27 protein-coding genes and 3 pseudogenes (1 of these 30 running past the window's edge) are annotated in these 115,343 nt (G+C 72.7%); 6 read left to right on the forward strand and 24 right to left on the reverse strand.

The genetic code is table 11. The features are described 5' to 3' along the window. The 8 genes and pseudogenes from KGQ19_RS00005 to KGQ19_RS00040 all read right to left on the reverse strand — a co-directional run. Positions 1 to 789 (reverse strand): annotated as a pseudogene (locus KGQ19_RS00005) (hypothetical protein); the annotation flags it as partial. A gap of 23 nt (positions 790 to 812) precedes the next feature. Further along, a complete protein-coding gene (locus tag KGQ19_RS00010; protein WP_212006913.1) occupies positions 813 to 1,211 on the reverse strand; it encodes a hypothetical protein in 399 nt (132 codons plus the stop codon). Next, positions 1,212 to 1,520, reverse strand: coding sequence for a WXG100 family type VII secretion target (locus KGQ19_RS00015; protein WP_212006914.1), 309 nt, complete (start codon positions 1,518 to 1,520; stop codon positions 1,212 to 1,214). 93 nt (positions 1,521 to 1,613) lie between these two features. Then, positions 1,614 to 1,946: a WXG100 family type VII secretion target gene (locus KGQ19_RS00020; RefSeq protein ID WP_212006915.1), complete on the reverse strand. Its 333-nt coding sequence runs from the start codon at positions 1,944 to 1,946 to the stop codon at positions 1,614 to 1,616. Positions 1,947 to 2,069: 123 nt separating this feature from the next. After that, positions 2,070 to 2,618, reverse strand: a complete 549-nt coding sequence (locus tag KGQ19_RS00025) for a helix-turn-helix transcriptional regulator (RefSeq protein WP_212006916.1) — start codon at positions 2,616 to 2,618, stop codon at positions 2,070 to 2,072. A gap of 40 nt (positions 2,619 to 2,658) precedes the next feature. Then, the gene (locus KGQ19_RS51600) at positions 2,659 to 3,318 is read right to left on the reverse strand and encodes a helix-turn-helix transcriptional regulator (protein WP_212006917.1); all 660 of its coding nucleotides are present in this window, start codon (positions 3,316 to 3,318) and stop codon (positions 2,659 to 2,661) included. 116 nt (positions 3,319 to 3,434) lie between these two features. Next, entirely contained in the window at positions 3,435 to 3,638 is a 204-nt protein-coding gene (locus KGQ19_RS00035; RefSeq protein WP_212006918.1) for a hypothetical protein, read from the reverse strand. A gap of 90 nt (positions 3,639 to 3,728) precedes the next feature. After that, complete coding sequence (locus tag KGQ19_RS00040; protein WP_212006919.1) at positions 3,729 to 10,799, reverse strand: RHS repeat domain-containing protein; 7,071 nt, start codon at positions 10,797 to 10,799, stop codon at positions 3,729 to 3,731. A 365-nt stretch (positions 10,800 to 11,164) separates the two neighbouring features. On the opposite strand from KGQ19_RS00040, the gene KGQ19_RS50785 reads away from it, so the two are divergent. After that, positions 11,165 to 17,551, forward strand: a complete 6,387-nt coding sequence (locus KGQ19_RS50785) for a ricin-type beta-trefoil lectin domain protein (protein WP_212006920.1) — start codon at positions 11,165 to 11,167, stop codon at positions 17,549 to 17,551. 198 nt (positions 17,552 to 17,749) lie between these two features. Here KGQ19_RS50785 and KGQ19_RS00050 read toward each other — a convergent pair whose 3' ends face one another. After that, positions 17,750 to 18,280, reverse strand: coding sequence for a hypothetical protein (locus KGQ19_RS00050; protein ID WP_212006921.1), 531 nt, complete (start codon positions 18,278 to 18,280; stop codon positions 17,750 to 17,752). Between the two features lie 337 nt (positions 18,281 to 18,617). Here KGQ19_RS00050 and KGQ19_RS51605 point away from each other — a divergent pair, with 337 nt between their 5' ends. Both KGQ19_RS51605 and KGQ19_RS00060 read left to right on the forward strand, forming a co-directional pair. Then, a complete protein-coding gene (locus KGQ19_RS51605; protein WP_212006922.1) occupies positions 18,618 to 21,944 on the forward strand; it encodes a DEAD/DEAH box helicase in 3,327 nt (1,108 codons plus the stop codon). Beyond that, complete coding sequence (locus tag KGQ19_RS00060) at positions 21,922 to 22,944, forward strand: NAD(P)/FAD-dependent oxidoreductase (protein WP_212006923.1); 1,023 nt, start codon at positions 21,922 to 21,924, stop codon at positions 22,942 to 22,944. Before KGQ19_RS51605 ends, KGQ19_RS00060 begins: the two co-directional genes overlap by 23 nt. A gap of 34 nt (positions 22,945 to 22,978) precedes the next feature. Here KGQ19_RS00060 and KGQ19_RS00065 read toward each other — a convergent pair whose 3' ends face one another. The 7 genes from KGQ19_RS00065 to KGQ19_RS00095 form a co-directional block, all read right to left on the reverse strand. Then, positions 22,979 to 24,262 carry an MFS transporter gene (locus tag KGQ19_RS00065; RefSeq protein ID WP_212006924.1) on the reverse strand — a complete coding sequence of 428 codons (1,284 nt, stop codon included), beginning with the start codon at positions 24,260 to 24,262 and terminating at the stop codon, positions 22,979 to 22,981. Next, positions 24,259 to 24,771: a GNAT family N-acetyltransferase gene (locus KGQ19_RS00070; RefSeq protein WP_212006925.1), complete on the reverse strand. Its 513-nt coding sequence runs from the start codon at positions 24,769 to 24,771 to the stop codon at positions 24,259 to 24,261. Before KGQ19_RS00070 ends, KGQ19_RS00065 begins: the two co-directional genes overlap by 4 nt. A gap of 172 nt (positions 24,772 to 24,943) precedes the next feature. Then, a complete protein-coding gene (locus tag KGQ19_RS00075) occupies positions 24,944 to 25,147 on the reverse strand; it encodes an MbtH family protein (protein WP_212006926.1) in 204 nt (67 codons plus the stop codon). A 117-nt stretch (positions 25,148 to 25,264) separates the two neighbouring features. Further along, positions 25,265 to 45,427: a non-ribosomal peptide synthase/polyketide synthase gene (locus KGQ19_RS00080; RefSeq protein ID WP_212006927.1), complete on the reverse strand. Its 20,163-nt coding sequence runs from the start codon at positions 45,425 to 45,427 to the stop codon at positions 25,265 to 25,267. Between the two features lie 13 nt (positions 45,428 to 45,440). Next, on the reverse strand, positions 45,441 to 63,278 hold the full coding sequence (locus KGQ19_RS00085) for a non-ribosomal peptide synthase/polyketide synthase (RefSeq protein WP_212006928.1): 17,838 nt from the start codon (positions 63,276 to 63,278) through the stop codon (positions 45,441 to 45,443). Between the two features lie 137 nt (positions 63,279 to 63,415). Further along, positions 63,416 to 64,741 (reverse strand): serine hydrolase domain-containing protein, encoded by a 1,326-nt coding sequence (locus tag KGQ19_RS00090; RefSeq protein ID WP_212006929.1) that lies wholly within the window; start codon positions 64,739 to 64,741, stop codon positions 63,416 to 63,418. 91 nt (positions 64,742 to 64,832) lie between these two features. Beyond that, entirely contained in the window at positions 64,833 to 66,011 is a 1,179-nt protein-coding gene (locus KGQ19_RS00095; RefSeq protein WP_230417991.1) for a cytochrome P450, read from the reverse strand. Positions 66,012 to 67,205: 1,194 nt separating this feature from the next. Between KGQ19_RS00095 and KGQ19_RS00100 the strand changes: the two genes are divergently transcribed. The 3 genes from KGQ19_RS00100 to KGQ19_RS00110 all read left to right on the forward strand — a co-directional run bounded on the left by KGQ19_RS00100 (position 67,206) and on the right by KGQ19_RS00110 (position 69,775). Continuing rightward, positions 67,206 to 67,709: a SigE family RNA polymerase sigma factor gene (locus KGQ19_RS00100; RefSeq protein ID WP_212006931.1), complete on the forward strand. Its 504-nt coding sequence runs from the start codon at positions 67,206 to 67,208 to the stop codon at positions 67,707 to 67,709. A gap of 66 nt (positions 67,710 to 67,775) precedes the next feature. Beyond that, positions 67,776 to 68,864 carry a hypothetical protein gene (locus KGQ19_RS00105; RefSeq protein WP_212006932.1) on the forward strand — a complete coding sequence of 363 codons (1,089 nt, stop codon included), beginning with the start codon at positions 67,776 to 67,778 and terminating at the stop codon, positions 68,862 to 68,864. Positions 68,865 to 69,025: 161 nt separating this feature from the next. Further along, complete coding sequence (locus tag KGQ19_RS00110) at positions 69,026 to 69,775, forward strand: thioesterase II family protein (RefSeq protein WP_212006933.1); 750 nt, start codon at positions 69,026 to 69,028, stop codon at positions 69,773 to 69,775. Between the two features lie 176 nt (positions 69,776 to 69,951). Here KGQ19_RS00110 and KGQ19_RS00115 read toward each other — a convergent pair whose 3' ends face one another. From KGQ19_RS00115 to KGQ19_RS00150, 8 genes and pseudogenes are all read right to left on the reverse strand, one after another. After that, entirely contained in the window at positions 69,952 to 71,454 is a 1,503-nt protein-coding gene (locus tag KGQ19_RS00115) for a glycosyltransferase family 39 protein (protein WP_212006934.1), read from the reverse strand. A 142-nt stretch (positions 71,455 to 71,596) separates the two neighbouring features. Continuing rightward, positions 71,597 to 93,760 (reverse strand): annotated as a pseudogene (locus KGQ19_RS00120) (SDR family NAD(P)-dependent oxidoreductase); the annotation flags it as partial. A gap of 74 nt (positions 93,761 to 93,834) precedes the next feature. Continuing rightward, positions 93,835 to 94,944: an HAD-IIIC family phosphatase gene (locus KGQ19_RS00125; protein WP_212006936.1), complete on the reverse strand. Its 1,110-nt coding sequence runs from the start codon at positions 94,942 to 94,944 to the stop codon at positions 93,835 to 93,837. A 20-nt stretch (positions 94,945 to 94,964) separates the two neighbouring features. Further along, the gene (locus KGQ19_RS00130) at positions 94,965 to 96,086 is read right to left on the reverse strand and encodes an acyl-CoA dehydrogenase family protein (protein WP_212006937.1); all 1,122 of its coding nucleotides are present in this window, start codon (positions 96,084 to 96,086) and stop codon (positions 94,965 to 94,967) included. Further along, positions 96,079 to 96,360 (reverse strand): acyl carrier protein, encoded by a 282-nt coding sequence (locus KGQ19_RS00135; protein WP_194896950.1) that lies wholly within the window; start codon positions 96,358 to 96,360, stop codon positions 96,079 to 96,081. Before KGQ19_RS00135 ends, KGQ19_RS00130 begins: the two co-directional genes overlap by 8 nt. After that, positions 96,360 to 97,220 carry a 3-hydroxyacyl-CoA dehydrogenase family protein gene (locus tag KGQ19_RS00140; protein WP_212006938.1) on the reverse strand — a complete coding sequence of 287 codons (861 nt, stop codon included), beginning with the start codon at positions 97,218 to 97,220 and terminating at the stop codon, positions 96,360 to 96,362. The genes KGQ19_RS00135 and KGQ19_RS00140 overlap by 1 nt, the downstream gene beginning before the upstream one ends. A 9-nt stretch (positions 97,221 to 97,229) precedes the next feature. After that, the gene (locus KGQ19_RS00145; protein WP_212006939.1) at positions 97,230 to 110,411 is read right to left on the reverse strand and encodes a type I polyketide synthase; all 13,182 of its coding nucleotides are present in this window, start codon (positions 110,409 to 110,411) and stop codon (positions 97,230 to 97,232) included. A 43-nt stretch (positions 110,412 to 110,454) separates the two neighbouring features. Further along, positions 110,455 to 115,343 (reverse strand): annotated as a pseudogene (locus KGQ19_RS00150) (type I polyketide synthase) (its annotated part continues 7,819 nt past the right edge of the window); the annotation flags it as partial.

Genomic DNA, 115,343 nt, shown 5'->3' on the forward strand with positions numbered 1-115,343 from the left:
GTCGGGACCCTCGCCGACCACCTCGTCCACCCCGGGACCGCCCGGCACGTCCACCCCGCCCATCGGCCCGACCGGGCTGATCGGCAGGCTGCGCGGGTCGATCCCGGCACCGAGCGGATCGGCCCCGTCCGGCAGCTTGCCGAACGCGTCGGCCGGGGTGATCGGCAACTGTCCGGGGCTCGCGCCGAAATGACCCTCGCTGTCGGCCCTGACCGAGCCGGACGGCTTCGCGTCCTGTGGCCCGGCCGGACCCTGAGCGGGAGCCGGCGGGTTCGGCAGCCCGTCCTTGATATCCCGGTAGTCCCGCGCCAGCTTGTTGAAGATCGCGCGCACCGCGGCGTCGTCGCCGCCGAACTTGTACTCGTCCGGTCCGCCGCCGCCGTCCTGGTAGTTGCTCGCCTCGATCTTCGACAGGTGTGCCGGAAGCTTGCTCGGGACCTCCTTGAACTTCCCGTTGTAGGCGGTCAGCGCCGTCTGGACCACGTCCTTCACCGTGGCGAAGGACTGCCAGAAGCTGCGGTAGGTCGGGTCCTTCGCCTGCTTGGCGACGTTGTCCAGCTCGGTCGCGAGGTTCTCCAACTGCTGCCCGTACGTGTCGGCCCCGGGCCCAGTCCACACGGCCTTGAGCTGGTCGCGCTGCTTGCGCAGATCGGTGGCGAGGTTGGTGAACCCCTGGAACACCGCGTCCCACAGGTTCTGCGCGGTGGCCACGGAGCCGAGGTCGATGCTCTGCAGCCGGTCGCGCACGTCCTGGTAGCTGTACTTCGCGTACGCGGGATTGTCAGCCATGCCCCGGGAATCCTTCTCTCATCTCACCAAACCGGCGTCTTGCCGGCGTCCTTCGGAATCAGGGCGCTGTTGTCGGTGAGCCCCTTCGTGATGTCGTCGGCCTTGGCCGAGTCGGCCTCGGCGAGGGTCTTGTAGTTCTGGCCGATCTTCAGCGTCGCCTTGCGCAGCGCGTCGAACTGGCCGTGGACGGCCTGGATGTTCTTCACGAACGTGTCGCGTTCGCTCCCGTAGGCCTTGACCAGGTCCGTGGCCTCGCTGAAGTCGCCGACCTTCGGCTCGTACTTCGCGTCCTTCAAATCGGCGACCATCTTGTCCAGCACGCCGTTCAGGTCGTCGAGGTAGTCCGCGACATCCTTGAACGTCTGCTCCGGTGGCACCGTGAGCTCGTTGTAGCCCGGCACGGCGGGCGGCGTGTCAGCCATCTACGCGGTCAGGTTCTCCCAGTGCATGGTGTTGGCGTGCTCGGTGAGCTTGTGGTCGTTCGTGATGTTCTGCAGTGTGGTGATGGCGTTGCCGAGGATGTCGTGCATCCGGTTCACCGCGGTGTCCCACTTGGCCTGCGCCACCTGATAGGCGGTGCGCGCGTTGCCCTCCCAGTCCGCCAGCGAGCCGCCGACGTTGGTGTTCAGGGACTCGATGGAGGCGCGCAGCTTCGCCAGCGCCTGCTCCATGTCCGTCGCGGCCTGCTCCATGCCGTGGAAGTTGACGTAGACCGAGCCGTCGCCGCTCATGTCAGGGTTCTCCGTATCTTTCGGTGGGTGGGGGGGTCGGTGGTCGGTGCCGGTCAGTGCCGGTCAGTACCGGTCGGTGCCGCTCAGCGCGGCTCAGCCGTTGAGCTGCGCGGCGAACCCGCCGACGGTGTCGGTGGTGACGGAGACGTTGACGTTGTAGCGCTTCAACGTCGCCGCGAGCGTCTCCTCGATCTCGCGCAGAGCGGACAGGACGGTGGCGAACTCGGTGTCCCACTGACCCATCGCGGTCATGAACACGTTCGCGGCATCACTGCGCCATGACGGGGCGAGCTCGTTCATCTGGTTCTGGAGAGTGCCGCGGATGGACTCCGCGGACGCCGCGGCGTTCGCGACCTCCGTCACGGCGTGGGCCATCGCCGCGCTGTTGACGGCGGAGACGCCCGGGTTGACGGCCGGTGTCGACATCAATCGGTCCTTTCACTGCTTCGGTCGGACGACCATCCTGGAGGTGCGGCACCCGATGTGTCAGGAGCCTTATGGGCACGGTTGGAGCCGGGCGGTTGCCCGAACTTCCCGCCGCTGCGAGCCTCAGATGAGGCCTTCGCGGATCGCGAGGGCGACGGCGTGCGTCCGGTTGCGGACGTCGAGACGGACGGTGAGGTCGTAAACGATGTTCTTCACGGTGCGTTCGGAGTAGGCGAGCCGGACGGCGACCTCGGCCGTGCTCAGCCCCTCCGCGAGAAGCCGCAGAACCGCGGCCTCGCGCGGGGCCAAGCGTCCGCTCCCGGCGGCCGGCGGGACCGGTCCGCGTTCGATGATCTCGCGGAGCTCACGGGCGAGGTCGTCGAAGTCCGCGCCGGCCCCGCCGGCCACCGCCACCCCGCGCCGGGCGGCAGCGGTGCGCAGCCCCGGCCGGACGCGGCCGGTCGCGAGCACCACCGGAACCGCCCCGGGGACCAGGCCGTCGACGCCGACGAGCACACCCTCGTCGGCGTCACCGACCGCGATCAGCACCACCACACCGGGCGCGACCCGGTCGACCAGAGCGGCGCACGGGACGGCCCGCAGCAGTTCGATGACGCCGGCCCGGGTGATCGGGTCGGCGGTGTGGATCGCCACCGGTATCCCGTCGGGCACGCTGGCGGGATCTGTGGCAGCGCTCTGTGATCCCGGCATCTCAGATCAGCCCTTCGCGCAGCGCGTAGGCCACCGCGTGCGTCCGGTTGCGCAGCCGCATCCGGATCGTCAGCTCGTGCAGGATGTTCTTGATCGTCCGGTCCGAATAGGCCAGCGCGGTCGCGGCCTGCGCGGTGTCTAAGCCGTCAGCGAGCAGCCGCAGCACGTCCGCCTCCCGCGCCGAGAGAGCGGGCTGGCACACCGGCCGATCCACCGCCGCGCCGCGCCCCGGCGGCCCACCATTGCGCAGGGTATTGATGTAGTCGAGCAGATCGCGCACCACTTCCGGCGGCATCAGCGCACCGGCCCCGCGATCGACCGCCCGCACCGCCCTGGCGACCGACTCGCCGGTCGCCTGGCGCCGCCAGAGCAGTGCCCCGACCCCGAGATCCACCAGCGAAGGCAGCGCCCCGGGGGCCATCCGCCCCACGACCGCGACGATCCCGGCCCGCCCCTTCGGCACCCCCGACAACGCGCCCCGGGCCAAGGACACCACGGACTCGTCGAACACGTCGGCGACCAACAACAGAACCGCCACCGAAGCCGCGCCATCGCCGCCGGGCGGCACCACGCTGATGCCGGGCTGCGCCCACAGCAACGCTTCGGCGCCCGACCGAGTGATCCCGTCGGCCGCGACCACCCCTACCCGGACGCCCTCCACCAATGCCTCCCCATCGTCGTGACCAGCGATGACGAATCTAGGAAGCGCGTGTTGACGGGCGATCGACGCTCGATGACGCGACCGTCACGGGGACTGCCGGCTCTCCGGAGCCCCCTTCAGCGGCCGCGCACGCGGCCGACACCAGCCGATATCGCCTCCACCAACACAGTCGTGCCGAACGCGACGCCCACCGCGATCAGGACGTCGATTCCCAGTTCGCGCAACGCCCAGCGGTTCGCAGCGGGTTCGCGGAAAAGCAGGAGAACCACAAGCGTCGGGATGAGGTACTGGACGAAGCTGTTCAACCAACGTCTGGCCATGTGCCACCTTCCAGTCGCCGATGGGGAAGCGGTTCGCACCGCGACGCCGGCCGGGAATGGGAGTACCCGGCCGGCGATCGCGACGGCCTGCTAGTGGTGAATTATCGCGAGTGTCACACATTCCATGGCAGGGACGATAAAGGTGTCCTTGCTGAAGATCTCCACCCCCTCGGCTCCGGCCTCGAACGGTTTGAGCTCCTGGTATTTGGACGCGATCCATTTGTAGCCGCCGGCCGTGCCGAAGCCGACCGTCGCGCCTTCGATGCAGGCGACCACCGGCCCCGAGGGCTCGCTCGGCCGGAGTATCTTGAATACCTGCTGCGCGGACATGTGCGAGCTTTGTACGTTGAATTCCGGATTCGAGTCGCCGACCGGTACCATTCTCACGCTGGCGATGTTCACAGTGCATCCGTTGTCGTCACAGACGACGGTGCGCTCGGTGCAGATCCCCGACATGTCACACCACTTCGTGTCCGCCGAACCGAGTGGCGTCACTTCTCCGGTGCAACTGCTTGATATCAGCCCCTCGTCGCTGGGAACACAGCCATCTCTCATGGTCGATTCCACATCCTGTTCGGTACCGACGCTGGTGTCCCCGGTAGAATGGTCGCACTTTGTCACCGTGTTTCCGGCGATCGTGTAAGTGGTCTGGTCTCCCGTTCTCCCGCATTCGCCACCGCCACCGCCACCGCCCGAGGCTCCGGCACCCGCGTCCGTGTCACTGGAGGTTCCACCACCAGTGGGGACGCAGCTGTGGCCGTTCCATCGAAGGCCCGACGGGCATTGCGCGTGCGGGGTGGGATCTCCACCCGGGGTGGTCGTCGTGCCGCCGCTGGAATCCGGGACACACTCCATCGATCCGCTGCTGCTGTCGTGATGGTAGCCCGGTGCGCAGGTGTGGGGATCGAGTCCGGTGGGGTCACTGCCGTTGACGGGATCGTTGCCCGCGTAGGCGTACCCGCCTATGGTCTGCGGGCTGTTCGGCTGGAATACGGGATCGCCCGAAATGAACCGCCCGGTGCTCGGGTCGTATTTGCGGGCACCCACGTCGACCAGGCTGGTGCCGGTGTCGGTGCTCTTGCCGAGGAAGGTGTGGTCGTCGGGCCAGGCCGGCGAGGTACTCTGCGTCACCGGTGCCCCGCGGGTTTCGCCGAAGGGCTTGCTGTAGCGGCGGGCGATGATCTGGCCCTGATTCTGCGTGCCCGGCGTCTCCTGGACGGTGACCGTCCCGGTGCCTTGGGCGGTGGTGGCTTCGTCGGTGATGGATCCGTCGGAGCCGACGATGATGACGGGTGCGTTGGGGAACGCGAAGTAGCGCTCGGCGGTCGTGGTTCCCGCGGCGGTTCCCGACGTGGTCAGGTGGATCTCGGTGGCGCCGAGGTACAAGGTGGTGGTCGTGGGGTCGCGGCGGATGAGCTCGTTGCCGGCGGCGTCGTAGACATAGGCCGCGACTTGTTGCTTGGTGGTGTTGTCGGTGACGGTGGACAGGTGGCCTTCCGGATCCCAGCTCAGCGTTTCGTTGACGGGGGTGGATCCGGAGGCGACGGTGCGGCTGGTGGTGTTGCCGGCACCGTCGTAGCCGTAGGTGTCGGTGGCGCTCGCCCCGCCGGTGGTGCTGACCTGACCGATCAGCGCCGGGCCGGTGCCGCTGCCGGCGGCGGCGGTGCCGGTGTTGCCGGTGCCGGGCTGGGCGCTCGGTTCGTAGGTGTGGACCGTGTCGGCGCCGCCGGTCATGGAGTGGTCGGTGACGGTGACCCGGTTGCCCATCGGGTCGGTGGCGCTGCCGGGCGTGTTGCCGGTGAACGTCTGCCAGTACGGCGCCGGGCTCGGGCCGTTGGGCGTGTTGGCGCCGATCGGCGAGGTGATGTTCCCTATCGACGGCTTGGTATTGACGCACCGTCCGGCGCCGCCGGGAATCGGACCGGCACCGAGCTTGCCGCCGTCGATCAGCATGCTGGCATCGGGCGTCGAGCCGCCTTCGTCGGTCCAGGCCTCCTTCAGACGGCCGGCGAAGTCGTAGCTGTAGCACTGGGTGTCGACCACGGGGGGAGCGCCCAGGCCCTGCTGGCTGCTGTCCGAGGTGATCTGGCCGGCGGGGTCGTAGGTGACGGTGGACCAGTCGACGCCAAACTCGTTGACCAGGTTGGTCGTGGGGTTCACGCCGGCCGAGGAGTCGATGTCCACCCCGGTGGCACGGCGGGTGGTCGCGTCGTAGGTGGTCTGTTGCGACACCTGGTACGGGTAGTCGCCCAAAGTACGGGACTTGACTTCCCCGAACGCCGTGTACTGGGTCTCCACCAGATAGTTGGAGTTGCCGGCCGCCGTCAGGAGCAGGCCGTTGGGCCGGTAGGAGTAGTACACCATCTCATCGGCCATCCCGGCGGCGTTGGGCACGGCCGGCAGGTCTTCCTGAGCCAGGAACCCCGCCACCGAGGTGTAGTAGCTGTTGGTGGTGTAAGTCCCGGCCAGGCCCGCGTCGGGTCCGGAGTTCGGAATCGTCACCTGGCTGCTGAGCGGCTGATACCGGAAGTTGTAGTACGGCGTGCTCTCGGTGTAGGCGGTGCCGCTCCGGCCGCCGATGTAGCGGGTCGAGGTCGTGGCCTGGCCCAGGACGACGGCGCCGACAGCGCCCGCCGCGTTCTGGAAGTGCGACTGGTCGTACACGGTCTCGGAGAGCAGGTCGGCGTTGTTGGTCGGGTCGGTACCGGAGTAGGTGTCGGTCTTGCGGTCCAGCGAGTCGTACGTGAACGACAGGTCCTGACCACGACCGTCATGGGTGCCGGTCAGCCGCCCCGCCGAGTCGTAGTGGCTGAGGGTGACGCCGTTGTTCGGATCGGACTGCGACACGGTCTGGCCGAGCAGGTCGGTCGTGGTGGTCCACTGGTTGCCCGAAGCGTCGGTGACCGTGGCGGTCGCGCCGCCGGCGATCGGCGTGTAGGTATGGGTGCTGATATCGGCGTCGGAGGCGGTTCCCGGCGCGGCCGGCGGGTTCTCGTGGTACTGCCACACGGCGGTCGTGCGGCCCCGGACGTCGGTGAACGTGCTGGTGGCCGTACCGCCCGCGGGCGGTAGGACGTCGATGCGGTCGGCGCCGTAGTAGGTCGTGTCGGTGGCCCACAGGTTGAGGCCGCCCTTGGACAGTTCGGTGTTCACCGTCCGGCCCAACGCGTCGAAGACGTTGGTGGTGACGGAGTCCAGCGACGTGTAGGCATAGGACAGCCAGGAGCCCGACGGATTGTTGGTCGCGTCGTAGTGCGCGGCCGTCGACTCCCGCATCCGCCCGGCGAAGTCGTACACGGAGTCGGTGGCGACCAGGCCGTTGGACATGTCCGTCGGCGTGGCCTGCGTCTGCTCCACTCGGCCCAGGCCGTCGATGATCTGATACGAGACCCCGTAGGTGTTATCGTCCAACAGCGTTTCGGTCTCTATTGAGCTCGCCGCGGCGATGCCCCCGACCACGGGCGCGATCGTGTAGGTGAACCGCTGCGAGGGGCCGGCCGTGGTGGCACGGCCCGGGTTCCACACCGCCGTCGTGCGGCCCAGACCGTCATAAGCGGCCGTGGTGACCTGCCCGTTGACATCGGTGGAGGTCAGTGTCAGGCCACGCGTCTGATCCAGGGCGGTGCGGGAGACCCAGCCCGCCGGGTTGGTGACCGCGGCGCCGGTCGGCAGGACGCCGCCGGACGGCGTGAACACCGTGCTGGTCTTGTGCCCCAGCGCGTCGGCGGTCGAAAGCGCACGGCCGTAGCGGTCGAAGTCCGAAGCGGGGGTCTGCGACTTGATGACGGTCGCGCCGGAGGCGTCGGAGGCGTCCTGGACCATCGTGACGTTGCCGACGCTGGTGGGGCTGCCGAGCTGACCGGCCGGGTCGCCGTCGTAGGTGGTCTGCTCGAACCCCTGGTCGATCTGGTCCGGCAACGGCGCCGCGGGCGGATCGCTCCCGGTGCAGTTCGCCGTCGGCTGGACCGACGTCAGGACCTTCCACGGGTAGGCAGTCCATTCCGCCGTCGCGGCCATACCGGGGTAGCCGGCGTACAGCGTCGTCGTGCAGATCTTCGGGACGGTGCCGTCGCCGAGGTCGTAGGTGGCGACCAGACGGCCGTTGCCCTGGGCGACCCCGTTGCCGGTGAAGTCCGGAAGCCGGTCGTCGTAGGTGTAGTCGATCTCCGAGCGCCGCGTCCCGGCCGCGACCTTCTGCAAGGTCACCTGCGAGGCGGTGTGCACGAACCGGGCGCGTTGCCGGGGCAGACCGCCCGAGCGCAGGTGTTGTGCGGTCGCGCCGCCGTTGGGGCCGTCTGCGATCTGCGCGGTGATGGTGTCGGTGTAGACCTGAGCCAGCGGAGCGGCACTTTCATAGACCAGGTTCTCAACCTGGCTTCCGGCCAAAGCGTTGTCGTCGACGATCCCGTCGATACTCACCGAGGGCTCGTCCGCCGGGCTGCACGTGGCGGTCGGATGGGAGCCGTGCAGCTTCTGGCAGGCCAGGTCCGGGTCCTGATCCATGCCCCGGAAATAGGTCGCGACAGACTTGGAGTTCAGGACACTGTCGACCGTCTTGCTGGTCGGATCGATCTGGCCGCCGCCGATGGTGGCGATGTGCACGAAACCTCGGAACTGGTCGAACGTCCGATAGTCCGGATCGGCGAGCTCGCTGTCGTCGGAGTGCCAGGCCGGAGCATCCGGGTATTGATAATCCGTCTCCTGGGCGGATGCGGATCCGTTCTGCCCGGCCAGACCGGTGCCGTCGGACTTCATGACGCGCAGCACCACGTACTTGCTGAACCAGTCCAGCACCGGCTGCTGGCTGGTGCCGCCGGTGGGCGGTACCCAATAGACCGGGAAACACAGCGTCGAGTTCTTGTCCACTGCCGGAGCGGTCGTGGAGCAGGGATCCTGCCGAAAACCCTGGTTCTGCGGGTCGTAGTCGTAGGTGACGTTCGTCGTGCCGTGCAACTCGTCGGTGATGACGGTCAACCGGCGCCGCAGATACTGCACCGCGCCGGCCCCGGCCGCCGGAGCCCGGTTGGCCATCGGCGTGCCCTGATACTGCACATCCGGCACGGAGGTGGCGACTCCGCCGGTGAAACCGGTGTGGCTGACCGAATCCAGCCAGAGCGTCCGCGCGGAGGTATCCGTCGGATACGACTGATGCAGCGTGTACTCGTCCACCGGCAAGAAGCCCGCGTGGACGCCGGTCCCGGCCGGTATCGGCGGATTGCTGCCGGGGGTGTAGGCGACGCCAGTAGAAATCGTGTCCAGCCGGGTCGAGGACCAGAACGTGGGGCTGTAGATCAGACAGGCGTTCGGGCTGTCGGTACCGGTGCACGACTGGTCGGACGGGGTGTCCTCGAACGCCGGGGAATTGGAGGAGTCGAATCCGGACAGCGAGAAGCCGGGGTGGTCCGGATCCGGCGTCACCGACAGCGCCTGGCACATCGCCCGGTAGGAGACGTTGACGTTCAGGTCGCCCGGCAGGCAGCGCGGCTTGACCCCGAAAACCACCTGCGCCGCCGGAATCGCATCAGCCGACATGTCCGAGACCTGGAACCCGTAGTCGATATCGGTCAGGAACCCGCCGCGGGTATAGAAATCGTGCGCGCCCGTGACAGCGTTCTTGTACCAGTTGCCTTCCCGCTGGTAGTCGTAGCGGGTCACGTTGTTGTGCGGGTCGATCACGAAGTCCAGATTCCACCGCCACACCGCCATGCAGTTGATCGCGGCGGCCGACGTCGGGTCGTTGCACGTCGCCTCACCGGTCCCGAAGACCGGCTCGGTCCACGCCGAGTACGTCGCAGCGTCCGCCCCGGTGCCGCCCTCACCGACGGCGGGGATCCGGTTCGCGCCGAAGTAGTACCGGGTTCCGTCGGTGGTCGTGACCCGCCAGTACTCCCCCGACGCCTTCGGATTGCTGGCTCCGTTGGCCGCGCCGTTCAACAGCTCGACGTGCGAGCCGTCGTCCCCGGAGATCCGCCACGCACCGGTGGCGTCATCGCGTACCAGTTCGCCGGTATGGCCGGGCAGCGAGATCGTGGCGTTCGGCACGGACGGCATGCAGGCGTCGCCGACGCCGCCCCAATGGGTCGGATCAGCCTTCGAACACGGCTGGTAGGACCGCTCGATGAAGCCGGGGTCGTAATCCCAGCCATCGCCGATCCCCGAAGCCTGACCGTTCTCAGCGGTGGTCCGGCCGTCCACCGACGACGAGTCGTACCCCAGGCTGACGCTCGGGGCCGTGCCGCCCAGTGTCGGCGGCATCGTGATCTGCTCGCTGGTGTCGAAGGAGCCGGCGTTGCTGACCGACCAGGTGTCCGAGGACTTCAGGGTCGAGACCGAGAAGGTACCGGTGGGGCCGTTCGACGCCGCGGTCACCGCCAGGACCACCTGCGAGGCGGCGGCGGTCCTGCCAGCCGGGGTGTCCGTGCCCGCGGCCGCTGTCGATCCGCCGGCCCCGGGCACGGTGACGTTCGCGGTGATCCGGTTGGCGGCGCGGTCGTTGGCGGCCGCCAGCGCCGTCCCCTTCTGACACGCCGCCACCTGCGGCGTCGTCAGAGCACACGCCGGAAGCTGGACCAGGGTCAGGCGGCCGGCGTAGTCGCCGCCATAAGCGTTGGCGAAGCCTGAGTAATCGACCGCGACACCCACCGAGGCCGCCGTGGTCGCGGTGTCGGCCCGACTCACCCCCACCAGCACCCCGCTCACCCCGGCCTTGACGCTCATCGCGTGATCGGCGACCGTCACGCGCACTTTCGACAGCGGCGGCGCCCAAGGCGTCGAGCCCCCGCGCGGCGCGCCGCCTGACAGAGCACTGACAAAGCCGTCGGCGGCCGGCACCGTGATGCTCACCGGCGTACCCGGCACCGGCACCGCCGGCCGGCGGCCGGCCGGGGTGGCCACCGTGGCCGCAGCGGTCGGGTTCGCCGCCGCCGCGCCCAGATCGACGTCGGCCGACGCGGCCTTCGGCCAGACTGTTTGCGCCATCAGGTGGAACGGCACCGGAGCGGGAGTGGGAGCGGCGGTGCCCTTGGCCTTCTTGCCGGGAACCGAATGCTCCGGCGGCACCGGCCGCGGATGCCACACCTTCGTCGCGGGCGTACGAGCCGCCGCCTGCTGCGCCGGCCCACTCCACGCGGCCGCCATGAGCAGCGTGGCGATCAACGCCACGGGCCGATGCCATCGTCCGCGCCGCCGGAACCGCCGCCCCTGAGCCGACGACGTCGAGTACCTCACCATCGAGAACACCGCCCCCACCCCACCGACCGTCCGCGGACGATCCGGCCTCGTCACCGTGGCATTTCAGAACCCTTAGACCGTGGTATTCGCGGGGACCGTACTTCGGCCGGGCAATCGCGGACAAGGCCCTGGCCTGTCCGGAAGTGTACGGAAAGCGGTCCGGCCTCTCGCTTGGAGTGAGGACTCTTACATAACATCTGAGCGCTCTGCCCCAGCCCACGACCGAGAGGAACCCCATGAGGGGTTTGAAGCGAACAAGGGCCGGAACGCGCGCGTCCTGGCTCAGACCGGGAGCGGTGGCGCTGCTGGCGCTGTCGACTCTGGCAGCACCGACCGCCACCGCCGACGCAGCCGCCGGCACCGGCACCGGTGGGCACACGGCGCTGGCAACGGCGACGGCGACCCCGAAGCCGCCGTCCCCGCCGAAACCCACACCGTCGCCCACGCCGACCACGTCCCAGACGAAGCCGGCGACCGGCGGCAAGGCGGCGAATCCCGGCCGACCGACGACGCCGGCGCTGCCCGCGGCACCGGCGTGGACGCCGCCGAAGCCCAGCCCGGAGCAGCAGGCCGAGCAAGACAAGTTCCAGTCCGAGGCCGCGGCGCGGGCCAAGGCGAAGAGCACCGGCAAGGCGGTGCCGGTGGACGCGGACACCACCGAGACCACACTGGTCAGCGCCAACCCGGACGGCTCCTTCAGCGCCGCCACCTCGCTGAACCCGGAGCGGGTCAGACTCAACGGGGCCTGGACGCCGATCGACGCGACCCTGACGCTCGCCGCCGACGGCTCGGTCCAGACCCGGGCGACGACCCTCGGCATCACGTTCTCCGGCGGCGGCACCGCGCCGATGATCCGGCTCGACGACCGATCGGGCCACGTCCTGACGGTCACCTGGCCGACCGATCTGCCCAAGCCCACGCTCAGTGGGACGGCGGCAACCTATCCGAACGTGTTCCCCGGCGTGGACCTCGTCCTGACCGCCGGTGCGTCCACGTACTCCGAAGTGCTCGTCGTCCACGACGCCGAGGCGGCGGCGAACCCGGCGCTGAAGACCATCCGGCTTGGTATGTCAGGGCCCGGGCTCACGGTGAGCGCCGACACCGCGGACGGTGTGAAGGTCACCGACGCCGCCGGGAACCGAGTGTTCAGCGGTCCGCCGGCGGCGGCCTGGGACTCGGCTCCGGCCACGGCCGCCGGCACGGCCGCGGCGGCGGCACCGGCCGCGCCGCTTCCGGCTCACTACACCGCACTGCCCACCAAGGCCGTGCCCGGCGGTGTCGAGCTCACCCCGGACCAGCAGTTGCTGACCGGCGCTGCCACCAAGTACCCGGTCTTCATCGACCCGGCCGAAGGCTACGAACCGGGGTACTGGGCCGAGCTCTGGTCCTGTCCGGCCTGGCGGCAAACGGCGTTCATCGGCATCAACTCCTCCCAGAGCATCACCTACCCCGGCGGCGGCACCAATCAGAACGTCATCCGGGCGGGCTACTACCCGGGAGGCGCCTGCGCCGGCCCGGTGCGCTCGATGTTGGAATTCGAGATCGCCCACTACGGGAGCGATGGCGACAACATCAACAGCGCCAGCGTCGACATCTACGAGCAGGACCCGGGTCCGAACTGCGTCGGCACCGACCTCTGGACGGCCGATCCGGTGGACGGCCAAACCGGATATCCGTACCCGACGTGGTACAACACCGCCACCGTCGACGGCTTCTGGCAGGGCACACGGATCGGAACGGGTGCCTGCCTCGGCGGTAACAACCAGCACGTCGAGTTCAACGTCACCTCCCAGGTGCGGATCGGGGTGGGGGCGCGCAATCCGGACATCACGTTCGGCCTTCGCACGACGAACGAGGCCTCAGGCAATTTCGAGGCCTTCTACGTCCAGAACAACGGCGCCTACGACCCGACGATCAACGTCAACTACAACATGCCGCCGACCATCGGCGCGACCCAGATGGACAGCACGAACGGCTACCTCCCCAAGCTCCCGGGGGCCAGCCCGAGCTACCTGGTCCACACCACGGTCGCCGACGCCGACACCGGCCGCACGCTCCAGGTGACCTTCAGTTCCCCGGGCTGGCCGGGCACCGTCACCCAGAACGTCGGGTCCAACGCGCAGCCGGGTATCGCGGTGAACGTCACCGCGGCGATACCAGCTTCCTGGTTCACCGACGGCACCAGTTACGCCATCGCCGCGCAGGCCGAGGACACGTGGTCCGGGCTGGTGGCGACCGCGAGCTTCAATCCCTCCTACACCGCGGCCTTCTCGCCGCCATCCCAACCGACCATCACCTCCGGCACCGATTCCTCCGGCGCGGCGTACTTCCCGCCGAGCGCCATCGGCCAGCAGGCCACGGCCCCCGCCGGGACCGCGGTGACCAACGCCTTCCACATCGCGTCGACCCTCACCCACGCCAACGCGCCGAAGATCTGGTACTTCGACTACGTGGTCAACGGCGACTCCTCGTTGGCCGGTCCCAACAACTGCACGGCGCCGATCGAGTGCGGCGAGCAGGGCACCTCCACCAACGACATGTACCTGAGCATCAACAGCGCCGTCACGCACGCCGGCATGAACTCCTTGTTCGTCAAGGCGTTCGACATGGCCGGCAACATGTCGTGGAACAGCGAGTACGACTTCTTCGTGCCCGCCACGTTCGTGCCGACCGTGTGGGGCAGTGTCGTCGGCGACTCGATCCCCGACATCATGGCGATCGCGCCAATGGACCCCTCGACCGCGGGCAGCCCGTCGCACCTGGTCACGTTCCCCACCGACATGGACCCCTCCAAGTCGGTGACGCAGGGCTGGGCCGGCAACTGGCTGGAGTCGTCCAAGACCACGGACGCCCCGGACGGGGTGTCGTGGGCCGGCTCGCTCATCACGCACCGCGGCGCGGACCGGGTACAGCCCTACGACGATCTGTTCGCCTGGAAAAACGGGCAGCTGTACTACTACATGAACACCCTGATGTCGACCTCGAACCCGACGCACAGCCCGGTCGACGCGTTCACGAAGACCCAGTACTCGGTGGTCAACCGACCCGTCTGCACCGCCTGCGGGCCGAGCTACGCCGGGGACTGGTCGAAGGTCCAGCAGATCGTCGCGCTCGGACCCGAGGCCGGCGGCGTGCCGGGCTCGACGACCGCGAAGACCAGCCTGATCACCGTCGAGGACGACGGGGACGGCGGGGCGAACCTGTGGTTGTTCGACGCGGCGGGCATCGGGCAGGTGCGCGCCCCGCGGCTGATCGCCTCGTGCAGCATCGTGATCCCGGGCCAGGCGCGCTGCCCGGCCGGCTGGAACTGGGCCAAGACCACGCTCGTGGCCCCGGGCAACGCCGCCGGGCACCCGGCCGGCGCCGACGGCAAGGCCGCCAGCGGGCTGCCCGACCTGTGGGTCCGCGACAACACCTCCGGCACGCTCTACATGTTCCCCAACCGGCTGGTCGGCGGGGTCGAGGATCCCACCGCCCTCGGTGACTTCGCCACCCGCGTGCAGCTCGGCGGAGCCGGACAGTTCAACGCCGACACCTACCCGTCGCTGTTCTCCAACGGCAACGTCGAGCAGGGCGGCAACGGACTGCCCGACCTGTGGGCGCTGACCCCCAACGGGCAGTTGAACCTGATCCAGTCGCCGTCGAACACCGGCGGCGCCCCGATTCCGAGCACCAGCATGCAGACCGTGTCCTCGGCGGGCTGGGCCGGCAGCTACGGCCTGTCCACTATCGACACCGCGCCGCTGAACCCGGGGACGGGTCCGCTGACCCTGACCCCGCGGACCGGCGCGCTGATCTGCCTGGACGACACCGGCGGCTCCGCTGCCGACGGCAACCCGATCGCGACGTCCGACTGCGACGGCACGGTCAACCAGGCGTGGACCTTCGCCAGCGACGGCACAGTGCGCTGGACGGGCTCGACGGACGCCAACGGCGACTACAACAAGTGCCTGGACATCAAGGCCGACTCGACCACCGACAACGGCACCTTCCAGGGCACGCCGGTCCAGCTCTGGGACTGCGACACCAGCGCCGGCAACGGCGGCAACCAGAAGTGGCAGATCCGACTGGATCCGAGCGGAAAGGGAGCGCTGTACAACCCGCAGTCAGGGCTCTGTCTCGATGACCCGGACTCCACCACCAACAGCGGCACGCAGTTCTGGATCTGGAAGTGCACGAACGGGAACAACGCCCAGCTGTGGGTCTTCCCCGGCACCGCGGGCGGCGATCTCAAGGGCGAGGCGGAGAACCTGCCGATCGAGCCCGGCGCCACCATCGCGCCGGTCGTGCAGGACAACTGCTGCGGCGTCACCTGGTCCGACAACGCGCAGCTGTGGTTTACGGCCACGTCGGCCGGTTCCACCTTCACCATCGACTACTACGTGCCGATCGCCGGTACGTATGTCGTCGCCCCGGCGATGACCAAAGCCCAGAACTACGGCACCGTCCAACTGTCCATCGACGGCCAGGCACCGCTACCGAACACGTTCGACGGCTACAACCCGAGCGTGACGACCGGTGCGTTCCGCTTCGGGACAGCGAGGCTCAGCGCCGGCACCCACAAGTTCACGTTCACCGTGCCCGGCAAGAACCCGGCCGCCAGCGGCTACGAGGCCGGCATCGACAGCCTGAACCTGAATTGGACCGCTGACACCGACCCCTACCTCTCGGTGAACTTCCCGGCCAGCGCGCTGGTGGGAGTAAGTACGACCACTGACGCCTCGGCCTCGCTCGGCGGCGCCGACGCCATCTCCGGCTACACCTTCGACTTCGGCGACGGCAGCACGCCGGCCACCGGATCGCAGGCCACTGCCAGTCACGTCTACACGGCCCCGGGCACCTACACCATCACCGCCACCGCGACGGACTCGGCGGGCGAGTCCAGCACGCTGGAGAAGCAGGTGAGCCTCACCACCGGTCCGAGCAGCGTGTGGAAGCTGAGCGACCAGACGGGCACCACGGCGGCCGACACCGGGACGTCCGCGGCGCATCCGGCGGCCTTGAACGGCGGCGCCGCCTTCAACGCCGGCGGCTACATGATGCTCGACGGCTCCACCGGCCACGCCGCCACGGCCGCGGCGGCCATCGACACCACCAAGTCGTTCACGGTGTCGGCGTGGGTCGACCTCAGCGGTTCGAGCGGCTATCAGACCTTTGTCACCCAACAGGGCAACCAGGCGGGGGGCTTCCATCTGGAGTTCGAGAACAACGGCAGCCAGGGCGACAACTGGACCTTCGCCCGAGCCGCCTCCGATACCGCGAACGCCGTGGTCCAGCGCGCGAACAGCCCGGCCGGGCTGCCGCAGGTGGAAACCTGGACGCACCTGATCGGGACCTGGGACGCCACCACCGGGGCGATGGCGCTGTACGTGAACGGACAGCTCGTCGGCACCGGAAGCGACACCACACCGGTCGCCTCGACCGGCCCGCTGGACATCGGACGCGGCTGGTCCAACGCCACGGCGAACAACTACACCGGAGGCGGCATCGCCGACGTGCAGGTGTACCAACAGGCCTTCGACGGCGATCTGGCGTCGTGGCTCTACCGGAACTCCGGCTTCACGCCGCCGGCCGCGCCGGTATACGCGCTGGCCGCGCCGACCGCGCTGACCAGCTCCGACGGCACCGCCGCGGCCTGCGGCACCGACCCGGCGAATCCGGCGACCAGCACCAGCGCCACCCCGGCGCTCGGCGCCACGCTGGCCGACCCGGGCCTGCACGCCGACTTCGAGATGCGGGACGTCACGGATCCGACCCTCGCGCCGCCGCTGTACTTCGGCGGCGCCGGGGGCGCCACCGCCCCTGGCGCCGCCGTCAGCCTGACGGCGCCGACACTGGTCAACGGGCACGAATACGCGTTCTCGGCCCGTTCCCATGACGCCGCCGGCACCATCTCGGCCACCGCGCCCTCCTGCTATCTCCGGGTGTCCGTCGGCGGCCAGACGGCCGTCCACGGCACCGGTGCGGTAGGCACCTTCATGGACAACACCATCTACCCGGCCTCGGCCGGGCCGATCTCCTGGGCCGGCCCGGTCACCACGCTCACGTGGCAGAAGGACGGGAACCTGGTGCTGTACAAGAAGGACGGCCGGCCGATCTGGGCCTCCAACACCGCCGGCAACCCCGGCGCCACGCTGGACCTGCAGAACAACGGCAACCTGGTCATCCGGCCCGGGATGCCGCTCATGAACAGCACCGGCATGCTGATCGGGGTCGGCCTGTGGTCCTCCGCGACCGCCGGCACGAACGCGTACGCGCTGGTCGAGCAGACCGACGGCAACGCCGTACTGGACTCCCCCACCGGGGCCGCGTTCGGCACGAACGGCAACGTCGAGACGTTCGCCAACCTGGCCGTCGACAACTGCCTGGACAGCAGCAACGGGTCGGTCTACACCGGCGCGTGCAACGGCGGCGGATACCAGAACTGGATCATCATCCCGAACAGCGACGGATCCTGGGAACTCCAGGACTCGGCGTCCGGCCAGTGCCTGGACGGCAACGGCACCTCGGTGTACGCCAGTCCCTGCGGCAGCGGCAACGACTACCAACACTGGTTCGCCATGTGGACCGGGACCGGCTGGATCCTGACGCACAAGGTGTCCGGGCAGGTGCTCGACAGCAACACCGGCGGCACGCCGTACTTCAACACGCGGAACGGGGGTAGCTCGCAGCAGTGGCACTGACAGGCTCCTGATACGGGGCTGAAGCGGGCTCTTTGGAGTCCGGGGCCGGGGCGGAGTCTTCTCCGCCCCGGCTTCGCCTTTCGTATCCGGTACCCGAGCAGCGCGTGGGGCGCCTCCGTCGGCCGGGACTTCGCCGCCGGCCTCGGCTCGGTCAGCCGGGTAGGCGGCCGGGCAGCCGGTGACCGGCGGCTGGTCAGGTCACCGGCCCATGGCCGCGATCTCGGCGAGGACCTCGTCGTAGTACTCAGCCGGCGCGACCAGGATGCCGCGGAGATACAACGGCATCGCGTCGCTGTCTTCGTCGATGTCGCCGTCGAACGGGATGTCGTCGCGGGGATTCCAGTTGAGGCCGAGGGAGAGTCCCGGCACCAGTGGGTGGGACTTCTCCCGGTGGTCGACCGGATAGCCCGCGGCTTCGATCTGCTCCATCAACTCGCGGGCCGGAGTCCGGAACACGTCGATGCCGCGCCACGTGACCGGCACGTCCGCGTCGTCCACGTACGGGCGGGCGATGTCCAGCGAGGTCAGGGTCTTGCCGTCCTCCGAGCAGAACATGATGTCGAACTGCGGGAGCTGCGTATAGATCCGCATGAAGCGCCACTTCGTCGGCGGGCCCTCGTTGCCGACCCTGATCTCGCCGAGCGCCGCCGCCGCTGCCTTGAGCTGGTCGACGGGCATGCCGAAGCGGAAGCCCGTGATGCCGTTCGGTGGATCCAGTTCGATGTGCACCGCCGTTACTTGAGACGCCAGGTCCTGGTCGGTGATCGCCGATCAGGAAGGCGGCGAAGTATGCGCTTCGCTCCGTGCCGGTCCTGGCCTAGACGCACGCTCGGCGCTCACACACAACTTGCCCAACTGCGTGATCACCCGTGCACTCAACGCGACTGCGCGTCCACCAGATTCAACGGCGACTGGGGCGGCAGTGGCGGGAAATCCACGTTAAGGAAACCGCTTCGTCCTGGTTGGGTACGCTGTTGATCAACAGCGGAGAGCGGATCGTTGGTCGGTGGGGGTTCAGGTGGCACGGGGCAGCGATCAAGGGCAGGTCGTCAGGTTCTGGCGGGCGGTGGAGTTCTTCAGCCCTCCGTCGATCCGGGTCAAACCCTCCGATGACGGGGTATTCGTCCTACAGCACAACAGAGTGCCGCCGTGGCACCCGCAGCACCCGGTCCACAGGGACGAGGAGTTCAAGCTGCGGAAGGGCTGTACCTGGCAGCACACCGTGTTCGGTGGCGTCTTCGCGCTGGAGCGAATGCGCGACGCGGTGGTGGACGTGTTCGGCGACGATCCGCGGTACCGCGACGAGCGGTTGTCTGGACGCACAGCCCTGTTCGCGCTGACTGTGACCGCTACAGGCAGGGTCGTCAAAGACTCCGCAGTACTTTCGACCTGCGCATGGGCAGTGGGCAGGACACTCAAACTGGGACCGCAGGACCCGAAGTGGCTGGATGACACCGACTGGAGGCTCGCGCAAGCCGAGTTCGGCGAGGCGGTGCGGTCCCTCGCCGGCCCAACGGTCCCAACGATCGGTCAGGCGGGGGCGAAGAAGCTGATCTCGCCGGACGAGGAGACAACTCCAGAACCAGGTGCTACGGACGGCACATCCGGTGAGGCAGGCGACCACGATTCGGACTCACCGGTCCCCGGCGACCGCGGTCGGCCGCTGACCGCCGCCGATCTGTTGACTCTGCGTACGACGCTGGCCCGCCAGCTCGGTGTGGAGCAGGCCCTGGACCCGGCATCGGTCTGGGTCGTCAGCCGCCAAGTGCCGACCAAGGCAGCGGAGGGCTCGGGCAACGACTTTTTGAACAGCTTCATCCTGAACGACCTTGCCCGTGCCGCAGAGGCACTGGATGCCGGCAGCGCCAGCGCTCCGCTGACCGCATACCTGTGTCCGGGCGACGCGATCGACACCGTCTCCCGCATCGACGTGCGAGAACGACCCGATGCCGTGCTGGCCGCCACCGAGCCGACGCGGACCCCCGCTGGACGCTGGGTGTCGAAGACAGCGCACCCGCTGGTACTGAGCCAGCAGTTCGCCGTGAACCGCATCCTGGGTCCGGAAACGGCGGACAGCCAAGTCCCGGTGTTCGCCGTGAACGGCCCGCCAGGCACCGGCAAGACCACAATGCTGCGCGACGTGATCGCCGGCCTGGTGGTCCACCGTGCCGAACGATTGGCGGAGCTGTCCCGGCCCGAGGCCGGATTCGTCGGCGGGCTCTCGTGGAGCACGGAGAACTGGCGTAAGACCGTTCGGCCGCTCAAACCAGAACTGACCGGCTTCGAGATGGTCGTGGCGTGCGCCAACAATGGCGCGGCCAAGAACATCACCCACGAGTTCCCCGGCCCTACGGGCATCGACGACTCTTGGTGGGATGCGGCGCGCGACGTCGACTTTTTCGCCGACGCCGCCTCGATCGCCCTGGGCCTGGAACAAAGCAAACCGGACGGGCGAGCGTGGGCCGCGCTCGCTGGAGCCCTGGGCGCGATGAAATATCGCAAGGCCTTCGTCCAACGGATCTGGTGGGGCGTCACCGCTGAGGAGGAAAGGTCAGCGGCGCGTGAGGAACGGGACCCCGAGCGCAGCGGAGCCGGACTGGCCGACATCCTTACAGCGCATAATAGAGGCGGCGAACCCGTCGACTGGCCGGCGGCCGTGGCACGGTTCAGGGCCGCGAAGGCAGCCGTGGACGCCCTGGCCACACTGCGTCAGGCCGCTGCCGATGCCGGACGCGAGATGGCAGACCTCGCCTTGACCATCAAGGCACTCACCGAGTCCGCAAACGACCTGCGCCGCCGAACACACCGTGCTGACACCGAGCGCGAGGAAGCCGAGTCCGCGCTCTCCGACGCGACATCCGCTGGGGAGACTGCCCGGCAGGCCCGCGCGGAACATGCCACGTGGCAACCGAAGTTCTGGGTAGTCCTGTCCACTTGGGGGCGTGCGGGACGCGAGTGGAGTGAGCGCGACCGGACGCTGGCTGCCGCCGTGGACACCGCTGACGCCGCGTGTGCCGTCGTCCGGCACGCGGTGGACGACGCTGTCGGCCGCTCCAACCGCCTGCATCGCCAACTCACTGAGACCACAGACCAGCTCACAGCCGCCACCAGGCAGCTTGATCGGGTCCAAGACAAACAGAAGCAGGCCCTGTCCGCCTGGCCGGGATATGTGCCGACATCCGAGGTGCTGGCTGACGACGCACAGCGCGAAATGCTCGCCCCCTGGAGTGACCAGCAGATCACGGAGGCACGCACCCGGTTGTTCCTGGAAGCACTGCGACTGCACAAAGCCTTCATACTGGCGAACGGCCGGGTCATGCGACAGAACCTGTACGCGGCCTTCGACGTCATTAACGGCACGGTCCCTGAGAACGTCGACCATGAGGCCGCCAAGGCGGCATGGCAGTCATTGTTCTTGGCCGTCCCGGTCGTATCCACCACCTTCGCCTCCGCCGGCCGCCTGTTCTCCCACCTCGGGCCTGAGGACCTCGGGTGGGTGTTCATCGACGAGGCCGGCCAGGCGGCGCCACAGAATGCCTGCGGTGCGCTCTTGCGCGCGCGACGTGCGGTTATCGTCGGCGACCCGTTGCAGCTCGAACCCGTCGTCACCCTCCCCCACACCGTGCAGCAGGCACTGCGAGAGCACTTCGCAGTCGACGAACAGTGGCTACCCGGCTGGACCTCCGTGCAGGCCGTCGCCGATCGGCTGGCGCCGCACGGCACATGGCTGGACGTGCCGGGCCCGGATGGAACCACGGACCGGACCTGGGTCGGTGCACCGCTGCGGGTCCACCGCCGCTGCGACGATCCGATGTTCACCATCAGCAACACCATCGCCTACGGCGGAACCCTCATGGTCAACGGCAAGCCGCCGGTCCAACCCGCGCACGACCCTTACACAGCCCTGCCGAGCAGCCGGTGGGAGCACGTCGAAGCACCAGACGCGACCGGAACTTGGATCCCCGCCGAAGGCGAGCACGCACGCCGAATCGTCGATCGCCTGCTCGCCCAAGGAGTCGATCCCGCCCAGATCAAGGTGATCAGCCCGTTCCGCGATGTCGTTGACGGGTTGAAGGGGCTGAAGCTCAACCTGCCCGGTGGCGAAGCCGTCGGTACCATCCACACCATGCAGGGCAAGGAAGCCGACATCGTGCTCCTGGTCCTGGGCAGCGATCCGCGCAAACCGGGCCAACGCGGATGGGCCGCCGCCAAGCCGAACCTGCTCAACGTCGCCGCTTCCCGCGCGAAGCGCAGGCTCTACGTCATCGGCAATCGCGATCTTTGGAAGAACGAACGCTACTTCGCCGAATTGGCTCGTCGTCTCGAAACTCGATTACGGACGGAAGCCGCGGAGGCTAGGGTCCCGAGACGTGAACAACCCACTGGCGAGTAAGGACTTGGTCGTCGTCGGCGCCGGCATCGTCGGTGCGTCGGTGGCGTATCACGCCGCTCGGGCGGGTGCCGCGGTGACGTTGGTCGACGCGGGGCGGCCCGGCTCCGGCGTGACGGCGGATTCGTTCGCGTGGATCGGGGCGTCCGGCGTGCGTGAGGGGCCGGCCGCCGGGCTGCGAGTCAGCGCGACGGAGGAGTACCGCCGGCTCGAGGGCGAGTTGCCGGGGCTTCCGGTGAGCTGGTCCGGATCGCTGAGCTGGAACAGGCAGGAGAGTGTGCCGGAGGCCGGGCCCGGGCAGACGATCGTGGACGCGGCCACCGTGGCGAGGCTTGAGCCCGCTGTTCGGCAGCCTCCGGAGTGGGCTGTCTGGGCGCCGGGTGAGGGCGGTGTCGACTCGGTGGGTGTGACCGAGCGGCTGGTCGCCGGGGCTCGTGCCCGCGGGGCTCGGGTACATCAGGATACGTCGGTCACCGTGGTGCGCCGGGATGCAGCGGGACGGGTTGCCGGGGTCGAGACGACGGCGGGATTCCTTTCCGGTGCGACGGTGGTGCTGGCGGCCGGAGTCGCCACGGCCGCGCTGGGTGCGCCGCTCGGGGTGCGTGTCCCGGTCGAACCGTCGCCGTGCCCGCTGTTCCGGCTCCGCGCCCCGGCCGGTCTGGTGCGCACCGTGGTCAGCACCGAGGACTTCGATCTTCGGCAGGTCGCGGCGGACCGGCTGATCGCCGCCGCGGACTCGCCGGAACGGATCCTTGCCGCTGTCCGGTCCACTTTCCGCGGTACCGAGAGCGTCGAGCTACTCAGTACCCGAATCGGGGCGCGTCCGATGCCGGTCGACGGGGAGCCGATCGTCGGCCCGGTCGCCGCGGTCCCCGGCCTCTACCTGGCGGTGATGCACTCGGCGGTCACGCTCGCCGCGGCTGTGGGGCGCCTGGTCGCGCGGGAGGTGGTCGACGGGAGCGTTGAGTCGGTTCTGTCGGGCTGCCGGCTGGATCGCTTCTGACGATCCCCATAAGAACCATCCCCATGAGGATGAGTTATCCGGCGTCCGAGTCTGACGGCAGGCGCGCCATGGACTTGATCCCGCCGCTGAACGTGGCCACCGCGGCGGAGACGGCGACCAGCAGGGGGAAGGTCAGCAGCGCCGGGCGGCCGGCGATGTTCGCGAGGAGGAATCCGGCCAGGGCGGGGGCGAGGGCGGCCGCTGAGGTGGCGGCGAGGAGGATCACGCTGACCACCCGGCCTTGGAGGTGGTCCGGGGTGACCGCTGCCTGGTAGCCGAACAGGGCCGCGTTGGCGGTGGGGCCGAGGAAGATCGCGAGGGCCAGGGGTGCGGCGGCGGCGATGCCGGTGGCGAGGAGCACGCTGATCGCCATCAGGGCGGCGGTGGACCAGCAGATGGCTCTGATCAGGGTCGGCAGGGGCAGGCGGCGCTGGAGGGCCGGGGCGCTGAAGGCGCCGAGGAGGCCGCCGGCTCCGATGATCATGGTGGCCACGCCGATCAGGACCGGGGACAGTCCCGATCGGCGCAGGGAGATGGTCATCGCGAAGATCATCCCGGTGAAGGCCGTGTTGAGGGGGATGGCGACGACGATCAGGGATCGGAGGAAGGGGTTGCTGAGCACGAACCGCAGCCCCTGTCCGCGCCGCCCCGTCTTGGCGGGGGTCGCCGGCAGTTCTGGGCGGGGCTGTTGCAGTGGCCTGCGGATGCACAGGATGGCCGACAGTGAGAGCACGTAGCTCACGGCGTCGCCGAGGAAGGGCAGCGCTGTGCCCAGCCCGAACAGCAGCCCGCCCAATGGTCGGCCGGCCAGCGTGGTCCCGTACGACCTGGCCTCGTTGCGGGCGACGGCGGAGACGATCTGGTTCGGGCGCACCAGGCTGCGGACCGCGGCGAATTCCGTTGTGGTGAAGACGGCGGTCGCGGCAGCGCTCACGGCCACCACCGTCATGATCACCGCCAGGCTGGCCCTGCCCGCCACGACCGCCCAGGCCAGCGCCGCGTATCCGACCAGCCGGACGGCGTCGCACAGGATCATCAGTCGGCGCCGGTCGAAGCGGTCGGCCAGAGCGCCGGCCGGGAGCCGGCAGACAGTGGCGACGACCAAACCGGCCGTGCCGACCAGCCCGGCCCGCGAGGGGGAACCGGTCAGCCCGAAGACCAGCAGGGGCAGCGCCAGGTCGGAGACGGCGCTGCCCAGGTCGGAGAGGCACTGGCCGCTCCAGAGCAGGTTGAAGTCGCGGTTGCGCCACAGGCTGGGCTGCCGGTCGGCCTGCGGCGCGTCCGCGTCGGTGTCATTCTCGGTGACGGATCCTGTCATGCGGGATCCGTCGTGGAGATGACGAGCATCTTCGTCACCGTGCCGTCGTCGCCGACGACGTCGCGCAGGTGGCGGAACCCCAGCCGGCGGCACATCTCCAGGCTCGCGGTGTTGTCCGCGCCCACCATTCCGTAGGCCTCCTTCAAGCCGCGGTTGTCGGCGGCGTGGCGTAACAGCCCGCGAATCACTTCGGTGCCCACGCCCTTGCCCCAGAAGGGCGGGCTGAGCGCGACGATCATCTCCTGGCCGTCGACGTTGCCGGTCTTCTTCAGCTCGGCGTGCCCCGCGAAGGTGCCGTCAAGCCACAAGCCCCAGACGTCGAACAGCTCTCTGGGGTACACCTCATCGCGGACCGCGCGGAACAGCGCGCGCAGCTCCGGCTCGCTCGCGCGGTCCTGGCCCATCCAATGGCACACCTCCTCGTCGCGCAGGAGAGTGACGAAGTGGTCCTCGTCTTCGTCGCGGTAGGGAATGAATTCCAGGCGTTCGGTGCGCAGAACAGGGGTCACGGCGACCTCCGTTAGGTGTGAGCGGGGCGGCACCGCTCGCCGGTAATCGGGTGTGGGGAGTGCAGAGGTGACCGGGCGCCGGGTGGTGACCGGCGCCCCATCGCGCGGTGGTTCAGGCCTTGGATATACAGATCAGACCTTGGAAATACCGATCAGACCTTGGAAATACAGATCAGGCCTCGGAGTCCGCCATGCGCTCGCGCAGGCTCCGCGGACGCATGTCGGTCCAGACTTCGTCGACGTAGTCGGTGCATTCGGCTTCGGTGCCCTCCTTACCGACGGGCAGCCAGCCCGCGGGCACCTCGATGTCGGCCGGCCACAGCGAGTACTGCTCCTCGTCGTTGCGCAGCACCTGGTAGCGGGTGTTCTCGTCCATGTCAGACTCCTTAGTCTTCGCTGGGTTGTCGTCGCTGGTCGTCGGCACCGGTGGTCGGCACCGGTGGTCGGCACCGGTGGTCGGCACCGGTGGTCGGGCAGTCGGAGGGGAAAGGCGTCACCGGCCTCCTCGGGCGTGCCGGGCGATGTGCCGCAGGGCCTGGCCGAACTCCTCGGCCACCCGGCGCACGGTCGCCGTGTCGTGGACGGCGGGACGGTGGTGCCAGGTGAAGGCCAGGCGGCCGTCGCGGACCGCGCCCACCACCTCCACCAGGTGGGAACCGCCGTCGCGGGGGTCGTGGTCCTGGCCGAACGAACCGTGCTCGGTACGCACCAGACCGCTTTCGGGGTCCTGCGGCCGGGCGTCCCACTGGCCGAGGTAGTTGAAGACCACCTCGCCGTGCCCGGCGGCGCCGAGGCGCCGGCGGACCTCGGGCGGGCCGAAGGTGCGCAGAGCGCCGAAGCCCAGTCCGTTCCCCGGCACCATGCGCAGCTGGCGGCGCACCGATTTCACCAGAGACCGCCAGTCGCGGTCCGGACCGAGGTCGCCCGGAGCGGGCACGCGCACGGCGACCGGGTAGACGGTGGTGAACCAGCCGACCGTGCGGGACAGGTCCACGCCCTTCACCACCTCTTCGCGGCCGTGCCCTTCCAGGTCCAGGCGGACCAGGTCGTCCCCGCGCCAGCGGGCCAGCGCCAGGGCGAGGGCGGCCAGCAGCACGTCGTTGACGCGGGTTCGGTACGCCGCCGGGGCGGCGCGCAGCAGGGCAGTCGTGTCCTGCTCGCTCAGCTCGACGGTCACCGCCGCGGTCTCGGCGGGCGGAGCCGCCAGGAACTCGGCCGGCACGCCGGACTCGACGGCCGCCGCCTGCTCCCAATAGGGCAGCTCCTCGTCCAGACCGCCTTCGGCGACGTGCGCAGCCAGTCCCAGCGCCCAGTCGCGGAAGGAGGTGCCGCGCTCCCCGAGCGCGATCGGGTCGCCCTGCGCAGCCTGCTGATACGCGACCTCCAGGTCGTCGCGCAGCACGCGCCAGGAGACGGCGTCGACAACCAGGTGGTGGGCGACCAGCAGGAGGAAGACCGGCCGGTCGGGGTCGCCGCTGAACAGGGCCGCGCGCAGCAGCGGGCCGCGGGCCAGGTCGAAACCGGCGTGCAGGTCGTCGGCGGATTTCGCCATGGCCTCATCGGCCTGTTCCGGGGCGAGCCCGCTCAGGTCGTGGCAGATGAGGAGGTCGTCGGCGGGCGCCGGCGGCGGGTTGAACTGGTGCCAGTCCTCTGTGTCCCGGGTGAACCGCATGCGCAGCGCGTCATGGTGCTCCAGCAAGGCGTTCAGGGCCGCGCGCAGCGCGTGCGGGTCGCAGGTGCCGTCCAGCTCCAGCATCGTCGACTGGTTGAAGTGGTGGTGCGCCGTGCGCGGGGTGGTCAGGAACCACTCCTGGATCGGGGTCAGCGGCACCTCGCCGGTCGTGAAGCTGTCGCCGCCGTGCTGCGGCGCGTCGCGCACGACGGTGGCCAGCTCCGCCACCGTCTGGTGGCTGAACAGATCGCGGGTCGCCAGGTGCAGGCCGTCTCGGCGCAGCCGGGACACCACCTGCATGCTCAGGATGGAGTCGCCGCCCAGGACGAAGAAGTTGTCGTCGGCGCCGACCTCCTCCACGCCCAGCACGTCGCCCCAGATCCGGGCGATCCGGCGCTCGACGTCGGTGCGCGGTGCGACCCGCGGCCCGGCGACGGCCTGGACGGTTCCGGGATCGGGCAGCGCCGCCCGGTCGAGCTTGCCGTTCGGGGTGAGCGGCAGCCGGTCCAGCGGCACGAAGACCGACGGGATCATGTGCGGCGGCAGCAGATCGGCCAGCTGGGCGCGCAGTTCGGCGACCGGCACCCCGGCCGCCGGGGTCTCGGGATCGGCCGACTCCTGCGCCAAGACGACGTAGGCGACGAGCCGAGCGGGCCCGGCAGCCGTCCCGTCCCGCGTCCCGCCGTCGGACACGACGACGACCGCGTCGCGCACCAGCGGCCCGCGCCGCAGCGCGCTTTCGACCTCCCCCGGCTCGATCCGGAAGCCGCGCAGTTTGATCTGGTGGTCCGCGCGTCCGGCGAAGCGCAGGTCACCGTCGGCCTGCCGGCGCGCGAGGTCGCCGGTGCGGTACATGCGAGCGCCCGGGGCGCCGAAGGGGTCTGCCACGAACCGGGCGGCCGTCAGACCCGGGCGGCCCAGATAGCCGCGGGCCAGACCGGATCCGGCCAGGTACAGCTCCCCGATCACCCCAGGCGGGACCGGCCGCAGCGCGGCGTCCAGCAGATAGACGGCGGTGGTGCCGGCCGGGCCGCCGATCGGCGGCGTTCCCGCGCCCGCCGTCAGCGGGCCGGTCCACGTGCCGACCACGGTGGCCTCGGTGGGGCCGTAGGAGTTGATCATCCGGCGGCCCGGCGCCCAGAGGTCGACCAGGTCGGCCGGGCAGGCTTCGGCGCCGACGATCAGCGTCCGCAGCGCGGGCAACGCGCCGGCCGCCGCGGGGTCCACGGTGGCCAGCGCCCCCGGCGGGATCAGCGTGTGGCTGATCCGCCGCTGCGCGAGCACCTCGGCCAGTCGCTCGCCGACCAGCGGCCCCTCCTCGCCGGCGACCAGCGCGGCCCCGCTGAGCAGCGAGGCACACAGCTCCAGCACGGAGGCGTCGAAACTGGGGGAGGCGAACTGCAGCACCCGGTCGCCGGGGCCGGCCGCGTACTGCTCGGCGGCGGCCGCCGCGAAGCCGGCCAGTCCGCGGTGGGTCACCATCACGCCCTTGGGCGTCCCCGTCGAGCCGGAGGTGTAGATGACGTAGGCGGGGTGCGCCAGGGTGAGTGCGGTCGTGCGGTCGGCGTCGGTGGGCGCGCTCTGCGGGCCGTCCGCAACCCACACCTCGGCCGGGTCGTCGAGCACCAGGAAGGCACCCGAGTCGCGCACCATGAACTCCCGCCGCCGCACCGGATAGTCGGGATCCACCGGCAGGAAGGCGCCGCCGGCCTTGCTCACGGCGAGCTGCGCCACCACCGCCTCCGCCGCCCGCGGCAGCGCCAGAGCCACGATCCGCTCCGGACCGACTCCCTGGCCGATGAGCCGGTGGGCCAGCCGGTTGGCGGCCCGGTCCAGCTCGGCGTAGGTCAGCTCGCGCTCGCCGGCCAGCAGCGCCGGCGCGTCCGGCGTGCCGGCCGCCTGCCGTTCGAACAGCTCCGGCAGGGTCGCCTCGGCGACCGGGGCGAACGGGCCGCGGGCTTGGGCCAGGAGGGTCTTCAGCTCACTGTCGCCGGCCAGCGGCAGGGTGCCGATGGGCTGGTCGGGGTCTTCCGAGACGGCGGCCAGCAGGGTACTGAGCTGGTCGGCGATCCGCTCGGCGGTGGCCGCGTCGAACAGGTCCGCGTTGTAGGTGATCAGACCGTGCAGGGCTCCGGAGTCCGTCTCGGCGAACTCCAGGGTGAGGTCGAACGCTGCCTGGTCCACCTCGGTCTCGACGTCGGTGACCGCCAGGCCGGGCAGCTCCAGGTCGGCGCCCGGGGTGTTCTGCAGGACCACCATCACCTGGAACATCGGGGTGCGGCTGGTGTCACGGACCGGCTGTACTTCGTCCACCACCCGCTCGAACGGCACGTCCTGGTGGGCGAAGGCGTCCAGCACGGTCAGCCGCACACCGCCGAGGAAGTCGGTGAAGGACCGCCGCGCCTCGACCCGGGAGCGCAGAACCAGGGTGTTGACGAAGAACCCGACAAGATGCTGTGTCTCCGCCCGATCACGGCCGGAGGTCACGGTACCGACGGCGATGTCGGTGTCCCCGCTGAGCCGGGCGAGATACGCCTGGGTGGCGGCGACGAGCGTGGTGAACAGGGTGGCGCCCTGTTTCCGGCCGACTCCGGCCAGGCGGCGGGCGGTCTGGGCCGGAACCTCCAGGCGGGTGCTGGCGCCGTTCGCGGTGCGCACGGCGGGTCGGGGGCGGTCGGTGGGCAGGTGCAGCGGCTCGGTCCCGGCCAGCTGCTCCTTCCAGTAGGCGAGCTGGCCGTCAGTACCGGTGCCGGTGCCGGCACCAGCGCTAGTGCCGGAGCCGGAGCCGGAGCCGCTGGTCGAGCGCTGCCAGTGCGCGTAGTCGGCGTACTGCACCGCCAGCCGCGGCAGCGCGGGCTCGGCGGAGCCGAGTTCGGCGCGGTAGAAGTGCGCCAGGTCGGTCAGCAGGACCGAGGTCGACCAGCCGTCGGTGATGATGTGGTGCAGGTGGAACGCCAGCACATGATCGCCTTCGGCCAGCCGGATCAGGTCGGCGCGCAGCAGCGGTCCGCGGCGCAGATCGAAGGGACGGGCGCGTTCTTCGGCGAGCAGCAGGCGCAACGCCGGGTCCTGCTTGTCCTCGGGCAGTCCGGACAGGTCGTGGACCCGGGTCCGCACCGGGTGCGGCGGGTGGACGAGCTGGACGCCGTGCCCGTCGGCGCTGTCGAAGGTGGTGCGCAGCGACTCGTGCCGGGCCACCAGGGCGTCCAGGGCCGAGCCCAAGGCATCCAGGTCGAGCACGCCGCGCAGGCGCAGGGCGAGCGCGGTGACGTATTCGGTGCCGCCGGGCGCGAACTCCTCCAGGAACCACAGGCGCTGCTGGGCATACGACATCGGCGCGGAGCCCTGACGGGGGACCGGGACGATGGCCGGGCGCTCGGCGCCGGCCGACCCGTCCGGTCGGCCGAGTTCTTCGGTGAGCAGCCGGGCCAGCCCGGCCGGTGTGGGATGGGTGAACACGGCGCGCGGTGTCAGGTCGGTGCCGAACGCCTCGGCCAGCCGGGAGGCGAGCCGGATGCTGAGGATGGAGTCCCCGCCGAGGGCGAAGAAGCCGTCCTCGACGCTGGGCGGCGCGATGCCCAGTACCTCCCCGAAGACCTCCGCCGCGCGGCGCTCGGCCTCGGTACGCGGCGCGACCCGCGCGTGCGGGCCGGTGTCGCCGTCGGCGTCCGGAGCCGGCAACGCCGCACAGTCCACCTTCCCGTTGCGGTTCAGCGGGAGCGCGCCGAGCGGGATGAAGGCGGCGGGCACGAGGTAGTCCGGCAGGGCGTCGGCGGCGAAGTCCCGCAGCCCGGGCAGGTCCTGCCCCGCCGGGCCGACGACGTAGGCCACCAGCCGCTTGACGCCGGGCCGGTCCTGGCGGGCGATCACGGCGACGTCGGCGACGCCGGGGGCGCCCGCGAGCACAGCCGCCACCTCGCCGGGCTCCACCCGGAAGCCGCGGATCTTCACCTGCTCGTCGGTGCGGCCCAGGAACTCGACGGTCCCGTCCGGCCGCCGCCGGGCCAGGTCGCCGGTGCGGTACATCCGGGCTCCGGGCGGCCCGGCGGGGTCGGCCAGGAAACGCGCCGCGGTCTGGCCGGGCCGGCCCAGGTAGCCGCGCGCCAGGCCCTCCCCGGCCACGAACAACTCGCCCACGCAGCCCGGCGGGACCGGGCGCAGCGCGGCGTCCAGGACGTGCGCGCGCTTGTCGTCCAGGGGATGGCCGATCGGTACGGGGTCGGGCACCGCCCCCGGATCGGACAGGGCGAAGGAGGTCGCGAAGGTGGTGGTCTCGGTGGGACCGTAGCCGTTCACCACACTCAGATCCGGGCAGGCGGCCAGGACCCTGCGGACAGCGGCCGCGGGCACCACGTCACCGCCGGTCCACAGCCGGCGCAGGCCCGCGAAGCAGTCCGGCGCGTCCTGGGCCAGCAGCCGGAACAACCCGGCGGTGAGCCACAGCGCGGTCAGGGCACCGGTCCCGGCCAGCCGCCGCACCAACGCCGCGTCCACCGGCCCTTCAGGAGCGACGACCACGCAGCCGCCGGTGAGCAACGGCGCCCAGACTTCGAAGGTGGAAGCGTCGAAGGCCACCGGGGAGTGCAGCAGCACCTGGGCGCAGCTGCCGTCGGCGAAGCGGCTGTCGGTGGCCAGGGAGGCCACGTCGCGGTGCCGGACCGCCACCGCCTTGGGCTCGCCGGTGGAGCCCGAAGTGAACATCACGTAGGCGAGCTGGTCAGGGTCGGCCGGGGGCAAGGGCATCGCGGACGACGCATCCAGGTCTGTATCCGGATCGATGTCCGCGTCAGCGACCTGTTCGACGGTGAGCGACCGGCTGGCGCCCGCGAGGGCGAGCAGGGCGCGGCGGCGGTCCTCAGGAGCGCGGGCATCCACGGGCACGTAGACGCCGCCCGCCTTCAGCACGGCCAGCTGCGCGACGACGAGCTCAGCGCAGCGGTCCATCGGCAGCGCCACTCGGTCCTCCGCCGCCGAGCCGTCGGCCAGCAGTCGGGCGGCCAGGCGGTCCGACCACTGCGCGAGCTCGCGGTAGGACGTCTGGCGAGCGCCGTCGCGCAGCGCGACCGCGTCAGGGGTGCGACGCGCCTGCTCGGCGAAGACCTCCACCGGGCTGCGCGGGGCGACCGGCCGGGCCGTGGTCTGCCACGACGCCAGCAGAGCCCTGTCATCCGGGGTGAGCGGGTCCAGCTCGTCCAGCGTGCCGTCCAGACCGGCGGCCAGGGCGGTGAGCACGACGGTCAGGCGCTCCGCCGCGCGTTCCACGGTGGACCGGTCGAACAGCGCGGGGTCGTAGGCCAGGTCGAAGCCGAGCCGCTCGGCCAGTTGGACGCGCAGACACCAGGGGAACGTGGCGGCGTCGTCGGCCCGCACGTCCACCACGCCCACGCCGGTCCGGGCCGCTGCCGACTCGTCGACGGGATAGTTCTCGAAGACCACCATGCTGTCGAACAGCGTCTCGCCGGGAGGCAGCTCACTCAGGGCCTGGATCCGGGGCAGCGCCAGATGGTCGAAGGGACGGCCGTCGCTTTGCTGCTCCTGGAGGTCCCGCAGCCACCGCCGCACGTCGCCAGCCGGAATCCGAACCCTGGTCGGCACGGTGTTGATGAACATGCCGATCATCGCCTCCACCCCGGGCAGCTCGGCCGGGCGGCCGGAGACCGTGGTCCCGAAGACCACGTCATCGCTGCCGCTGTAGCGCGCCAGCAGCAGCGCCCAGGCACCTTCCAGCACAGTGTTGACGGTCAGTCCGGCGGCGGCCGCGGACTCCCGCAACCGCTGGGAGACCGCCTCGTCCAGCTCGTGGTGGACGGCTGAGGCGGACCGGGCCCGGTGCGCCTGCGCCGGCGAGCGGTCGTAGGGAAGCGGGGTGCGCGCGGTGAACCCGGCCAGGGCATCGGCCCAGTGGTCTTCGGCGGCGTTCTCGTCCTGGTCGGCCAGCCAGCGCAGGAAGTCCGCGAAGGGCCGGCGGACCGGCGGGCGCTGCTGAGGACCGCCGGTCAGGGCGGCGTACTGCTCGCAGACCTCTGTGAGCAGCTGCCCGGTGCTCCAGCCGTCGAGAATGAGGTGGTGGGTGGACCACAGCAGCAACAGCTCATCACCGGGCAGGGTGGCCAAGGTCAGGCGGGTGAGCGGCGCGGTCGTCAGGTCCATGCCGGCGGCACGGTCGGCGGCGAGCAGGAGATCGGTCTGCGCGGGCCACTGCTCGGATGGCAGGTGACGCCAGTCCAGGTAGGTGACGGGCACCTCGACGCGGTTGAGGACCATCTGGACCGGATGCGGCAGGCCGCGCCAGTGCACGGCGGTCCGCAGCGCCGGAGTACGGTCCGCGACCGCCTGCCAGGCCTCTGCGAACGCGCGCGGGTCGGCCACGCCGGACATCCGGACGGCGATCCGGTCGAAGTAGACACCCTCGTCGTCAACGAGGCCGTGGAAGAGCATCCCGGATTGCAGCGGCGTCAGCGGCAGGATGTCAGCGGCCTGACGCCCGTCGCCGACGAGCCCGTCCAGCTGCTCCTGAGCCAGCCCGGCCAGCGGGAAGTCGGACGGGGTGCGGCCGCCGGCGTCGGCGCGGGCGCAGTGCGCCACGATCTCGCGCAGGGCGGCGCACATCTGCTCGGCCAAGCGGCGGACGGTGTCCTCGTCGTAAACGGCCGGCGGGTAGGTCCAGCCCAGCTCCAAGCGGCCGCCCTGGACCACTCCCGTGATGTCGATCAGGGAGGGACGGGCTTCGTCGGGGTCGGTGTCGCGACCGGCCGGGGGCAGCGAGCCGCGATACAGCCCCTGCTCGTCGGCGCTTTCGGCGTCCCAGCGGCCGTGGTAGTTGAAGCCGATCTGCGGGCTCGGTGCACCGGCCAGAGCGCTGTCCGGCACCAGGTGCCGCAGCGCCCCGTAGCTGAGTCCGTGAAGCGGCACCGCGCGCAGCTGCTCCTTGACCGAGCGGAGAGTGTCGTGCCACCCGGCATCGGGAGCCACGCTCAACGCGAGCGGGAATTCGGCGGTGAACCAGCCCACCGTCCGGGACAGGTCCAGCTCGTCGAATAGGTCCTCCCGGCCGTGCCCTTCCACGCCGACCAGCACGGTCTCGCGCCCGCACCAGCGGGACAGGGTGCGTCCCAGCGCACTGAGAAGGACGTCGTTGACCTGGGTGCGGTAGACCTCGGGGACCTGCCGCAGGAGCGCGTCGGTCGTCTGCGCGTCCAGCGCGACGGTGACGGTGGCCGCGGTGCCGTGAGTGTTCGCCCCGAGCCGGCCGGCGGGCAGTTCGGCGGGGGCTGCGACGGCGCGCGTCCAGTACTCGGTGTCGGTGTCCAGTCCGCCGGAGCGGGTGTGCTGCTCCAGCCGGGCAGCCCAGCGACCGTAGGACGTGCCGACGCCGGGCAGTTCGGCGGATCCGCCGGCGCTGACCGCCCGGTACGCGGTCTCGAAATCGGCCAGCAGGATGCGCCAGGAGACGCCGTCCACGGCCAGGTGGTGGATGGTGATGACGAGTTGACCCGGCTGCTGCGGGCCGCGATCGAAGAAGAGCACGCGGACCATCCGACCGCCGACCGGATCAAGGTCGATCTGAGCCTGGTCGGTGGCGATCTGTACCGCCGCCTCCACGGCCGCGGGATCGAGGTCTGCGACGTCGCGCCATGTGAAGAGGCCGTCCGGCGCCTCGGCGAGCGCCTCCTGACGCCAGCCGGTTTCGGTGTGGTGCATCCGGGTGCGCAGCGCCGCGTGCCGGCGCACCAGAGCTTCGGCCGCCTGACGCAGGGCCGAGGAGTCGGTGCCGGGGGCCAGTTCCAGCCGCTGGGTCATCGTGAAGCGCAGCGGGTCGCCGGGGTGGCGGCCGTCGAGATACCAGTGCTGGATCGGGGTGAGCGGCGCTTCGGCGGGCGGGGTGCCGTCGTCGCCGTCCCGGGGCGCGGCCAGGGAGCCGGCCTGCAAGGCGAGTTCGGCGACGCTCTGGTACCGGAAGACGTCCTTGGTGGTCAGGGCGATCCCGGCGGCCCGGGCCCGGGAGACGATCTGGATGCTCAGGATGGAGTCGCCGCCGAGCGCGAAGAAGTTGTCGTGCGCGCCGACCCGGGCCACCCCCAGCACCTCGGCCCAGATCTCAGCGAGCTGTTCCTCGGTCCCGGTCCGCGGCGCCACGTACTCGCTGCCGCTGTCGGGCTGGGTGTCCGGGGCGGGCAGCGCGCGCCGGTCGGTCTTGCCGCCGGAGGTGCGCGGGATCCGGTCCAGCGCGACGAAGGCGGCGGGCACCATGTAGTCCGGCAGCGTCCGTCGCAGCCGGACCCGCAGTTCCTCGGCGGGCGCGATCCGCTCTCCGGCGGGCACCAGGTAGCCGACCAGCATCGGGCGGCCCGCGTGTTCGCGCACGACGACCACGGCCTCGGCGACGTCCGGATGGCCGAGCAGGGCGGCCTCCACCTCGCCGGGCTCGATCCGGAACCCGCGGATCTTGACCTGCTCGTCGGCCCGGCCGAGCACTTCCAGCAGTCCGCCCGCGTCCCAGCGGGCGCGGTCGCCGGTGCGGTACATCCGCTCCCCCGCCGAGCCGAACGGATCGGCCGGGAAGCGGGCGGCGGTCAGACCCGGCTGGTTCAGATAGCCGCGGGCCACCTGGGCACCGGCCAGGTACAACTCCCCCGGCAGGCCGGGCGGTACCGGCTGCAGCGCGTCGTCGAGCACATAGGCCCGCAGGTTGCGGCCGGGGCGGCCGACGACCGGACGGTCGGGCCGGTCCGCACACGGTCCGTAGAAGGCGTCCACGGTGCACTCGGTGGGCCCGTAGACGTTGTAGGCGGCCACCCCGAGGTCGCGCTGCGCGGCGCACAACTCCCGCCAGACATCGCCGGGGACCGCCTCGCCGCCCACCATCAACAGCCGTGGACGGTGGCGGTCCGGCGCGAGGAGCCCGGCGGCGAGGAGTTCGCGCAGATAGGAGGGGGTGACGTTGACGACGTCCAGGCGGCGTTCGGCGATCAGGGCGCAGAACGCCTCCGGGTCCAGGCGGACGTCCTCGTCGATGAGGTGGACTTCCTGGCCCAGCGCGAGCAGCAGCGGGCCCTCCCAGCTGGTGTCGAAGGAGAACGCGGCGCTGAGCGCCATGCGCAGCCTTCCGTCGGCCGGGTGTGGCGCGAAAAGCCCGGCTCCGTGGTCCCGGCAGAGGTTGACCAGCTGGCGGTGCTCCACCGCGACGCCCTTGGGCCGCCCCGTCGAGCCGGAGGTGTAGATGATGTACGCGGTGTGCTGCGGCAGCAGCGGACGCGTCCGGTCGGCATCGGTGAGGTCGCCGCCCGGCAGCCGGTCCCACGGCACCTCGCGCAGGTCGTCAACCGTCAGCAGCAGCTTCGGGCGGGCGTCGGCCATCAGGAGATCGGCCCGCTCCGCCGGCAGTTCCGGATCCAGGCAGAGCACTGTGGCGCCCGCCTTGAGCACCGCGAACAGGGCCACCATGGCGTCGGAGACGCGCGGCAGCCGGATCGCCACCACGTCCTCCGGCCCGGCGCCTCCCGCAACGAGGTGCCGGGCAAGCCGGTTGGCCCGCTCGTTCAGGGCGGCGTAGTCCAAGGTGGCGTCCCGGGCCACCAGCGCGGTGGTGTGCGGGCTCCGGGCTGCTTGTTCCTCGAACAGGGCGGTGAAGACGGTGTCCGCCACCGGCAGTGACTCGCCCAGCCCCGACCGGAGTGCCTGGCGCCGTTCGTCGGCGGTGGTCAGCGGCAGAGCGCCGACGGCGCGCGCCGGGTCCTCCGCCACGGCCGCCAGCAGGGTCCGTAGACAGCCGGTCAGGCGCTCGGCGGTCGCCTCGTCGAACAGACCGGTGCTGTATTCCAGGTAGCCGGTCAGGCCGCCCTCATCTTCAACGAAGTCGAAGGAGAGGTCGAAGGTGGCGTTGTGGATGGGCGGGGTCACCGGCGCCACCCGCAGGCCGGGCAGGTGCGGCACCTCGGCGCCCAGGTTGTGCAGGGCCACCATGACCTGGAACAGCGGGGTGCGGCTGGTGTCCCGCTCGGGCTGGACGGCATCGACCACCCGCTCGAAGGGCACCTCCTGGTGGGCGAGCGCGGTCAGGAAGGTCTCGCGCGTCTCGGCCAGCAGCTCGCGGAACGGCTGGTCCGGGCGCACGGTGCCGCGCAGGACCAGGGTGTTGACGAACATGCCCACCACGTCGTGGAGCTCGGGCCGCTCCCGGCCGGCGGTCACGGTGCCCACGGCGATGTCCTGTTCGCCGGACCAGCGGGCCAGCAGAACCTGACAGGCCGTCAGCAATGTCACGAACAGGGTGGCGTCGGCCTCCCTGCCGCGCTCGCGCAGCCGTCCGGTGAGCGCGGCGGGCAAGGTGAAGGCGGCCAGCGCACCCTCGCGGGTGCGGACGGCCGGGCGCGGCCGGTCGGTGGGCAGTTCCAGCGGGGGAACGCCGTCCAGGGCCCCGCGCCAGTAGGCGAGGTCGGCTTCGGCGCGGTCGGTGCGGCCGCGCTGCCAGGCGGCGTAGTCGGTGTAGCGCACGGGCAGCGCGGGCAGGTCGGGGCGGCGGCGCTCGCAGGCTGCCGCGTACAGCTCTCCCAGGTCCCGGCCGAGGACGCCCATCGACCAGCCGTCGGTGGCGATGTGGTGCATGGCCAGGATGAGCACGTGCTCCTCGGGCGCCGAGCGCACCAGCCGGGCCCGGAACAGCGGCCCGGTGGCCAGGTCGAACGGGGTGGCGGCCAGGCGTTCCAGCAAGGCGTCCAAGGCTGCCGGAGATTCCCCGGCGAGATCGTCCACGGCCAGCTCGACCCGCCGCGGCCGGTGCACGACCTGCCGCGGGTGGCCGTCGCGCTCGCTGAAGGTGGTTCGCAGTGCCTCGTGCCGTTCCACCAGGCCGTCCAGAGCGGTGCGCAGGGCGGGCTCGTCCAGGTCTCCGTGCAAGCGCAGCACGGACATGGTGGTGTACTCGGTGCTGCCCGGCTCGAAGCGGTCGAGGAACCACAGCCGCTGCTGCGCGTAGGACAGCGGCGGCTCGGTGTCCGGCTCGGTGTTCGGGTCAGTGTCCTGGTCCGCGGCGGGGATGGCGTCGGCCGACACCTCCGGATCGCCGACCGGCTCGCCCAGGGCGGCAGCCAGATCGGCCAGCCTGGCGTGGGTGAACAGCAGCCGCGGTGAGACGTCGGTGCCGAACGCCGCGCGCAGCCGGGAGATGACGCGGATGGCGAGGATGGAGTCCCCGCCGAGGGCGAAGAAGTCGTCTTCGATGCCGATCTCGCCGGTGTCCAGGACGTCCGCCCAGGCGGCGGCCACCAGCCGCTCGGCCGGGGTGCGCGGCGCCGTGCGCTCGCCGTCGACCGCGAAGCCCTCCGGCCCGGGTACCGGCAGCGCGCGCCGGTCGAGCTTGCCGTTGACGGTGAGCGGCAGGGCCGGCACCGGGACGTAGGCGGCGGGCACCATGTACGCGGGCAGCAGCCGCTCCAGGTGGGCGCGCAGCTCTGCGGCGGACGGCGGTGCGGAGGAGCTGGTCGCGCCGACGACGTGGGCCACCAGTCGGCGGGTGCCGGAGGCGTCCTGATACACGCCGACGGCGGCGGCGCCCACGCCCGGGTGGGTGTGCAGGGCGGCCTCGATCTCGCCGGGCTCGATGCGGTAGCCCCGGATCTTCACCTGCTGGTCGGCCCGGCCCAGGTATTCCAGGGTGCCGTCAGTGCGCCGGCGGACCCGGTCGCCGGTGCGGTACATGCGGGTACCGGGACGGCCGAAGGGGTCGGCGAGGAAGCGGGTGGCGGTCAGGCCCGGCCGGTTCAGGTAGCCGCGGGCCAGGCCCTCCCCGGCCACGTACAACTCGCCCACGGCGCCGGCGGGCAGCGGGATCAGGTCGGCGTCGAGCACGTACAGGCGCAGGTCGGGGATGCCGGTGCCGATCGGTCCGGGACCTGCTGCGAGCGCCGTGGCGCGCACCAGAGCGGCCCAGGTGACGTGCACGGTCGTCTCGGTGATGCCGTACATGTTCACCAGGCGCGGCGCGGTGTCCGGGTGGCGGTCATACCAGTCGGCGAGCCGCGCCACGTCCAGCGCCTCGCCGCCGAAGACCACCGTGCGCAGGGCCAGCCGGTCGCCGAGCTCCGGGTGTTCGGCGTCCGCACGCACCAGCGGGTAGAACGCCGACGGGGTCTGATTCAGGACGGTGACCTGCTCGTCGGCGAGCAGTCGCAGGAAGTCCTCCGGGGAGCGGGCGGTGTCGTCGGGCACGACGACGAGCCGGCCGCCGTGCAGCAGCGGTCCCCACAGCTCCCAGACCGAGAAGTCGAAGGTGTAGGAGTGGAACAGGGTCCAGACATCCTCGGCGCCGAAGCCGAACCACTGCTCGGTCTGCTCGAAGAGCCGCACCACGTTGGCGTGCGGGATCACGACGCCCTTGGGCCGCCCGGTGGAGCCGGAGGTGAAGATGGCGTAGGCGGGGGTGTCGGGCAGCGGGCGGTGGGCCGGGTCCGGTCCGGTGGATGGACGGCGCGCGAGGTCGTCGCGGACGTCGGCGTCGCCGAGAGGCAGGACGGGCACGCCGGTCGCTGCGCCAGCCGCGCTCGCCGTAGCGTCGTCGCTGAGCGTCACCAGTGCGACCGGCTCGGCGTCTTGCAGCAGCCGGCCGATGCGTTCGGCGGGCAGCGCGGGGTCGATGGGCAGATAGGCGGCGCCGGTCTTGAGCACGGCGAGGATGGCGACCACCAGATCGACCGAGCGGGGCAGCGCCAGCGCCACGAACCGTTCGGCGCGGGCGCCGAGTTCGGCCAGGCGGTGCGCGAGTCGGTTGGCGCGCGCGTCCAGCGTGGCGTAGTCGATGCGCTCGTCGCCGTAGCTGACCGCCTCAGCGTGCGGGGTGCGTGCGGCCTGCGCCTCGAAGAGGTCTACCAAGGTGCGGTCGGGGCGGCCCTGCGCGTCGCCGTCGCCGTCGACGCCGCGAGCGCTTTGGCTGTCGGCCAGTATTCGCCGGCGTTCCTCGGCGGTCGTCCACGCCAGGTCGCGCAGCGGACGGTCCAGATCTCGGGCCAGCTCGGTGAACAGCAGGCAGAGGCGGTCGGCGAGGGTGCGCACGGTCGCGGCGTCGAACAGCTCCGGATCGTAGGCGAGGTCGAAGCCGAACCGCTCTTGCTGATAGGCGCGCAGCACCAGCGCGAAGTTGGTGGCGTCGCGGGAGGAGACCTCGGCCAGGCGCACCCCGGAGTCGGCCGTGGCCTGGTCGAAGGGGTAGTTCTCGAAGGCCACCATGCTGTCGAACAGCGCGCTGCCGGAGGGCACCTCGGCCATGGCGGTCAGTTCGGCCAGCGAGACCGCGGCGAAGCGCCGGGCCTCGGCCTGCGCCTGTTGCAGGTCCCTGAGCCAGGCGGCGGCGGTGCGGTCGCCGTCCAGCCGGACCCGGGTCGGCAGGGTGTTGATGAACATGCCGATCATCGACTCGGCGCCCGGCAGGTCGTCGGGACGTCCGGAGACGGTGGTCCCGAACACCACGTCCGGTTCGCCGCTGTAGCGGGACAGCAACAGCGCCCAGGCGCCCTGGACCAGGGTGCCGAGGGTCAGCCCGGCCTGCCGGGCGGTGCGGGCCAGTTGCCGCGACTCCTGCTCGGACAGCCCGGCGGCGTGCACGGCCGCCGAACGGTTTCGGTGGACCCCGCGCGCGAACCGGTCGGCGGGCAGCGGCGTGGCGTCGGCGAAGCCGTCCAGGACGCCCCGCCAGTGGCCGCGGGCGGCCTCGACGTCCTGCTCGGCGAGCCAGCGCACGTATTCGCCGAAGGGCCGGCGGACCTCAGGCCGGGCCGGGGCGCCGGTGGTCAGCGCCGCGTACTCCTGGAAGACGTCGGTGAGTACCTGGGCCAGGCTCCAGCCGTCCAGGATCAGGTGGTGGGAGGTCCACAGCAAGTGCAGGCGTGCTTCGGGGAGCTGGATCAGGGTGAGCCGCATCAGGGGCGCGGTTCCGGTGTCCAGACCCAGCGCGAGGTCCTCGGCGTGCAGCCGGTCCAGCTGTGCGGCGCGCTCGGCCGGGCTCGCCGCGCGCAGGTCGATGTGGGTCACCGGGACCCGGACGGAGCGGTGCACGACCTGAAGCGGTACGGGGACGCCCTCCCACACCACCGAGGTGCGCAGGGCGGGCGTGCGGTCGGCCACCCGCTGCCAGGCGGCGGCGAAGGCGTGCGGGTCGGCCACGCCGTCCAGGAGCAGCGCGGCCTGATCGACGTACACGTCGTCCGCGCCGCCGACCAGGCGATGAAAGAGCATGCCCTCCTGGAGCGGGGTGAGCGGCAGCAGGTCGTCCACGTCCCGCCCGTCGCCGGCCACCCGGTCCACACCGGCCTGGTCCAGGCGGGCCAGCGGGAAGTCGGACGGGGTGCGTCCGCCGGCGCCGGGGCGGTCGCAGTGCTCGACGATGGCGGCCAGCGCGCCGGACATGGCGTCCGCCACGCGTTGGACGGTCGGCGCCTCGTGCACCTGGTCGCTGTAGTGCCAGGTGATCTCCAGCTCGCCGTCAGCCACCACGGCCGAGATGTCCAGGAGGTGGTCCAGCGGCTCGTCCGGGGCGATGTCCCGGCCCAAAGTCCGGCCGGCGGGAGCGAAGTCCCCGTCCTGCGATGCTGCCCACTGCCCGTGGTAGTTGAAGGACACCTGGGGCAGCGGCACGTCGCCCAGGGCCCGGGCGGACGGCTCGGGCGAGCCGAGGCGGGCCAGCGCCTCGTAGCTCAGACCGCGCCGGGGCACGGCCCGCAGCCGCTCCTTGGTCTGCTTCAAGGTGGTGGCCCAGTCCGGTGCGCCGGCCGGGCCCGCCGGGGTCAGGGTGACAGGGTACTGACTGGTGAACCAGCCGACGGTGCGGGACAGGTCGAGCTCGGGGGCGGAGGAGCCGCCGAGGTCTTCGCGGCCGTGGCCCTCCAGGACGACGCTCACCGCTTCGCTGCCGATCCAGTCGGCGAGCGCCCGGCCCAGGGCGCTGAGCAGCACATCGCCGATCTGAGTGTGGTAGATCCCTGGGACCCGGCGCAGCAGCGCCTCGGTGGTGGCCCGGTCCAGGCGGGTCTGGACGGTGCGCACGGAGCCGGCGAGCGGGACGCCGGGGCGGTCGACGGGCAGCGGGGTCCGCGGGGTCAGCGCTTCGGCGGTCCAGTGGGGCAGGTCTGCGTCGAGGTCCCCGGCGCGCACCCGCTCGGAGAGGTAGCGGGCCCAGTCGGTGAAGGCGGTGGGCTCCGGCTCGGCCGGCGCGGTGTCGCGGTAGGCCAGGGCCAGGTCGGCCAGGAGCACGCGCCAGGAGACGCTGTCCACGGCCAGGTGGTGGGCGGTCAGGAAGAGCTGAGGTCGGGCTTCGCCGACCGGGAGAAGGAGAGCCGCGCGCAGCAGTGCTCCGGTGGCCGGGTCGAGGGCGGCGCGGGCAGTGGTGGCAGCTTGGAGGGCGGCGGCTTGTGCAGTGGTAGGGGCAGCGTCGGCGGCAGCGGTGTCGGCGGCAGCGGCTGCGTCGGCGACTTCGGTGTCTGCGATATCCGCACCGATCGCGGCCAGGTCGTGGCGCGTCAGCAATCCATCGATCGGCCCGGCAACCGGCTCCTGTCGCCAGCCCTCATCGCCCCGCGTGAACCGGGTGCGCAGCGCCGGGTGCGCGGCCACCACCGTCCGCAGCGCCTGCTCCAGCGCCGCCTCGTCGAGGTCGCGCGGCAGATCGAGCAGCATTGACATGCTGAAGTGGCGCAGCGGACCGTGCGTGGCGAAGAACCACTCCTGGACCGGGGTCAGCGGCGCGGGACCGGCGTCGTGGTGGAGCGGTGCCGCGGTCGGGGCGTTGGGGCGGTGCTCCACCGCGGCGGCGAGGTCGGCGACGGTCTGGTGCCGGAACACGTCGGCCGAGCTGAGGCGCAGGCCCGCGGCCCGGGCTCGGGAGACGGCCTGGATGCTGAGGATCGAGTCGCCGCCCAGCTCGAAGAAGTTGTCCGTGACGCCCACCCGGCTCACGCCGAGCACGTCGGCCCAGATGCCGGCCAGGATCTCCTCTTGCGGCGTGCGGGGGGCGACGAATTCGCGCTGCCCGCCCTCCGCTTCGAGGTCGGGCGCGGGCAGGGCGCGGCGGTCGAGCTTGCCGCTGGTGGTGAGTGGCAGTGCGGCGACAGGCGTGAACGATGACGGCACCATGTGGTCCGGCAGCACGCGCCGCAGCGCCGCCCGCAGCTCGGCCGACGGCGGCACGGCGTTGGCGGGAGCCGGCACCACATAAGCCGCGAGCCGCGCCTGCCCATGCGCGTCCGGGACGGCCACGACCGCCGCCGTGCCGACCTCCGGCAGGTCCAGCAACGCCGCCTCGACCTCGCCCGGTTCGATGCGGTGACCACGCACCTTGACTTGATCGTCGGCGCGCCCCAGGTAGTCCAGGCGGCCGTCCGCGGTCCAGCGGGCCAGATCGCCCGTGCGGTACATCCGGGTGCCGGGCGCCCCGAACGGATCGGCCGGGAAGCGGGCGGCGGTCAGGCCGGGGCGGCCGGCGTAGCCGCGGGCGACCTGCTCGCCGGCCAGGTACAGCTCGCCGCCGACGCCGGGCGGTACCGGCCGGTACCGGGTGTCCAGGACGTAGGCCCGGACGTTGGGCAGCGGCGGGCCCAGCAGCGGCCGGTCGGCGTCCGCGACGCGGCAGGACAGCGCGTCGACGGTGCACTCGGTCGGGCCGTAGAAGTTGTAGACGGCCACCTCGGGGTGTCCGGCGAGCTCGCGCCACAAGCCGGCGCCGACCGCCTCGCCGCCGAGCATCAGGACCCGCGGACGGTGCCGCGGGTCGGTGAGCAGCCCGGCGGGCAGCAGTTGCCCGAGGTAGGAGGGGGTCACGTCGAGGAAGTCGACGCGGTGCCGGACCACGTACTCGACCAGCGCGGCCGGGTCCATCCGGGTCGCCTCGTCCACCAGGTGCAGCCGGTGGCCGTCGGCCATCAGCAGCACGCCTTCCAGCGAGGTGTCGAAGGAGAAGGACGCGGTCAGCGCCACCCGCAGCGGCCCGCCGCCGGCGTCGGCGACGAAACCGGTCCGGTGGGTGGCCAGCAGGTGGATCGCCGAGCGGTGCGAGACCGCGACGCCCTTGGGGCGGCCGGTGGAGCCGGAGGTGTAGATGACGTAGGCGACGTTCGCCGAGTCCAGTGGCGCAAGCCGGTCGGCGTCGACGGGATCGGTGTCCGGGCACTGGGCCGGGACCGCACGCAGCACGCTCTCGTCCAGGACCAGCGCCGGTTGGGCGTCGTCCAACAGATACCGGACCCGCTCGTCCGGCAGCGCGGGGTCCAGCGGCAGGTAGCCGGCACCGGACTTCCAGACCGCCAGGATCGCCACGATCATGTCGGCGGTGCGCGGCAGTCGCAGCGCGACCAGCCGTTCGGGACCGGCGCCCAGGCCGATCAGGTGGTGGGCGAGCCGGTTGGCGCGGGTGTTGAGCGTCGCGTAGTCCAGCCGCTCCTCCCCGGCGACCAGGGCCACAGCGTCCGGGGTCGAGGCGGCCCGGCGTTGGAAGGCTTCCGGATAGGTGATGTCTTCGACGGGAAGCACGCGGGCGTTCCAGTCCTGCGTCACCTGGCGTGCCTGCGCGTCAGAGAGCAGATTCAGCGTGCCCAGCGGCCGGTCCGGCTCGGCGGCGGCGCCGCCCAGCAGACGCAGCAGCTGGTCGGCCATCCGCTCCGGGGTGGCTGCGTCGAACAGATCGCCGCGGTACTCCAGCAGCCCCGTCAGCCCGTCCCCGTCGGGCACGAACTCCACGCTCAGGTCAAAGGTGGAAGCCTGCCTGGGGATGGCGACCGGGGAGACTTGCAGCCCGTGCGGGGCGGTGGCGGCCGGCGGGGAGGGATGCAGCAGGACCATGACATCGAACAGCGGGTTGCGACCGGCCTCGCGCGGGGCGTTCACCGCCTCCACCAAGCGCTCGAAGGGCGTGTCACCGTACGCGAAGGAGTCGTTGACGGTGGCGGCCGTGGCGGTCAGCAGATCGCGGAAGGAGCCCGACGGCTGCACCGGCGTGCGCAGCGCCACCGTGTTGACGAAGCAGCCGACAGCCCGTTCCAGATCGGTCCGGGACCGCCCCGGCGTCAGCGAGCCGACGGTCACGTCGTCCTGTCCGGACCAGCGGGCCAGCAGCGCCTGGGTCGCGGCGACCAGCACGGTGTAGAGCGTGGTGTGCTGCCCGGTGGCCAGCACGCGCAGCCGGGCGGTCAGCTGGGCGGGGACGGAGAAGGCGTGGACCGCCCCCGGTCCGGCCTCCTCGCCGCACCGCGGGTGGTCCAAGGGCAGTTCCGGGGCCACCGCGCCGGCCAGCTGGTCCTTCCAGTAGGCGAGCTGCTTCTCCGCCCGGGCGCCTGAGAGCTGCGCACGCTGCCACGCCGCGAAGTCCGGGTACTGCGTCGCCACCGGCGGCAGGTCCGGCGCCGCGCCCCGGGCCAGAGCGTCGTAGGCGGTGCACAGCTCCTCCAGCACCACACCCATCGACCAGCCGTCGGTGACGATGTGGTGCGCGGTCAGCAGCAGGACGTGCGCGGTGTCCGACTCCCGGACCAGCAGGGCCCGCAGGGGCGGTCCCTGGTGCAGGTCGAAGGGGCGCGAGTACTCCGCCAGCAGCACCGTCTCGATGTCCTGCGACGTGGTCAGGTCCTGAACCGGCAGCGGCACCGGCCCGGTCGGCCCCACGATCTGTGCCAGCCGGCCGTCGGTCTCCTCGAACGTGGTCCGCAGCGCCTCGTGCCGGCCCACGACCACGGTCAGGGCCTCGGCCAGCGCCCGGCGGTCCAGCGTCCCGGTGAACCGCACCGCGACGGCGCTGTTGTAGCGGGAGTCCCCGGGCCGCAGCTGGTCCAGGAACCACAGGCGCTGCTGGACGAAGGACAGCGGCAGCGGGCCCGAGCGGTCGGCGCGCGGGATGGACCGGGCGGCAGTGGCCGCCGCGCCGCCGGCCCGTCCGGCCAGCCGGCGGCGCAGCGCCTCCTGCAGGTCGGCGGGCAGGGCGGCGGCGCGGTCTTGCTCAGAAGCCGTCATGGTCGTCGGGTCCTCACCGTTCGTCATCGTCGGGACCGCCGTACGCGGCTGCTTCGAGTTCGCTCAGCACCTGCTCCTGCACCACTGCCGCCAGGGCGGCGATGGTGCGGCTGACCATGACGTCCCGGGGCGTCAGCGCGATGTCGAAGGCGTCATTGGCGCGGGAGGCGATCAGCAGGGCCCGCATGGAGTCGCCGCCCAGCAGGAAGTAGTCGTCCTCGACCCCGACGGATGTCTCAAGGCTCTGCGCCCAGATCTCCGCCAGCGCCTCCTCCGTGGGCGTACGCGGCGCCACCTGCCCGACGGCCTCCTGCTCGGCCTCGGGGGGAGCGGGCAAGGCCGCCCGGTCGGTCTTGCCGCTCTCCGTGAGCGGGAAGCGGTCCAGCACCGCGAACGCCGAAGGGATCATGTATCCCGGCAGTGAGCGGGACAGCAGCGCGCGCAGCTCGACGCCGGTCGGAACCCCGGCGCCGGGATCCGGGGCGGCGAGCAGGTGGGCGACCAGGCGAGGCCGCCCCGGCTCGTCCTCCCGCACGCTCACCACGGCGTCCAGCACGGCCGGGTGCCGCACCAGCGCCGCCTCGACCTCGCCCGCCTCGATCCGGTGGCCGCGCAGCTTGAGCTGGTGGTCGGTGCGGCCCAGGTAGTACAGCTCGCCGTCGCGGTCGCGGCGCACCAGGTCGCCGGTGCGGTACATCCGGGTTCCGGGCGGGCCGAACGGGTCGGCGAGGAAGCGGGTCGCGGTCAGACCGGGACGGCCCAGGTAGCCGCGGGCCAGGGCCGGTCCGCTCAGCCACAGCTCGCCCGGCACGCCGCCAGGGACCGGCCGGAGCCGGGCGTCCAGGACGTAGACGCCGGTGCCGGGCAGCGCCCGGCCGATCGGCGGCGCGGAGCCGTCCGGTTCCAGCGGCGCGGACCAGGTGGCGACCACGGTGGCCTCGGTGGGCCCGTAGGAGTTGACCATCCGGTGGTGCGGCGCCCAGCGGGCGACCAGGTCGGCGCCGCAGGCCTCGGCACCGACGATCAGGGTCTTCATATCGGGCAGGTCGCCGGGGGTGTCGGCGGGCAGGGTGGACAGCGCGGCCGGCGGCAGCAGGGTATGGGTGATCCGCTCGTCCCGGAGCACCCGGGCCAACTCGGCACCGAGCAGCGGGCCGGGGGCGGGCACGACCAAGCGGGCGCCGTACGGCAAGGACATGCACAGCTCCAGCACCGAGGCGTCGAAACTCGGCGTGGCGAAGGCCAGCACCCGGTCCCCCGGCGCCACCTGGTAGTGCTCTGCTTCGGCCGCGGCGAACCCGGCGAGGCCGCGGTGGGTGACGACGACGCCCTTCGGGATGCCGGTGGACCCGGAGGTGTAGATGACGTAGGCCGGGTCGTCCAGGTCGAGCGGGCGGATCCGGTCGGTGTCGGAGGGCCGAGCGCCGCGGACCCCGTCGGGGGGCGCGGCCAGCAGGTCGGCGACCTCCTTGGCGTCGAGGGCGAACACGGGAGCGGCGTCCCGCAGCATCATCTCGACCCGCTCGTCCGGGTAGCCGGGGTCGACCGGCAGGAACGCGGCACCCGCCTTCGTGACCGCCAGCTCGGCCAGCACCATGTCCGGCGAGCGCGGCAGCAGCAGGGCGACGACGTCGCCGGGTCCGGCACCGCGCGCGATGAGCCGGTGCGCCAGGCGGTTGGCGAGCGCCTCGACCTCGGCGAAGGTCAGCTCCCGGCCGGCGGCGCTCAGCGCCGGTGCGGTCCGGTGCCGGTCCACGGCGGCCTCGACGAGCGCGGGCAGCGTGGCCGGGGTCACCGGAGCCAGCAGCGGTCGGGCCGGACCGTGCAGCAGCTGCTTCCGCTCGGCGGGCGGCAGCACGTCGATGTCGTCCAGCCGGACCGCACCGTCGGAGGCGGCCAGGGCCGACAGCGTGTGCAGCAGCTGATCGGCCATCGAGGCGGCCGTGCCCGGGGCGAAGCACCTCGGGTCGTAGCCGAGTTCCACGCTGAGCCGCTCGCCGGGCGAGACGACGACGGTGAGCGGATAGTTGGTCGCCTCCCTGGCGTCCAGCTCCCGGATCAGCAGGCCGTGCGCCCCGGCCGTGGCGTCGCCGACCGGGTAGTTCTCGAAGACGACCAGGCTGTCGAACATCGGCGTCCCGGGCGGCAGCTCGCCGAGCCGGTGCAGCTCGGACAGCGGCACGTGGTCGAAGCGGCGGTCCTCGGCCTGGGCCTGCTGCACGGCGCGCAGCCAGGCGCCGCAGTCCGCGCCGCCGTCGACGCGGACCCGGGCCGGCAGCGTGGTGATGAACAGCCCGACGATGCTGTCGGCCCCGGGCAGGTCCGCCGGACGCCCGGAGACCGTGGTGCCGAAGCACACCTGTTCCTGTCCGCTCCAGCGCGACAGGAGCAGCGCCCAGGCGCCCTGTACCAGGGAGTTGAGCGTGATGCGGTGCCGGCGGGCGAACCCTTGGAGCCGACGGGTCTGGGCCTCGTCAAGCCGCTGCGACAGCCAGGTCTCGGAGCGGGCGGTCGTGCCCGGGGCGGGGCGGTGGTCGTACGGCAGCTCGGTGGGCGCGGTGAGGCCTGCCAGGACGCCGCGCCAGTACTCTGCCGCTCCCGCGGTGTCGAGGGACGCGAGCCAGGCGGCGTAGTCCGCGAAGGGCCGACGCTCGGGCAGGTTCGGCTCCTCGCCGCGGGCGAGCGCGGCGTGGGCGGCCAGGACGTCGGCCAGGACGTGGAAGACGCTCCAACCGTCCAGCAGGACATGGTGGAAGGTCCACACCACCCGCACCGCGTCCGGTCCGAGCCGGACCAGGGCGAGCCGCATCAACGGGGCCTGACCCAGGGCCAGCGCGGGGGTCCGCTGTTCGGCCAGGAGGCGTTCCAGCTCCGCCGCGCTCTGCCGCGCCGACAGGGCGCTCCAGTCGTGCTCGGCGGCCGGCAGCCTCACGTCCCGGCGCACCACCTGCACCGGGACCGGGACACCGTGCAGGGCCACGGCGGTTCTCAGCACGGGGGTGCGGTCGACCACATGCTGCCAGGCGGCGGCCAGCTGCCCGAGGTCGCGGGCGCCGTCGAGGACGAAGGTGAGCTGCTCGGTGTAGAGGCCGTGTTCGGCCTCGTCCAGGCCGTGCACGACCATGCCGGTCTGCGTGGGCGTCAGCGGGTAGACGTCCGCGACACCGGCTCCGGTGCCGACCAGCCGGTCCACGGCCGCCTGGTCCAGCGGCGCCAACGGGAAATCGGAGGGGGTCCGGCCGCCGGCGCCGGGTCGGGCGCAGTGCCGGATGATCGCCCGCAGCTCGGCCGCCAGCTCGGCCGCGAGCCGGGCGACGGTCTCGCGCTGGTGGACCTGCGAGGAGTACGACCAGGTGAACGCCAGCCGCCCGTCGCCCACTGCTCCGAGAACGTCGAGCAGGAAGGGCCGGCTCCCCGCGCGGTCCATGCCGCCGGTCAGCGGGCCGTGCGGGGAGCGCAGCAAACCGCCCGAGGTGCCGGGCCTGTCCTGCCGCCCCAGGTAGTTGAAGCTGATCTGCGGCAGGTCGGGCATATCCGGCAGCCCCGGCTGCGCGCCGGTCTCGTCGGTCGCGGGCTGCAGGTAGCGCAGGGCGCCGTAGCCCAGCCCGCCTTGGGGCACCGCGCGCAGGTTCTCCTTGACCGCCTTGAGCGCGGCGCCGAGGTCCGCGTCGACGGGCACCTCCAGAGCGACCGGGTACATCGCCGTGAACCAGCCGACGGTGCGGGACAGATCGACGCCCTCGAGCAGGTCCTCACGGCCGTGCCCCTCCAACGCCACCGTCACCCGGTCACGGCCGGTCCAGCGGGCCAGCACCCGGCCCAGCGCGCAGAGCAGGACGTCGTTGATCCGGGTGCGGTAGACCTGCGGCACGTCCTGGAGCAGCGCACGGGTGTCCTCGGCGTCCAGGCCGACGGTCAACGTCTGTTCGCTGGCGGCGGTGTTGGCACCGTCCAGGTCGGCCGGCAGGGGGGCCGGATCAGCGAGCTCACGCCAGTATTCGAGCTCGTCGTCGAAGCCGCCGGTCGCGGCGCGCGCGGCGAGCCGCCAAGCCCAGGTGCGGAACGAAGTGCTCTTCGGTCCGAGGGCGGCCGGCTTTCCGGCGCGCAGGGCCGCATAGGCCGTCTCCAGGTCCTCCAGGATCACGCGCCAGGACACCGCATCCACCACCAGGTGGTGCGCGGCCAGCAACAGAACCGGCCGGCGCGCGCCGCCGAAGCGGCACAGCGCGGCCCGCAGCAGCGGTCCGGCGGCCAGGTCGAACCCGCCGATCAGCTCCTCAGTCAGCTCATCGATATCAGTGTCCTGGTTACCGATGAGCAGGCTCACCGCACCATCGGGCGCGGTGCCGTACTGGCGCCACGGCCCGGGCCCGGCCGGTTCGTACCGCTGGCGCAGCGCGTCGTGCTGCTCCAGGACCGCGCTGAGCGCGGCGCGCAGCACCGTCTCGTCGGCGTCTTCGGCGAGTTCGAAGGAGACCGCCTGGGCGAACCGGGGGTCGGCACCGAGGGTTCGGAACATCCAGTGCTGCACCGGGGTCAGCGGTGCCTCGCCGACCACCGCGCCCTGTTCGGCGGTGGCCGCCGCGCTCGGGGCCTGCCCGGCGGCCAGGGCCGCCTGGGCCAGTTCCGCAAGGGTCTGATGGGTGAACAGGTGGCGGGGGGTGAGGGCGAGGCCGGCCCGGCGCGCGGCCGAGACCAGCTGGATACCGAGGATGGAGTCGCCGCCGAGCGCGAAGTAGTTGTCGTCCGCCCGCACTTCGGGCACGCCGAGCACCTCGGACCAGATCGCGGCGAGGGTCTTCTCGGCATCCGTGCCCGGTGCGCGGTCACCGCGCGCGGCGGGGGCGGCCCATATCGGCTCGGGCAGGGCGTGCCGGTCCAGCTTGCCGGTCGCGCCGAGCGGCAGCCGCGCCAGCGGCACCACCAGCGCCGGCACCAGGTGGTCGGGCAGCGCGCGCGAGAGGAAGGCACGCCAGTCGGCCGCTTCCGGCAGTTCGGCGTCCGCGCGCGGCACGGCGTAACCCACCAGGCGCCGGTGGCCGTCGTGGTCCACCACCCGGGCCGCGGCCGCCGCCACCAGGGGGTGGCGGGCCAAGGCGGCTTCGACCTCGCCGAGTTCGATCCGGAACCCGCGCACCTTCACCTGGTCGTCCGTGCGGCCCAGGTAGACCAGGTCGCCCTCGGCCGTCCAGCGCACCAGGTCGCCGGTGCGGTACATGCGCCGGCCGGCCGGGCCAAAGGGGTCGGGGAGGAACCGGGACGCCGTCAGGCCGGGGCGCCGCAGATAACCGCGCGCCACCCCGGTACCGGCCAGGAACAGCTCCCCCGGCGCGCCGACGGGCACCGGACGCAACCGGTCGTCCAGCACGTAGGCCCGGGCGCCGCCGACCGGGCGGCCGATCGGCGGCTCGCGGTCGGGGTCGGCGGGATCGCAGAGGAAGGCGGTGGCGTAGACGGTGGCCTCGGTGGGCCCGTAGATGTTCAGCACCCGGCAGCCGGGGACCGCCGCGCGCACCTGGCCGACGGCCCCGGCGGGCAGCGCTTCGCCGGCCAGCACCACGGTGTCCGCGCCGACGTGGACGACGTCCTCGGCGAGCAGCCGGCCCAGCGCCGAGGGCACCGCGCTGACCAGCCCGGCGTGCCAGGGTCCGGGCCGGTCGGCCAGGGCCAGCACGTCGCGCACGAGCTCCACGCACCCGCCGGACAGCAGGGGCGCGAAGATCTCGAACACCGACACGTCGAAGTTCAGCGACGTGGAGGCCACCACGTGGTCCAGTCCGTGCCCGGTGAACTCGGCCACGGCCCAGTCGATCAGGGCCAGCACCGAGTTCTGGGCGACCACGACGCCCTTGGGCCGGCCGGTCGAGCCCGAGGTGTGGATGACATAGGCGGGGTGCTCCGGCAGCAGGGGGCTGCGGCGCTCGCCGTCGCCGAGGGGCGCGGTGCCCGCGGCGGCCAGCCGCTCGGCGCAGGCGGCATCGTCCAGAACGATCCGGGCGAACGCCCCCTCCGGCAGGCGGTCCGCGGTCGCCGCGGTGGTGATCACGGCTTCCGGGCGGACGTCCGCGAACAAGAACGCGATGCGCTCGGCCGGATATCCCGGATCGATCGGCAGGTAGCCGGCGCCGCTCTTGAGGACCGCGAGCAGCGCGACGATCAGGTCGGCGGTGCGCGGCAGCGCCAGGGCGACGAAGCGCTCAGGGCCCGCGCCGGCTTCGATCAGCAGCCGGGCCAGCCGGTCGGCCCGCTCATCGAGTTCGCGGTAGTTCAGGAGTTCGGATCCGGCGCGAACGGCCGGCTCGTCGGGAGTGCGCGCGGCCTGACGGGCGAACACCTCGGGCAGCGTGCGCGCCGGTGCCTCGGCGACCGTTCCGCCGAACCGGTCGAGCAGCTCGCGTCCCCGGTCGGGGTCCAGCAGCGGCAGGTCGGCGAGCCGGCGGTCCAGATCGGTCGCCATCGCCGTCAACAGCGTCGCCAGGCTCGCCCCGAGCCCCTCGACGGTCGCCGCGTCGAAAACGGCGGGGTCGTAGTCCAGGTTGACCGCCAGGACGTCGCCGGGAGCCGCTACCACGCTGAGCGCGTAGTTGGTCGGCTCCACGTCGCGCTCGGCTTCGACGGCCAGGCCGTGCCGGGTCGCCGCGTCGGCGTCGATCGGGTAGTTCTCGAAGACCAGGATGCTGTCGAACAGTGCGGTGCCGCCCGGCACCTCACTCCAGGTCTGGAGCTGTGCCAGCGAGACGAACTCGTGGCGCCGGTCCTCCGACTGGACGGTCTGCACGTCGCGGAGCCACTCCCGAACGGGCCGGTGTCCATCGATCCGCACCCGGGTGGGCAGGGTGTTGATGAACAGGCCCACCATCGAGGTCACGCCCGCCAGGTCGGCGGGCCGGCCGGACACGATCGTGCCGAACACCACGTCCTCACCGCCGCCGTAGCGGGACAGCAGCAGCGCCCAGGCGCCCTGCAGGACGGTGTTGACGGTCAGGCCCGCGGCCTGCGCCGTCTCCCGCAGCCGCGCCGACACCTCGCCGTCGAGGGCCACCTTCACCGACTCCGAGGAGGAGGCGCGGTGTGCCTCGGCGGGCCGGCGGTCGCGGGGCAGTTCGGTGGGAGCGGGGAACCCGGCGAGGGCATCGCGCCAGTACCGTTCGGCCGAAGCAGTGTCCTGTCCGGCCAGCCAACGCAGATAGTCGCCGAACGGCGGGCGCTCGGGCAGCTGGGGTTGGCGTCCGGAGGCCAGGGCGGCGTACCGCTCGCAGGCCTCGTCGAAGACCTGGGCCGCACTCCAGCCGTCCAGCAGGACGTGGTGGAAGGTCCACACCATCCGCACCCGGCTCGGCGAGAGCCGGATGAGGGCCAGCCGCATCAGCGGCGCCGCGCTCAGGTCGAACCCGGCTTGCCGATCCACGGCGAGCAACTCGGCGGTCTGCCGTTCGATCTGCTCGGCCGGCTGCCCGCTCCAGTCATGCCGGGTCACCGGGATGACAGCCCGCTGCTGCACGACCTGGACCGGCTCGGCGCTGTGCTGCCAGCTCAGCCGGGTGCGCAGGATCGGGTTGGCGTCCGCGGTACGCTGCCACGCCTCGGCCAGCGCATCGGAGTCAGTGACCCCGGAGAGCACCAGTTGAACCTGGTTGAGATACGTGTCGCCGTCCGGTTCGAGCAAGCCGTGGAAGAGCATGCCCGCCTGCATCGGGGTCAGCGGGTAGGCGTCCGCGACGGCGCGGCCGTCCCCGACGATCCGGTCCACGGCGCTCTGGTCCATACGGGCCAGCGGGAAGTCCGACGGAGTACGGCCGCCGGCGCCCGGGTGCCCGCAGTGCTCGACGATGCCCTCCAGCGCGCGCAGCATGCCCTCTGCCAGAGCGCTGATGGTCTGTTCGCAGTGCCGTCCAGCGCTGTAGTGCCAGCTGATCTCCAGGTGGTCGTCCTCGACGCGGGCGACCACGTCCAGCAGGTGGGCGCGCGCCGTGTCGGGCGCCTCGGCGCCGCCGAGGCCGCCGGGGACCGCGCGGACCAGGACGGCGTCGTCCGCGGACCAGTCGAACCGGCCCAGGTAGTTGAAGCTGACGCCGGGGTCCGGCGCGCCGGCGAGCTGTTCGTCGCGGGCGAGGTAGCGCAGCGCGCCGTAGCCCAGTCCCCGATCCGGCACCGCCCGCAGCTGCTCCTTCACGGACTTCAGCGCGGCGCCCCAGTCTCCGTCAGGAACCTGAAGCGCGACGGGGAAGCAGGTGGTGAACCAGCCGAGGGTGCGCGACAGATCGATGTCCTCGAAGATCTGGTCCTCACGGCCGTGCCCTTCCAGGTCGACCGCGACGGTGTCCCGGCCGGTCCACTCGCCGAGCACCCGGCCCAGGGCGGCGAGCAGCACGTCGTCGATCCGGGTGTGGTAGACGCCGGGAACCTTGCGCAGCAGTTCGTCGGTGCGCGCGCGGTCCAGCCGGACCGTCACGGCGCGGACGTCGGCGGCGGTGTTGCCGCCGCCGACGTCCATCGGGAGCGGCGTCGCGCAGTGTTCTGCGACTTGCCGCCAGTGGGCGCGCTGGTCAGCGAACCCACCAGTCTTGGTGTGGGCGCGCAGCCGCCGCGTCCATTCCTGCACGGAGGTGGTGCGCTCGGGCAGGCGGAGCGTGCGGCCCGCCACGGCCTGCCGGTAGGCGGTCTCCAGATCCTCCAGCAGCACCCGCCAGGACACGCCGTCGATCACCAGGTGGTGGACGACCAGCAGGAGCCGAGCGGGCCGACCGGCGCCGGCGGTGAACAGGCGGGCGGCGAGCAGCGGGCCGGTGTCCAGGTCGAACCCGGCGTGCACTGCTGCTGTCGCCTGGTCCTCGGCGTGCTGCGCCGCGGCCGGGTCCAGGCCGCCGAGGTCCTGGACCTCCAGCAGTTCGGGCGCGGTGACCTGCGCGGGGGCACAGTACTGCCGCCAGCGGCCGTCGCCCCCGGTGGCGAACCGGGACCGCAGCGCGTCGTGGTGCGCCCACAGCGCCTTCAGAGCGCGGCGCAAAGCCTCCGGATCGACCTCGTCAGAGGTCTGCAGGACGAGGGACTGGTTGAAGAAACCGGCGCGCGGCGGACGCGGGTCGAGGAACCAGGACTGGATGGGGGTCAGGCCGACCTCCCCGCTCACCGGCCCGGTCCCGGCGACGGTCCGGGCGGTGTCGGTGGCGGCAGCCGCCAGCGCGGCGATCGTGGGATGCCGGAACAGGTCGCGAGGGGACAGCGCGAGCCCGGCGGACCGGGCGCGGGAGACGACCTGGATGCTCAGGATCGAGTCGCCGCCCAGCATGAAGAAGTTGTCGTCGGCGCCGACCCGGTCCACGCCGAGCAGCTCGGCCCAGATCGCGGCGAGCGCCTGCTCGGTCTCGGTGCCCGGAGCGCGGTAGGCGCTGTCGCCGCCCGCGGCCCATTCCGGGGCGGGCAGCCGCCGGCGGTCGACCTTGCCGTTGGCGGTCAGCGGCACCCGCGGCACGGCGACGAACGCGGCGGGCACCATGTAGTCCGGCAGATCCGCCGCCAGGTGGGCCCGCAGCTCCGTGGCCGGGGGCACCTCGGCGCCGTCCGCCGGCACGAGGTGGGCGGCCAGCCGCTTGCGCCCGGCGTCCTGGTACAGCGAGACGACCGCCTCGGCGACGGCCGGGTGGGCCACCAGCCGCGCCTCGATCTCGGCGGGTTCGACACGGAACCCGCGGATCTTGATCTGGTCGTCCACCCGGCCGACGAAGTCCAGGTCGCCGCGCTGATTCCAGCGGACCACGTCACCGGTGCGGTACATCCGGCCGCCGGGCGCCCCGAAGGGGTCGGCGAGGTAGCGCACGGCGGTCTCGGCGGGACGCCCGGCGTAGCCCCGGGCCAGCCCGGCCCCGGCGATGTACAGCTCCCCGGCGATGCCGGGCGGCTGCGGCTGGAGGGCGTCGTCGAGCACGTAGACCCGGGTGTTGTCCAGCGGGCGTCCGATGGGCAGCACGGCGGGCAGCGGGTCGCCGGCGTGGAAGACCCGCCGGGTGGCGAAGGTGGTGGTCTCGGTCGGGCCGTAGCCGTCGACCACGGTGAGGTCGGGGCAGGCCGCCAGGACCCGGCCGACCACCGCGCCCGGCACCGCCTCCCCGCCGGTCCACACCTCCCGGGCGCCGCGCAGGCAGCCCGGGTCCTCCTGGGCCAGGAGGCGGAACAGGCCGGCGGTCAGCCACAGGTGGCGCACGCCCTGGACGGTGATGGCGCGCCGGACCCCGGCCGCGTCCAGGTCCTCCGGCGGTGCCAGGACGGCGGTGCCGCCGCGCAGCAGCGGCACCCACACCTCGTAGGTGGCGGCGTCGAACGCGTGCGGGGAGTGCACGAGCACCCGGTCGTGGTCGGCGAAGGCGCGGTCCAGGGCGAGCGCGGCCACGTCCCGCTGGCGGACCGCGACGCCCTTGGGGTTGCCGGTCGAGCCGGAGGTGAACATCAGGTACTGGAGGTTGTCGGGATCGACCGCCGGGAGCGGGGCGGGGATTGTCGCCGCCGGCCGGTATTCGAGGTCTGGGTCGTCCAGGCGCAGAATCCTGGTCGCGGGGTTCAGCTCGCGGGCCGTCTGCCCCCAGCCGGTATCGGTGAGCACCAGCTCCGCGCCGGCCTCGGTCAGCATCGTGCGCAGCCGCTCATGGGGCGCCCGGCCGTCCAGCGGCACGTAGACCCCGCCGATCCGGACCAGGGCCAGCTGAGCGACGATCAGCCATACCGAGCGGTCCATCAGCACGCCGACCGAGCGCTCAGCCCGGACGCCGAACCCGACCAGCCGATCGGCCAGGGCGGCGGCCCGGGCGTCGAGCTCCCGGTAGCTGAGCCGTTCGTCGCCGGCTTCCAGCGCCACGGCGTCCGGCGTCCGGCGCACCTGTTCGGCGAACAGCTCGGCGACGCTGCTCTCGGGCAGGTCGGTGCCGGTGTCGTTCCAGGTGTCGAGCACCTGCGTGCGGCGCTCGGCGGTCAGCAGCGGCAGCCGGGCGGGCGGGCGGAGCGCGCCGGCGGGCATACCGGACAGCAGGACGCTGAGGTACTCGGCCATCTGCTGCGCCGTGCCGGCGTCGAACAACTCCGGGTCGTAGCTCAGCCGCAAGGCCAGCTCAGGGCCCGGATAGGCGACCAGGCTCAACGGGTAGTTGGTGGTCTCCACACCGTCCAGACCACTCAGGCGCAGACCGTGGGCGGCGGCGAGGTCGTCGTCCACCGGGTAGTTCTCGAAGACGACGATGCTGTCGAACAACTCGGTCCGCTCGGGCAGATCGGTGAACGTCCGCAGCCGGGGCAGCGGAACGTAGTCGAAGCGCCGGTCATCGCTCTGGTCCTGCTGCAACCGGCGCAGCCAGTCCAGCAACGTGCCGTCGGCCGGCACCGCGACGCGGGTGGGCAGCGTCGCGATGAACAGGCCGGTCATCGCCTCGGAGCCGTCGAGCTCGGGCGGGCGGCCCGACACGGTGGTGCCGAACACCGCCTCCGGCCGGCTGGCCTGACGGCTGAGCAGCAGCGCCCAGGCGCCCTGGACCAGGGTGTTGACGGTGAGACCGGCGTTCTTCGCGAAGTCGTCCAGGGCCCCGGTGGTGTCGGCGGGCACGGTCACCCGCACGGCGTGGGTGGACTCCGCGTGGTGGCTCTGGCGCGGCTCACGGTCCCAGGGCAGCGGCGTGGCCTCGGCCAGAGCGCCGAGGCGGTCGCGCCAGTGCCGTTCGGCCTGCTCCCAGTCGCGCTCGCGCAGCCAGGCCACGTAGTCGCGGTAGGGACGGCGCTCCGGCACGGTGTGCGGCTCCGGGGTCGCGGCGCCCGACCCGGATCCGAGCCCGGATCCGAGCCCTGACAGTTCGGCGTGCCGGGCGAAGACGTCCGACAGCACCTGGAACAGGCTCCAGCCGTCCAGGATCAGGTGGTGGAAAGACCACACCACGCGCACTTCGCCGGCGCCGAGCCGGACCAGCGTCAGCCGCTGCAGCGGCGCCTTCGCCAGATCGATGCCGGTCGTGCGGTCCAGGGCCAGCAGGTCCGCGAGCCGGTCGGCGCGCTCGTCCGGCGTCAGGTCGCGCCAGTCCAGTCCGGTGACCGGTACCGGGGCGTGGCGCTGGACCACCAGCAGCGGCTCGGGCACGTCCTGCCACAGGACCCGACCGCGCAGCACCGCGGTGCGGTCGGTCACCTGCTGCCAGGCCGCGGCGAACTTGTCCGGATCGGGCACGCCCTGAAGGACGAAGGTCAGCTGCTGGAAGTAGGCGGCGCCGTCGTGCTGGGACAGGCTGTGGAAGAGCATGCCGGCCTGGGTCGGCGTCAGCGGCAGGACGTCCTCCACGGCGGCCGGGTCGGCGTCCGCGATCCGGTCCACGGCGGCCTGGTCGAGCCGGGCCAGGGGGAAGTCGGACGGGGTGCGCCCGCCGGCGCCCGGCCGCGCCGCGTGCCGGGCCAGGCCTGCCAGGGCCTCGGCGAACCCGGCGGCGAGGGCCTCGACGGTGGCCGTCCGGTACCGCTGGTCGCTGTAGAACCAGGTGAACTCCAGCGCGTCGCCGTCGAGCCGCCCGACGACTTCCAGCGCGTGCGGACGCTCCGCGCGCGGGTCGACGTCCAGTTCCAGCGACCGGAACGTACCGCGGTACAGGCCGTCCGGATCGTCCGGGAACGCCATCCGCCCCAGGTAGTTGAAGCTGACCTGGGCACTCGGACGCCCCGGGTCCGTCCCCGGCCGGTCCAGCCCGGCCAGGACGTCGTGGCCCAGGCCGTGGCGGGGAACCGCGCGCAGCTGCTCCTTGACCTGCTTGAGGACCGTGTCCCAGTCGGCCCGCGCCGGCACGGCGAGGGCGACGGGGTGCCGGGTGGTGAACCAGCCGACGGTGCGGCTGATGTCGAGGTCTGCGAAGAGCTCCTCCCGGCCGTGTCCCTCGACGTCCACCAGCACCCGGTCCTGCCCGCTCCACTGGCACAGCACCCGGCCCAGGGCACTGAGCAGCACGTCGTTGGCCTGGGTGCGGTAGGTGTCGGGCAGGGTGCGCAACAGCAGGGAGGTGTCGGCGGGGCTCAGGCGCACGCTGACCGAGCGAGCCGAGGCGTAGGTGTCGGCGCCTTCCAGGTCGGCCGGGATCGGGTCCACGGAGTCCGGTATCGCCCGCGACCAGTACTCCGTCTCCTCGTCAAAGCCGCCGTCGGCGGCGAACGCGCCGAGCCTTTGGGCCCACTGCCGCAGCGGTGAGGACTTGGCCGGCAGCGCAGCCGCGCCGTCCCCGCCGTCGCGGCGGGCGCGGTAGGCGCGGTCGAGGTCCTCCAGCAGCACCCGCCAGGAAACCCCGTCCACCACCAGGTGGTGCACGGCGAGGTGCAGAAGCGGCGGCAGCCCGGCTCCGCGGTCGTGCAGTACGGCCCGCAGCAGCGGTCCGGATGCCAGATCGAAGGGCCCGAAGTGCGGAGTGTCGGTATCAGGACCCGCATGGCGGGTCAGTGGTATGCGAAACTCCTGGTCCCCGATTCTCCAGCTCGCCTGCCCGGCACCGTTTCCGAGCAGGAACGCCGAGCGCAGGGCGTCGTGATGGGCTGCCACATCGTTCAGCGCGTCCTGGAGCGCCTGCGCGTCGACGTCGTCCGGCAGCTGGAGGGAGAGCGCTTGGGCGAAGTGACCGGCCCGTCCTGAGGCGTTGTCGAACCACCAGCGCTGGATCGGTGTCAGGGGACTGTCTCCGACGGCGTCCGGCGCGGTGGCGGCGGCCGGTTGCGCGCGGGCGGAGGCGTCCGCGCAGCGGGCCAGGGCGGCGACCGTCTGGTGCTGGTAGACGTCCCGGGAGGTCACCGACAGACCCGCCTGCCGGGCGCGGGCCACCACCTGGATGCTGAGGATGGAGTCGCCGCCGAGCTGGAAGAAGTTGTCGTCCGCGCCGACCGGCTCCACCTTCAGGATGTCCGCCAAGATGGCGGCGAGGGCGTGCTCGGTGGGCGTGCGCGGCGGGACGTGCCGCACGGTGTGCGCGGGGCCCGGATCGGGGAGCCGGCTCCGGTCTAGCTCGCCGTGGGGATCGAGCGGCAGAGCGGGCAACACCACGACATCGGATGGCACCAGGTAGCCGGGCAGCGTGAGACCGAGCTCCCGGCGCACGGCCTCCGGCTCGACGGAGTCCTGCGAAACCGGGACGACGTAGCCGATCAGACGCCGCTCGCCGTTACGCTCGGAGATCGCCGCGGCCGCCGCTCCCACGCCCCGGCAACCGCGCAGCGCTTCCTCGACCTCACCCAGTTCGATCCGGACCCCCCGGACCCTGACCTGGTCGTCGAGCCGGCCGACGTACTCCAAACCGCGCTCGGCGCTCCACCGCACCAGATTCCCGGTGCGGTACATGCGCTCCCCCGGCACACCGAAGGGGTCTGCGACGAACCGCGCGGCGGTCAAACCGGGCTGCCGCGAGTAGCCGCGTGCCAAGGTCCCGCCTCCGAGATACAACTCGCCCGCCACGCCCGGAGGCTGCGGGCGCAGCGACCGGTCGAGGACATAGGCGCGCGTTGACGCCAGCGGCGGGCCGGCGTCGGTCGAGTCGGTGTCGGTCGAGTCGGTGTCGGTCGGGTCGGTGTCGGTCGGGTCGGTGTCGGTCGGGTCGGCGACGAAGGCGGCGCGGTCTTCCGGCAGAAGCGGATCCCAGCCCTCGGGCACAGCATTCGCGGTCGCGCGGTTGGCGAGGAGCAACCGGGCCAGGCGGTCGGCGCCATCGCCGTCCCGCGGATTCCAGGCCGCCAGCAGCGCGCGCCGCTCGACGTCCGAAACCATGGCCAGTTCGGCAAGCTTCCGCTGCGGGCCGTCCGCCATCTCCGCCAGCAGGCGGGACAAGTGGCCGGACATCCGGTCCACGGTCTGGGCGTCGAAAAGGTCTGTGTTGTACTCGACCGTCAGCACGCAGCCGCCCCCGGCGTCCGGCGCGAACTCCAGGACCAGATCGAAGCGCGCGGCCGGGCGGGGCAGCGGGTGGTCCTCCCACCGCAGACCGCCGGCGTCCGGCAGGTCGGCGGCGGTCTGCTGCTGGACGACGAGTGCCTGCACCAGCGGGGTGCGGCTGGGATCTCGGGGCGGGGCCAGCTCCTCGACCACCCGGTCGAACGGCACCCCGGCGTGCGCGAAGGCGTCCAGCACGGTGGCGCGCATGTCCTGGACGAACCGGTCGACGGTGGCCGTTTCGTCCACCTCGGCGCGCAGTACGACGGTGTTGGCGAAGAAGCCCACCACCTCCTCCAGCTCCCGGCGCTCCCGGCCGCTGGTGACGGTGCCGAACGCCACGTCGTGCTGGCCGGAATAGCGTTGGAAGAGCAGTGCGGAGGCCGCGGCGAACAAGGTGAACACCGTCGTGTCGCGTCCGCTGGCGAGGTGTCGCAGCCGGGCCACCAACTCCGCGGGGAGATGGCTCCGGTGCGCCGCGCCGGCCGTGGTGCGGACCGGCGGCCGGGGTCGGTCGGTGGGCAGCTTCAGGTGTTGCAGCCCTGACAAGCAGCGCTTCCAGTAGGCCAGGTCCGCGGCGTCGACGCCGCCGTCCCCGGCGGCGAGCCGCCGCTGTTCCCACACTGCGAAGTCCGGGTACTGCACGGCGGGGGCGGGCAGTCCGTCCGGCTCGCCGCCGACCTCCGCCTGGTAGAGCGCGGCCAGCTCGCGGGTGAGCACGTCCACCGACCAGCCGTCGGTGATGATGTGGTGCTGCCCCAGCAACAGCAGGTGCTCCTCGGCGGTGACGCGGACCAGCAGCGCTCGGGCCAGCGGACCGCTCGCCAGGTCGTAGGGGCGGTTCAGCTCCTCGGTCAGCAGCTGTTCGGCGGCCTCGGCGCGGCGTTCGGCAGGCACGTCGGTCAGGTCGGCAGTACGCAGCGGCAGGACGGCTTCGGCACAGACCTGCTGCACGCCCCGGCCGTCGACCGTGGTGAACGTCGTGCGCAGCGAGTCGTGGCGTGCGGCGAGCCGCAGCAGTGCCCGGCGCAGGGCTTCGGGATCCGGTGTGCCGTGCAGCCGCAGGGCGACGCCGGTGTTGTACTCGCTCGCGCCGACGGTGAGGTCGTCCAGGAACCACAGCCGCCGCTGAGCGTTGGACAGCGGAAGCGGCTGCTCGCGCGGGGCGGGCGGGATCGGCTCCGGCGGCGCGGCGGTGTGCTGAGCGTCCAACAGCGGAGCCAGGGCCGCGATGGAACGCGCGGTGAAGACGTCCCGGACGGCCAGCCGATGGCCCGTCTCGTCCCGGAGCCGGGCCAGCATCCGCGTGGCCAGGATCGAGTCCCCGCCCAGATCGAAGAAGTCGTCCGTTCTCCGGACGGCGTCCAGACCCAGGACCTGCGCCCAGATCGCGGCCAGGCTGCGCTCGGCCGGCGTGAGCCGCGCCGTCTCGCCGTCGGGGACGACGGCCTGCCGGGCCGGAACCGGCAGGGCCCGCACATCGATCTTGTTCGCCGCGGTGAGCGGCATGGCCGCCAGGACGACGACCGCGGAGGGCACCAGGTGGCCCGGCAGCTCGGCGGCGAGGGCCGCACGCAACGCCGCGGGGTCCGGCGCACGCCCGGAGTCGGTGGCCGTCACGTAGCCGACCAGGCGCTCCCGGCCCGGCTCGTCCTCGCGGAGCACGACCACGGCCTCGCCGACCCCGCTCTGCCGGCGCAGTGCCGCCTCGACCTCCCCCGGTTCGATGCGGAAGCCGCGAAGCTTCACCTGCCGGTCGAGTCGGCCGAGGAATTCCAGCTCCCCGTCGCTCCCCCAGCGCGCGCGGTCGCCGGTGCGGTAGAGCCGGGCACCCGGCTTGCCGAAGGGGTCGGGGACGAAGCGCGCGGCGGTCAGCCCGCCGCGGTTCAGGTAGCCGCGGGCGACGCCCTCGCCGCCGATGTACAGCTCGCCGTCGGCGCCCGGGGGCTGCGGCCGCATCGCCGGGTCCAGGACATGGACGCTGGTGCGCGGCAGCGCGCCGCCGATCGTCGGGGTGCCGGTGCCGGCCGACAACGGCCCGGTCCAGGTGGCGACGATGGTGGCCTCGGTGGGCCCGTAGGAGTTGATCATGCGTCGGCCCGGCGCCCAGCGGTCGACGAGAGCGGCGGGGCACGCTTCGGCACCGACGATCAGGGTGCGGAACCGGCGCAGGGCACCCGCCGCCGAGGCGGGGACGGTGGCCAGGGCGGCCGGCGGGATCAGGGCGTGCGTGATGTGGTGCTGGTCCAGGACGGTGGCGAGTTCCTCGCCCAGCCAGGGACCGTTCGGCGGCACCACGAGCGTGGCACCGGCCAGCACCGAGATGAACAGCTCCAGCACGGAGGCGTCGAAGCTGGGGGACGAGAATTGCAGTATCCGGTCACCGGGGCGCACCGCGTAGCGGTCGATGGCCGCGGCGGTGAACGCGCCGATCCCGCGATGGGTGACCGCCACGCCCTTCGGCGTCCCGGTGGAACCCGATGTGTAGATCACATACGCCGTGTGGTCGGCGCCGACCGCCGGATCCGGGGCACCAGCCCCTGGTGCGGCCTGGGCCGGGGTGGCCCGGTCGGCGGCGTCCATCAGGGCCCGAAGACCGGCCGGATCGTCGAGGATCACCGCGGGCGCCGCGTCGGCGAGCATCATCGCCCGCCGCTCGGCAGGATAGGAGGGGTCCACCGGCAGGAAGGCGGCGCCCGCCTGCGCGACGGCCAACTCCGCCGCTATGAGTTCCATCGAGCGCGGCAGGACGAGCGCCACCGTCCGTTCCGGCCCGGCACCACGGCGCACCAGGTCCCCGCTGAGCAATTCGACCCGGGCCGCCAGCTCCCGGTAGGTCCAGGCGCGCAGGCCGTCGGTCACCGCGAGCGCGTGCGGCGTGCGGGCCGCCCAGGCGGCGAAGAGCTCACCAAGCGTCGGGTGGTCGGCCATGATTATTGGTGTCCTTCCGGATCGGAGTAATGCGGCGGCACGTCGGCGGACCCGCGGCAGCTATGCGGCGGTTGTGCGGCGGTTCTATCCCGGACACGTACGCGGCGTGCCCGGGACGCCCGACGCGGCGATCGGGTTCAGGCGAAGCTGGCGCGGCGCGCGGTACGCCCCGATATCTGCACGCGGTCGATGACCCCGGTGTGCGGGTCGCGGTGGAACCGTCCGCCGGGCTCGCCGCGGCCGGTGGCCGGGTCGACCAGATCGCACGACAGGTCGGAGTAGCAGCGCAGGGGCAGCGGCAGGTCGCCGTCCACGGACAGCGTCGGCGCGCCGCCGGGCTCGAACGCGACGCGGTAGCGGATGCCGCCGTTGGCATAGGTGCCCACGCAGTCCGGAAGCGCCACCGGATCGCCCGCGTTCGAGGGCTGAATCGCGGCGGGCACCGCCACGCCGGCTATGCGCGCGATGTCCTCGGCCAAGTCTCGCCAGAGCGCCGTGGCGGCGCCGGCGTTACCGGTGAAGGCGACGACCACGCCGCTGTCCGGTTCGACCCTCAAGTGACACGAAGTGCCCTGGGCATTGCCGTCGTGGCCACACCACGACCGGTCGTCCTGCTGGAACAGGGCCACCCCCAACCCCCAGCCGTCCGCGAGCGCGCCGGGGTCCGCACAAGGCTCCGCGTGGTGCATATGCTTGACGATCGCAGGGGGCAGGAATACGCTCTGGCCAGCTAGGGCACGCCCCAGAACGCCGAGGTCGATGGCGCTTGCGAGCAACGCACCGGCCGGCGCCTCCAACGGGGCCAGATTCTGTCGCGCCGGACGTGTCCGGCCCGTCGCGATGTTCAAGCCATGACCGGCGGCGACCGGGCGGGCGGTGGTCATACCGAGGAACGCGGGCGTGATGCCCATAGGTTCGAGAAACAGCGCTTCCATAGCTTCGTACCACGGCATTCCGGTCACCGCCTCGACCAGCCGACCGGCGGCGACGAAGCCGGCGTTGGAGTACGAGAAGTCGGTTCCGGGCTCGAACAGCAGATCCCGTGCGGTACACACGGAGGAGAGGTAGCGGGCCGGGGTGGTCGAGGAGGCCGTGTCGGAATCGGGGCCGGTCGGCAGGCCGCCGGTGTGGCTGAGAAGCTGACGGACCGTCACCGCGGGGACGTCCCGGAACTCCGGGAGGTACTCGGCGACGGAGTCGTCCAGATCGAGGTCGCCGTCGTCGGCGAGGAGCAGCACGAGTGCGGCCGTGAAGGGTTTGGTCAGCGATCCCAAGGGGACGGCGGTGTCCGCGGTGAAGGGTACGCCAGTGGTGACGTCGGCCGTGCCGGTGTGCACGGCGACCATCTCCGCGCCGGTGTCCACGACCAGTTGGGCGCCGGGCACGTTGTGGACGCGGGCGAGGGTGTCGAGTCGGTGCTGCAGTTCTTGGCGCAGCGGATACAGCGTCTGCATGCGGTTCATGGCGAAGGCACTCTCGTTGACATGGGATCAGGGGTCTCATGTATGGCCGGTGTCGGCCGCGGGCGAGCACGGGCGGCGGACATCGGCGGTCCTACTGTCTGACGACTTCGACCGGCAGCCGGCGCACGCCGAGGATGACCGCCGGGTTCTGGTACGTGACGTCCTCGTAGGAGGGGACCACCAGAGAGCGGAACCGTTCCTGGAGCATGCGCAGCGCGATCCGCGCTTCCAACCGCGCCAGCGGCGCGCCGAAGCAGAAGTGGATGCCGTGCCCGAAGGTCAGGTGGGGATTGGGATTGCGGGTCACGTCGAAGACATCGGCCGCGGCGAAGCGGGACGGATCGCGGTTGGCGGCACCGAGGTTGGTCATCACCATGGTGTCCACGGCCAGTTCGTGACCGCCGAGCACCACCGGCTTGGCGACGCGGCGTCCCAGCTCGGGGAAGGGCGGGAGCCAGCGCAGCACTTCCTCGATGGCGGTGGGGAGCAGGCCGGGATCGGCGCGCAGCGCCGCGTCCGTCCCCGGGTGCCGGTCGAAGGTCACCACGGCGTTGCCGAGCAGCGCGGTCGTGGTGACGTGCCCGGCGACCAGCAGCAGGGCGACGAACCCGACCATCTGCTGGTCCTCCAGGTGGACGCCCTCCACCTCCGCCGCGATCAGCTTGCTGGTGAGGTCCTCCCCCGGGTGGGCCCGGCGCTCGCGGATGTGCTGGAGCATGTACCCGTTCATCTCGCGGATGGTGGGGGCGATGGCCTCAAGCGCCCGTTCCAGGTCGGCCGCGTCGGGGGCCTCACCGAGCTGGTCGCCGCTGAACAGGACGCTGGCCCACTCCTGGAACAGCAGGTGCTCCTCGGCGGGGATGCCGAGCAGTTCGGCGATGACGATGATGGGGAGCGGGTAGGCCAACGACTCGACCAGGTCGAACCGGTCGCGGTCGGCGACCTCGGCCAGCAGCCGCGCGCACAACGCCTCGATGCGCGGCCCGAGCCCGGCCACCACCCGCGGCGTGAAGGCCTGACTCACCAATGTACGAAGTCTGCGATGCTCCGGCGGGTCCATGCCGACGAAGTTGCCCTGCGTGAAGGTGTCGAAGTCCTCCTGGGTAGGCGCCAGGGAGGACAGATCCGAGGAGAAGGTCGCCGGATCGGCCAGCACAGCGGCCACGTTCTCGTAGTCCACGACCTGCCACACACCCAGGCTCTCCTCATAGCGCACGGGTCCGGCCGCACGCAGGGCGCGCCAACGCTCGGGGACCTCCTCCAGCGGCATGGGCGGAACGACCAGTCGATCGGCGGTCACGATTACTCCTCGGGTCGCACTCGGGGGGATGGCAAAGTTCAGGCACGGATGGCGGACCCGCGGCAGAGCGTGGCGAACTGCCGCCATGAGCGGTTCCGAGACGGCACGGCGCTCCGCCAAGCACGAGGGGAGACACCACGCTGACTCCGCGCCCAGCGTTTGGTCCAGGCCGGGCGGGACAACATCAGCGCCTCGATCGCAAAGCCCGATGATCGAACGCTGATCAGACGCCTATCAGCTCGGTGGTCCGGGCCTTGGGATCGCGGCACCTGGGGATTTGCCGCACCACCGCACGCCGAGGGACGGCAGGCCTCTGCAGGCGGCCCGAATCCCACAGCCTGGCCCGCACAGCAGACCAGCCCGCCCTGGGGCTCCCCCCAAGCGGTCCGTCCCGCGCAGCCATTGCGCCGGAGGTCCGCACCAGGTGCCAGGGACGGCGTGATGCCCGAAATCGAGCGCTTCATCACGCCCGACGCGGCTCAGTCTTCACGATAGGTCACTTCAAGGCAACCCCTCGGAGTCGAAAGTAAAGCAAAGCTCTGATTCGAGGTGGCGCGCCTGGAACGCGCCCGCCGGGGCACTCCCGGAGCCCTGCGCAGGCGCCGTCGGCGCCGTCGGCGTCTGACTAGCCGAAGTACCGCAAACTACTGATACAACAGTGCTGATCGGCGGTGCGGTGAGCCCGAGGGCTCATCGGAGGAAACCGGCCCCGATCCCGGCCAGGATCCGGCCCCGATCCCGCGGCCGCCGGTCGGCGAAAGGCCCAGGCGGCCGACCCCGGTTAGTAAATCAGGGGCCTGGGTAGGTGGGGTGGGGCGCCGCGGTCGCCGGGCGCGCCATCGCCCACGATCCGGTCCGCGAAGCGGGCCAGCCGGCGTTCCGTGACAGCGCGCGTCCGAAGGAGGACCGACCGCAGGGAGCGCCGGAGAGGTCAGCCTCACTGTCAGCCCGACACGCGATCCGGCTGCCGGTTGTCGATTGCCCCTGCCCGTCGCAGGGCGGGTCACACGAGCCCCACCTGTTCCAGCGCCACCAGCAGCCCCTCTGGAAGGGACTTCAGCCAGCCGCCGGGAAATCCGCTCCGCCTCCCATGCAACCGATCCCGGCTGGCTCTTGTCAGTAGCGGCGTGACATCCAATGCTGCGCTCGCGAGACGGAATCCCTATGGCTGAACACACCCCGGACCGGGACTTCATCGAGTTCGTCTCCGGGCGCGTCCTGTGGCTTCGCCGGATCGCGTTCCTGCTGTGCGAGGACTGGCACCACGCCGACGACCTCGCGCAGACCGCGCTGACGAAGCTGTACGCCGTCTGGCCCAAGGCCCGCTCCGCCGACAACCTCGACGCCTACCTGCGCACGATCCTCGTCAACACGTACATCAACGAGACCCGGCGCCCCCTGTGGAAGCGTCTCGTGTCCGCCGACACCGGGGTCCTGCTCGACGTGCCCGAACGGGCGCCGGACAGCGATGCCGCGCTCGACCTGCGCGCCGCGCTCGCCAAGCTTCCGCCCCGGCAGCGCGCGGCGGTCGTCCTGAGGTACTACTGCGACCTCTCGGTCGAGCAGACCGCCGCGGAGTTGAACTGCTCCCCCGGCACGGTGAAGAGCCAGACCGCGCGTGGTCTGGACGCGTTGCGCCGCATCCTCCAGGCCCAGCCATCCCTGTGACCGGCACAAGACGTATCTGACGTACACAAGACCCAGAGAAAGCGCGGAACAATCACCATGACAGGCATGCCCGAAGATCCCGGCTCCCAGCTGACGGCCCTGACCGAACTGGCGGCCCCGGCCACCGCCATCGACCTGTACAAGGCCTGCGACGACGGCTACCGCCTGCGGCTGCGCAGGCGCCGCACCAACCGGGCGCTGACCGGCACCGCCGCCGTCGGGGTACTCGGCGTCGCGGCCACAGTGCTCACGATCGCCCACTCCCCCGCCACCCACGGCGCCGGACAACAGGCGGCCGGCCAACTGCCCGCCGGTCAGCAGGTGACGACCGGCGGACCGACGTCGCCCCCGACCACGGCCGGCGGCGCACCGCACAGCCCGTCCACGGCGCCGTCCACGCCGGGCCCGGGCATCGCACAGACCGGCGGCGTGCGCGTGCCGGCCAGCTTCGGCTGGCTCCCGCAGGGGATGGCCTTCATCGACGAGGGCCCGTCCGCCGGCACTTCCACCTACACGGCCGCCGCCGGAACGACCGCGGGCAAGGCGGCAGGCCAGCCCAGGGTCTTCCTCTCGGTCGGCGACACCGGACCGGCATCCATGTCCTCGAAGATCCCCGTGCAGGGACTCGGCACGTCCGCCTACTGGGTGGCGGGGACCGGCCAAAGCGTCGTCCCCGGCCAGGCAGACCTGATATGGCAGGACTCTTCGGGCAAATGGCTCACGGTGAGCGGCGACTCCCTGGACCCCGCCACCGCCGCCGCGACCCTCGAACACGTCGCCCGCACCATCGTGGTGGGCCAGGCCCCGCTGCCACTGCCGATCCAGATCAGGGGGCTGGCACCGGCCGCGCTCGGCGTCAACCAGGTCGTGCTCACCCACCCCGCCCCCGGCCACACCGGCCCGGCCAACCTGAACATCGGGCTGAACACCACCGACGACAGCCTCAGCGTGTTCGTCGAGCCGACCGGAACAACGCAGGGCCCCTGGACCTGGGGCACATCAGCGTGCAAGGACTCCGGCGGCTGGAACATCTGCGTCGTGGCCGACCCACGCGCCGCCACCGAACTGCCCGGCGGAGTCAACGGCCTGCTCGCGCACATCCAAGGACTCGGCACCGATCCCGCTCACTGGAGCGCCGATCTCTTCGCGAACTGAGTGATCGGCTTCGGCGGACAGCCGGCAGCCGATATCCCCCCGCCGAAGCCGCGCGCCTCCCGTCCAACTGCCGCCGGGGCAGTTGGGCGGGTTATTGCCAGTGCATCAGGGTTCTGGTTAGTGTGCGGCGTGCCGTCGTCAGATCTCTCACTTGGAGCGGCATGTCTTCTGAGGAATCCCTGTGGTGTCGCCGTTACCTGCCTGTGCGGGACGCGCCCGCGCGCCTGGTCTGCCTTCCGCATGCCGGTGGGTCGGCGCCGTTCTTCCGGCCGGTGGCGTTGGGGCTGGGGCAGGATGTGGATGTCGTCGCGGTGCAGTATCCCGGGCGACAGGAGCGGCGGGCGGAGCCGCCTATCACGGATATGGCGGAGCTTGCTGATCGGCTGACCGATGTGCTGCGCAAGCAGCCGGAGTCGCCGACCACGTTGTTCGGGCACAGTTTGGGCGCGGTGCTGGCGTTCGAGGTGGCTCGGCGGCTGGAGGCCGACGGGCGGCCGGCGGTGCGGATCGTCGCCTCGGGGCGGCGGGGGCCGGCTACGCATCGGGATGAGCAGATCCACCTGCTGGACGACGATGGGATCCTGGCCGAGCTGCGGAAGATGAACGGCACCGCGTCGATGCTGCTCGACGACGAGGAGCTGATGCGTGCCTCGTTGCCCGCCCTCCGCGCCGACTACACGGCGGTGGAGCGGTATGACTGCGGGCCCGACGTCTCGGTGAGCTGCCCGATATCTGTGATGACCGGCGACAGCGACCCGAAGACGACGCTGGACGAGGCGCGGGCCTGGGAGCAGCACACCTGCGGCGGGTTCGAGTTCCACGTGTTCCAGGGCGGCCACTTCTTCCTCAGCGAGCGTCCGGCCGAGGTCATGGCGGTGCTGAAGGGGTACTTCGGCCCGGCGCGCGGCTGAGCTTGACCGCCGGGTCCCAGTCCGAGTCCAAGTCCAAGAAGTCCCAGTCCCAGTCCCAGTCCCAGTCCCAGTCCCAGTCCCAGTCCCAGTCCCAGTCCCAGTCCCAGTCCCAGTCCCAGTCCGGCCAGGGTCCGAGTCCGGATCCGGCCCGAGTCCAGTCCGCGTCCAGTCCGCATTCAGTCCAGGTGACGCAGGCCCGGCCACATCGCGGCCCAAGACCCGTGCGGCCGGCTGCACACGTAGACCGCGGCGTGCTGAGTCGTCTCCTGATCGCTGAGCCCGTGCGGCAGGCTGATCGGCGCGACCTCGGTGACCTGCGACCAGAACCGGCGCAGGAACGCGGGGGTCCACTGGCCCACACACAGCACAGTGGTGGGTGTGCCGGGCGGCGCGGAGAGCGCGTACTGGTTGTGCCCGCTGAACACCGGGCGCCGCAGGCCGTCGGCCGGGCCGAGGATGGTCAGCGCGCCGATCTCGCCGTAGTTGCTGGTGAAGATCGGCGTCCCGGCGGGCAGCTTCGCAGAGGCCTGTTGCACCGTGGCGACGAACGAGGGCCAGCCGTAGGTCTCCATCACCTGCGGGTTGACCGAACGCAGGTCGGTATCGGCGGCCACCGGAAGGACCGGCAGACCCACGATCAGCGCGAGCAGCCCGGATCCGGCGACGGCGGCCGGCCACCAGATCCGGCCGCGCGCCGTGGCCGCCGCCTCCACCCGCACCGCCCCGGCCGCGAACAGCGCGGTCAGGGCCGGGGCCGGGTAGTACAGGCGACCGCCGGCGGCGGTGAACACCACCACGGCCACCACCGTGGCGACCAGGACCCAGCGGTGGTCGCGCCCGGCCGGCGTCGCGAGCCGGCGCACCCCCAGCACCCAGAGTCCGACGAGCGGGGGCCCGGCCAGTAGCAGCGCCATGGTCGGCAGGTGGGTCAGCGCGCCGGCCGCGCCGCCCTGCTGCTCGGCCAGGACCCGGGCCATGCGGAAGTTCGCCCACTGATGCCGGGCGTCCCAGAGCAGATTGGGCACGGCGATCAGCACCGCCAGGGCGCCAGCGAGCCAGGGCCCCGGTCCGCGTAGCGCATCGCGCCGGAACAGGGCCAGGCCCAGGCCGATACCGAGCAGCAGCACGGCGATGGTGTCCTTGGTCTCCAGCCCGATCCCGGCCACCGCGCCGGCCGCCAGATAGGCCCGGACGCTTCCCGACCGCAGTGCCCGCGCGACCAGCACCAGCACCGCCACCCAGGCCAGTTGGTCCAGCACGGTGGTGCCGAACAGCAACGACGCGGCCACGAAGACCGGGCTGGCGGCGGTCGCGGCGGCGGCCAGCAGCTGGGCCCGCCGCCGGCCGCCGAACTCGGCCGCCAGGACCGCCGTCAGCAGCACACAGCCGGCCTGGGCCGCGATCGCGACCAGCCGCAGCGGCAGGACGCCGCCGGGCAGCGCGGCGGCCAGCCGGGCCAGGACCGGGGCCACCGGGGGCTGGTCGACGTAGCCCCACGCCGGGCTCCGGCCGCAGAGCACGTAGTAGAACTCGTCGCGGTGCCAGCCGAAGCGGGTCGCCACCGCCAGGTGCACCGCCGCGGCGACGACCGCCACCACCGCCACCGCACGCCAGGCCACCGGCGGCCGCCCCGGAACGGTCGCCCACCGGGCCACCGGTTCCACACCCGAATCCGCCATCGTCGCCTCGTCCCACGTCCACCAGCCAGTACGGTCATCACGACTTTACGGTCGCGCGGGGACGCAGAACGCTGATGAAAGGGATCATCCACTCCATCCAGTGAACGAGCTGGATGATGAGCGTATATCGGGCGATAGTCGATCAGTTCAGCGCCTCACCCCCGGCACCGCCGAGGCCCAGCTCGTTGTCGATGAGGTCGAACAGGTCGTCGTCGGTCGCGTCGCCGATCTCCTCGACGCCCGCCGCGGCCTCGGTGCCCGCCGCCCGCAGGCCCTGGAGGATCGCCTCCAGGCGCGTCAGGACCCGCGTCCGCCCCTCGCCGTCCGGCTCCGCCCCGGCCATCACCGCCAGCGCGGCCTCCAGGCCGTCCAGCTCGCGCAGCACCGGCGCGTCTCCCGGTTCCTGCTTCACCAGCTTGGAGCGCAGGTACCCGGCCAGCGCCGTCGGCGTCGGATAGTCGAAGACCAGCGTCGAGGGCAGCCGGGTCCCGGCCGCGGCGTTGATCCGGTTGCGCAGGTCGACGGCGGTCAGCGAGTCGAAGCCGATCTCGCGGAACGTCTGGTCGGGCCGGACGGCGTCCGCCGAGGCGTAGCCCAGGACCGCCGCGACGTGCGCCTGGACCAGGTCCAGCAGGAACCGGTCCTGCTCGGCCGGCGCCAGCGCGGCCAGCCGCTGCTCCATCGAGACGCCACCGGAGCCGGCGGCCGGACCGCCGGTCGCGGTGGCGGCGGTCCGGCGGGCAGCGCCGCCGACCAGGCCCCGCCACAACACCGGGACCTCCTCGCCCCGGCCGGCGCGCGCCCGGACGCCTTGGACGTCGAGCAGCGCCGGGAGCAGCAGCGGCTCGTCCCGGGTCAGCGCCGCGTCCATGAGGGCCAGACCCTCGTCCGCGGTCATCGCCGCGATGCCGCCGCGGTTGATGCGGGAGGTGTCGCCGGCGGCCAGGTGCCCGGTCATGGCGCTGGCGTCCGCCCACAAGCCCCAGGCCAGGGCGGTCGCCGGCAGTCCGGCCGACTGGCGGTGGGCCGCCAGGCCGTCCAGGAAGGCGTTGGCCGCGGCGTAGTTCGCCTGCCCGGCACCGCCGAAGGAGGCGGCGGCCGAGGAGAAGAGGACGAACGCGTCCAGATCGCGGTCGGCGGTCAGGTCGTGGAGGTTCCACGCCCCGTCAGCCTTGGGCCGCATGACGGTGTCCACCCGCTCCGGGGTGAGTGCGGCCACCACGCCGTCATCAAGAACGCCGGTGGAGTGGTAGACGCCGGTGACCGGAACCGCGGCCAGCAGTTCGGCCAGCGCTGCGCGGTCGGCGGCGTCGCAGGACACGACGCTCACTCCGGCGCCGGACTCCGCCAGCGCGGCGGCCAAGGCCGGGACGCCGGTCGCCGCCGGGCCCGAACGTCCGGTCAACAGCAGCTCACCGGCCCGGCCGCTGGCGGCCAGGTGACGCGCCACTCGGCCGCCGATCATGCCGGTGCCGCCGGTGATCAGGACCGTGCCCGATCGGGACGGCGTCCGGGGCACGGTCAGCACGATCTTGCCGACGTGCTTGGCCTGACTCATGAAGCGCAGCGCGTCGCCGATCCGGCGAATGTCCCAGCAACGGACCGGCATGCCGGTGAAGACGCCGTCCTCGATCAGGGCACTGATCCGAGTGAGGATCTCGTGCAGCCGGCCCGGGCCCGCCTCGCCGGTCTCGAACATCCGGTAGCGGACGCCGGGGTGGTCGGTGGCGATCTGGTCCGGGTCGCGGGGGTCGGTCTTGCCCATCTCGATGAAGGCGCCGCCGCGTGACAGGAGGCGCAGCGAGGCGTCCGTGAGCTCGCCCGCCAAGGCGTTCAGGACGATGTCCATGCCCTGATTCGCGGTGACGGCTGCGAACTTCCGCTCGAAGCCGGCGTCACGGGAGGAGGCTATGTGGTCGTCATCCAAGCCCATGGCACGGAGCGCGTCCCACTTGCCGGGGCTGGCTGTGGCGAACACTTCCAGGCCCAGGTGCTTTGCGATCTGGACCGCCGCTGAACCCACACCGCCGGTCGCGGCATGAATCAGGATGCGTTGACCGCGCGCCGCCTGAGCCAAATCAACAAGGCCGTACCAGGCTGTCGAGAAGGCTATCGGGACGGCGGCGGCCTCGGCGAACGACCAGCGGGACGGCAGCAACACGGCAGTGCGCGCGTCCACCACGACGAACGGCCCGAACCCGCCGGCGGCCATGGCCATCACCCGATCGCCGGGCGACAGGTGCTGCACGCCGGGGCCGACCTCGGCCACTACACCGGCGACCTCGCTGCCCAGCAGGGCCTCGCCCGGATACATGCCGAGAGTGATCAGCACATCGCGGAAGTTCACGCCGGCGGCGCGAACCGCGATCCGGACCTGGCCGGGTTCGAGGGCTGTCGACGGGAACGCTGCGACGGCCAGGCCGTCGAGCGTGCCGGGGCGGGCGACTTCCACGCGCCATGGCGTGCCATCGGTGGGGATCGACAGCCCGTCTGCGGGGCGGGTGAGGCGGCGGGCCAGGATGGCGTCGCCGCGGATGGCCAGCTCGGGCTCGCCGGAGGCGAGGGCGCTGGGCAGGAGATCAGAACCCTGGCTCGGGAGGTCTAGGAGGACGAAGCGGTCGGGGTTCTCCGACTGTGCAGATCGGATCAGGCCCCAGACAGCGGCGCCGGACAGATCAGCGACACTCTCACCGGCAGCCGTGGCGACCGCACCACGGGTAACGACGACCAAGCGAGCCGCGACCAACTCATCAGCAGCCAGCCATTGCTGCACCACAGCAAGGACATCAGAAACCGCGCCCCGAGCAGAAGCCCCAGCCCCGGCCCCAGGCGCAGTCACAGCCGAAGCCGGAGTTGCGGCCATGGTTGCGGTTGATGCGTCGGCATCGGCATCGGCATTCGCGCCGGCAGCGACCAGCACCAGATCCGGAACCGGCTCACCAGCCCGCACCGCATCCACCAGCGCCGCCACATCCGCGAACACAGCATCCGCCGAAGCTCCGGGGACACCAGCACCAAGCGCCGCGATCCGCCCGGCCGACTCCCCCGCCGGGACTGACGTCCAGCCCACCGCGAACAAACCGTCGCGCACCACGGCGCCAGCCCCAAGCTGGTCCAGCGCGGCGGGACGCAGCACAAGCGATTCCACCGAGACCACCGGCATGCCGGCGCTGTCGGCCGCCACCAGCGCGATCCCGTCGTTGCCGGTGGCCGTCAGCCGCACGCGCAGGACGGTCGCGCCGGACGCGTACAGGGACACGCCGGTCCAGGCGAACGGCAGTCGCACCTGGCCCGGGCCCGCCTCCGGAAGGACCGAGCCGGAGATGTGCAGAGCCGCGTCCAGGAGCGCCGGGTGCAGGCCGAACCCGGCCGCGTTCGGCTCCGTGGGCAACACGACCTCGGCGAAGAACTCGTCCCCGCGCCGCCAGCCCGCGCGCAGGCCTTGGAACGCCGGACCGTAGCCGTAACCATCGGAAGCGAGCCGATCGTAGAGATCGTCAACCGCGACCGGCTCGGCGTCGCGCGGCGGCCACTCCAGGAACTCCGACATGTCAGGAGCCGACGACGCCAACGCGAGGACGCCCGCGGCATGCCTGGTCCATGGGACGTCACTGTCTTCGGGCCGCGCGTGGATCTCGATCGGGCGGTTCCCGTCGGTGTCCGGACCGACCATCACTTGCACCTGGACCGCCGCGTCTGCGGACAGGGTCAACGGCGCTTCCAGGACGAGATCGTCCAGACGGCCGTAGCCGACAGCATCGCCAGCACGAACCGCCATCTCGACGAACGCCGTACCCGGCAACAGAACCGTCCCGCCGACCGCGTGATCGGCCAGCCACGGATGCGTCCGCAGCGACACCGAACCGGTGAGCACCACGCCCTCGCCCGACACCAATTCCACCGACGTGGCCAGGAACGGGTGTCCCAGCGTCCCGGAAGTCGCCGACGCCGCCACCGGCTTCGGCCAGAAGTGCTGATGTTGGAAGGCATAGGTGGGCAGGTCGATCTGACGGCTCGCGCCGATGACCGCCGGCCAGTCGACGTCGACGCCGCGTACCCACACCTCGGCGAACGAGGCCAGCAGGCGGTCCGGGCTGCCGTTGTCGCGGCGTAGTGAACCGGAGACTACGGGGGCTGCGACACCCTGGTCTTCCAGGGTCTCGGTCACCGCTGCGGTCAGCACCGGATGCGGCGACATCTCCAGGAAGACGCCGTGGCCGGAGTCGGCCAGAGCACGGACGGCACGGTCGAACTCGACCGTCGCACGCAGGCTGTCGAACCAATAGCTGGCAGCCAACTCAGGACCTTGAAGCCATTCGCCGGAGACTGCCGAGACCATGGGGATGGTCAGCTCGGTGGGAGTGACAGGCGCAAGGACCTCGGTGATCTCGGCACGCAGTTGCTCGACTTGGGCGCTGTGCGAGGCGTAATCGACGGGGATACGGCGCGCGCGGACCTCGTCGGCTTCGCAGGCCGCTAGCAGTTCGGACAGCGCGTCGGGCTCGCCGGAGACGACTGTCGCGGAGGGGCCGTTGACCACGGCGATCGACAGACGATCGCCGAACCCTGCGATACGGGCTCGTACCGCATCCACCGGCTCCGCGACCGAAACCATGCCGCCGGCACCGGCCAACACCCGCAACGCACGACTGCGCAGCGCCACAACCCGCGCGCCGTCCTCAAGAGACAGAGCCCCGGCAACAGTCGCCGCTGCGATCTCGCCCTGAGAGTGACCGATTACTGCATCCGGTGTGACGCCTGCGGCTTGCCATACCGCTGCCAAGGACACCATCACTGCCCACAGAGCTGGCTGAACCACGTCGACAGCTTCGAGAGCGGCCGGATCGCTCAGGACATCGGTCAGGGACCAGTCCACGAACGGTGCCAAGGCGCGGCCGCACTCGGCGAGGCGTTCGGCGAACACCGGCGAGGACGCAGCAAGGTCACGACCCATACCGGCCCACTGCGCACCCTGCCCCGGGAACACGAACACCGAACGGCCGGTCGCCGACGCCGAACCGGTCACCACTGAACCAGCAGCCTGATTCGTCGCCGCTGCGGCCAAGCCAGCTCCCAGCTCCTGACCGGCCGATCCGATCACTACCGCTCGGTGCTCGAATACCGCGCGTGTGGAGGCCAGGGACCACGCCACGTCGCGCACATCGAGGTCAGGGCGCGCCTCGGTCGACGCGCGCAACCGCTCAGCCTGCGAACACAGCGCCGCATCGGACCGACCCGACACGATCCACGGCACCACACCACCGACCACCGGATCGGCCCCGGTAGCCGAATCGGCCTCGACCGTCGGATCAGCCCCGACCGTCTCGGCAGCCTCAGCGACCGGCGGCTCTTCCAAGATCACGTGCGCGTTCGTCCCACTGATCCCGAACGAGGACACCCCGGCCCGCCGGGGACGTCCGGAAACCGGCCACGACACCGACTCACTCAGCAGCCTGATATTCCCCGCATCCCAGTCGATGTGCGAGGAGGGCTCCGCGACGTGCAGCGTGCGGGGCAGTTCCGCATGCCGCAGGGCCAGCACCATCTTGATCACGCCGGCCGCGCCGGCGGCCCACTGCGTGTGGCCGATGTTCGACTTCACCGAGCCCAGCCACAACGGCTGGTCCTCGGGCCGATCCTGGCCGTAGACCGCCATCAGCGCGCCGGCCTCGATCGGGTCGCCCAGCTCGGTCCCGGTACCGTGCGCCTCCACCGCGTCCACCTCGGACGGCTTCAGACCCGAAGCAGCCAGCGCAGCCCGGATCACCCGCTGCTGCGACGGGCCGTTCGGGGCGGTCAGACCGTTCGACGCGCCGTCCTGATTGATCGCGCTGCCCCGGACCACCGCAAGGACCTGATGCCCGTTGCGGCGCGCATCGCTCAGCCGCTCCAGCACCACCATGCCGACGCCCTCGGCGATTCCCATGCCGTCCGCGGCGTCGGAGAACGCCTTGCTGCGGCCGTCGGGGGCCAGGCCCCGCTGCCGGGAGAACTCGATGACCGCGCCGGGTACGGCGACCACCGTCACGCCGCCGGCCAGCGCCAGGTCGCACTCCCCTGCGCGCAGGGCCTGACCGGCCAGGTGCATCGCCACCAGCGAGGAGGAGCACGCCGTCTCCACCGTCACCGCCGGGCCCTCCAGCCCGAACGTGTACGCCACCCGGCCGGAGATCACGCTGGCGGCCGTGCCGGTCATCAGGTAGCCCTCGGCCGCCGCCTCCTCGACGCCGCCGCTGCCGTAGCCGGAGGTCGCGGCGCCGACGAAGACGCCGGTGTCCGAGCCGCGCAGCGCCGCCGGGTCGATCCCGGCCCGCTCGAACGCCTCCCAGGACGTCTCCAACAACAGTCGCTGCTGCGGGTCCATCGCCAGTGCCTCACGCGGGCTGATCCCGAAGAACACCGGGTCGAAGTCGCCCGCGCCGTCCACGAAGCCGCCTTCGCGCACATACGAGGTGCCGCTGTGGTCCGGATCCGGATGGTAGAGCTCTTCGATGTTCCAACCACGATCGGCGGGGAAGCCGGCGACCGCGTCGCGGCCCTGCGCCATCAGCTCCCACAGGTCCTCGGGGCTGTCCACGCCGCCGGGGAACCGGCAGCTCATCGCCACGATCGCGATCGGCTCAGCGCTGAGCGCGCCGGGCTGGGGACGGGAGGACGCGTTCCGGCCGGCCGGATCGCCCGACCCGGCCGAGTCGCCGAGCAGTGCGGTGCGCAGGAAGCGGGCCAGCGCCACCGGGGTCGGGTGGTCGAAGACCAGGGTCGAGGGCAGGCGCAGGCCGGTCACGGTGCCGAGCCGGTTGCGCAGTTCGACCGCGGTGAGCGAGTCGAAGCCGAGTTCCTTGAACGCCCGGTCCGGTGCGGCGGCGTCGGGCGAATCGTGGCCGAGGACCGCCGCGACGTGCGTACGCACCAGGTCCAGCAGCACCCGGTCCCGATCGGCTTCGGCGACCCCGGCCAGCCAGTCCGGCAGGCCGGCGGCGTCCAGCGTCGCGACCGCCGCGGCCTTCGGGCGGCTCGCGGTTCCGGCCAGGCCGCGCCAGATGGCCGGGACGGACTCGCCTCTGGCGGCCCGGGCTCGTACGCCGGGAACGTCGAGCAGCGCCGGGACCAGCATCGCTTCGTCCCGGGACAGGGCGGTGTCCAGCAGGGCCAGACCGTCCGCGGCAGTCAGGGCATTGATGCCGTCGCGGCCGAGGCGGGATTTCTGATCGGCGGCCAGATGGCCGGTCATGGCGCTGGCTTCGGACCACAGGCCCCAGGCCAGAGCGGTGGCCGGAAGGCCAGAGGACTGACGGTGCGCGGCCAGACCATCGAGGAACGCATTCGCCGCGGCGTAGTTGCCCTGGCCGGAGCTGCCGAAGGTCGCGGCCGCCGAGGAGAACAGGACGAAGGCGTCCAGGTCACGGTCGGCGGTCAGGTTGTGGAGGTTCCAGGCGCCGTCGGCCTTCGGGCGCATGACGGCGTCTACTCGTTCCGGGGTCATCGACGTCAGCACGCCGTCATCCAGGATCCCGACCGAGTGGAACACGGACGACACCGGCACCGAGGCCAACAAGCCGGCCAGCGCCTCGCGGTCGGCGGCGTCGCAGGACACGACGCTGACCCCGGCGCCGGAACCCGCCAAGCCCGCCGCCAACGACGGGACTCCGCCGGCGATCGGGCCGGAGCGGCCAGTCAACAGCAGCTCACCGGCCCGGCCGCTGGCGGCCAGATGACGGGCCACTCGGCCGCCGATCATGCCGGTCCCGCCGGAGACCAGGACGGTGCCCGCGGCACGGGGCGTGCGAGGCACGGTCAGGACGACCTTGCCGATGTGCTTGGCCTGGCTCATGAAACGGAACGCCTCACCGATCCGGCGCACATCCCAGCAGCGAACCGGCATGCGCGTGATCACGCCGTCATTGATCAGAGTATTGATCACGGTGAGAATCTCGGCCAACCGGTCGGGGCCGGCGTCCTGGGTGGAGAAGGCCCGGTAGCGGACGCCGGGGTGGTCGGTGGCGATCTGGTCCGGGTCGCGGGGGTCGGTCTTGCCCATCTCGATGAAGGCGCCGCCGCGCGGCAGGAGGCGCAGCGAGGCGTCCGTGAGCTCGCCCGCCAAGGCGTTCAGGACGATGTCCATGCCCTGATTCGCGGTGACGGCTGCGAACTTCCGCTCGAAGCCGGCGTCACGGGAGGAGGCTATGTGGTCGTCATCCAAGCCCATGGCACGGAGCGCGTCCCACTTGCCGGGGCTGGCCGTAGCGAACACTTCCAGGCCCAGGTGCTTTGCGACCTGGACCGCCGCTGAACCCGCACCGCCGGTCGCGGCATGAATCAGGATGCGATGACCGCGCGCCGCCTGAGCCAAATCAACAAGGCCGTACCAGGCCGTCGAGAAGGCCACCGGCACGGCGGCGGCTTCGGCGTACGACCAGCCGGCGGGGACCTGGGTGAGGGTGCGGGCGTCGGCGACCACCAGGGGCGCGAACCCGCTGGTGACGATGCCCATCACCCGGTCGCCCGGCACCAGTCCGGTCACGCCCGAGCCGACCTCGGCCACCACGCCGGCGACCTCGCTGCCGACTATCCCGGCGTCGGGATCCCGATCCGCCGGGACCAGGCCGAGGGTGAGGACGACGTCGCGGAAGTTCACGCCGGCGGCGCGGACCGCGACCCGGACCTGGCCGGGTTCGAGGGCGGCGACGGCCGGGGGGAATTCGGCGGCGGACAGGCCGTCGAGCGTGCCGGGGCGGGCGACTTCGAGGCGCCATGGTGTGCCATCGGCGGGTAGAGAGAGCGCGGCGGAGGGGCGGGTGAGGCGGCGCGCTAGGACGGCGTCGCTGCGAATGGCCAGCTCGGGCTCGCCAGAAGCGAGAGCGCTGGGCAGGAGATCAGAGCCTTGGGATGGGATGTCCAGGAGGATGAAGCGGTCGGGGTTCTCGGACTGTGCGGATCGGATCAGGCCCCAGACAGCCGCACCAGACAGATCGGCGACACTCTCACCGGCAGCCGTGGCGACGGCGCCACGCGTAACGACGACTAGGCGCGCCGCAGCCAGCTCATCGGCAGCCAGCCATCGCTGGACCACAGCAAGGGCATCGGACACCGCGCCACGAGCAGCAGCCGCAGCCCCAAGCGGAGCCGGACCCGAAACCGAAGACCCAGCCCCAGGCGAAGCAGCAGCCGAAGCCGGAGTCGCGGCCGTGGTTGCGGTTGCTGCATCGACATCCGCGCCCGCAGCGACCAGCACCAGATCCGGGACCGGCTCGCCAGCCCGCACCGCCTCGACCAGCGCCGCCACGTCCGCGAACACAGCATCAACCGACAGCCCGGGGACATCAGCGCCGAGTGTCGCGATCCGTCCGGCCGACTCCCCCGCCGCAACCGGGGTCCAGCCGACCGCGAACAGATCGTCGTGCCCTGATGTCGCGCTCGCGTGCAGCTGATCGGCTGCGATGGGGCGTAGCGCGAGAGCGTCAACCGACACCACGGGTGAGCCGGTGCCGTCCGCCGCCGTCACCGCGATCGCGTCGGGGCCGGTGGGGGTCAGGCGCACGCGCAGGACGGTCGCGCCGGAGGCGTGTAGGGACACGCCGGTCCAGCCGAATGGCAGCCGGACCTGTCCGGGGGCCGGTGGCGGCAGGACCGAGCCGGAGATGTGCAGGGCCGCGTCCAGGAGGGCGGGGTGCAGGCCGAAGCCGTCTGCCGCGCCGGCGGCGTCGTCGGGCAGGGCGACTTCGGCGAACACGGTGTCGCCGCGCCGCCAGGCCGCGCGGACGCCCTGGAACGCCGGGCCGTAGCCGTAGCCCTGGGCGGTCAGCCGGCCGTACAGGTCCTGGACCGGGAGCGGATCGGCGTCCCGGGGCGGCCAGACCGTCAGCTCGTCCACGGCTGCGGTCGCGACCTCCGAAGTCACGGCGCCGCCGGCGTGGCGGATCCACGGTATGTCAGTGCTCTGAGTTGACGGACGACTGTGGATCTCGATCGGGCGGCGGCCGTCGGTGTCCGGGCCGACCACCACTTGCACGTGGACTGCCGCGTCTGCGGACAGGGTCAAGGGCGCTTCCAGGACGAGATCGTCCAGACGGCCGTAGCCGACAGCGTCACCGGCCCGCACGGCCATCTCGACAAAGGCCGTGCCCGGGAGCAGAACCGTCCCAGCCACCGCGTGATCGGCCAGCCACGGATGCGTTCGCAGCGACACCGAACCGGTGAGGACCACGCCGTCACCGGAGGCCAACTCCACCGACGTGGCCAGGAACGGGTGTCCCAGCGTCCCGGAAATCGCCGACGACGGCGCCGGCTTCGGCCAGAAGTGCTGGCGTTGGAAGGCGTAGGTGGGAAGGTCCACGCGCTTGGCGGTGCCGATCACCGCCGGCCAGTCGATGTCCACGCCGCCCACCCACGCCTCGGCGAACGACGCGAGCAGGCGGTCCGGGCCGCCGTCATCGCGGCGCAGCGAACCGGAGACCAGCGCGTCGGAGGCTCCGGCGTGTTCCAGCGTCTCGGACACCGGGGCGGTGAGCACCGGATGCGGGGACATTTCCAGGAAGATGCCGTGGTCAGTCCCGGCCAGTACCCGCACGGCCTGGTGGAACTCGACCGTGGAGCGCAGGCTGTCGAACCAGTAGTCGGCATCGAGCTCAGGGCCCTGAAGCCACTCGCCGGAGACAGCCGAGACCATGGGAATGGTCAGCTCGCCGGGGACGAGAGGCGCCAAGACCTCGCTGATCTCCGCACGCAGCTGCTCGACCTGGGCACTGTGTGAGGCGTAGTCCACGGGGATGCGGCGCGCGCGGACCTCGTCGGCTTCGCAGGCCGCGAGCAGCTCGGACAACGCGTCGGGCTCACCCGACACGACTGTCGCCGAGGGGCCGTTGACCACGGCGATGGAGAGGCGGTCACCGAACTCTGCGATACGAGTGCGCACCGCGTCCACTGGCTCGGCTACGGAGACCATCCCGCCAGCGCCAGCCAACACCCGCAACGCGCGGCTGCGAAGGGCTACGACTCGCGCGCCGTCCTCTAGAGACAGAGCCCCGGCAACGGTCGCTGCCGCGATCTCGCCTTGAGAGTGGCCGATTACCGCATCTGGTGTGATGCCTGCGGCTTGCCACACTGCGGCCAGAGAGACCATCACCGCCCACAGAGCTGGCTGCACCACATCAACAGCTTCGAGTGCGGCTGGATCGTTGAGGACATCGGTCAGGGACCAGTCCACGAACGGCGCCAAGGCGCGGCCACACTCGGCGAGGCGCTCGGCGAACACCGGAGAGGCCGCAGCGAGCTCGCTGCCCATGCCAGCCCACTGCGCACCCTGACCGGGGAAGACGAACACCGAACGGCCGGTCGCCGATGCCGAGCCGGTGACTGCTGAGCCGGTGGCCTGGCCGGTCGCGACTGCGGCCAAGCCAGCCGCCAGTTCCTGACGGGCCGAGCCGATCACGACCGCCCGGTGCTCGAAGACCGAGCGGGTGGCGGCCAAGGACCATGCCACGTCCCGCTCATCGAGCTCAGAGCGCGCCACGGTCGACTCCCGCAGCCGTGCGGCCTGGTCCCGCAACGCGGCGTCCGACCCGCCCGACACGATCCACGGCACTACGCCGACGAGCGCAGAGCCAGCCCCGCCATCAAGACCAGCCGAGCCCGCCGGATCAGCCCCGGCAGTCTGCGCGGCCTCGGCGATCGGCGGCTCCTCCAAGATCACATGCGCGTTCGTCCCACTGAATCCGAACGCTGACACCCCCGCCCGCCGCGGCCGCCCGGACTGCGGCCACGGCATGGCCTCGGTCGGCAGCTGGATCTGCCCGGTCGCCCAATCCACGTGCGACGACGGCGCGTCCACGTGCAGCGTCGGCGGCACGACGCCGTGGGCCATCGCGGTGACCATCTTGATGATCCCGGCCACGCCGGCCGCGGCCTGGGTGTGGCCGATGTTGGACTTCACCGAGCCCAGCCACAGGGGCCGGTCCTCGGCGCGGTCCTGGCCGTAGGTCGCCAGGAGTGCGTTGGCCTCGATGGGGTCGCCGAGGGTGGTGCCGGTGCCGTGGCCTTCCACGACGTCGACGTCGGCGGGGGTCAGGCCGGAGGCTGCCAGGGCGGCGCGGATCACGCGTTGCTGGGAGGGGCCGTTGGGCGCGGTCAGGCCGTTGGAGGCGCCGTCCTGGTTGATCGCGCTGCCGGCGACGACGGCCCAGACGCGGTGGCCGCGGCGACGGGCGTCGGAGAGGCGCTCCAGGACCAGGACTCCGACGCCCTCGCCCCAGCCGGTGCCGTCGGCCGCTTCGGCGTAGGCCTTGCAGCGGCCGTCGGGGGACAGGCCGCGCTGGCGGGAGAAGTCGATGAACGTGCCGGGGGTCGACATCACCGTGACGCCGCCGGCCAGGGCCAGCGAGCACTCGCCGGCGCGCAGGGCCTGGACCGCCAGGTGCAGCGCCACCAGCGAGGACGAGCAGGCGGTGTCGATGGTGACCGCCGGGCCCTCCAGCCCCAGGATGTACGACAGCCGGCCGGAGGCGACGCCGCCGGATCCGCCGGTGGCCAGATAGCCCTCGGCCTCTTGCAGGCCGGCAGTGCCCTGGCCGTAGTCGTGGTAGATCAGGCCGGTGAAAACGCCGGTGGGGGTGCCGCGCAGGGTGGCCGGGTCGATGCCGGCGTCCTCCAGCGCGGCCCAGGAGGTCTCCAGCAGCAGCCGCTGCTGCGGGTCCATCGCCAGCGCCTCGCGGGGGTTGATCCCGAAGAACGCGGCGTCGAACTCGGCGGCGTCGTGGAGGAAGCCGCCTTCCCTGGCGTAGGTCTTGCCGACGGCGGTCGGGTCCGGATCGTAGAGCTCTTCGACGTCCCAGCCCCGGTCGGTCGGGAAGTCGCTGAGGGCGTCGTCGCCGCGCAGCACCAGGTCCCACAGGTCCTGCGGGCCCTGCACGCCGCCGGGGAACCGGCAGCCGATGCCGACGATGACCAGCGGGTCGGTATCGAGGTCCGAGCCCGAGCCCGAGCCCGAGGCCGGCACCGGGCCGCCGGCCGCCGGGTCGCCGACGGCCGGGGAGGACGTCGGCACCAGTGCGGCCAGCAGGTGTTCGGTCAGCGCGGTCGGGGTCGGGTGGTCGAAGACCACGGTGGCGGCCAGCCGCAGGCCGGTGGCCGTGAACAGCCGGTTGCGCAGTTCCACCGAGGTCAGCGAGTCCAGGCCGAGTTCCCGGAACGAGCGGCCGGCGGCCGAGGAGGCCAGATTGGTCATGCCGAGCACCACGGCGGTCTGGGCCAGCACGATCTGCCGGACCGCGATGAACCGCTCGGCCGGTGCCAGGGCGGCCAGGCGCGTCGCCAGATCGCCGGCGCCCCGACCGCTGCCGCCGGTCACGGAACCGCCGGCGGACCGGGCACCCGGACGGGCCCGGCGGACCAGGCCGGACAGGAACGGCGGGAGATCCTCGCGGGCGGCGAGCGCCGCCGGGTCGAGCGGGGCCGGCACCAGCAGCGCGTCCGGCGCGTCGAGGGCGGCGGCCAGCAGCTCCAGGCCCTCGGCGTCGCCGATCGGCCGGAAGCCGTCGCGGGCCATGCGCTGCCGGTCGGCACCGGCGAGCCGGCCGGCCATCCCGGCTTCCTGCTCCCACGGACCCCACGCCAGCGCCGTGCCGGGCAGGCCGAGGCGGCGCCGGTGGGCCGCGACCGCGTCGAGGAAGGTGTTCGCCGCGGCGTAGGCGCTCTGGCCCGGGTTGCCCCAGATCCCGGCGACCGAGGAGAACAGCACGAAGGCGCGCACGTCCCGGTCGGCGGTCAGCTCGTGCAGGTGCCAGGCCGCGTCGACCTTGGGACGCAGCACGGCGGCCAGGCGCTCGCCGGTCAGGGCGGCGACCGTCCCGTCGTCCAGGACGCCGGCGGCGTGGACGACCGCGGACAGCGGCCGGTCGGCCGGAACCGCGGCGAGCAGCCCAGCCAGCGCCGGGCGGGATGCCACATCGCACGCGCGCAGGCTCACGTCGGCACCGTGCGCGGCGACGTCCGCGGCGAGCGCGGCGGCGCCGGGGGCGGCGGGGCCGCGCCGCGAGGCCAGCAGCAGGTGCCGGGTCCGGCCCTCGGCGGCCAGCCGCCGGGCCACGAGCGCTCCCAGACCGCCGGTCGCGCCGGTGATCAGAACCGTGTCATCGGAAGCGGAGCCGGAACCGGAGCCGAGCGCCGGCGACCGGTCCGGCACGGTGAGCACCACCTTGCCGACCAGCCGCGCCTGGCTCAGCTGCCGGAAGGCCTCCGGCGCGTGCCGGACGTCCCAGCAGGTGACCGGCAGCGGGCTCAGGGCACGGTCCGCGAACAGTCCGGAGAGCTCGGCGAGCATGCCGCTGATCCGCTCCGGGTCCAGCTCCAGCAGGTCAAAGGCCTGGTATTCGAGTCCGTGGTCGGCGGCCACCCGCGCGGCATCGCGGATGTCCGCCTTGCCCATCTCGACAAACCGGCCGCCGGGGGCGGTCAGCCGCAACGAGGCGTCCACGAACTCGCCGGCCAGCGAGTCGAGCACCACGTCGACCCCGCGGCCGTCGGTGACGGCGCGGAAGGCGGCTTCGAACTCCAGCGTCCGCGACGAAGCGAGCCGGTCCTCGGCCAGGCCCAGGGCCCGCAGGGCCGGCCACTTGCCGGTGCTGGCGGTTCCGTAGACGTCGGCCCCGAGGTGTCGGGCGAGCTGGACGGCGGCCAGGCCGACCCCGCCGGCGGCGGCGTGGATGAGCACTGATTCGCCGGCCCGCAGCGCGGCCAGTTCCACGAGGGCGTGGTAGGCGGTCAGGAACACCACGGGCGCCGCGGCGGCCTCGGCGAACGTCCAGCCGTCCGGGACGGCGGTCAACAGCCGCGCGTCGGTGCGGGCGACCGGCGTGAAGGCGCCGCGGAACAGGCCCATGACCCGGTCGCCGACCGCCACCGACGTGACGCCGGACCCGACGGCCAAGACCACGCCCGCGCCTTCCAGCCCGAGCGGGCCGGCCTCGCCCGGATACATGCCCAGCGTGTTCAGCACGTCCCGGAAGTTCACCCCGCAGGCGCGCAGGCCGACGCGCACCTCGCCGGGGGCGAGGTCGGGCTCCGCCGCGTCGCCGGGCTCTGCCATGTCGCCATCCGCGACCAGGCGCAGGTTGTCCCAGCTCCCTGGTTCGGTGAACGCCAGGTGCCAGCCGGACCGGCGGTCCGGGACCCGGAGTCCGGCCTCGGACCGGGTCAGGCGCGGGATCACCAGGCGGTCGGCGCGGATCGCGAACTGTGGCTCGTCCAGGGCCAGCCCGGCCGCGAGCCGTTCGGGACCGTAGGCGGTCTCATCGACGTCGGCGAGGATGAACCGGCCAGGATGCTCGGTCTGGGCTGTCCGAACCAGACCCCAGATCGGGGCGGCGGCGGGCCGCACCGGCGCGGAGTCGCCGGTGTCCACGGCGCCGGTGGTGACGAGCACCAGACGGCAGGCGTCCAGGACGTCCTCGGCCAGCCACCGCTGGATCAGATCCAGGGCGGCGCCGGCGGACCGGTGCGCGGCGGTCGCCGCGTCGGAGTCGGCGGTGCGGTTGGTGTCATTGTCGGTGTCGCTGTCGGTATCGCAGTAGGCGAAGACGATGCTCGGCAGCGTCCCGGCCGCACCGGCCGCCACCAGGTCGCTCAGGTCGGCATACCGCTCAACGCCGGCGAGGGCATCGGCGGGCGCCGATCCGAGCACCGCCATCGACAGTGATCCCACGGCCTGATCGGCAGCGGCCTCGGGCGCCGGCACCCACTCCAGCCGGTGCAGCGCCTCGGACCGCGGCTCGGCGGTCGGCGCCTCGCGCAGCACCAGCGAGTCGACCACGATGATCGGCGCACCGGTCGGGTCGGTCAGGGTCACCGAGACCGCGTCGCCGGCCCCGGCCGGGGCGATCCGCACCCGCGCCGCGTTCGCCTCGGTCGCGAACAGCCGGACCCCGGTCCAGGCGAACGGGATCCGGGGACCGCCGTCCGCGCCGGACAGCGCACCGTCCAGGCCGATGGCGTGCAGCGCGGCGTCGAGCAGGGCGGGGTGGACGCCGTATCCGGCGGTGGTCAGACCGGCCGGGAGTTCGATCTCTGCGAACCTCTCGGCGCCTCGGCGCCACACCGCGCGCAGCCCGCGGAACGCCGGCCCGTAGGGCAGGCCGATGTCGGCCAGCTCCGCATACAGGTCGGCGGGGTCGACGGCGTCGGCTGGGAGTGCGCCCTCCGACGGCCAGGACGGCAGCGGCGCCACGGACGCCACCGACGCCGCGGACCGGCCTTCGTCGGACGCCACGGTCCCGGCAGCATGCCGGATCCAGGCACCGCGCTCCCCCGCGTCCTCGGACCGCGAGTAGACGGCCAGGCCCCGGCGGCCATCGGGGTCCGGTTCGGCGACCGTCACCCGGATCTGCACGCCGCCGCGCTCGGGCAGGCGCAGCGGGGTGTCGATGACCAGTTCTTCGAGGTCTGCGGCACCGGCTTCGGCGCCGGCGTGCAGCGCCAGGTCCACGAACGCCGTGCCGGGGACGATCGGCGAGCCGGCGACCACGTGATCGGCCAGCCAGGGATGGGTGCGCGGGGCCAGCCGCCCGGTGAGCACCAGACCGCCGTCGGCCGGGAGGTGCACGGCGGCGCCGAGCAGCGGATGCCCGGCCGCGGCCTGCCCCAGGCCCGCCGCGTCGGCGGAGCCGGGGGCGGCGGCGAGCCAGTAGCGGCCGCGCTGAAAGGCGTAAGTGGGCAGCTCGACGTGCCGCACACCGCGGTCGGCGAAGAAGCCGGACCAGTCCACCGCCACGCCCCGGACCTGGGCCGAGGCCACGGCGGTGAGCAGCGTCCGCACCTCGTCGCGGTCCCGGCGCAGGCCCGCGAGCCAGGCCTCGGAGCCGTCGGCGGGCTGGCTCTGGGCGCCCATCGCGGTCAGCGCCGCGTCCGGGCCGATCTCGACGAAGGTCCGGGCTCCGGCCGCCCGCAGCGCGTCCACGGCGGCGCCGAACCTGACGGTCTCGCGGACGTGCCGCACCCAGTAGGCCGGATCGGTGACCTCGTCGGTCACCTCGGCGCCGGTCAGCGCGGACACCAGGGACAGCTCGGGCCGCCGGAAGTCCAGGCCGCCGATGGCGGTGGCGAACTCGGCCAGCATCGGCTCCATCGACGCCGAGTGGAACGCGTGCGAGACCTGGAGCCGCCGGGTGCGGGTGCCGTCGGCGGCGAGCTCGGCGGCAGCCGCCGCCACCGAGCCTTCCAGCCCTGAGATGACCGAGGCCTGCGGTCCGTTGACGGCCGCGATCTCCGCTCCCGGATGCCGCGACAGCACCTCGCGGACCCGCTGCTCGGCGGCGGCCACGGCGATCATCGCCCCGCCGGCCGGCAGCGCCTGCATCAGCCGGCCGCGCGCGGCGACCAGCGCGCAGGCGTCCGGCAGCGACCACACCCCGGCGACGTGCGCCGCGGCGATCTCGCCGATCGAGTGCCCGGCCAGCAGGTCCGGCCGGACGCCCCAGGATTCCAGGAGCCGGTACAGGGCGACTTCCAGGGCGAACAGTCCGGCCTGGGTCCACATCGTGTCGTGGACCGGTCCGCCGTCGATCGCCGCGGCGACCGAGCCGCCGAGGTGCCGGTCCAGTTCGGCGCAGGCCTGGTCGAACGCGGCGGCGAACACCGGGAACGCCGCGGCGAGTTCGCGGCCCATACCGTGACGCTGGGCGCCCTGGCCGGTGAAGACGAAGGCGAGCCGGCCGGCCGTGCCGGAGACACCGGTCGGCGCGTCAGAGTCCTGATCGTCGGCCAACGCGGACAGCGCGGTCAGCAGTTCCCGGCGGTCGGCGCCGAGCAGGACGGCCCGGTGTTCCCAGGCGGATCGGGTGTCGGCCAGCGACCAGGCGATGTCGGCGGCGTCGAGGTCGCCGTGCCCGGTCAGGTAGGCGTGCAGCCGCCGGGCTTGGGCCGGCAGGCCCTCGGCGGTCCGCGCCGACACCAGCCAGGGCAGGACCGGCAGGGCTGCCCGGTCCGGGCTTCCGGGGTCCGCGACCGGCCGATCGGGTGCCGGTGCCGGTTCCGGTATCGGTGCCGGTCCCGTGACGCCCTCGGCGCCTTCCAGGATCACGTGCGCGTTGGTGCCGCTGATCCCGAAGGAGGACACACCGACGCGCCGCGGTCGCGGCCCGCTCGGCCAGGAAACGGTGTCCGTCAGCAGCCGCACGGCACCGCTGGACCAGTCGACGTGCGGCGTCGGCTCGTCGGCGTGCAGGGTGCGGGGCAGCTCGCCGTGGCCCAGCGCCAGCACCATCTTCATGATGCCGGCGGCGCCGGCCGCCCACTGGGTGTGGCCGAGGTTCGACTTCACCGAGCCCAGCCACAGCGGCCGGTCCTCGGGGCGGTTGCGGCCGTAGGTCGCCAGGATCGCCTGCGCCTCGATCGGGTCGCCGAGCGGAGTGCCGGTGCCGTGCGCCTCGACGACGTCCACGTCGGAGGGCACGAGTCGGGCACCGTCCAGCGCGGCGCGGATGACCCGCTGCTGCGACGGGCCGTTGGGCGCGGTCAGACCGTTGGACGCGCCGTCCTGGTTCACCGCGCTCCCGCGCACCACCGCGAGGACCTGATGTCCGTTGCGGCGCGCGTCGGACAGCCGCTCCACCACGATCATCCCGGCGCCCTCGGCCATGCCCATGCCGTCGGCCGCCGCCGAGAACGCCTTGCTGCGGCCGTCGGAGGCCAGGCCGTGCTGGCGCGAGAACCAGCCGAACCATTCGGTGGTGGTCATGATGCTGATCCCGCCGGCCAGCGCGAGATCGCACTCGCCGGAGCGCAGCGACTGGCAGGCCAGGTGCAGCGCGACCAGCGAGGAGGAGCAGGCGGTGTCCACCGTGACCGCCGGGCCCTCCAGGCCGAAGGTGTAGGCGACGCGGCCGGACATGACGCTGGCCGCGGTGCCGGTCATCAGGTGGCCGTCCTCGGCCGGCGCGCTGCCGGCCCCGTATCCGGACACCGCGGCGCCGACGAACACGCCGGTCGCGCTGCCGCGCAGGGCCGCGTGGTCCAGCCCGACGCGCTCGAAGGCCTCCCAGGAGGTCTCCAGCAGCAGCCGCTGCTGCGGGTCCATCGCCAGCGCCTCGCGCGGACTGATCCCGAAGAAGCCGGGATCGAAGTCGGCGACGTCCCGGACGAAGCCGCCGGCCTGGGCGTGCGGCGTGTCGGGCAGGTCCCAGCCGCGATCGGCCGGGAAGGCGCCGACCGCGTCGCCGCCGCGCGCCAGCAGGTCCCAGAGCTCTTCGGGAGTCGTGACATCGCCGGGATACCGGCAGCTCATCGCGACGATGGCGATGGGTTCGTCCAGGACCGGGCGAGGCGTTCGGCGCTTGCGCACGCCGGCCCGGCTGACCGTGCGCGACCCGTCGGCCGATCGGCCGCCCTGTCCGTCCCGGGCCAGCCCGGCACCGAGGAACCGGGCCGCCTGGGCCGGGGTCGGTTCGTCGAAGATGAGGGTGAGCGGGAGGTCGACACCGGTGGCCGCGGCGAGACGGTCGCGCAGTTCCACGCCGGTGACGGAGTCGAAGCCGAGTTCCTTGAAGGTGCGGTCGGGGACGACGGCGTCCGGGGTGGGGTGGCCGAGGACGACGGCGGCGTGGGAGCGGACCAGTTCCAGGGGGTCGGGGCCGGCGGCGGCGTCGGTCGGGGCCGCCGCGTCGGGCGCGAGCTCGTCCTGATCGTCGTCTTCGTATTCGTACTCGTCCTGCCAGGAGGTCTCGTAGACGCCGGCGGCGGGGGCGAGCCAATAGCGTTCGTGCTGGAAGGCGTAGGTGGGCAGATCAACGCGGCGGCCGGCGCCGATGACGGTCGGCCAGTCCACCGGCACGCCGCGGACCCAGGCCTCGGCGAAGGAGTGCAGCAGGCGGGTCGGGCCGCCGTCGTCGCGGCGCAGCGAGCCGGAGACCACGGCGGCCGGGGTGCCGTGGTCGGCCAGGGTCTCGGCGGCCGCGGCGGTGAGCACCGGGTGCGGCGACATCTCCAGGAAGACACGGTGGCCACAGTCCGCGAGGATGCGGACGGCCCGGTCGAATTGAACGGCTTGGCGCAGGTTGTCGTACCAGTAGCCGGCGTGCAGATCAGCGCCCTGAAGCCACTGCCCCGACACCGTCGAGACCATGGGGACGGTCAGCTCGGCGGGGACGGCGGGAGCCAGGACCTCATCGAGCTGGTCGCGCAACTGCTCGACTTGGGAGCTGTGGGAGGCGTAGTCGATCGGGATGCGGCGGGTGCGGACACCTTCGGCCTCGCACGCCGCGACCAGCTCGGCCAGCGCGTCGAGCTCGCCGGAGACCGCTGCCGCGGACGGGCCGTTGACCACGGCTATGTTCAGGCGGTCGCCGAACCCGGCGATCCGGGCCCGGACCGCGTCCGCGGGCTCGGCCACGGAGACCATGCCGCCGCCACCGCCGCGCAGCGACCGCAGGGCACGGCTGCGCAGGGCCACGACGCGGGCGGCGTCGTCCAGGGTGAGCGCCCCGGCGACGGTCGCCGCGGCGATCTCGCCCTGGGAGTGGCCGACCACGGCGTCCGGGACGATGCCCGCGGCCTGCCACACCGCGGCCAGCGAAACCATCACCGCCCACAGAGCCGGCTGCACCACATCGTCGGTCTCCAGCGCGGCGGGATCAGCCAGAACCTCGTCCAGCGACCAATCCACGAAGGGCGCCAGAGCACGACCACACTGAGCCAGACGCTCGGCGAACACCGGAGAGGCCGCGGCCAATTCGCGGCCCATACCGGCCCACTGAGACCCCTGACCGGGGAAGACGAACACGGTCTGGCCGGCGGCCGAGCCCGGCACGACACCGGCGACGGCCGCGGCCGAAGCGGACCCGGTCGCCACCGCCGCCAGGGCCGTACCGCCACCGGTCACCACGGCGCGGTGTTCGAAGGCTGACCGGCTGGTGGCCAGCGACCTGGCGACGTCGGTCGGGTCCAGTTCGGGGCGCGCCTGGACGAACTCGCGCAGCCGCTCGGCCTGCCCCCGCAACGCCGATGCCGACCGGGCGGAGACCAGCCACGGCACGACGCTACGGTCCGCGATGACCGCAGGCGCAGTGCCGTGCCCGGCGTCGGCGTCCGAAGCCTGCGACGCGGCCGGAGCCTCTTCCACGATCGCGTGCACGTTTGTGCCGGAGATCCCGAACGAGGAGACCCCGGCCCGGCGCACCCGCGGGCCGGACGGCCACGGCCGCGCCTGCGTCAACAGTTTGATATTACCGGCGTCCCAGTCCACCCGGGAGGACGGCGCGTCCACGTTCAACGTCCGCGGCAGCACGCCGTTGCCCAGCGCCAGCACCGTCTTGATCAAGCCCGCGACCCCCGCGGCCGCGAGCGTGTGTCCGAGGTTGGACTTCACCGAGCCCAGCCACAGCGGCCGGTCCTCGGGACGGTCCCGGCCGTACCCGGCCAGCAGGGCGCTCGCCTCGGCGAGGTCGCCGAGGCGGGTGCCGGTGCCGTGCGCCTCCACCGCGTCGATGTCGGCGGCCGACAGGCCGGCGGCGGCCAGGGCGGCCTGGATCACCGCTTGCTGCGCCCGCGGGTTCGGCACCATGAGCCCGACCGGTCCGCTGAGCGCGTCGCCGGCGCCGTCGTTGTTGATGGCGGTCCCCCGCAGGACCGCCAAGATCTGGTGTCCGTTCCGGCGGGCGTCGGACAGCCGTTCCAGCACGACCAGGCCGACGCCCTCGGACCACACCGTGCCGTCCGCCGCGTCGGCGAACGGCTTGCAGCGGCCGTCCGGGGCCAGGCCGCGCATACCGCTGAACGCGACGAAGTTCCCGGGACCGGCCAGTACGCAGGCGCCGCCGGCCAGGGCGAGCGCGCATTCGTCGTTCATCAGGGACTGGGCGGCCAGGTGCACCGCGACCAGCGAGCTGGACGCGGAGGTGTCCACCGTCAGCGTCGGGCCGGCCAGGCCCAGCGCGTAGGCGATCCGGCCGGAGGCGACGCTGGTGGCGGTGCCGGTCAGCAGGTGGCCGGCCATGCCTTCGGGCGCCTGGTGCAGCCGCGGGCCGTAGTCCCGCGGCTCGGCGCCGACGAAGACCCCGGTGGCCGAGCCGCGCAGCGCGGCCGGGTCGAGCCCGGCGCGCTCCAGCGTCTCCCAGGCGACCTCCAGCAGCTGGCGCTGCTGCGGGTCCATGGCCAGGGCCTCGCGCGGGCTGATGCCGAAGAACGCCGGGTCGAACCCGGCGGCCTCGGCCAGGAACCCGCCGCGCGTGACCACGGTCTGCCCGGCGGCCAGCTGCCATCCGCGATCGGCCGGGAAGTCGGAGATGACATCCCGCTCCTGGGACAGGACTCGCCACAGATCCTCCGGCGAGCCGATGCCGCCGGGGTACCGGCAGCCCATCCCCACGATCGCGACCGGCTCCGCCCAGCCCTGATTCGTCATGCCCGGGCCCCTGCCCTCACTGCTCGGTCCGCCGCCAGCGCGGGTGCGGTGACGGTCATCGTCGTCGCCCCGGGCCGCCGGTCGGCGACCAGGTGCAGACGTTTGACGTCGCGGTCCGCCTCGGCCAGGGCGGGCAGGTCGGCCAGGCAGTCGCAGGGCTCCTCGGTGAACCCGGCGAACCGGTAGGCGATGTCCATCATCCGGTTCCGGTCGGTGGGCCGGAAGTCGGCCACCAGGTGCGCGCCGGCCTGGGCGGCCTCGTCGACCAGCCAGTTCAGCAGCACCGAGCCGGCGCCGAAGGTGACCACCCGGCAGGAGGTCGCCAACAGCTTCAGGTGCCAGAGGGCGTCGTGGTACTCCAGCAGCAGCACGCCGACCGCGCCGTGCGGGCCGAACCGGTCGGCGAGGGTCACGGTGATGACCTCGTTGTCCGGGTCCGTCAGCAGAGCGCGCAGCGTGGCGTCGGAGTAGTGCACGCCAGTGGCGTTCATCTGGCTGGTGCGCAGGGTCAGTTCCTCGACCCGGGTCAGGTCCACCTCGTCGGCCCGCTTGACCGCCATGACCAGTTCCAGCGAGCGCAGGAAGTCCTCGTCGGGCCCGTTGAACGTCTCCTTCTCCGCGTCCCGCCGGAAGCCGGCCTGGTACATCTCGCGCCGGCGCCGGGAGTCCTCGGTGACGAACTCCGGGGTGAACTCCGGCAGCCCGGTCAGCTTCAGCGCGTCCTCGGCCGGGTAGCAGCGCACCTCGGGGTGGCTGTAGTTGACCTCGGCGCGCTCGGTGGGCTGGTCGTCGATGAACGCGATGGTGGTCAGCGCGAACTGGAGCTTGTCGGCGATGTCCCGCACCGAGTCCGACTTGCGCCCCCAGCCGATCGCGGGGTGGACGAAGTACTCGGCGACGCCGAGCTTCTCCAGCTGCTCCCAGGCCAGGTCGTAGTCGTTCTTGCTGGCGATGGACTGCAGGATGCCGCGGGAGTCCAGGGCGATGATCACATCCCTGATCTCCTCGGGGAACTCGACCTCCCCGTCCTCCAGGACGGTGCCCCGCCACAGAGTGTTGTCCAGGTCCCAGACCAGGCACTTGACCAGTTTGGGCTTGTCAGCCACAGGGATCTCCTCGGTTGTGCTCAGCACTTCGGTTCGGGTACGACGGTCAGGGCGTGCCGGGCCAGGATCAGCTCACAGATCTCGGTGGAGCCCTCGATGATCTCCATGAGCTTGGCGTCCCGGTACGCGCGGGCGACCACGTGGCCGTCCTGGGCCCCGGCCGAGGCCAGGACCTGCACCGCGGTCGCCGCCGCGGCCGCGGCCTGGGTGGCGGCGACGTGCTTGGCCAGCACCGCGGCGACCACGAGCTCCGCGGAGTTCGCGTCCCAGCAGCGGCTGGCGTGCTCACAGGCCCTGGTCGCCACCTGTTCGGCGACCAGCAGAGCGGCCAGGTGGCGGGCCACCAGCTGGTGCTCGGCCAGCACGACGCCGCCCTGCTGCCGGGTGCGCGCGTGCACGGTCGCGGCGTTGAGGCAGGCCCGGATGATGCCGACGCAGCCCCAGCCCACTGACATCCGGCCGTAGGTCAGCGCGGTGGTGAACAGCAGTTGCAGCTGCTGTCCGCCGCCGCCGAGCACACTGGAGGCCGGCAACCTCACGTCGTCCAGGCGCACGTCACTGTGCCCGGCCGCGCGGCAGCCCATCGGGGACGGGACCGGCTCGATGCTCACGCCGGGTGCCGAGGCCGGCACCACCACGAAGGCGGCGTCGTCCCCGAACCGGCCGAGCACCAGGAGCAGATCGGCGTAGCGGGCCCCGGTGATCCACTTCTTGTGGCCGGAGACCACCACCGAGTCGCCGTCCGGCGTGATCGTGGTCTGCATCGCCGACAGGTCGCTGCCGGCCTCCGGTTCGCTGAACGCCACCGCGGCCAGCTGACCGCCGGTCAGGTCCGCCAGGTACCGGCGGCGCTGTTCGCGGTCGCCGAGCCGCTGCACGGTGAAGGCGGCGATGCCCTGCGAGGTCATGATGCTGCGCAGCGAACTGTCCAGCGCGCCGACATGGGCGCTCAGCGCGCCGTTGTCCGCGCTGGACAGGCCCAGGCCGCCGAAGGAGGCCGGGACCTCGGCGCACAGCACGCCGCGCGCGCCGAGCTTGCGCAGCAGGTCGACCGGCAGCAGCCCGGCCAGGTCCCAGGCTTCGGGCTGGTCGCCGACGAGTTCGCCCAGGAAGGCGAACTCGTCGGCCAGGATGTCAGGCATCGGCGCCGGCGGCCGCGGCCCGCAGCCGGAGCACGAGCTCGGTCATCGCCTGCACGGTGCGGAAGCTGTCCAGCTTCAGGTCCGCGCCGATGATCGCTATGTCGTAGGTCTCCTCCAGGTGGACCACGAGCTGCATGGCGAACATCGAGGAGACCAGGCCGGACTTGAACAGGTCCTGGTCGGGCTCCACGGCGGTGTTCAGGACCGAGTCCAGATGGCCGCGCAGGCCCTTCTCGATCTCGCCGGCGGTGAGCTCGGTCTGTTCGGCGGTCATCACATTGCCTTTCCGTAGTCATAGAACCCCCGGCCGGTCTTCCGGCCGAGGTTCCCTTCACGCACCTTCTCCAGGAGGAGGTCGCAGGGGTTGCAGCTCTCGTCGCCACGCTGCTTGTAGAGCACCCGCAGCGAGTCCACGAGGTTGTCCAGTCCGATCAGGTCGCCGGTGCGCAGCGGGCCGGTGGAGTGGCCCAGGCACCCTTCGAGCAGCCCGTCCACCACCTCGGCCGGGGCCACCCCCTCCTGCACGAGCATCGCCGCGGTGTTGATCAGCGGGTGCAGCAGCCGGTTGATGACGAAGCCGGTGGAGTCGTTGATCACCAGCGACTTCCGGCCCAGGTCGGTGAGCAGGCCGGTGACGGCGGCCAGGATCTCCGGCGAGGTGCCGGTGCCCCGGATCACCTCGACCATCTCGATCATGTAGGCCGGGTTCATGAAGTGGACGCCGACCAGTTCCTCCGGCCGGCTCACGTGCTCGGCCATCTCGTCGATGGAGATGCAGGAGGTGTTGGAGATCAGGGTCGTGCCGGGGCGGACGATCCCGGAGACCTCGGCCAGCACCTTGTACTTGGTCTCGGCGATCTCCACGACCGCCTCCACCACCGTGGTGGCGTCGGCCACGTCGGTCAGCGAGACCGTGGTGGTCAAGGTGCCCTGCGGCCGGTCCGGCAGGACGTCCATCAGCTGGGCGTGCCGCAGTTTGGTCTTGATGGTCCGGCGGGCCTCGGCCAGCTTGTCCTCGTCGAGGTCCACGAGGGTGACCGGGACGCCGTGGCCGAGCGCCAGCGCGGAGATGTTCGTCCCCATCACGCCGGCGCCGATCACGGCGAGCCGGTGCGCCGTGTAGTCGGTTGTCATATCAGCTCCTTACTTTTCGGACGAGACCCGCGGCCGGTCCAACCAGTCGTTGACGGCCTGCGCCGTCGTCTGGGCGTGGACCGACAGCATGGTCAGGTGGTTTCCGGGGACGTCGACGACCGTGACGTCGTCGGACAGTCCCCAGGACAGCTCGGCCGGCGCGGCCCCGAGTTCGGTCAGCGGATCGCGGCCCCGCACCAGCAGGGTCGGGATCGAGACCGGCTCCAGGCCGTTCCAGTCCAGGGACAGGTAGTGGGCCATGGCGGTCAGCCAGGCGTCCTCGGCGACCGGGTCCTCGTCCGGGTCGGCGTCGGCCAGCAGCAGTGCGGGCAGCTGCGACCAGGACGCCATCGCCATCTCCGGGCGGCCCGGGGCGTAGGTGTCCATCAAGACCACCCCGGCCGGGGCCCGGCCCTCGGCCGCCAGGCGGGTGGCCACGGCGTGCGCGACCAGACCGCCGGAGGAGTGGCCGGCCAGCACGAACGGGGTGCCGTCCAGGGTTCCGGCGACGGCGGCGGCGTGCCGGCCGACCAGCGCCGCCAGGTCCGCGGCCAGCGGCTCGCCGGGGGCGAAGCCGGGCGAGGGCGCGGCGGTGACCTTGCGGACGCCGCGGAAGCCGGCCGCCAGCGCGGCGTACTCCTGGATCGCCGAGCGGCTGACGAAGGACGGGAAGGTGATCACCGACGGGGTGCCCGGGCCCTGCGTCACCCCGACCAGCCGCTGGTTCTGGGCCCCCGGGTCCTCGGCGGTGAAGACCGGGCGGAACGCCGCGGCGCCCCGGATCACGGCCATCGCCTGTTCGGTCAGGCCGTCGGCGGCGGCTTGGCGGTAGAGGCGGCCGAAGGTCGCCGTGCCGGTCCCGCTCGCGCCGCCGCTCGCCGTGCCGGTGCCGGTCGCCGGCTCGTCGGCCGTATCGGCACCCGGAGCCGGGGCCACCGGTCCCAGCCCGGAGTGCAGACGCGCGGCCAGCTCCGGGACCGTCGGGTGGTCGAACGCCGCCGATCCGCGCAGCCGGACCCCGGTCAGGGCGTGCAGCCGGTTGCGCAGCTCGACCGCGGTGAGCGAGTCCAAGCCCTGTTCCAGGAAGCTGAGATCGAGGTCGACCTCGCCGGCCGAGGCGTGGCCCAGGAGCACCGCGGCCTCGGAGCGCACCAGCTCGGTGAGCATGGTGCGCTGCTCGGCGGTGCCGGCCCGGCCCAGCCGGGCCCGCAACTCGGGACCGGCATCCGAGGTGGCGGCGGCCTGGCGCCGGGCCGGGCGCCGCGGCCCGGCGTCGGCCAGGGCGCGCAGCACCGGCGGCAGGGCGTCGGCCTCGGCCGCCGAGCGCAGCGCGGCGGTGTTGAACGAGGCCGTGACCAGCACCGGCTCCGGCCGGGCGGACGCGGCGTCGAACAGCGCCAGCGCCACCTCGGCCGGCATCGCCGCCACCCCGCTGCGGGCGACCCGCGCCAGGTCCTGCGCGGACATCGTCCCGGTGATCTTGCTGGTGTCGGCCCACAGGCCCCAGGCCATCGAGGACCCCGGCAGCCCGGCGGCACACCGTTGCTCGGCCAGGGCGTCCAAGAAGGCGCTGGCCGCGCAGTGGTTGCCCTGCCCGGCGTTGCCGACGGTCGCCGAGAGCGAGGAGAAGAGGGCGAACCCGTCCAGGTCGGCGGTGCGGGTCAGCTCGTGCAGCCGCCAGGCCGCGCCGGACTTGGGCCGCGCCACCGCCGCCAGCCGCTCGGCGGTGAGGTCGCCGGTCAGCGCGTCGTCCACCACCCCGGCGGCATGGACCACGGTGCTCAGCGGCAGCTCGGCCGGGACGGCGGCCAGCACCGCGGCCAGCCCGTCCCGGTCGGCGACGTCGCACGCCACCACCCGGGTGCCGGCCCCGCGCGCGGCCACCGCGGCGGCCAGCGCCGGCACGCCCTCGGCGACCGGTCCGGACCGGCTGGTGAGCAGGAAGGCGGCGGCCCGGCCGGAGTCGGCCAGGTGCCGGGTGACCAGCGCGCCGAGGGTGCCGGTGCCACCGGCGACCAGGGCGGTGCCGGGGCGGCGCGGGGCCGAGGGGTCCGGCGGGATGGTCAGGACGACGCGGGGGTGGGGATCGGATGCCTTGCCGGGCTCAGGGGTCCGGGTCGGGTCGGCGGGATCAGCGGGGTCGATCAGTGCGACCGGCCGACCGCTGCTACTGCTGCTATGGCCTCGCAAGTACCGCAGGGCTTCGGGCGCGCGCCGGATGTCGAAGGCCCGGAAGTCCGGGACCACGCTCGCGGTCGCGACCGCCGCCTCGGCGAAGGTCAGATCCCGTGGGATCCGCGCCAGCGCCCGCGCTTCGGCCACCAACACCGTCGCACACGCGCCCGGCGCCACCGCGCAGACCCGATCGCCGACCGCGAAGTCCGCGGCATCGTCAGCGACTTCCAGGACCACGCCGGCGAACTGGCCGGTCCGCGATTCGCCGTGGGCGTCCAGCTCGGCTGCCCGGACCGCGACGCGGATCTGCCCGGCCGACAGCGGCGCGGCCGCGTCCGGGGCAGCGACCAAGGCCAGGCGGTCGCCGTCGACGGCCACCAGGTGCCACGGTGTGCCGTCCGCGGGCGGCACCAGGCCTTCGGCCGGCGGGGCCAGCCGGGGCGTGAGCACCGCACCGTCGCGGATCGCGAGCTCCGGCTCGCCGATCGCCAGCGCGGCCAGGACGGTGCGGGCCAGACCATCAGGAGTCTGTTCCGCCGACCCGGGCAGGTCGATCAGCTGCAGGCGGCCGGGGTTCTCGGCGCGGGTGGCTCGCAGCAGTCCCCAGACCGCCTGGCCGCTCAGGTCCGCCGCCGGGTCCTGCGACCCGGCGCTGATCGCGCCGCGGGTCAGCACTACCAGCCGCGAGCCCTCCAGCGCAGTCGCCCGCAGCCAGTCCTGAGCCAGGGCCAGGGCCGACTCGACCGCAGCCTGGGCATCCGTCCCGGCGAACTCAACCGGGGCGAACACCACTTGCGGCGCTGGCTGCCCCGCCTCGACTGCGGTCAGGAGCGCGGCCAGGTCTGGGTGCGACCACACCTCGACGTCCGCCTCGCGCAGCCCGGCGGTCAGCGCGTCCGGGATACCGGCGGTCAGCGCGTCCGAAGTACCGAGCGCGTCCGAAGTACCGGCGGTCTGTGCGTCCGGGGTACCGGCCGCACCGAGGACGGCGGCCCGCCCCGAGGGGATCGTGGCGCCGAGCGGCGCCTGGATCCACCGGGTCTCATACACCGGGTGGCTCAGGGCACCGGCCCGCAGCGCGTCGAACGCGCCAGCCGGGACCGGCCGTACCACCAACGCGCTCACCTCGGCCACCGGCGCCCCCGACGGATCGGCGGCGTGCAGCCTCAGCGTGCCGTCGGCCGAGCGGGTGATCCGCACCCGGAGCGCCGACGCGCCGGTGGCGAACACGGTGACCCCGTTCCAGGCGAACGGAAGGTGGACCGCCTCGTCGGCGTCCCGGTCCGGGCCGGAGGCCGCCGCCCGCAACCGCGCGTCGAGCAGCGCCGGATGCAGACCGGCGTCGAGCAGGGCCGGGTGCAGGACGAAGCGATCGGACTCGGCGACGATGTCGGCCGGCGGCTGGATCTCGGCGTACAGGTCCTCGCCGACCCGCCACGCCGCGGCCAGCCCGCGGAAGGCCGGACCGTATCCGTGCCCTGCCGCGGTCAGCGTTTCGTAGAGACCTTCGGTGGGCAGCGCCTGGGCACCGGCCGGGGGCCAGGCGGTGAAAGCGTCGGCCCAGTCCGGGTCCCGGTCATCGGCACGCGGCGCCACCAGGCCACTGGCATGGCGGGTCCAGGCCGTCCCGGCCGCCGTCTCCGGCCGGGACCAGATCGCGATCTCCCGGGCCCCGGTCTGGTCCGCCGGGCCGACCGCGACCTGGATGCGCACCGGTTCGCGGTCCGGCAGCGGCAGCGGCGCCGGCAGGGTCAGGTCCTCGATCCGGTCGCAGCCGACCTGCTGTCCGGCCCACACCGCCAGCTCCACGAACGCGGTGCCGGGCAGCAACACCACGCCGCCGGCGGTGTGGTCGGGAAGCCAGGTCTGCAAGGCCGGGGACAGCCGGCCGGTGTAGAGCAGCGAGCCGTCCTCGGCCCGCTCCACGGTCGCGCCGAGCAGCGGGTGCCCGGCCGGATCCAGGCCGACCGAGGTCACGTCGCCGGTCCGGCCGGCCGAGGCCTTGGGCCAGTACCGCTGCCTTTGGAAGGCGTACGTCGGCAGCTCGACCCGGCGCCGGCCGCGGCCCGGCGCAGCGCCGCCGAGCACCGCGGGCCAATCGACCCGGCCGCCGCGCACGTGAACCTCGCCGAGCGCGGACAGGAACCGGCCGGCACCGCCGTCGTCCCGGACCAGCGTCCCGACGACGGCCGGCACCAGCTCCGGATCCACGGCCTCGAAGGTGTCCTCGACCGCGGTGCCCAGCACCGGGTGCGGGCCGACCTCGACGAACATCCGGTGCCCGGACTCGGCCAGCACCCGGACCGCGTCGGCGAACCGCACGGTCTGCCGGACGTTGGCGTACCAGTAGTCGGCGTCGAGTTCCGGGCCGGTGAGCCAGGCCGCGCCGACCGTGGACAGGAACGGGATCGCCGCCGGCCGCGGCCGCAGCCCGGCCAGGGCCGCGCGCAGCGGCTCAGCCAGCACTTCCACCTGGGCCGAGTGGGCGACGAAGTCCTGGGCCGGCAGCCGCCAGCGCATGATCCGGCCGGCGGCCAGTTCGGCCTCGAACTCCGTCAGCGCGTCCGGATCGCCGCAGACCACGGTCGCCGCGGGCGAGTTGACCGCCGCGATCCAGAGCCGGCCGGTCCACGGCTCGAGCCGGGCGGCGACCTGCTCGGCGGCCAGGACCACCGACATCATGCCGCTGGTCCCGGCCAGCTCGGTCAGGGCCCGGCTGCGCAGCGCCACCACCTCGGCGGCCTCGGCCAGGGTCAGGATCCCGGCCACGTGCGCGGCGGCGATCTCCCCTTGCGAATGCCCGACGACCGCGTCCGGCCGCACGCCCGCCGCCTGCCACAGCGCGGCCAGCGAGACCATCACCGCCCACTGCGCCGGCTGCACCACCGAGGCCGCGGCCAGGGGCGGCGCGCCGGGCGTCCCGGCCAGCACCTCGCGCAGGGACCAGTCGACGTAGGGCGCCAGCGCTTCTTCGCATTCCGCGAGCTTGGCGGCGAACACCGGCGAGGACTCGGCCAGTTCCACACCCATGCCGGCCCACTGCGCGCCGTGTCCGGAGAACACGAAGACCAGGCGGCCGGGGCCGGAGGCGGAGGCGGTGCCGACCGCGACGCCGGACTGCGGCCGGCCGGCGGCCACAGCGGCCAGGCCGGTGCGCAGTGCGGCCGGGCCGGTGCCGGTCACCACAGCGCGGTGGGTGAAGACGGAGCGGGTGCCGGCCAGGGCCAGGGCGATGTCGGTGGCGTCAGCGACTTCGGCGACATCAGCGGCGTCGGCGGCGTCGGCGGCCAGGTGCGCCCCCAACCGCTCGGCCTGCGCCCGCAGCGCCTCGCCGGTCCGGCCGGAGACCAGCCACGCGGTGGCCTCGCCGGTGAACAGCGCAAGCGCTCCGTCCGCGGCGGGCACCAGGGCACCGTCAGCCGTCGGCTCCGGCGGCGCCTCCTCCAGGATCGTGTGCACGTTGGTGCCGCTGATCCCGAACGAGGACACCCCGGCCCGGCGTGGCCGGCCCCCGCCCGGCCACGGCACCGGCTCGGTCACCAGCCGCACCGCGCCGCTGGACCAGTCGATGTGCGGCGAGGGCTCGGCGACGTGCAGGGTCGGCGGCAACGTCCCGTTGCGCAGCGCCAGCACCATCTTGATCAGCCCCGCCACCCCGGCCGCGCCCTGGGTGTGGCCGAGGTTCGACTTCACCGAGCCCAGCCACAGCGGCCGGTCCGCCGGGCGCCCGCGGCCGTAGGTGGCCAGCAGGGCCTGGCCCTCGATCGGGTCGCCGAGCACGGTGCCGGAGCCGTGCGCCTCGACCGCGTCCACATCGGCCGGGGCCAGAGCGGCCACGGCCAGCGCGGCGCGGATGACCCGCTGCTGCGCAGGGCCGTTCGGGGAGGTCAGACCGTTGGACGCGCCGTCCTGGTTGACCGCGCTGCCCCGGACGATCGCCAGCACCGGGTGCCCGTTGCGGCGCGCGTCGGACAGCCGCTCCAGGACCACCATCCCCGCGCCCTCGGCCATGCCCATGCCGTCGGCCGCCGCCGAGAACGCCTTGCTGCGGCCGGCCGTCGACAGGCCCAGGTGCTTGCCGAACCCGAACGAGCCGGGGCTGGGCAGGATCGTCACTCCGCCGGCCAGCGCGAGCGTGCACTCGCCGGCGCGCAGTGCCTGGCCGGCCAGGTGGACCGCCAACAGCGAGGACGAACACGCGGTGTCCACGGTGAGCGCCGGGCCTTCGAAGCCGAATGAGTAGGACAGCCGGCCGGACATCACGCTGCCGACGTCGCTGGTCGGGACGTAGCCCCGCGCCGCTTCCCCGTCCTCGCGCAGCACGCTCTCGTAGTGCTGCGACCAGCCCCCGACGAACACGCCGGTCTGCGAGCCGCGCAACGTCGCCGGGTCGATCCCGGCCCGCTCGACCGCCTCCCAGGCGACCTCCAGCAGCACCCGCTGCTGCGGGTCCATGCCCAGGGCCTCGCGCGGGCTGATGCCGAAGAAGCCGGCGTCGAAGGCCACGGCGTCATCGACGAATCCGCCCTGGCGCGCGTGGATCACGGCCGGGGAGTCGGGGTCGCGTTCGTAGCGTTCCTCGATCCGCCAGCCGCGGTCCAGCGGGAGCTCCGTGATCGTGTCCCGCCCCTCGGCCAGGACCCGCCACAGGTCTTCGGGGCCGCGCACGCCGCCGGGGAACCGGCAGCCGATCGCGACGACGGCGATGGGGTCGGTCAGATCGGCGGCGGCCGACCGGGCGCCGGAGCCCGAGGCGGTGAGTCGCCCGTCATCGGCAAGCAGTTCGGTGCCCAGGTAGCGGGCCAGCACCAGCGGCGTCGGGTGGTCGAAGACCAGCGTCGTGGACAGCCGCAGGCCGGTCGCCGCACCAAGGCGCTTGCGCAGTTCGACCGCGGTGAGCGAGTCGAAGCCGAGTTCCTTGAACGCCCGGTCCGGCTCCACGGCGTCGGCCACCGCGTGCCCGAGAACGGCGGCGGCGTGCGAGCGGACCAGGTCCAGCAGGGTCCGCTCGCGGTCGGCCGGCGCGAGCGCCGCGAGCTGACGGGCCAGCGAGCCGGCCCCGGCCCCGGCTTCGGCGGCCCGGGGCCGGACGGTGCCGGCCAGGCCGCGCCACAGTGCCGGGACCGGTTCGCCCCGGGCGGCGCGGGCCCGCAGTCCGGGGACGTCGAGCAGCGCCGGGACCAGCAGGGCCTCGTCCCGGGCCAGGGCCGCGTCCAGCAGGGCCAGGCCCTGGGCGGCGGTCAGCGCCGTGACGCCGCCCCGGCTCAGCCGGGCGGTGTCGCCGGTGCCGAGGTGGCCGGTCATGGCGCTGGCGTCGGCCCACAGGCCCCAGGCCAGGGTGGTCGCCGCCAGGCCGGCCGAGCGGCGGTGGGCAGCCAGGCCGTCCAGGAAGGCGTTGGCCGCGGCGTAGTTCCCCTGGCCCGGGGTGCCGAAGGTGGCCGCCGCCGAGGAGAACAGGGTGAAGGTGTCCAGGTCGCGGTCGGCGGTCAGCTCGTGCAGATGCCAGGCGGCGTCCGCCTTCGGGCGCATGACGGCGTCGACGCGCTCGGGGGTGAGCGAGGTGAGCACCCCGTCGTCCAGGACGCCGACCGAGTGGAACACCGAGGACACCGGGACCTGGGACAGGAGCCCGGCCAGGGCCGCGCGGTCGGCGGCGTCGCAGGACACGACGCTGACCCCGGCCCCGGAGCCGGCCAGGGCCGCGGTCAGCGCCGGGACGCCGGCCGCGGCCGGACCGGAGCGGCCGGTCAGGACCAGCTCGGCGGCGCGGCCGGTCTCGGCCAGGTGCCGGGCCAGGCGAGCGCCGATCATGCCGGTGCCGCCGGTGACCAGGACCGTGCCCGCCGGGCGAGGGGCCCGGGGCACAGTGAGGACGACCTTGCCGATGGGCTCGGCCTGGCTCAGGTACCCGAACGCGGCGGCGATCCGGCGGACGTCCCAGCAACGGACCGGCAGGCCGGTCAACACGCCGTCCTCGATCAAGGCTCTGACCTCGGTCAGGATGGCGCCCAGCCGGTCGGGGCCGGGCGCGGCGGCCGGGGACTGAGCGGCCGGGGCGTCGAAGACGATGTCGGTGCTGTGAGCGGCGAACTCCTGCTCGAAGGCGAAGTCGTCCGCCAGGGCTATGTGCGCGTCGTCCAAGCCGGTGGCACGCAGTGTGTCCCACTCGGCCGGGGCGGCCGTGGCGAACACTTCCAGACCCAGGTGCCGGGCGATCTGCACCGCCGCCAAACCGACGCCGTCGGGCGCGACGCGGATCAGGATGCGCTGCCCGGGTGCGGCCTGAGCCAGGTCCACCAGGGCGTACCAGGCTGTGGTGAACGCCACCGGCAGGGCGGCGGCTTCGGCGAAGGACCGGCCCGACGGGAGCAGGACAGTGGTGCGCGCGTCCACGACGGCGAAGGGGCCGAAGCCACCGGCGGCCAGGGCCATCACGCGGTCGCCGGGTGACAGGTGCCGCACTGCGGAGCCGACCTCGGCGACCACGCCTGCCACCTCGCTACCGAGCAGTACTTGGCCCGGGTATACGCCCAGAGCGATCTGGACGTCGCGAACGTTCACTCCGGCGGCGCGGACCGCGATGCGGACCTGACCGGGTGCCAGGGCTGAGGGCTGGAGCGGCGCGGCGGCCAGGCCGTCGAGGGTGCCCGGGCGTTCGGCCTCGATGCGCCAGGGTGTGCCGTCGGCGGGGAGCGACAGGCCACCGGAGGGGCGGGTGAGGCGGCGGGCCAGGATGGACTCGCCGCGGATCGCCAGCTCGGGCTCGCCGGAGGCGAGGGCGCCGGGCAGGAGCTCAGAAGTCTGGCTCGGCAGGTCCAGCAGGACGAAGCGGTCGGGGTCCTCGGACTGGGCCGACCGGATCAGGCCCCAGACAGCGGCACCGGGCAGATCGGCGACGCTCTCCCCGGCGGCGGTGGCGACCGCGCCGCGGGTCAGCACGACCAGGCGGGACGCGGCCAGTTCCTCGGCGGCCAGCCACTGCTGCGCCACGGCGAGGACATCGGACACCGCGCCACGAGCGCGAGCCCCGGCCGAAGTCCCGGCACCGGCGCCGGCCGCCGCCTCGGCCGAACTCCCGGTCTCAACCCCGGCCGCCTGCGCGACCGAGGCAGCCGTCGAAGCCGCGGGTGTCCTCGCCGAGCCGGCGCCCCCGCCGGCCGCGACCAGTACCACATCCGGAACCGGCTCACCGGCCCGCACCGCCGCCACCAGCGCCGCGACATCCGCGAACACGCCGTCGGCGGCAACCCCGGTGGCGCCGAGCGCCACCACTGGTCCGGCCGGCTCGCCCGCCGGCACCGGGGTCCAGTCCACCGCGAACAGCCCGTCCGGCACGGTGGCCGCCGGAGCCGGGCCGTCGGCCGGGATCGCGCGCAGGACCAGCGAGTCCACCGATACCACCGGCAGGCCGGCGCCGTCCGCGGCCAGGAGCGAGAGGCCGCCGGAGCCGTCCGGGGTCAGGCGGACCCGCAAGGTGGCGGCGCCGGTCGCGTGCAGGCGGACGCCGGTCCAGGTGAAGGGGAGCCGCACCTCGCCCGGTGCCGCCCGCGGCAGCACGGAGCCGGACACGTGCAGTGCCGCGTCCAGGAGGGCCGGGTGCAGGCCGAAGCCGGGGGCGGCGGCCTCCGGGGGCAGGACCACCTCGGCGTAGACCTCGTCGGCGCGGCGCCAGGCCGCGCGCAGGCCCTGGAAGGCCGGGCCGTAGCCGTAGCCGCCGGCGGCCAGCTGCTCGTACAGGTCCTGGACCGGGAGCGGTTCGGCGTCGCGGGGCGGCCACAGCACCAGCTCGTCGGCCGGGGCCACGCCGGAGGAGGCGGCGACCCGGCCGCCGGCGTGGCGGGTCCACGGGGCCTGGGCGCCCGGATCGGCCGGGCGGCTGTGGATCTCGATGCTGCGGAACCCGTCCGCTTCCGGGCCGACCACCAGTTGCACCTGGACGCCGGAGTCCGGCACGACCAGCGGTGCCTCCAGCGTCAGCTCGTCCAACAGCGCGCACTGGACCGCGTCACCGGCCCGGACCGCCATCTCGACGAACGCCGTGCCCGGCAACAGCACCGTGCCGCCGACCGCGTGATCGGCCAGCCAGGGATGCGTCCGCAGCGACAGCGATCCGGTCAGGACCAGCCCGGCGCCGGACGCCAGCTCCACCGACGCGGTCAGGAACGGGTGCCCGAGCACATCGAGCCCGGCCGCCGTCGCGTCGTTCCGGCCGAACACCCGGCGCGGCCAGTAGTGCTGACGCTGGAAGGCATACGTGGGAAGGTCCACCGGCCCGGCGGTGCCGATGACGGCCTGCCAGTCGACGCCGACGCCCCGCACCCACGCCTCGGCGAACGAGGTCAGCAGCCGCGCCGCGCCGCCGTCGTCCCGCCGCAGAGAGCCGCAGACCAGGACGTCGAGCACCCCGGCGTGCTCCAGCGTCTCGGTGACCGGGGCGGTGAGGACCGGGTGCGGCGACATCTCCAGGAAGACGCCGTGCCCGGAGTCGGCCAGGGCACGGACCGCCCGGTCGAACTCGACCGTGGCCCGCAGGCTGTCGAACCAGTAGCCGGCACCGAGCTCAGGGCCCTGAAGCCACTCCCCCGACACCGCCGAGACCATGGGGATCGCCAGTTCGCCGGCGGCAACGGGAGCCAGGGCATCGGCGAGCTCGGCGCGCAGCTGGTCAACCTGAGCGCTGTGCGAGGCGTAGTCGACGGGGATGCGGCGCGCGCGGACTTCCTCGGCTTCGCACCCGGCGAGGAGTTCGGACAGCGCGTCGGGCTCGCCGGAGACGACTGTCGCGGACGGGCCGTTGACCACGGCGATAGAAAGGCGATCACCGAACTCTGCGATGCGGGTACGCACCGCATCGACCGGCTCGGCCACGGAAACCATGCCACCGGCGCCGGCCAACGCCTTGATCGCGCGACTGCGCAGAGCGACAACCCGCGCGCCGTCCTCCAAGGACAGCGCACCGGCGACCGTCGCCGCGGCGATCTCGCCCTGGGAGTGCCCCACGACCGCGTCGGGCGTGACGCCGGCGGCCTGCCAGAGGGCAGCCAGCGAGACCATCACCGCCCACAGAGCCGGCTGGACCACATCCACGTTCTCCAGCGCGGCCGGATCAGCCAGGACGTCGGCCAACGACCAGTCGACGAAGGGCGCCAGGGCCCGGCCGCACTCGGCCAGACGCTCGGCGAACACCGGTGAGGCCCGCACCAGATCCAGACCCATCCCAGCCCACTGCGCCCCCTGGCCCGGGAACACGAAGACCTTCCGGCCGAGCGCGCCGGCCGAGCCCACCGCCACCGACCCGGCGGCCTGCCCGGTCGCCACCACCGCCAGCCCGGCCGCCAGCTCCTGCCCGGCCGCGCCGATCACCACGGCGCGGTCGGGGAACACCGACCGCGCCGTCGCCAGCGACCACGCCACGTCCCGCACGTCGGTGCCCGGGTGGGCCACGGCGAACTCCCGCAACCGCGCGGCCTGGTCCCGCAGCGCCTCGCCGCCGTGGCCGGAGACGATCCAGGGCTGCGCGCCGTTCGCCACCACGGGTGCCACCGATGACACCGATGACACCGACAGCGCCGCCGGCGCGCCGGCCCCGCCGGCGGCACCGGGCTCGTCAGCACCCTTCGACGCCTCGGCCGGCACCGGGTCCGGCGCGTCGGAGAGGATCAGGTGGGCGTTGGTGCCGCTGATCCCGAACGAGGACACCCCGACCCGCCGGGTCCGCTCCCCGGCCGGCCACGGCACCGGCGCGCTGAGCAGCCGGACGTCGCCGGCGGTCCAGTCGATGTGCGGGGACGGCTCGTCCACGTGCAGCGTGCGCGGCAGTTCCTGGTGCTGCAGGGCCAGCACCATCTTGATCACGCCGGCCACCCCGGCGGCGCACTGGGTGTGCCCGATGTTGGACTTCACCGACCCCAGCCACAGCGGCCGGTCCTCGGGCCGGTCCCGGCCGTAGACCGCCATCAGCGCCCCGGCCTCGATCGGGTCGCCCAGCTCGGTGCCGGTGCCGTGCGCCTCGACGGCGTCCACCTGGTCGGCCGACACCTGCGCGTCGGCCAGCGCGGCCCGGATGACCCGCTGCTGCGAAGGGCCGTTCGGGGCGGTCAGGCCGTTGGAGGCACCGTCCTGGTTGATCGCGCTGCCCCGGATCACGGCGAGCACCCGGTGCCCGTTGCGCTGCGCGTCGGAGAGCCGTTCCAGCAGCAGCATGCCGACTCCCTCGGCCATGCCCATGCCGTCGGCCGTCGCCGAGAACGCCTTGCTGCGGCCGTCCGGGGCCAGGCCGCGCTGCCGGGAGAACTCCCCGAGCGCCCACGGGGTGGCCATCACCGTCACGCCGCCGGCCAGGGCCAGCGAGCACTCGTCGTTGCGCAGGGCCTGGGCCGCCAGGTGCAGGCTCACCAGTGAGGAGGAGCAGGCGGTGTCCACGGTCACCGTCGGCCCCTCCAGACCGAGCACGTAGGCCACCCGGCCGGAGATCACGCTGGTGGTGGTGCCGGTGAGCAGGTAGCCCTCGGAACCGCCGCCCTCGGATTCGTAGCCGCCCGAGGTCGCCCCGACGAAGACCCCGGTGTCCGAACCGCGCAGCGACGCCGGGGTGATGCCGGCCCGTTCCAGCGTCTCCCACGACGTCTCCAGCAACAGCCGCTGCTGCGGATCCATCGCCAGCGCCTCACGCGGACTGATCCCGAAGAACGCCGAGTCGAAGTCCGGCGCGTCGGCGAGGAATCCGCCCTCGCTCGCGTACGAAGTCCCCGGGTGATCCGGGTCCGGATCGAAGAACTCCTCCAATGCCCAGCCCCGGTTCTGCGGGAGCGGGCCGACGGCGTCGTGCCCGCCGGCCAGCAGGTCCCACAGGGACTCGGGGCTGTGGACACCGCCGGCGAAGCGACAGCTCATCGCCACGACGGCGATGGGCGCGCGGGCCGCCGAGACGAGCTGGCGGTTGCGCTGGCGCAGCCGCTCGTTCTCCTTCAGCGAGGCGCGCAGCGCTTCGACGACTTTGTCCGCGGGCATGTTCATCGGGCGCTCCGTAGCGTGGTCGGGGTCAAAGCGTGACCGGGCATCAAAGTTCGGTTCCTTCGGCTTCCATCGCGATCCGCACCAGCGCCTCGGCGTCCAGCGAGTCGATGAGCCCGGCGTCGGCCTCCGGTTCGGCCGCCGCCACCGCCAGGACCGCCTCGTCCCGGACGTCGGCCAGCCCGAGCAACGGCTCCAGCAGCCCGGCGTCCCGGAGCCGGGCCAGCGGGACCGCGGCCAGGATCGCCCGCAGCCTGGACTCCAGGTCGGCGTCGGCGTCGGCGGCCTGGGCGGCCACCTCGTCGGGCCGCAGGCGCTCGGACAGATGCGCGGCCAGTGCCGCCGGGGTCGGGTAGTCGAAGACCACGGTGGCCGCCAGGCGCAGCCCGGTGGCCCCGCCGAGCCGGTTGCGGAGTTCGATGGCCGCCAGCGAGTCGAAGCCGAGTTCCTTGAAGGTCCGGTCCGCCGCAGCCGCGTCCGCCGAGGTGTATCCGAGGACCGCGGCGGTGTAGGCGCGGACCATGTCGGTCAGGGCCTGGTCACGTTCCTCCGGCGCCAGCCCGGCCAGCCGGGACTGTACCGAGTCCCCGCCGGCCGCCGCCGCGGCGGCGGCGGCCTTCGGCCGGGCCGCGCCGGCCAGACCCCGCCACAACGCCGGGACCTGCTCGCCGCGGGCCGCGCGGGCCCGCACGCCGGGCAGGTCGAGCAGCGCCGGGACCAGCATCGCCTCGTCCCGGCCCAGGGCGGTGTCCAGCAGCGCCAGACCGTCGTCGGCGGTCAGGGCCTGGCCGCCGTCCCGGCTGATGCGGGACTTCTGGTCGCCGCCCAGGTGCCCGGTCATGGTGCTGGCTTCGGACCACAGGCCCCAGGCCAGGGCAGTGGCCGGGAGTCCGGCGGACTGGCGGTGCGCGGCCAGAGCGTCCAGGAACGCGTTGGCCGCGGCGTAGTTCGCCTGCCCGGCGCCGCCGAAGGTCGCCGCGGCCGAGGAGAACAGGACGAAGGCGTCCAGATCGCGGTCGGCGGTCAGATCGTGCAGGTGCCACGCCGCGTCGGCCTTGGGCCGCATCACGGTGTCCACCCGCTCGGCGGTCATGGACGTGAACACACCGTCGTCCAGGACTCCGACCGAGTGGAACACCGAGGACACCGGCACCGAGGCCAGCAGTCCGGCCAGCGCCTCCCGGTCGGCGGCGTCGCAGGACACGACCCGGACCCCGGCCCCGGAGCCGGCCAGGTCCGCGGCCAGCGCCGGCACGCCGCCGGCCACCGGGCCGGAGCGGCCGGTCAGCACCACCTGGCCGGCCCGGCCGGTCTGGGCCAGGTGCCGGGCGACCCGGCCGCCGATCATGCCGGTGCCGCCGGTGACCAGGACCGTGCCCGCGGCCCGCGGCGTGCGCGGAAGGGTCAGCACCACCTTGCCGATGTGCTTGGCCTGGCTCATGAACCGGAAGGCGTCGCTGATCCGGCGGACGTCCCAGCACTGGACCGGCATGCCGGTGAACACCCCGTCCTCGATCAGGGCCCTGACCTCGGTCATGATCTCGCCCAGCCGGTCCAGGCCGGCTTCGCCGGTCTCGAACATCTGGTAGCGCACGCCCGGATGGCCAGCCGCGACCTGCTCGGGATCGCGGGCGTCGGTCTTGCCCATCTCGATGAAGACGCCGCCGCGCGGCAGCAGCCGCAGTGAGGCGTCGGTCAGCTCGCCGGCCAGCGCGTTCAGGACGATGTCCATGCCCTGATCCGCGGTGACGGCCGCGAACTTCTCCTCGAAGCCGGCGTCGCGGGAGGAGGCGATGTGGTCCTCATCCAGGCCCATCGCGCGCAGCGTGTCCCACTTGCCGGGGCTGGCGGTGGCGAACACCTCCAGGCCCCGGTGCCGGGCGACCTGTACCGCCGCCGAGCCGACGCCGCCGGTCGCGGCGTGGATCAGGATCCGCTGACCGGGCGCGGCCTGCGCCAGATCCAGCAGGCCGTACCAGGCCGTCGTGAACGCCACCGGTATCGCCGCGCCCTGAGCGAACGACCAGCCCGAGGGCAGCGGCACCGTGGTGCGCGCGTCCACGACCGTGAACGGGCCGAACCCGCCGACGGCCGTGGCCATCACCCGGTCGCCGGGCACCAGTCCGGTCACGCCCGGGCCGACCTCGGCCACCACCCCGGCGACCTCGCTGCCCAGCAGGGCCTGGCCCGGATACATGCCCAGGGTGATCAGGACGTCGCGGAAGTTCACCCCGGCGGTGCGGGTCGCGACCAGCACCTGACCGGGTTCCAGCGGGGCGGCCGGGACCGGGACGGCGGCCAGGCCGTCGAGCGTGCCCGCGCGGTCGACCTCGATCCGCCAGGGCGTGCCGTCGGTGGGAAGCCGGAGCCCGGCGGTGGGGCGGGTCAGGCGGCGGGCCAGGATGGCCTCGCCGCGGATGGCCAGTTCCGGCTCGCCGCAGGCCAGGGCGCAGGCCAGGAGATCAGAACCCTGGTCCGGGAGGTCCAGGAGGATGACCCGGTCGGGGTTCTCCGATTGGGCGGTGCGGACCAGGCCCCAGACCGCGCCGGCGGGCAGATCGGTGACGCTCTCGCCGGGGGCGGTGGCGACCGCACCGCGGGTCACGACGACCAGGCGGGACGCCGCGAGTTCATCGGCGGCCAGCCATTGCTGGACCACGGCGAGCACATCGGATACCGCGCCGCGAGCGCAAGCCCCGGCCGGAGCTGCGGAACCGGCATCGGCGCCGGCCCCCGTAGCGGCCAACACCAAGTCCGGAACCGGCTCACCGGCCCGCGCCGCCTCGACCAAGGCGGCCACATCCGCGAACACGGCATCGGCCGAAACCCCGGGGACCCCGGCGCCCAGCGCCGCGATCCGCCCGGCCGGCTCGCCCGCCGCGACCGGCGTCCAGCCGACCGCGTACAGGCCTTCGCGCACCACCGGGTTCGCCGTGTCCTGATCCGCCGCGGGGATCGCGCGCAGGGCCAGCGATTCCACCGACACCACCGGGGTACCGCCGTGATCGGCGGCGATCAGGGTGAGGCCGCCGGAGCCGTCCGGAGTCAGCCGGACCCGCAGCGCGGCCGCGCCGATCGCGTGCAGGGTCACGCCGGTCCAGGCGAACGGCAGCCGCACCTCGCCCGGGCCGGACTCCGGCAGGACCAGACCGCCCAGGTGCAGGGCCGCGTCCAGCAGCGCCGGGTGCAGACCGAAGCCGGCGGCTTCATCGGCGACGATCTCCGGCAGGACCACTTCGGCGAACACTTCGTCGTCGCGGCGCCAGGCGGCGCGCAGGCCCTGGAAAGCCGGGCCGTAGTGATAGCCCTCTTGCGCCATGCGCTCGTACAGACCGCCGACCGGCAGCGGTTCGGCGCCCCGGGGCGGCCACACCACCAGATCACCGACCTGGATGCGCTCCGGCAACACGGTCAGCGTGCCGCTGGCGTTCCGGGTCCAGGGCGCGTCGGCGCCGCCGGTGACGGGCCGGGTGTGGATCGTGACCGGACGCACTCCGTCGGCGTCGCCGCCGACCGTGACCTGGACCCGCATCGGCGAGCCGTCCGCCGGCAGCACCAGCGGTGCCTCCAGCGTCAGCTCCTCCAGCCGGCCGCAGCCGACCGCGTCGCCGGTGCGGACCGCCAGTTCGACGAACGCGGTGCCGGGCAGCAGGACGGTCCCGCCGATCGCGTGGTCGGCGAGCCAGGGCTGCGCCTGGGTCGACAGCCGCCCGGAGAGCACCACGCTGTCTCCGGCCAGTTCCACCGACGCCAGCAGCAACGGGTGGCTCATCGCGCCGAGGCCGGCCTGCGCCAGATCCTTCGCGCCGGGCTTGGCGTTCGGCCAGAAGTGCTGGTGCTGGAAGGCGTAGGTGGGCAGGTCCACCCGGGTCCCGGAGCCCAGGACCGCGGCCCAGTCCACTCCGGCGCCGTGCACCCAGGCCCGGGCCAGCCCGTTCAGGGCGGTGGTCGCGGCATCGTGGTCGGGACGGAGCAAGGAGACGAACTCGCCGTCGGGCGCCGCCGCCGTGCCCAGGGCGGACAGCGTGCCGTCCGGGCCGATCTCCAGGAACAGGTCGATGTCCTGCCTCGCCATCGTGCTCACGGCGTCGGCGAACCGGACCGCGCCCCGGGCCTGGCCGGCCCAGTAGGCACCGTCGCAGGACTCGACGACCGCCCCGGTGGCCGTGCTCACCCACGGAATCGTCGTGGCCTTCCAGCCCAGACCGTCAGCAGTCCGCGACAGCTCGGCCAGCATCGGATCCATGCGGTGGGAGTGGAACGCGTGGCTGACCCGCAGCGGCCGGACCCGCACCTCGCGCCCGGCGAACACCGCCGCCACCGCGTCCACCGCGTCCTTCTCCCCGGAGACCACGGTCGCGGACGGACCGTTCACGGCGGCGATCCAGACGCCTTCGACCCCCTCCAGCGCCGCCAGCACCTCCGCTTCCGGCGCCGCGATCGAGGTCATCGCCCCGCCGGTCGGCAGGGCCTGCATCAACCGGCCCCGGGCAGCCACCAACGCCGCCGCGTCGGCCAGGGACAACGCACCGGCCGCGTACGCCGCGGCGACCTCGCCCACCGAGTGACCGGCGACCGCCCAGGGCTTCAGGCCCACCGCTGCCAGCATCGCGACCACACCGATCTGCAAGGCGAACAGAGCGGACTGCGCATAAACAGTCTGATTCGCCAGCTCCCCGGCATCGGCGGCGGTACCCAGCGCCACGTCCCGCACCGGCAGACCGAGGTGGCCTTCCAGCAGCCCGCACGCCTGGTCGAAGGCCGCCGCGAACACCGGAGAGGCCGCATACAGCCCGGCCGCCATCCCGGCACGCTGCGAACCCTGACCCGCGAACAGGAATCCCACCCGCTCGCCGCCGGTGACACCGCTGATCGCCGCGGCGGCGAACTGTCCGGTCGCCACCGAGGCCAGCGTCTCCGCGGACGTGTCCAGGA

Origin of the sequence: Catenulispora pinistramenti, from assembly GCF_018274385.1 — a bacterium.
Taxonomy (GTDB): Bacteria; Actinomycetota; Actinomycetes; order Streptomycetales; family Catenulisporaceae; genus Catenulispora; species Catenulispora pinistramenti.

Coding starts and splice junctions, on each gene's coding strand:
- KGQ19_RS00010 (WP_212006913.1), bottom strand. CDS start 1,211: ATGGCTGACACGCCGCCCGCCGTGCCGGGCTACAACGAGCTCACGGTG.
- KGQ19_RS00015 (WP_212006914.1), bottom strand. CDS start 1,520: ATGAGCGGCGACGGCTCGGTCTACGTCAACTTCCACGGCATGGAGCAG.
- KGQ19_RS00020 (WP_212006915.1), bottom strand. CDS start 1,946: ATGTCGACACCGGCCGTCAACCCGGGCGTCTCCGCCGTCAACAGCGCG.
- KGQ19_RS00035 (WP_212006918.1), bottom strand. CDS start 3,638: ATGGCCAGACGTTGGTTGAACAGCTTCGTCCAGTACCTCATCCCGACG.
- KGQ19_RS00065 (WP_212006924.1), bottom strand. CDS start 24,262: ATGACAGGATCCGTCACCGAGAATGACACCGACGCGGACGCGCCGCAG.
- KGQ19_RS00075 (WP_212006926.1), bottom strand. CDS start 25,147: ATGGACGAGAACACCCGCTACCAGGTGCTGCGCAACGACGAGGAGCAG.
- KGQ19_RS00080 (WP_212006927.1), bottom strand. CDS start 45,427: ATGACGGCTTCTGAGCAAGACCGCGCCGCCGCCCTGCCCGCCGACCTG.
- KGQ19_RS00085 (WP_212006928.1), bottom strand. CDS start 63,278: ATGGCCGACCACCCGACGCTTGGTGAGCTCTTCGCCGCCTGGGCGGCC.
- KGQ19_RS00090 (WP_212006929.1), bottom strand. CDS start 64,741: ATGAACCGCATGCAGACGCTGTATCCGCTGCGCCAAGAACTGCAGCAC.
- KGQ19_RS00095 (WP_230417991.1), bottom strand. CDS start 66,011: ATGCCGCTGGAGGAGGTCCCCGAGCGTTGGCGCGCCCTGCGTGCGGCC.
- KGQ19_RS00100 (WP_212006931.1), top strand. CDS start 67,206: ATGGCTGAACACACCCCGGACCGGGACTTCATCGAGTTCGTCTCCGGG.
- KGQ19_RS00105 (WP_212006932.1), top strand. CDS start 67,776: ATGCCCGAAGATCCCGGCTCCCAGCTGACGGCCCTGACCGAACTGGCG.
- KGQ19_RS00110 (WP_212006933.1), top strand. CDS start 69,026: ATGTCTTCTGAGGAATCCCTGTGGTGTCGCCGTTACCTGCCTGTGCGG.
- KGQ19_RS00115 (WP_212006934.1), bottom strand. CDS start 71,454: ATGGCGGATTCGGGTGTGGAACCGGTGGCCCGGTGGGCGACCGTTCCG.
- KGQ19_RS00130 (WP_212006937.1), bottom strand. CDS start 96,086: ATGCCTGACATCCTGGCCGACGAGTTCGCCTTCCTGGGCGAACTCGTC.
- KGQ19_RS00135 (WP_194896950.1), bottom strand. CDS start 96,360: ATGACCGCCGAACAGACCGAGCTCACCGCCGGCGAGATCGAGAAGGGC.
- KGQ19_RS00140 (WP_212006938.1), bottom strand. CDS start 97,220: ATGACAACCGACTACACGGCGCACCGGCTCGCCGTGATCGGCGCCGGC.
- KGQ19_RS00145 (WP_212006939.1), bottom strand. CDS start 110,411: ATGAACATGCCCGCGGACAAAGTCGTCGAAGCGCTGCGCGCCTCGCTG.